The following is a 113,195-nucleotide window of genomic DNA, read 5'->3' on the forward strand; positions in this document are numbered from 1 at the left end:
CGGCCGTCCTTGAGCTGGATGGGGCCGTGCGGGCTGTTCACGATGGTGGGGATTCGGGTGGACCAGGATTTGCCGCCATCGGTGGAGCGAATGGCCCACTCCCCGAGCTCGGCCTTGCGCTCTTCATCGCCCAGGCGCTCATGCGCGGCCTTCCATCTGGCATAGCGCTCCGCAGGCATGGTCTTGGAGATCCAGCCCTTGTCGGTATGCTCCGACATGGCGGCGGCTTTTTTAAACGAGTCCTCATAGGCCAGCGAGGTGAAGGTGGTGACGATGAGGGAGCCTTTGGCGGTTTCCAGCACCCCGGAGTCGCGGTCGTCCGTGGCGGTGTCCAGCAGCACGCGCGGCCAGGTCCAGGTGGCGCCGTTGTCCTTGGAGGTCATGGCATGCACCTGTCCAAACGGGCAGACGTGCCCCTCGCGTCCGCCGGACCATGAGAGCCACAGCTCGCCATTCTGCCGTCGTACCACGGTGGACCAGCCATGGTAAAACTCCGGCTGGCGGGAGATGACCTTCGTTTCCAGAATCTTCGCCGCCGGCGCGGCACCGCGGGCAATGAAGGGAAAGGCAAGTGCGGAGGTGGTGGTGGTGAGGAAGCGGCGGCGGTTCGTCATGGTGCCAGAAAGTACGCGGGGCCTGGTTTGCTTTCACAGCAAAGCCCTGGTCCGAATGCCGGACCAGGCGAAGAAATGCGGAGCGAAGCCGCCCTGTTTCTGTGAAACAGGCGGGCTCCTTTGCTGCCCGGCGGCAAAGCTACTTTGCCATGATCTTCACCGGCAGCTCGGACAATTCAGCGAGCGTGAGGCTGGTGTTTTTGTCGGCATCCAGCTTTGTGAAAATACCGTCCGTCAGGCTGTCATACTCCTTGCGGTTCACAGCCTTGTCGCCGTCCGTGTCCAGCGTCAGCAGCACCTGCTTGATCAGCGCGACAATGATCACGCCGCCGATGTCTCCAGCCTCCGCCGAGATGTCGTTGCTCAGCCGGTCCACTTCCTCGGCCTTGATGGAGCCGTCACGATTGGCGTCCAGCTTGTCAAAACTGCCCGTGATGCCGTTCTGCCATTCGCCCTGGTCGAGGATGTCATCCGAGTTGGTGTCAAACTCGTGGGCGATGAGCTCGGCCAGCGCTTCGGACCCCGGCACCGCCGCGAAAGGGGTCTGCACACCGAGTAACACAAGAGCGACTGCGAGGAGGTGTCTCATGCCGTGCTTAAACACTCACTGCGCGCCTTTCTTGCGCACAAACTTCTGCACCAGGCTAGGCATTCAGGTATTCATCCTTGAGCAACGGGATGTCTTCGTGTGAAAGAACAGACTTGTAAGGCCAGCGCTTGAGCAGCCATTTCCAGAAACCGTAGTCAGGGTCACCGAGTGGCACCTGGAAAGCCTCATCCCTGCCAACGTCTTCGGCAAAACCATACGCGGGGATGGAAATGGTTCCGCAGGTCAGCTCGGTGCCACACTTCGGCGAGTAGCTCGTCCAGTTCATCAAGCGTTTGCTCTCGTGAGGAGGGGTAGAGCAGCACTCGCGCGTCTTCCAGGACCCCGAAACGATTTCGATGCTGTCGGCCTCTTCAGCATCCCACCACTGATCGAAAAACGCCGTCAAGGTGGCCATGTCAGTCAGCAGGCCTTCGGGAAGCTCCAGTGCTGACAACGGAAAAAAATCCATGCTTTCGCGAAGATAGGCTTCCTTGCATTTGTTCATGATCGCAACTCTCCATCCTTCAAGATCGCGCTCGAACGGAACTTCTTCCGTCATGACGACCGTAGGGCTTTGCAAAAGTTCAATGGCATCGGCATCGAGCTTTGAACCAAGCTCCTTGAGTTGAACAATCAGTTCGGGTTTGGAGCGAACCACATAGACTCTTCGGCAATAAAGATCGTGCGTTTCGGGCAAGTACCGAGTCTCTCGAATCATACTTTATGCTAGAGATTGAATGAGCCATGGCAAGTGATGCTCCTCGTCGTGGAATGAACTGCGAACCCGCTGGAGCTGCCTGGCAGCACAGAGTAGCGCGCCCTCACTGCGCGCCTTTCTTGCGCACAAACTTCTGCACACGCGCGCCAGTGCCTTCGGCGACATACACCGCACCGTCCGGACCAACGGCGATGTCATGACCCAGCTGGAACTGACCGGCCTCTTTGCCATAGCCGCCAAAGGTGTCGAGCACTTTGCCAGCGACATCGAGCTCCACTGCCTTGCCGCGCAGCTCCCGCTTCAGGGACGGAGAACCGCCATCGATGACGAAGAGGTGTCCGTCGGGGCTGGTGGCGATGCCATAAGGCTTGCCGATCTGCGGACCTTTCCATTCGTGTAGGAAGACGCCTTTGGCGTCGAAGACCTGAAGGCGCTCGTTTTCGCGATCGCAGACGATGACGCGCCCTTGGGGGTCTATAGTGATACCGTGCGGCAGGTGGAACTGGCCCGGCCCTTTTCCTTTGGCGCCCCACTGAAACTCGAAGCGGCCTGTGGCGGAGAATTTCAGCACGCGTGTGTTTTGATAGCCGTCGCTGACATAGAAGGAGCCGTCTGGCAGCACGGCCACATCGGTGGGCAGATTGAAATGCGAGGTGTCGTCGCCGGGCACACCTGCCTCGCCCAATGTGAGCAGCACCTCGCCTGAGGGCGAGCATTTGAAAACCTGATGCAGGCCTACATCGGTGAGCCAGAGATTGTCGGCGTGATCCACCGTGAGCCCATGCGGCATGATGAAGCGGTTTGCACCCCAGGTGCTGAGAAGACGGCCTGTGGCCCCCTCAAACACGCTGACGGTGGGTGCGGCGATGGGCTCTTTCGGAAAGGGCTTGGTCCAGACGCGGCCGAGGAGGGCAAAGAAGAAAACGAAGCGCATGGAAGAAGTGAAATACTCACTTCAACTTCGAAACCTTCACGTCATCCACGTCGGCGGATTTGTTTACGGCGAGGGTGATCATGCGCTTGGTGGGGTGGGCGATACCGGGGCTGGTGAAGGAGACGGCTTCCAGGTCGTCGATGCGGACAGTCATCTGATCGCCGACGATCTTGATGTTCATGGTGTGCCACTCGTTGGGCTTGAGGTCGAGCTTGAAGGTCCTGGTTTTGGATTTGAGCAGCGCGGCGAGCTCGGGGGATTTGTCGCCCTTCTCGCGGCGGGCGCGGATTTCATTGTCCATGCCGCCGGTTTTGGAGTCGGTGATGGTCACGGCCTTGTTGGTGACGCGGGCGATGCAGAGGTGTCCGGCGTGCACGGTTTTGAGCTCGCGATCGACGAAATCGACTCCGAGGTCGTCGCCTTCGCCGAGGCGGAACTTGAGCATAACGATGCCGTCCTGAAACTCCGCCGCGTGGAAGATGGCGACGCCGTGGTCGGCCTCGGCGTGCTTGGTGACGTGCATGTGGCCGTCGATGAGATCGACCTGCTGGTGGCCCTTGGCGCGCCAGGCGCTGTTGCTGGTCCAGCCATTGCCGATGTCCTCCTTGCCGGGGGTAGCTTCATCGCGGGAGAAGTCGTCGGAGAAGAGCGGAGTGATGAAATCGGCGTGGAGCGGGAGGGCGAGAGAGAAAAAGAGGAGGAGGTGTTTCATGGCTGGAGGTAGTGAAGCGGGATCTGGTTGAGCTTGAGTGATTCGATGTGGAAATCGAACCACGTCGATTTGCGGCCGTCGATCATCTTCTTCTGGTTGTGATCCAGGCCTTCGACTTCGAAGTAGCTGTGCGGCACACCCGCCTGAGTGAGTGCCTGGTGATACTGACGCACGGTGACGAGGTGGTCGGGGTCGGCCGTGCCGCAGGCGACCTGGATGCGCAGGCCGGCTTTGATGTCGGGCAGATTTTTGGCGAGGTTGAGGAAGGCATCGTTGGCTCTGAGCCGTTCGGGATCGTCTCCGAGGTAGGGATTGGGCAGATTGGAGGCATCGGAGACATGATAGACATTGCCGCTTTGATTGAAGAGGGAGGCGAACATCTGCGGGAACTTCATGGCGAGATTGGTGGAGCCGCGCCCGCCCATGCTGAAGCCTTCGATGCAGCGAGCCTTGCGCTCGGCGATGGTGCGATAAGCCGCGTCGATATGCGGAATGAGCTCCTTGATCATCATCGTCTCCGCCATGAAGCGGCCGTCTGCAGAATCCTGGTACATGGTGGAGCGGCCGCCATTGGGGAAGACCATGATGATCTCCGGCAGCCGGCCAGCGATGATGCCCTCGTGCAGAACACTGGCGGAATACACGCTGCGCACCTCATTTCCACCTGCACCATGAAGATGGTAGATGACCGGGTAGCGCCGCCCGGTGTCCTTGGCATACCCTGGCGGCAGGTAGATGCAGTAGCCCACCTCGCGCTGCATCGAGGTACTGCGCAAGGTGTGGTGCGTGACGTTTGGCGGAAGCTCCGGCACAGGCGAGGCCACCCACATGTCATCGGTGTTTGCCTGGCTGGGCTTGGCCTTCGGCTTCTGGGCGAAAAGCAGAGGGCAGAGAGCGAAGAGAATGATCGTGGCAGGCAGGATTTTCATAGGTTCAAAATCATGGCCACTGTGCCAGCACCTTCCCATCCGAGGCCTTGAGAACGAGAGCTTCAATCTTCACCTCGCCGTCTCCGCCGCAGGGGTCGAGGCGTAGGGCGTGGAGGGTTTTGGGTTCGTCGATGCGGAGGGTCATTTCGTGCCATTCACCGTCGTGCTGCACCACGAAGTTGAGATGTCTGCCCTTGGGGAGAATCGCTTCGGCATCGGTGGTCCAGTAGAGCTCGGCGGGGCCGGAAGAGCGGCTCTGGATGCGGAAGCTGAGCGTGTAGGGGCCGGGGGAGGTGACGGGCAGCTTTTCAAAAGCGAGGCCGGGATCTTCACCGCTGCATTGGAGGATGAGCTGCTTTTCGGTGACTTTAAGTTGGGTGCCTTTGCGAGCGCGGGGAGGTGCGGCCTTGGCCTCGGTGTCGGATGCAGTGCTGCGTTTGTTTTTCTTCCTCTCCTTGCCGCTGCCGGGTGGGGCATCGAAGTGGGTCCACTGCGGATTGATCTGCGGCGTGGCTTCGGTGGCGACGGGTTTGTTTTCCTTGGCAGGCACCTGGAGGACATTGGCGGCCATGTCGTGCCACTGCTTGACCATGCGCTGGACGATGTCCGGATGCTGTGCGGCCACGTCGTGGAGTTCAGTGCGGTCGGTGGGTATGTGATAGAGCTCCCAGGGGTGGCTCTGGAAGCTGACGAGCTTCCACTCGCCATCGCGCAGGCCGCGGTCGCTGGAATAGAGCAGGTGGATGGGCGGACGCGCAGCGAGCTCCCTGCCCGCGAGGATGGGAGCGAGTGAGATGCCCGCGAGGGGTGTGGGCTCGCGGCCGGGAAAGGTCTCCGGCACTTTGGCACCGGTGATGTCTGCGAGTGTGGGAAGGACATCGACGAGATGCGCGGGGGTGTCGATGACAGCGCCGGGCTTCTGCTTCAAACCTGCGGGCCAGTGCATGATGGCGGGGGAGGAAATGCCGCCCTCAAACTGGTTCTGCTTGTAGTAGCGGAAGGGTGAGTTGCGCGCCCAGGCCCAGCCGGTGCTGTCGCTCCAGTGGGACTGAGGATCGTAGGGCTGGACCTCTGGCGCGGGATGAGCGCGGTCATAGGGACAGGCGCCGTTGTCGGAGAAGAAGAGGATGAGGGTGTTGTCGAGCTCGCCAGCTTTTTCGATGTTGGCAATGAGGCGGCCCATTTCCTGGTCGATGCGGTCGATCAAGGCTGCATACGCGGTCATGCGGCGGGACTCCCATGTGCGCTGCTCGGGTGTGAGCTGATCCCATGCGCGCACATGATCGGGACGCGGACACTCTTCCAAACTGGTGGGCAGCAGGCCGAGCTGCTTCTGCTTTGACACACGGGCGGCGCGGATGGTGTCCCAGCCGACATCGTAGCGGCCGAGGTACTTTTTATAATCCTGCTCCAGCGGCTGAAGCGGTGAGTGCGGGGCATTGAAGGCGACATACTGGAACCAGGGCTTCTTTGCGGTGCGTGCCTCGCTGATGAACTCGATGGCACGGTCCACATTGGCGGTGGTGGTGTAGAAGCCCTTGTCGGGCACGGTCCACTTTTCGCCATTCAGGCGGAAGGTGCCGTCTCCGCGATAGTAGTTTGTAGCACCAGAGAGATGACCAAAGTAGCGCTGAAAGCCGAAGCTGGTGGGCTCTTGGGAGAGATGCCACTTGCCGGTCATGGCGGTGAAGTAGCCCGCAGGGGCGAGCACCTCCGGAATGATGACGGCGCGCTGGAGGCTCTCGTCTCCCGCCTGCCTGCACCAGCGCCCGCTGAGAAGGCTGACGCGAGAGGAGTGGCATTTGGCGGTGTTGTAAAACTGCGAAAACCGCACGCCATTGGCTGCCAGCCGGTCCATGGTCGGTGTCTCGATCTCGCTGCCATAGCAGCCGAGATCGGAGAAGCCCATGTCATCCACAAGAACGAGGAGGATGTTGGGTTTGTCAGCGGCCTGGATCGAAGCGCCGAGGACACAGAACAGTGCGGAGAGGAGCAGCCTTCTCATGAAGATTATTTATTCGGAGGATTGGGGACGGTGCCGGCGGTGTATTCGGCTTGATCGATGGTGCCGCTGCCGTCCACGTCGCGGGCTTTGAACCAGGCGGCGGCATCGGCGGGGGCGCGTTTGGCGCTGAACTCCGCCGGGGTGAGCTTGCCGTCGTGGTCGGTGTCGAGGCGCTTGAACTGCTCGGCGCGATTGGGATTGTTTTTGGCCTGCGCGTTGGCTTTGCCCTTGGGTCTGGCGTCGCCGGCGATGGGGAGCGGGAGGTAGTCGAAGTCGAGGATCATCTTCTTTTGCAGCGCGGTCTTGAGCTCCAGCGTGGCTTCTTCCAGGCCTTTCTGGCCGTAGAGATTGTGCAGCTCGCTGGGGTCTTCTTTGAGGTCGTAGAGCTCATAGACGGGGCGCGGGCTGGTGAACCAGAGGGTCTCGAACTCGGTGGCGAGGGTCTTGTCCTCATGCGCCTTGGTGATGTCCTTCCAGCTGGGATCGTTGCCGCTGTCCACGGGGGTGTAGCGGAGGTTGGGCGTGACGTTGTAGATGAGCTTGTAGCGGGAGCTGCGCACGCAGCGGCTGTAGTCCACGCCGCTGGCGGTGGTGCCTTCATTGAAGGTGGCGCTGCCGTGGGGGCCGCGCTCGGCGAAGATATGCTGGCGCTCTTTTTCAAACTTGGCGCCTTTGAGCAGCGGGAGAAAGCTGACACCGCTCATGCGATCTGGGACGGGAAGGCCGGCGGCTTCGAGGCAGGTGGGGGCGATGTCCTCGCCGGAGATGAGCGCGCTGGAGTCGCCGCCGGGCTGGATGACACCGGGCCACCAGGCGAGCAGCGGGACATTCAGGCCGGGATCGTGCAGGGAGCCTTTGCCACTGGGGAAGGCCATGCCGTTGTCTCCCATGAAGATGATGAGGGTGTTTTCCAAACCGGCGCGCTCTTTGATGAGGTCGAGCACGCGCTGGAAGTCGCCGTCGCAATGCTCGATCTCGCCTTCATAGGCGGAGAGGTCGCTGCGCACGCCGGGGAGGTCTGGGAGGAAGCCGGGGACTTTGAGCTTGGCGGGATCGGGCGGATTTTTGCCGGAATTCCAAGCGTGGTGGGGATCGCTGAAGCCGACCCAGAGGAAATAGGGCTTGTCCTTGGGCTTCTGATCAAAGAACTCATTGACCTTGGTGGGGAGGGTGTCCTGACCGCTGGCGTCCACGTAGTCGAAGCGGTCTTTGAAGGTGATCATGTGATGCTCATCAAACACCTGCGCGGAGGCTTCGGGGCCACGGCCTGAACCGTCGAGATGATAGGTGCGGCCGCAGCAGCCGACGAAGTAGCCGGCGTCCTTTTTGAGGATCTCGGGAAAGGTGATCTCATCGCGCGGCAGGGGCGAAGAGAAGCGCGTCATGCGGCAGGCGACTGGTGAGCGGCCGGTCATGATGGTGGCGCGCGAAGGAACGCACTGCGGCGCACCGGTGAACATGCGGCGGCACATGATGCCCTCTGCGGCAAAGCGGTCGAGGTTGGGCGTCTTCATCTCCTCGCGGCCGTAGCAGTGGATGAAGGGGTAGCTGTGGTCGTCTGAGAGGACGAAGAGGATATTGGGTGCGGCGGCGTGTGCCGCAGGCAGCGCGAAGACTGACGAAAGAGCGATGAGAAGAGCGCGGAGTTTCATGACGGAAGAAGCTTATTTCGCGGCGGGCTGCATGGGGTAGTCGAGCGTGAACTGATGCTGGTCGAGCTCGTGCACGTAGGGGGTGTCAGAGACGAGGACGTTGTTCACCACATCGTAGGTGAGGGCGTGGACGCGGTTCTCTGCGGGCACAAAGCGCAGGAGGCGCAGGGCGGGCTGGGAGAGGTAGTCGGTGAGCATGGAGGTGACGGGGTGGCCGTCGTCTGCAGGGGTGGTGAGCTTGAGCGCAGTGACGCGGCTCTGATCTCCGCAGAAGATGAGGCGGAGGTTAGGATGCTTGCGGAAGAGCTTGTCCCACATCTGCTCTGCGGTGTTTCCGCGCGCGCCGTGGATTTTGACCCAGCGCATGCGGCCTTTGGGATCGTGGATGAAGCCCTCCTCCGTCTTCGGCTTGTCAAGGATGCCGAGGTCCATGTGCGTGGTGATGAGCGCGCGACGTGAGGCGTTTTTGCTGAGCAAATCATCGGCCCAGGCGAGCACGTCATCAGGTGCATTGCACTCGAGGCTGAGATGGATGAAGTCCATGCCGCCGGCGCTGAAGATCTGGGCGCTGTTCACGTTGTTGGCGGAGACGTTCTGGTCTTTGCGCGTGTGGGTGTAGCTGCCGAGATACCAGGGGTAGTCTTTGAAGCTGGCGGCCGGGAAGTGCTCCTGAAACAGATGGGCGTCGCCCTTGGTGGTCATGTCGTGGTTTCCCACGGTGAGGCTGAAGGGGACCACGCCACGCAGGGTGTCGAGGTGCTGCCTGGCCACGGCCCATTCGTTGGTGTTGTTTTTGTCCACGATGTCTCCGACGTGACTGACGAAGACGATGTTTTGATCCTCGCGATGCGCAGCGATCCACTTCACCTGAGCCTCCAGGTTGCTGTTTGTCACAGGGTCGGTGCTGTCAGGCGTGGCCTTGCAGCCTTTGCCAGTGTAGGCCTGGGTGTCTGGAATGATGACGACGGTGAAGGCCGCCGCAGGCATGGGCGGCAGCGGCTGGGTGCCGGTGAGTTTTTTGGGAGCTGCCGCAGCATGAATGCCGAGCAGGGAGAGAAGAAGCAAAACGCGCATGGTGGAGGTCAGATGCTGGAAACGCGGGCCGCGCGGATGTCTTGCCATTCAAAACTGTGACAGGAGGAAGACGGAAAAGTGGTTGCCGAACGCCCCGACAGGCGGCACGAAGAAGGCACTGTTTCCTGACATCTTCCGAGGTTGGTGCGGTCCTGACGGACTGGCACGTGGGCTTGGTTAAGCGGCTGTGTGCCGACCGTTGCGGGAGCATCGTCGTCTCATCTCTCATCTCACTTTTGTTTTTCGTGTTCTCCAAAAATTACTCCCAGGAATGGTTCTCCAACATCCGCGCTGATCTGCTGGCCGGTCTCGTCGTCGCGCTGGCGCTCATCCCGGAGGCGATTGCGTTTTCCAGCATCGCCGGAGTGGACCCCAAGGTGGGGCTGTATGCCTCATTTTGCATCGCGATGGTGACGGCCTTCTTTGGCGGACGCCCGGCCATGATCTCCGCCGCCACGGGGGCGATGGCGCTGCTGATGACCACCCTGGTGAAGGAGCACGGGCTGCAGTACCTGCTGGCCGCCACGCTGCTGACGGGGGTGTTTCAAATCATCGCCGGGCTGGCACGCATCGGCGATGTGATGCGCTTTGTGTCGAAGTCGGTAATGACGGGCTTTGTCAATGCGCTGGCGATTCTCATCTTCATGGCGCAGCTCCCCGAATTCCACGGAGCGGGCCTGCCCATGTATGCCATGGTGGCTGGAGCGCTGGCCATTATCTACCTGCTGCCGCGAGTGACGAAAGCGGTGCCGTCACCACTGGTGGCGATCATCGTGATGACGATCATCGCCATCGTGTTCAAGCTGGAGGTGAGGCGTGTGGGAGACCTGGGCGCGCTGCCGGATGCGCTGCCCGTCTTCCTCTGGCCGCAGGTGCCGTGGACGCTGGAGACGCTGTGGATCGTGCTGCCGTACTCCGCCGGCCTTGCGTGCGTGGGGCTGCTGGAGTCACTGCTCACCGCGCAGATCGTCGATGAGATGACGGACACGCCCAGCGACAAAAACCGCGAATGCAGCGGGCAGGGCATCGCGAACATCGTGGCCGGGCTCTTCGGTGGCATGGCCGGGTGTGCGATGATCGGCCAGTCCGTCATCAATGTGCGCTCCGGCGGTCGCGGGCGGCTTTCCACCTTTGTAGCGGGGCTGTTTCTGCTGATCCTGCTTGTGGTGCTGGGACCTTGGGTGAGGCAGATCCCCATGCCTGCGCTGGTGGCGGTGATGATCATGGTGTCCATCGGCACCTTCTCATGGGCTTCCTTTGGCAACATGCGGCTGCATCCGAAGTCGTCCAGCCTGGTCATGATCGCCACGGTGGTGGTGGTGGTGTTCACGCACAATCTGGCGCTGGGCGTGGGCGTAGGCGTGCTGCTCAGCGCGCTGTTCTTTGCGCGGAAGGTCGCGCATTTCCTGCGGGTGAGCAGCGCCTTGGACGAGGCGGCCACCTGCCGCACCTACACCGTGGTGGGCCAGCTCTTCTTTGCCTCGGCGGCGGCGTTTGTGCGGGAGTTCGACTTCAAGGAGGGCGTGGCGAAAGTGCGCCTGGATGTGACGCATGCGCACTTCTGGGACCTGACCGCCGTGGCCTCGCTGGACAAGGTGGTGCTGAAGTTTCGCCGCGAGGGCAAGGAGGTCGAAGTGCTGGGTCTCAATGAAGCCAGCGCCACCCTCGTGGACCGGCTGGGCACGCATGACAAGCCGGGCGCGATGGATGACATCCTGACCCACTGATCAGGGCGCAAAGTTTCAGGGCAGCACGGGCTTGGGCTCGATGTCGCTCTGATTGATCCAGTTGGCTTTCACGGGCTTGCCGCTCATGAATTTCTCATAGAAGCCGACGTTGCCGGGACTGGCATGTTTGTACTCATCGAAGATGGCACCCTGGCCGGACATGCGTGGATCTCCCTGCTGGGAGAGCTCGGCGTGGAGCTGAGTTTTCAAGGCGGTGGCGCGAGGATCGGCAGGGAGGTTATTGACGAAATCGGGGTCGGCTTTGAGATCGTAGAACTCGGTGCCGGGGCGCAAGCCGAAGCAGAGCTGCCAGAAGGGATCGGCGGGGTTTTTGCGGTGGGCATCAATGATGAAGGTCTTGGTGGCACCGGCGTCGCAGTCCATGTAGCCGGTTTCGGGATTGCCGCCGGGCCAGCGGGTGGGCTCGAAGTTTTCGATGAAGACACTGTCTTTGGTGACGATGGCGCGGATGGGGTAGCCCCAGTCGTGCGGGCGGCCGACGTCGGTGCGCTCCTTGCCGAGCAGCACGTGATCACGCACATGGGCGGGCTTGTTGGCAAAGAGATCGGTGAGGCTGCGGCCGGGGGACTCGGCCATGCCGGTGTCTGACCACTTCATGCCTGCGACCTCGATAAGCGTGGGAGCGAGATCGACGAAGCTCACGAAGTCGCTCAGCGTGCGGCCGGGCTGGAGGATGCCTTTTTTCCACATCATGGCCAGCGGCACGTGATTGGCCTGCACGTTTGCATTTCCCTTGCTGCGCGGGAAGGGCATGCCGTGGTCTGCGGTGACGATGATGAGGGTGTTTTCCAGCAGGCCACGCTTTTCGAGGTCGGCGATCATGCGGCCGAGGTGGCGGTCGAAGTGCTCGACCTCAAAGGCGTAGTCGAGCATGTCATTGCGGATGACGTCGTTGTCCGGCCAGTAGGCAGGAACGTGGTCGATGTCCGTGAGCTTCTTGCCGCCCTTCGCCACACCGCTGCCGAACTCGTAGCCGCGATGCGGCTCCACGCTGCCATACCAGAAGCACCAGGGCTTGCCTGCGGGTGCGGCATCGAGGAAGTCGCTAAAGTTGGCGGCGTAGTCGCAGTTCAGGATCTCGGGTGTGGGGGCTTCGGCACGGCGTTTGTTGTAGGGCTTGCCGGTCATCTGGCGCGGCTTGCCATTGGCATCGTTGGCCACGCCGGGGCCCCAGCCTTTGGTGGTGTAGCCGACGTTCCAGCCTTTCTCAGCGAGGGCCTCACCCCAGCCTTTGAACTCCGGCGGGAAGTAGCAGATGTGATTGGCCGCCTCCTTGAGCTGCCAAGAATTGCGCCCGGTGAGGATGCAGGCGCGTGAGGGCGCGCACTTGGCATTGGGCGTGTAGGCCTGGCGGAAGAGCAGGCCTTCTTTTGCGACGCGGTCAAAGTTCGGTGTCTTGACCCAGGGCGTGCCGTAGGCACCTGCATGCGCGCCCCAGTCGTCGGCGATGGCAAAGAGGATGTTCGGCGGCGGCTCGGCGGCGAAGGACGATGCAGCGAGAGCGAATGACGAAAGGATGAGGAGACTGAGTTTGGTGACGGATGCTGGCGGGCGCATGGCGAGGGAACGAAGCGCCGGAGAGCTTCCTTCGGCAAAGGCGAGAGAATTGAAGGACATTCCTCTAACTGGTCAATGGCTCATTCCGCAAACACCTGCGCCGCGCGCAGGAGCAGCGGATCGGCCGGGAGAAGTGACAGGCCGCTGCGGATGGCGGCACGCGCTTCGGGAAGGCGGCCCTGCTGAGCCAGTGAGGTGGCCTTGGCGCAGTAAGCTCCGGGCAGGCAGGGGTCGAGATCGAGCGCGGTGGAGGCCGATGTCTGCGCCTCGGCAAAGCGATGCAGCTCGATGAGCGCATTGGCGCGGTTGGTCCAGGCTTTGGCATACGCGGCATTGAGGGCGATGGCGTGGTCCGCGCTGGCCAGCGCCTCTGCGGGCTGCTTCATGCGGCGCAGGAGGATGGCGCGGTTGTTCCAGGTGATGGCGGCGCCGGGCTGCGCGGTCACGATGGCATCCAGCACCTGAAGAGCCTGCTCTGCGGGCAGGAGTTCTACAAACAGCAACGAGCTGCCGTCCAGCTCGCCCATGCGACCGGATTCGTAAGCAAGCTCAAGCGCCAGATCCAACCAGGTCAAAGCATCGTCACGGCGACCAAGACTCATCGCGGCCTGTGCGAGATTGGCGGCAGGACCGGGTTCATCCAGGGCAAGCTGGCGGGCCTGCTTGGCGCTGCGGTAGGCGGCGTCAAAGTCGCGCCGCTCCAGGTGGATGCAGTTTTGAATTTGATGCGCCTTCCAGTTGGCGGAGTTCAGGCGCAGCGCGTGCTCCACCTCGGCCTGGGCCTTGCGCGGCTGGCCGAGATTGAGCCAGGTCTGCGCGGCATTCACCAGGGCATCCGCCCGCAGCGGCGCATCGGGTGCGGCGGGCTGAGATGGCCTGGCACCGAGCAGGAAGCCGGACATGCCCTCCAGCCGCGCAGCGATGATCTGGAAATTTGCGGGCCGTGCAGCGGGATCGATGGCGAGGCACTCGCGCAACAGCGCGGCCAGCGGCTCGGGCATGTGCGCGGCAGTGCAGAGATCCCCAGGGCGTGCTGCCTCGGGGAAACGCCCCAGCACCGCGCACAGCAGCGTGACGCCATACGCATACACATCCGCCACCGTGCTGCGACCTGTGCGGCGGGCGACCATTTCAGGCGCCATAAAGCCATCCGTGCCGGCGATGAGACCATCGGCACCGGCAGCATCAGCCGAGAGTGAAAGCCCGAAGTCGCTGACCTTCGCCACCCCATCACCCGTGATCAAAACATTCGGAGGCTTGAGGTCGCCATGGATCAGCTGAGCCTCCTGCGCGGCATGGGCCAGCCCACGCGCCATGTCGAGTCCATGCCGGAGGGTGGTGCGCCAGTCCGTGCGGCCATTTTCAATCTCCTCCACCAAGGTCCGCCCGCCGGTGATGTGCTCCATCACCAGGAAGGGAATGCGGTTGTGCATCTCCACGCCGTAGGCCAGCACGAGATTGGGATGCGGCGTGAGCGCCACCGAGTTCACCGCCTCCGCCACAAAAAGTTCGCACAGCTCGGGATCGGTCAGGTGCTGGGGCAGCGGGCACTTCAGCGCGGCCAGTGAGTCGCCACGGTGATACAGCTCCGGCGCGAGGCTGCGGCAGAGATACACCAGGCCAAAGCCGCCGCGCAGGATTTTGCGCACCTCATATTTTCCACCGATGCAGGAGCCTGGCTGAAAGGGGACGCCCTCCAGAAACTGGCACTCGCTCTGGAGCTGCTGCTGCAGCTCGTCCTCGCCCTGCCCTGCATCGTTCAGCCCCAGCAGATCCGCCAGACCGCCTGCCTCCAGCGGGCCGCCGCGCTCCAGCCGCCCACGGGCGGACGAGCGCGCTTTATCGGCGTCGATCAGTCCACGCCTCAGGGCGGAGAGCAGATCGCGCAGGGTGCGCGGGCTGGCATCATCGGATGACATGAGAGAAAAAAATCATGCGGGGCGGCTCAGCGCGGCAAAGAGGTCGCGCACTTCGTCATCCACCTCCGCGCTGTCCGTCGCGTATTGGGCGATCTCCTCGCGCAGCAGCCGCTGGTACGCGCGGCGTGCGGTCACGAGGCGGTTGGCCACCTCCTTTTCCGTGAGGCCGAGCTCATCGGCCATCTCGCGCTGGGAGGGCGCGGGCACGCCATCGAGGATGGGCAGGAGCATGAAGCGCCTGAAAATGCTGAAGTGCGCCTGCTTGCCGGTGGCGGCGCACTCGCGCTCCAGGGCCTCCACCACACGCGCCAGCAGCATGCGCGCCCACGACTGCGTGAAGGCATCCTCCGGTGTGTGGCTGTCCACGCCCAGCACGGCGGTGCTGCCGCCCTCCGCCAGCACCTCGTCTGCGGAGATGAACCCGCCAGCAGGCCGCCGCTGCTGCGCCTGATCATGCCGGTGGGCATTAGCCGCGTAGTGCTGCAGCGCGGAGAGCATCAGGCCGCGGAAGCGCCCGCGCGAGTTCTCGGCTTTTTCAAAGAGGCCGTGCTGCATGGAGTGGAGAAAAAAGTCCTGCACCAGATCCTCGGCCTTCTCGTGGCCAAAGCCGCGCCGCGCCAGGTAGGCCAGCACGGGTTTGCGGTAGAGCTGGTAGAGCGTGCCGAGCACTTCGCTTTTGGTGGTTTCATCACCTTCTTTCAGCCGCGCAAGCTGCGACCAGCGCGTCTGCGGAAACATTTCGCCCTCGTTGCTCATGCCGCGCAGGCTAGGGGGCAAAGCGCAAACGGCAAGCCCGTGTGAGGGGCCTGCCGTCCGGCATGCTGCGCCTGGGATCAGGCGGCCAGCACCGCCATTCCCACAGGGAAGGGCCGGGTGGGCTTGCCGCCGGGCTGCCGCACGCAGCCATCATCGTCTCCGGTGACGGCAAAGCCGTGGCAGCGGTGATGATGGTGGTGGCGGTGCCAGCAGCGGCCGTCGTCAAAGTCGTGGAACGCGACCTGATCCCAGGGATCGGCGGTGGGTGGCAGCGGCACGCAGGGGCGAATGGGCCGGGGCATGTCCGGGAGATCCGGGGGGCAGACGGGCAGCGTACGCACGGTATCGGCATGAGAGCCTGCGACCGCGACGGCCACGAGGCAGAGATGGAGAAGAGTCGTTTTCATAAGAGGTGGATGGTGAGGGGTGAAGGTGAGGGGTGAGGAGGGCGGATCAGCCACGCACGGCAGCGACGGCGGGGGGGCCATGACGTGGCGGGTCCTTGAGGGCTTCCCTGACGCGATCGACGAAGGACTCACCGGCACGGGCGGTGGTGAGTGAAGTGAGAGCGAGCAGGAGAAGCGTGGCTTTGAGGAGATGTGTTTTCACAGGGTGCGTATGGTGAAGGGTGGATGTGAGAATGGTGGGGGGTGTGCGGGATCAGCCACGGACGGCGGCGACGGAGGTGGGCGCGTGGGTGTTGCGGGGCTCCTTGAAGAAGTCCTTCACACGATCGGCCAGGGATTCGTCGGCGCGGGCGGTGGTGAGGGAGGTCAGGGTGAGCAGGAACAGCAGGGCTTTGAGGGATGTCGTTTTCATGGGATGCGGGTGTGTTTGAGTTGGTGTTATTGTTTGTTTTGGGATCGGCAGATTTGCCTCTCTGCTACTGGTTTACCCATCCGCGCCCCAACTCTGCGCGGGGGCGGAAAAAAATTTCCAGCAGCATGCGCTGAGATGGCAACCCCGGCTGGAGCAATGGACGAGGTCGACCCACGACCTTTCGTTTCGAAGCAGCCGGAACATTCGATTTTACCGCAAAGGGGTGGAGAGGCAGAGGGAGCAGAGAATGATTTTATCTCTGCCACCTCTGCTGCTTTGCCTCTCGACGGCCGGCCGAACGTCCTCAGCACGGATTTCACCGGTTCCATTCAGAACATTAGACCATATCATATTATAAAATGGTATGAATAAAGCGTGCTGCCCCGCTTGCCTACAATAAGAGAAAAATCTCAATCCTGGGTCAGAACCTCAATCCGCGCACCAATCGCGCCAGTGGGTTCACAAAGAAGCGCCTCACCAGCCGCTGCCGCGATTGCGTGCCCGTCACCCACTGCGCCAGCGGCGGGGAGAGGCGGTGGTAGCAGCGGCTGAAGAGCCGGCCCCAGGCGGAGCGGTGCAGCACCTCATCGCGGAAAGCACGCAGCGCACGCACCTCCCATGCATCCGGCGTGGAGCAGGCCGCCGTGGCGATGAAGCAGGAAGCCTTGCCAAAGGTGGGCGGGTAGGAGACGAGGCTCTTCACACCTTTCTGATAGACCAGCACCTTGTGGCAGCCGCTCTTCCAGAGAATGGCGTGGTAGGTGCGCATCATCTTGGCCATCTCCGCCTCGCAGTAGCTGTAGGACCGGGTCGGATCATCCTTCGCAGGCATGACAAAGCTGCTCTCCATGTCCACCAGGACGACGCGTCCCTTGAGCAACCCCTGGAGCCTGCCGTAGTCGGCGGCCTGGGTGAGATCCCGCAGATCGACAAATTCCACCGGATCTGTGACAAAAAAGCGCCCGTAGGCGAGGCTGGCTCCTGCTGGGCCGTCCGGGGCCACATAGACCATGCTGCTGCTGGTGACCGCGCGGAAAAGCGGCACGAGCACAAAGAAAATGAAGACGTACTTACGGGCATCCTCCTCCAGCTCGATCGCGATCTCGTAGGCCGGCTTCTCGCGCTGCTGCGTCATCTGCGCGGTCAGACTGTGAAAGGCGAGCAGCTCGGACGGGCGGAGCCCCGTGATGCGCTGGCCGTTGCGGTCTGTAAATTCGACCTTCTGAAATCTTTCCTCCACACTGCGGATGAAGTCCAGCGATGCTTCCAAGATGGATTTGGCCATGGCTTTTGCGGTGAGGGTTTGGAATCAGCGCCCGCATCCGGAAAGATGCAGACCAGAATGATGTTACCCCCGGCTACTGATTTGTCCATCCGCTGAAAAGCGCACATGGCTCAATGCACCACCTGGGTGATCTTCTTCACGATGAAGACGGCCACCTCGCCACGCTCGGGGTAGTGCTTGGTGCCATAGACGCCGGTTACCGCCACCACCATGCCGTCTCTAATCCAGCCAAAGGCCTCCGCAGGCAGGAGCACCTGCACGCGCTCTTTCCCACCGCCGTGGCGCAGCACCCAGCCGGTGGTCTCGCCCCCGATGGCGAGGCGCTGCTCCAGCGTGCCCCTGAGCTGCACTTCGGCAGGTGCGGTGATCTTGGGTGCGGGGGCTGCCGTCTGAGCCCACAGTGTGGAGCAGGAGAGAAGGAGGATGGTGAGGAGGGTATGTTTCATGACAGGGATGTTCGGGTTCATGAAGGGATTACCGAAATACCGGCCCACTCTGCGTGGCCTGTGAAAAAAGGTGTCTTATCTCAGAGCTCCTGCTCTCCAAAGACCTTCTGCAGATTCACCTTGTCTCCCAGATCGGCCGAGAGCTTCACCAGCCGCTCATACATCTCCTTTTTCTTCGCCGCGTGCTCGGGCTTGGCGGCGAGGTCTGTCATCTCCTGCGGGTCTTCAGAGAGATGGTAGAGGCGCAGCACCTTCGCCTTCGGGTAGGCGATGAGCTTCCAGCCGTCATGGGTGACGGCGCGCTGCAGCTCCAGGTAGGCGCCATACACGGACTCGTAGCTGGACTGCTTCTGCGTGCCCTTCAGCAGCGGCAGCAGGCTGTGAAAGAAGACATGCTGAGGCTTCTCGGCTTCGGCGAGATCGAGCGCGGTGGTCATGACATCCTGCAGGTAGATGGCGCGGTCGTTTTTCGCGCCCTTGTCCACGCCGGGCCCGGCCACGATGAAGGGCACGCGCACGCTGTGGTCATACATGTTCTGCTTGCCGATGAGCCCGTGGTGCCCTACGGCCAGCCCGTGATCAGCGGTGAAGAAGATCCACGTGTTGTCCGCTAGGCCGGACGCATCCAGCGCATCCAGAATCTTGCCGATCTGCACGTCCAGGTGGGTGATCAGCGCATAGTACTCGCTGCGGTGCGTCTTCACGGCCAGCTCCGTGCGCGGCATGGGCGCGAGGTTTTCATCCCTCAGCGTGTGCGGGCAGCCCATGGCATCCTTGTAGGGATACTCGGGGATGAAATTTTGCGGCATCTGCATGCGGCTCAGCGGATACATGTCCTGGTATTCCTTCGGGGCCTGTCGTGGGTCATGCGGCGCATTGAAGGCGGCGTAGATGAAGAAGGGCTTCTGCTGCTGCTTGGCATCGGTGAAAAACTCCAGCGTGTGATCCCGCACCACCTCGCTCCAGTGCCTGCCTCCCTCCCAGTAGCCACCGAGAGTCTTGTCATACGGGCTCCAGGAGTCGGTCTGGTTTTCGATGGGGCGGTTGTAGGACGTGGGCACGGTCTTTGGCATGCCATCGCGTACGTCGGCGGCCACGTCGAAGCACTTGGCGGCGTTGGTCTTCAGGTGCCACTTGCCGGTGAGGTAAGTCTTGTAGCCCGCCTTGCTCATCAGTTGCGGCCACAGCACGCCGTTCTGGCGCTCCTTGTCCGTGGTGTTGTAAACGGCATCCGCGCTCCACACACTGCGCCCGGTGTTCAGCATGGTGCGGCTGGCCACGCACACGGCGCCGCTCCACGAGCCCATGTTGTAAGCTCGCGTGAAGGTGGTGCCGCGTGCGGCGAGGCGGTCGAGATTCGGTGTGTCGATGTCCGTATGCCCAAAAGCGCGCACCGCCTCATAGGTGAGGTCGTCGGCAAAGAGGAAGAGGACGTTTGGCTTCGCGGCAAATCCCGAATGCAAAAGCAGGAATGACGAAAGCGCGATAAGCAGGAGGATCTTCATGGTTGGGGGAATTTGGGGGCCGGAATGCGATTCAGGAGGCTCCGGCGCGAAGCTGAAACGGGATCCCGGCACTTAGTCGGGGAACATTACTTCTTCTTTTTGCCTTTCTTCGCATTTTCACTCTTCCACAGCACGATGTCGGCAAAATCATTGGCGGAGTCCGGACCCTCCGTGCTGCGTCCACGCTCGATGTCGGCTTTCAAAAAGTCGAGAAGCTGACTCACGATCTCGGGCTTTGTTTCGAAGAGGTTGGTCGTCTCGCCGATGTCGTGCTGCATGTCATAGAGCTGCCCTTTGGGCGAGCCGGCGGGCATCTGCTTTTCGTTTGGCGAGGACCAGCCGCCGGACCCTCTGGCCAGCGCGAGCTTCCACGGCCCCTGGCGATAGGCAAAATGGCCGCTGATCGAGTGATGAATGACTCCGTGACGCGTGGAGACAATGGGCCGCCCCTTCAGCGCAGGCAGAAAGCTCACGCTGTCCTCACAGCTGCCTGCAGGCACCGGACGGCCGACGACCTCGGCGGCGGTGGCGAAGAAATCGACGAGACAGATGAGCTGATCACAGGTGGATCCTGCCGCGATCTGCCCGGGCCAGCGTGCGATGAAGGGAATGCGATGCCCGCCGTCCCAGATGTCCGCCTTGGAGCCTCGCATGTTTGCACTGACGAGGTGGCCCTGCCGGGCGAGTTTGTCGATGCCGGCCGCCTTCGAGCAGCCGTTGTCGCTGGTGAAAATGATAAGCGTGTTTTCCGTCATGCCATTGCGTTCCAATGCCTCCGCCACCGCGACGGCGACATCATCGGTCTGCATGACGAAGTCACCGTAATCTCCCAGGCCGCTTTTGCCTTTCCATTCGGGTGCGGGAACGATGGGCGTATGCGGCGACCCGAGCGGCAGATAGAGGAAGAAGGGCTGCTCCTTGCCCTTTCTCGAGTCGATGAACTCCACGGCCTTGCGTCGCAGGCGCGGCAGCATGTGCACCACCTCGTCATGCTCGATGACGGTGTCGTTTTCGATGACCGCCTCCATGTCACGCGCGTGGTGAAAGCCGTGGTAGTAGTCGAAACCGCGCGCGACCGGACCGTCGGGGATCCTGGCTCCGACGGGCGGGGTGTTGAAGTCTTTGGCGCTGTAAGCTTTGCCGGTCTTGGGGTCGAGATACTCAAAGTTGAGATGCCATTTGCCGATGATGGCCGTGTGGTAGCCCGCGCTCCTGAGGAAGCTGGCCACCGTGGGGCGGTCTGCCGCGATCAAGCTCGGCGCAAAGCCTTCCACCACACCGCTCTGCAGCTTCGTCCGCCAGCTGTAGCGCCCCGTCATGACGCCGTAGCGCGTGGGTGTGCAGACTGAGGACCCCGAGTGCGCATCTGTAAAAGTCATTCCCTGCGCCGCCAGCCGGTCAATGCCCGGCGTGGCGATCTTTCCATGCGTGGGATTGAGGCAATGCACATCGCCATAGCCCAGGTCATCGCACATCAGGAAGATGATGTTGGGGCGCGGCGGTGCGGCGAATGATCCATGCGCGAGGCAGCACAGCGAGAGGATGAGCAGAAGCGGACGCATGAGTTCGTGAGGTGAAGTCACTCGGCCTTATCCTTGCCCTTTTTCTTCTTTTCCTTCCTCTGCTTCGCGTATTCGTCGAGTTCCGCCGGGCGGGCGTCTTTGAAGTGATCGAGGGCCGCCTGCAGTTTGACCGCGGCGGCGGCGGCCTCGCCCTTGAGGTCCGCCACTTGGAGCGGTGACTTTTCCTCCACATCGTGGTCGAGCTCGAAGAATTTGCCGGTGCTGTAGAGCTTGTAGTGATGATCAAAGGCCTGCTCCACGGCGCCGCGTGCGCCCACATTTGCCATCTGGCTGTCGCGCAGCGGCACCCAGTAGCTGTAGATCCAGTCGCGCGGGCTGCCCTTCTCACCGCGCACCTGCGGGAGGAAACTGCGGCCATCAAGCGGCAGCGTCTTCGGTGGCGAGATGCCCGTAGCATCGCAGATTGTGGGAAGGAAGTCGGTCATGTCCACGAGGTCGGGGCAGACGCTGCCGGGCTTCATCGTGCCGGGCCAGCTCACGATGAGCGGCACATGCATGCCGCCGCGCGTGGTGCTGCCTTTTTCGCCCGCTTGCTCGCTGCCGTCTGCCAGGGCGGAGGTGGTGCCGCGGCCGGTGCCATTGTCTCCGGTGAAAAGGATGAGGGTGTTTTCGCGCAGGCCGAGTGTGGTCAGTTCCTGCGTGAGCGCGCCGACCAGCTTGTCCATGTAGGCGACCATGTCCGCGAAGTGCTGCTGGCCGCCTTTTTTCTGCTTCACGGCGGCTTGCCCGTAGTCTTTGCTGTCCGGCGTGGCCTCGTAGGGGCCATGGGTCAGAATCATCGGGTAATAGAGGAAGAAGGGTTTGCTGCGATTGCGCCGGATGAAATCGAACGCAAAGGCCTGGCACACATCCGGACCATACTGGCCTTCCATGGCCTGGAGCTTGTCATTCACCGCCAGACTCGCATTCGCATAGCGCTTGCCGTGATCGAGATAGGCCCACAGGCAGTGCTCGTCGAACCCGAAATGCTTCGGGCCGCCGTCATTCTGACCGAGCTGCCATTTGCCGGTGATGCAGGTGGCGTACCCGGCCTCGTGAAACAGATGTCCAAAGGTGGTCTGCGATTTCTCCAGCAAACCAAAGCGCACGTAGTTTCTGACGTTCGACATGCCCGTCATCATCTGCACCCTTGTGGGCGTGCAGTTTGGCTGCGCGTAGCACTGCTCAAAGCGCACGCCCTCACGCGCCATGCGGTCCAGGTTCGGCGTCTGGTAAGACGCGCCGCCATTGGCGCCGATGCACTCGTAGCCGAGGTCATCGACCAGGATCACAACGACATTGGGCGGGGCGGCGTGAAGCGTGCCGCTGAGAAGAGCGAGCAGGGCGATGAAGCGAAGCATCGCGTGAGAACGAGCGGGCGGGGGCGATTTGTCAGGAAAGGCGAGGGCGTGAACGAAAGGACGTTGGGATTTGCCTCTTGCACGGCGGTGGTCTGGCGGGATAATTGAAGCATGTCTCACGCAGCTTTTGAACTTCTTGAGAATTCTCTGCATCCGATGACGGAATGCCTGACGCCGCAGTCGGCGCGTCGCATCGTGGCGATGAAGGCAAGCGACGAGGTGCAGCAGAGAATCGACGAACTGGCGGACAAGTGCAATGAGGGCGAGATGTCCGCCGATGAGCGTGCTGAGTACGAGATGTTTGTGTGGGTGGGGCAGTACATCAGCGGGCTGCAGGCGTCAGCCCGAAAAATGCTCGCTCAAGCCTGACCATGACGACCGATGAGCGGCGACAGGTGCGTCTCCGGGCTAATGAACGGTGTGAATACTGCCAAATGCGGCAGCAGGATGAAGCGTGGTCACGCTTTCACGTCGAGCATATCATCCCTCGCAAGCACAAGGGTGGCGATGATCTTGGGAACCTCGGCCTTTGCTGCCAGCACTGCAACCTGCACAAAGGCTCCAATCTCTCCGGATTTGATCCATCCACCGGGCTAATGACGCGACTGTTTCATCCTCGTGAGGATGTCTGGGGGGAGCACTTTTCCGTTGTAGGCCTTGAGATCCTTGGTTGCACCGCCATCGGCAGAACCACCGTCGAAGTACTCGACATGAACTCTGTGAAACGCATGTCGTTTCGACAAGCTCTGCGAGAGGCAGGAGACTTAAAGTAGCCTTGTTCCCGCGGACCTGGGAGTGCGTCTCGCACCCCTCCGTGACATCCATCAGCCGTCGGCCGTGGGAAATGGGCGATGCGGAGCGGCCCCTTGTTGCACAGCAACAAGGCTGCTTTTGCCGCTTCACTCCGCCTTCCCCTGCTTTTTCTTTCCCTTGCCCTTCTTCTCCGCCTTGTCCTTCCCTTTGCCAGATGCCATGAATTTTTCATCGAGCGTCACTGGCCGTGCGTCCTTGAAGCGATCCAGCGCGGCCTGCAGCTTCGTTTTCGCGGCGGCGGCATCGCCGGCAGCATCGGTGAGATCTTGTTTCTCTCCTGGATCGGTGCTGAGATCGTAAAACTTCCCGCTGCGGTAGAGTTTGAAGCGTTGATCAAAGGCACACTCGCGCACGGTCATGTCCTGGCTCTGGCGCGGGGAGTACCAGGTGTAGAGCCATTCGCGCGGTGTGCCGGCTTCGCCTTTGAGCTGGGGGAGGAAGCTCACGCCGTCCACGTTTTCGGGCACCTTGACTCCGGCGGCCGCGCAGATCGTGGGGAGGAAATCGGTGCTGCTGACGAGATCGGCGCAGACGCGGCCCTGCTTCATCATGGCGGGCCAGTTGACGATGAGAGGGACGTGGGTGCCATTTGCGGTGGTGCTGCCTTTGCCGCCTTTGTAGTCCGCGCCTTTGAACCTGCTGGTGATGCCGGTGTTGGTGCCGTTGTCGCCGAGGACGATGAGGAGGGTGTTGTCGCGGATGTGGAGTTCGTCGAGCTTCGCTACGACGCGGCCCACCATCTTGTCCATGTAGGCGGTCATGTCTGCAAAGTGTTTGGGAGACTGCAGTTTGTTTTCGCCACTGAGGGTGGGGTCCCAGTCCGGGCTGTCTGGCGTGGGCTGGAAGGGATTGTGCGTGAGGATCATCGGGTAGTAGAGGAAGAAGGCCTTCTCCTTGTTGGCCGTGATGAAGGTCAGCGCGAAATCGTTCACCAGCGTGGGGCCGTACTCGCCATGGGTGAAGTCTTTCTCCACGCCGTTGTATTCGAGGCCGGGGTTGGCGTAGCGCGGCGGGCGGCGTGTCTGCTGCCAGAGGCAGGCCTCGTCAAAGCCGAAGTGCTGCGGTGAGTCCAGCTCAGCGCCGAGCTGCCACTTGCCGCAGATGCCGGTGGCGTAGCCGGCGTTTTTCATGAGGTGGCCAAAGGTCGTCTCCGTGCGCAGGAGGGTGCCGAAGTTGAGGTAGTTGCGCACGTTGTAGCGCCCCGTCATGAGCTGGACACGCGTGGGGGTGCAGAGCGGCTGCACGTGGCAGTTTTCAAAGCGTACGCCTGAGGCCGCGAGCTTGTCGAGATTCGGTGTCTGGTAGGATTCGCCGCCGTTTGCGGTGACGCACTCATAGCCGAAGTCATCCGCCATGATGAGGATGACATTGGGCCGCCCGGCGGCGAATGAGGAATGCACAAGGGCGAGTGTCGAAAGGAGGCCGAGGAGAGACTTCATGGCGGCTGGGGAACGAAGGCAACGGGTGTGATCTTTAAGCCGAGTTGCCAGCCGCTGCCGTTCTTTGCGGGGAAGCCACCGCGCCACTGCAGAACAAGAACCGTCCACTCTCCTCTCACACCATCCCGGGAGCGGCATACAGCAGGATGATCATCAGGCTGTTGTTCAGCGAGTGCAGCATGATGCAAGGCCACAGGCTGCGGTAGCGCAGGCGCAGAAGGGAGAGGAGCATGCCGATGAAGGCGATGGGGACGGCCATCTCCAGCCCGTGGATGACGCCGAACACCGAGGAGACCAGCACCACATTCAAAAAGGCTGGCAGCCGGCGGCCCAGCCAGTCCTGCATGAGGCCGCGAAAGACCACCTCCTCCAGAAAGGGCACGAAGACGCCTCCTGCCAGCACCATGCCGAGAAGCCTGGGGAGCGTTTCGGTTTGGAGAAGCCTGGCGACGAACTGGGACTCCAGCGGGCGGCCCATGACACGCTCAAAAGCCAGGGCATACCCGAGGGTGAAGAGATGAATGAGAACCAGCGAGGCGATGCACCAGCCGAGAACGCCGAGCCAGCGGCCCCTGCCGGACTCGCTGACAGGCTGGGGCGGCACCAGATAGCCGAGCGGCGCCCTGCCGCCCGTGACGCCGAAGATCAGGATGAGAAGCCCCAGCAATGAGAAGATGATGCGGAGCGCCTGTGAGACCATGATGACCGTGCTGGCATACAAGATGATGGTGCACCAGAGCGTCAGCAGCCACAGGCGGGGAGGGCCCGTGCGCACGCAGCGGGTGAGCCAGGCCACGATGAAGAACCACAGCCAGCCAATGCCAAAGGCAACGCCGAGCAGGAGCTGGCCATGCTGGTCGATGAACTGCTTCAGCCCTTTGCCGCCGGTGAACTGCTCGAGCATGTAATTCCAGTCCTCCTCGTTCAGCTCGCTTGTTTTGCCGGTGTTGACCGCGCCTTCGAGACGGCGCTGCCGCACCCATTTGCGGTCGGAGCCGGTGAGCTTTTCATCCTTCAGCAGTTCCGTGGCCAGGGCATACTGCGCGGGCCAGTCCTGCCGTGCATGATGGAGCTCCAGCAGAAGCTGCCGGGCCCTGAGATGGGCGGGCTCCTGCTTCAGCCACTGGTCCAGGATGACGCCGGCCTGCCCGAGTTCCTCCGCCGTGGGAGGTCTGCCACGCAGCAGGGCGCTCACCTGCACGTTCCGGACATAGTCGAGATCCGCCGGGCTGAGATCCTGGTCATGCACGAGCGCGGAGGAGAGTTTGATCTGCTCGTCGCGCTTTTTGTCCGCCACGTGGAGCTTCAGTGTGAGCATCCGGACGTTCAGATTGTCCGGCTGCGCCCGTTCCCAGGCGCCAACGACGGCTCTGGCCTGCTTCACATTGAATACGGTGGGATTGTCCAGCAGGGAGCCGGCCAGGGCGCCGGCGTTTCTCAGGAGCCGCCCGTCCTCAGGAGGCGGGGGCATGTTGCGGATGCCCTTCTCAATGGCGGCGGCGCACAGGCCGGTGAGTTTTTCCGCGAGCTGCTTGTCCGCGGCTTCCTTGCTGGCGCTGAGCTGGTTGATGGTGTGGAACGCCTCTTCGCTGGCCTGCCAGGAGCCGGACTGGAGCTTTGGCAGGATCTGCGCGGCGGCCTGGCGTGTGGCGGCCAGATCAGGAGCGGCTGTGGCAGTGACCGGCGCCGCAGAGAGGAAGGACAAGGCCAGCAGGCGCTGCGCCACACGGGTCAGGAGGTGCTTCATGTCAGGAAGGCACGTCTGTATCATGCACACGGCGGCGGGCAATGGAGGATTGCAGCCCTGTTTATAACGGACCAGGGAGACCACGGGCCGCCCGAAGCGAGGCGGCGCCTTGATGCACGGCAACAAGGCTACTCTGCCTCCGGCTTCTGCCAGGGGGTGGCGCCGCCGATCTGTACATGGTGGCGCAGAGCGGTGGAGAGCTCCTTGAAGACCTTGGGGGCCTTGCCGATGAGGTTGGTCTGCTCCTGCGGGTCGTTCTTGAGGTTGTACAGCTCCAGCGGGGAGTAGGGCGTGTTTTGCATGAGCTTCCACTCGCCCCGGATGATGGCCTCGTAGCTCCGGCCACCGTAGGCGGGGCCTCCTTCGCGGCGGACGAAGTAGAGATCGCGCTGCGCGGAGTCGAGCGTGCCGCCGTTGAGAATGGGCAGGAGGCTCACCGCATCGAGCCTGGGCGAAGGCTTGAGGCCGGCGATTTGGAGGAAGGTGGGGAAGAGATCGAAGCTGAGGCCGGTGTAGTCGCTGCGGGAGCCTGCCTTGATATGACCGGGCCAGCGCACCATGAAGGGCACGCGCAGGCCGCCGTCGTAGTGGCTGGTCTTGCCGTCGCGCCAGGGGTCGTTGTTCTGCGCATGCGGCAGGGAGCCGCCGTTGTCGGAGCTGAAGGCCACGACGGTGTTTTGATCCAGCCCGGTTTCCTTCAAAACGGCGAGCACCTGCCCGATGCGGTCGTCCAGATGCTCGACCAGCGCGACGTCGAGCGCGCGCTTTTCGGAGAGTTCTGGCGAGCGCGCCTTCACCTTAGCCAGCCAGTCTGCCGGAGGCTCGATGGGAAAGTGCGGAGCATTGAAGGCCAGGTAGAGGAAGAAGGGCTGCTTCTCCTTCGCGCGCTCGCGGAAGTAATCCTTCGCCCATCCGGCGAAGATGTCCGTGGCATGGCCTTTAGGATCAATCTCCTCCGCATTGTGGCGCATGTAGTTGTGCCCCTGGCGCAGGTGCGTGGTGTAGCTGTCCATCATGTCGCCCAGGAAGCCGTGGAAGAGATCGAAGCCGCGCTGATTCGGCGCATTGGAGGGCTCAAGGCCGAGATGCCATTTGCCAATCACCGCCGTGTGGTATCCGGCTTTCTTGAGCTCATTGCCAATGGTGGGAATGCCAGGCGCGAGGTAGCCCCAGGAGTCGTCCGGGTTGGTGCGGATCACGCCCGGCACGCCCACGCGGTCGGGATAGCGCCCTGTGAGCAGCGCGGCGCGCGAAGGCGAGCACACCGTGCAGTTGGCCCGCATGTTAGGAAACAGCATGCCTTCTGCTGCGAGCTTGTCGATGTTCGGCGTGTGGCAGTCGGACGGATGGTACGTGGAGACGTCGCCGTAGCCGAGATCATCCGCGAAGATGATGAGGAAATTGGGCCGTTGCTCCGCAGCGAATGACGAAACCAGAATGAGGAATGACGAAAGGAGGAGGGGGAGGGGTTTCATGGTTGGGAAAGGTGCGTTTACTGTTTGGCCTTCTTGTTGCCGGCCTTTCTAGGAGCAGGCTCGGGCACCGGCGGCAGGCCGTCATCCGGCTGGTTCCAGAGGCGGTAGGGATCGTTTAGGCGGCGCATTTCGGAGAGCAGCAGGGCCTCCATCTCCGCGAGTTTGGCAGCATGCTTCGGGTCACCCGCCAGATTCGTCTTCATGGGGTCGGCGTTGCCGTGCTCTTGCAGCAGCTCGTCGGGATTCGCGGCGAGGTTGAAGAGCTGTGTCTCGTGCACGGCACCGTTCATGGCGTCGTATTTGATGAGCTTCCAGTCTCCCTGCTTCACGCAGCGCATGCCGGGCTTGGTGCCGCCGCAGTACACGCCGTACATCACATCCCGCAGGGTGTCCTTTTTGCCTTCGAGCACGGGCTTGAAGCTGAGGCCCTCGTTGCTCTCCGGCGCGGGGATGCCGGCGAGATCGCAGAGCGTGGCCACGGTGTCCAGCAGGTAGATGTTTCCGGGCACGCGGGAGCCGGGCTTGATGCCGGGGCCTTTGACGATGAAGGGCACGCGCCAGGTGTGCTCGTAGAGGTTCTGCTTCCCTTGCAGGCCGTGGCGGCCGATGGCGATGCCGTGGTCGGCGGTGTAGAAGATGTAGGTGTTCTCCAGCTCGCCCATGGCCTTGAGCTTTTCCAGCACGCGGCCGATCTGGATGTCGATGTTCTCGTTGCAGGCAAACTCGCGGCCCAGCTCGTTGCGGATGGTGGCCTCGTCGCGGTTTTTCCACACGCCGCTCACGTCCACTTCATCGCGCACGTTGGCGTCGCCGTTGTTGAAGGGGTGGGCTTTCAGGTAGTTCACGGGCAGCGGGGGCTGCCTGGGGTTCAGCGCGGGCAGGGTGTTCGGGTCTTCGTGATTCGTGGCGCCGTACTTCGCCAGCAGCTCAGGCCTGCCATCGCGGGTGTCATGCGGATGAGAGAAGCCGAAGTAGATGAGGAAGGGGTCGCTGTCCTTCGTGGACTCGCGTTCGTTTAAATAGTTCATCACCTGGTCGCCATGCCAGGTGCTGCCGCTCTCATCCGTGCCGCCGCGCTTGGTGGCATCATGCCGCACGGTGAACTGTTTGTTGGCTCCTTCATACGAGTTTCCCTGCTTGCAGGTGCGCATGGTGTCATAGCCGGCGCGGTTGAAGACGGCGGCCAGCGTGTTCAGCTCCAGGTTCGGCGGGCAGTGGTCCTTTGCCAGAGGGCCGATGGGCAGATGCCACACGGTGCGTCCGCTCATGATCATGTGCCGCGAAGGCGTGCACACCGCGCCCACAAACGCGCCCATGTGCCGCGCGGAGTCAAACACCATGCCCTCCGTGGCCAGCCTGTCGATGTTCGGCGTGTTCAGCGCCGACTTCGGATTGTAGAACTTAAAATCAAACGGTGACTGGTCATCCACGAGGATGAAGAGGATGTTGGGCCGCTTCGCGGGAGCCGCGGCGAATGACGAATGCAGAATGACGAATGACGTCAGAATGAGAATGAGGGATTTCATGGCTGGTTTTACTGAAGCTGGGGTTTGCCGGGAACGAGCTTGGCCTGATGTGCCTTCACGGCCTCCTGGATCTGTGCGAGCACCTCGGGGTGGTCCTTGGCGAGATCACGCTTTTCAGAAGGATCGAGCCCCAGGTGGAACAGCAGGGGCGGCACATGCGCATCCGCCTTGGCCTGGCCGTAGCCGGTCTGGGTGCTGAAGTGCGCCTTCCATTCACCGATTCGGCAGGCGAAGAGCTGGTCGCCGCGATAGTAGAAGAACGGGCGCTGCGGCAGCGCCTTGGATTCATACAGCAGCGGGGAGATGTCCATGCCATCCACGGGCACGTCGGGTGTCTTCGCACCCGCGAGCGTGAGCGCGGTGGAAAAGAGGTCCATGGTGCTCGCCAGCTCATGCGTGACGCCCGGCTTGATGCGGCCTGGCTGCCAGGCAATGCCCGGCACACGCATGCCGCCCTCCCAGGTGCTGCCCTTGCCGTCCTTCAGCGGTCCGGCGCTGCCGCCCTGGCTGCCCATGATGAGCCAGGGGCCGTTGTCGCTGGTGAAGAACACCAGGGTGTTTTCCGCCAGCCCTGTCTCGCGCAGCGTGGCCATGATCTGCCCCACGCTCCAGTCCAGCTCCTCCACGGCATCGCCGTAAATGCCGCCGCGGCTTTTGCCTTTGAACGCCGGGGAGGCAAACAGCGGCACATGAGGAAAGGAGTGGGCAAAGTAGAGGAAGAACGGCTTGTCCTTCTTCTCCTTGATGAACTTCACCGCCTCCTCGGTGTAGCGTTTGGTCAGCGTGGTCTGCACCGCCGGCTGCTCGATGACCTTGCCATCGCGGCTCAGCGCCACGTTCCAGCCGTCCTCCGGTGGGGTGGGCGAGCCGGTGGAGCCCTTGGGCAGGCCGGGCCGGGCATCCATGTCATTTGAATACGGCAGCCCATACTGATGCTCAAAGCCCTGGTCCATCGGACGCGAGCCCTCATGAATGCCGAGGTGCCATTTGCCGATCTGCGTGGTGGCGTAGCCCTTCTCCCTGAGCGCATCGGCTATGGTCACTTCCTCCCTGGGCAAGCCGCCTTCTGAATTGGGAAACAGCACGCGCCTGCTGCCGCACATGCCGCTGCGGATGGGGTAGCGCCCCGTGAGCAGCGCCGCGCGGCTGGGCGTGCAGACCTCCGCGGCCACATAGAAGTCCGTGAAGCGCAGCCCCTCCGCCGCCATGCGGTCGAGATTGGGCGTACGGATCGTGGGCGAGCCGTAGCAGCCCAGGTCACCGTAGCCGAGATCGTCGGCGAAGATGATGACCACATTGGTCGGCGGTGCTGCGGCGCGGAGGGCGGGACTGAGAGACAAAAGACCAAGAGCAAGGCCGAGGAGGGCGGATTTCATGGCTGGGTGTAAATGGTGTCGTGCAATTGCCGCAGGTGCTTGATGAGGTCGGGCTGCTGGTCGGCAAAGTTGGTCTTCTCTCCGGGGTCGGTGGTGGGATTGCTGAGGAAGACGGGCGTGCGCTCCTTGCCGGTGTCGCGCGCGTTGATGATGAGCTTCCAGTCGCCTTCGCGCACGGCCCAGGAGTCGCCCATGGTCCAGTGCAGTGCATCATGCGGGCCGGGGGCGGCGGCAGATTTCAGCACAGGCACGATGCTGCGGCCATCGAGCTTCACCTGGGGCGTTTTCACGCCGCACAGCTCGGCCAGCGTGGGCATCCAGTCGGCAGCGTGCACCATCTGCCCGCGCGTTTCACCCTGCGGCAGTTTTCCCGGCCAGGAGATCATGGCAGGCAGGCGGATGCCGCCCTCAAACAGGCTGAACTTTGCACCGCGGTACGGCCCCGCGCTGCCACCGCCAAAGTGCGCGCGCTCCTCGGTGGAGTGGCCGTTGTCGCTCTGAAACACGATGATGGTGTGCTCGCGCAGGCCGAGCTCGTCCACCTTGGCTGTGAGCTGGCCGATGCGGTCGTCCAGGCTGGCGACAAAGGCGGCGTAGAGACGGCGCGGCAGGGGCAGGTCCTTGAAATGCTCCAGCCATTTCGCCTCTCCTTGATAAGGGTAGTGCGGCATGTTGATGGCGAAGTAGATGAAGAAGGGATCCGCACGGTGCTTTTCCATGAAGCCGGACGCTTCTTTCACCATGAGATCGGGAAAGTAATGGCCGTCTTCAAAGACCTCCACGCCATTGCGGTGCAGGTCATGCACATTGGGGCCGCTCCAGTAGAAGAAGTGCGAGTAGTTGTCGATGCAGCCGCCCATGTGGCCAAAGCTGTGGTCAAAGCCCTGCGCATTGGGAAACATCTGCTCATTGTAGCCGAGGTGCCATTTGCCGATGTGCGCCGTGGCGTAGCCCGCGCTTTTAAACATCTCCGCCATCGTCACCTCCGAGGGCGGCAGGCCGCCTTTCTGCCCGTGCTGGGAGCCGGCATTTCCAGGCAGGCCCGCGCGCACCGGGTAGCGGCCCGTGAGCAGGCAGGCCCGCGAGGCGGAGCAGACCGGAGCGCCCGAATAAAACTGCGTGAAGCGCAGCCCGCGCCGCGCCAGCGCATCCATGTGCGGTGTGTGCAGGTCCTTCGAGCCATAGCAGCCCAGATCCACGCTGCCGAGATCATCCGCCATGATGACGATGACATTGGGCGGTGCGGCAAAGGAGGAGCGCACAGCAAGGCACAAGGCCAGCAGGACAAGCAGGCGTTGCATGGCCGGTTACTTGGCGGCCTTGGCCTTTTTGGCCGCGCCTTTTTTGTTGGGGGTGAACTTGCGCGCCCCGCGCTTGTCCATCGGCAGCAGCGCGCCGCCGCGTGCGTTCATCTCGGCATCGCACAGCGCGCGCATCTGCAGCAGGGCGGCGGCATGCGCGGGGTCGGTGGCGAAGTTTTTCAGCTCATCGCGGTCAGACTCCAGATCGTGCAGAAACTCATAGGCGGGCTGCTGATCGAAATAACGTGCATACACGTAGCGCTGGCCGCGGACGCCCTCCCAGGTGAGCGTGGGTGCCAGGTCCAGGTGCTCGCAGAAGAAGTGATCGCGCCAGGGTTTGTCGCCGCCCTTCCCTTCGATGAGTGTGGAGAAGCTGCGGCCCTCGTAGGCGTCAGGGCGCTTCACACCGGCCCAGTCGAGAAAGGTGGCGGGCAGGTCCACATTGAGCACCAGCTCGTCCAGCACGCGGCCGCGCTGCTCCTTCGGCACACGCGGGTCATAGACGATCATCGGCACGCGGAGGGACTCCTCGTAGTGCGACCACTTGCCCTGAAAGCCGCGGTCTCCCAGGTAGTAGCCGTTGTCCCCGGAATAAACGACGATGGTATTTTCTGCCAGCCCGGCCTCCTTCAGCGCGGCAAGCACGCGCGCGATGGCTTTGTCGATGCCGCTGATCATGCGGTAGTAGGCGCGCAGATTGGTCTCGAACTTTTCCGGTGTGTCGTAGCCCCAGTACCAGCGCTCGCGGTTGATGGAGTCCTTGAGGAACTGCGGCTGCGACTCAAAGATGGCGGGGTCTCCCAGGCGCGGCGGCGGGATGGAGCGGTCTTCATACATGCCGTCCGTGGACTGCGGCCATGGGTAAAGGCCGATGCCCGGGCGGTGGTCGCTGTCCTCGGCATGCGCGGCGTTGAACCACAGGTTCAGCGCGAAGGGTTTGTCTTTGGGCTGGGATTTGATGAACTCGATCCCTTTGTCGCACACGATGTCGGTCTCGTGCCGTTTGCTGCCGTCCGGCATGGTCTTGAAGTAGGGATTGCGGCCGATGGCCTCGTACTCGTCATACTGATCCTGCGGCTTGAAGCCCTGCGGGGAGATCATGTGCCATTTGCCAAAGTGGCCGGTGCGGTAGCCCGCCACGCGCAGCAGCACGGGGTACATCGTGGTCAGCGCCTCCGGCTTCACGGTGGGGATGGCATCCCGCTGTGCATGCGTGCGCGCCCACTGCCCCGTGAGCACCACGGCGCGGCTGACCCAGCACACCGGGGTGGTCACGTGAGCATTGCGGAAACGCACGCCCTGCGCGGCCAGGGAGTCCACCGTCGGCGTCTGCACGATGGGGTGGCCGGCGCAGCTCTGCGTGTCGTAGCGCTGGTCGTCGGCAAAGAGGAAGAGGATGTTGGGGCGCGAAGGCGTGTCTGCGGCGGAGGCGGCCAGACAGAGAGAAAGCAGGACGAAAACGGATTTCATGAACCTCTGCGAACGGAGCCCGCACGGCCAATCTTCCGCCTGAGATCAGGGAATGCGCTGGTCTAAAGAGAGGCCGTAGCTCTTCTCCCACCAGGCCACGCGCTCGGCATCCGTGGGCTCCGGCTTTTTCAGGCGGGTCTTCCACACGCGCTCGTATTCCAGGCGCTTGTCTTTCTGGATCTGGTCGAGCGGGGGCTCCGTGGGCGGATCTCCCTGAGCACCATGGTCCGGGCTGGTGTTGATCCAGGCGTCCATGGCGCTGCGCATGGCGGCCAGATGGTCCGCCACCTTGGGATCTTTGGCGATGTTGTGCAGCGACTGCGGATCGGCCTTGAGATCGTAGTACTCCAGTGCCTCACGCCGGGGCGCGAGCCATGAAGCCTGCAGCTCATTGAGTCTTCCCTGCTTGTTGAGCACACGCAGCAGCGGCATGCCGGGGTAGCTGTACTCCTTGTAGCCGGACCAGTTCAGGTGCGAACGCGAGGGCTGGAAATTGCGCACAAACAGCGCGTCCGGCTCGATCACCGCACGGATGCGGTCCATCGCATCGCCGCAGCGGTCGCGCGCGGCGAAGAGCCTGTCGCGCTCGGGGAATTCCTTGCCGAGGATGGCCTTCCCCTCCATCCACGGAGGAATGGGCAGACCCACAAGCTGGAGCATGGAGGGGGCAAGGTCGATGAGGCTCACCAGCCGCTTCTCCACCCCACCCGCAGTCACTCCCGGCCCGCGCATGATCAGCGGCACCTGCAGCCCCTCCACATCCAGCCACTGCTTCCCCCACGGCATGGGCCGCCCGTGATCGGCAAAGAACATGACGATGGTCTCATCCAGCACGCCCTCCTTCTTGAGCTGATCGAGGATGTCGCCGACGCGACGGTCCACCATCTCCACGCTGCGCTCGTACGCATACCAGTCGCGGCGCACCAGCGGGTGATCGGGATAATTGGGCGGGATCTGGATGGCCTTCAGCTTTGCCTCGTCGTACTGCTCAGGAATGGGAAAGGGGCGGTGTGGCTCGGTGATCTGAAACTGCGCGAAAAACGGCTGTCCGGGGGTGCGCTTCCGCCAGTCCTGGCCCTCGTACATTTTGGCCGGGTCGTGGGCAAAATTGTAGTGCGTCTTCGCCTTGGTCACCGGGCGTCCGTTGCGCACGGTGCCGGGCGCGGGAGCATTCGTCACAAACCAGCCCGCCTCTCGCAGCGTGTCCGGCAGGTGCTTGTAGGGCGGCGGCAGCGGCTGGGGATTCTCCGTGTCATGCGGGTGCAGCCCCGTCGTCGTTTGATAGCACCCCAGGATGAAAGCTGAGCGCGAGGCGCTGCACACCGGAGCGCTGGCGTAGGCCCGTGCATAGCGCCGCCCCTCAGCGGCCAGCTTGTCGAGATTGGGCGTGCTCACCTCCTTCAGCCCATAGGCACCGATATCGGGAGACATGTCATCCGCGATGATCCAGACAAAATTCGGCTTCACGGCGGCAGCCGTGTGGAGAGTCAGAAGGGCGAGGCTGATGAGGACAGACTTCATGCTCAAAAGGGAACGTGGAGCCTGAAGATTTGTGTCAGTGAGTTGCGCTCAGCGTTCAGCGATCCATTTCTGCGCCTTCAGCCAGTAAACCAGATCGCCAAACCACGGGTGCTGCGTGCCGATCAGGCCCGTGCCGTGGTCGCCATGCTGGTAGAGGTGCAGCTCATGAGGCACGCCGTTTTGATGCAGCGCGGCGGCATAGAGCTGCGCATGCTCCACGGGCACCAGCTTGTCCTCCGCCGTGTGCCACAGAAAGCACGGCGGCAGGCCGGGGCGCACCTGCAGCTCGCTGGAGGTCTGGCGCACCAGTGCATCGCCCGGCTTGTCACCGATCAGCATCTTGCGCGAGGTCGCGTGCGGCTTGGTGATCATGCTGATCACGGGATAGCACAGGATCGCCAGATCCGGCCTCGGGCTCACTGCGGGAGTGCGCCCCTCGATCTCGCCGTCCTCAGGCCGGTTGATCAGCGTGGATGTCAGATGCCCTCCAGCGGAGAAACCCATCACACCGATGCGCCTGGCATCGATCTTCCACCTGTCAGCATTGCCCCGGATCTGCCGCATGGCCTCCACGGCATCCTGCAGTTGCGCGGGGTAGCGGTAGCCCGCGCTGCCCAGCCGGTAGCGCAGCACAAAGGCGGTGATGCCCTGCTCATTCAGCCACAGCGCAAACGGTTCCGCCTGGCCCTCATAGATGCCCGAGTAGCTGCCGCCCGGGATGAGCAGCATTGCGGCGCCGCTGCCCTTTGCAGGCACATAGGGCGTCAGCGTCGGGATGTCCTTGTTGGCTGTGCCCAATGCCCCTGGCGCTCCATTCGGCCACAGCACCAGGGGCTTCTCCGCCGCGTGCAAGGCGGCGAAATGGATGACAAAGACAAGGGAGAGAACGAACTTCATGAAGGATGAATGAACGCAGCCGGCGGGCATCGTTTTGCCCGCTTAACTTTGTTCTCGTTCCGTCTCTTGATGGCCCCGGGGGACGGCGGTCATGGGTTGACAAACTCCTCGCGCGAAAGCCGGCCATCCTGATTCTTGTCGAAGTTCTTGAAGCGCTGCCCTGCGGTTTCCTTGTTGGAGAGGCCATCGCTGTATTCTTCGAGCGTGAGGATGCCGTCGGCGTTCTTGTCCCACTTTTTGAAGGCGGCGGCACGGTCCGGCGCGGGCCTGGCGGGAGTTGCGGCCGGCTTTTTGCGCGCCGCTGGCGGCGTGGGCGGTGTCTGCACCGGCAGTGTTTTTTGCCAGGCGCGGATGGCGGCGGTCATGGCCGAGACGCGTTCCGGCTCGGCTGTGGCGAGGTTGTTTTCCTGCGCGCGGTCCCGGCTCAGATCATAAAGCTCGGTGCGGCTGCCGTCATGGCTCATGACCAGCGTGTGGGATCCCTCGCGCATGGCGAGCTGCGGCCAGTCGGCCTCGTGCGCATTCGGGCCGCGCCACTCCCAGAAGAGCGGCTGCGGACGCGCGAAGGCTGCGCCTTTGAAGGCGGCCAGCACATTCAGCCCGTCGCTCTGGTAACCGTCCGGAGCGGCGACGCCCGTGGCGGCGAGCAGCGTGGGCAGCATGTCCACCCCTGCGATGACGCTGGTCTTGTCCACACGCCCGGGCGGCACCTGGCCGGGCCAGCGCACGAGGAAAGGCACATTCACGCCGCCCATGTACAGGCTGCGTTTGCGGCCGCGCAGGCCACCCGTGGTGCCGACGCTGTGGTAGAGTTTGTCCTTCGCGCCTGGTTGCGAATTCTCCGGGCCGTTGTCACTGGAAAAAATGACGATCGTGTTTTCGGCAAGCTTCAGCTCGTCCAGCAGCGCCATCACGCGGCCCACCTGCGCATCGGCCCGGGTGACAGCGGAGTAATAAGTGCGCTGCGGCTCGGCGGTGTCGGGATACGGCGCCTTTTGCTCCTCCGTGGCCGCGACGAGATGGTGCGTCTCATGCAGCCAGAAGTTGATGTAGAAGGGCTTCTTTGCCTCGCTCGACTGCCGAACAAAACGCAGCACATGCTCCGCTGCGGCGATGGTTTGAAATGATGCGCCGGATTTGTCATGCGCATCTCCGGCCTGGCGCTCGACGCTGGTGCCTTCAAACACGCTGCGTCCGGGGCCGGTCCAGACAGCGGCGTCATCGTAGCCATAGGCGGCGGGCAGCGGCGCGCCGATGTCCTTGTCGCCACCGGAGAGATGCCACTTTCCGTAGTGCGCTGTGGCGTAGCCAGCTTCTTTCATGAGGCGCGGCAGTAGCGTGACCTTCGGGTCCAACCAGTCCGGCATGCCGCGGGCGACATTTTCGGCATGACCGGCGAAATGCTGATGCACGAGAAACCGCGCCGGATAGCGCCCCGTGACGATGGCGGTGCGGCTGGGGGAGCACACCGGATTGCACACAACGAACTGCTGGAAGTCGGTGCCCTCTTTCGCCAGACGGTCCAGATTCGGCGTCTTCAAATGCGGATGCCCGTGGCAGGCCAGATCGCCCCAGCCCCAGTCGTCAGCGTAGATGAAGAGGATGTTCGGGCGAGGTTCGGCCGCGAATGACCCGCTCAGCAAGACGAAGGATGAAAAGAGGATGAGGAAGGGCTTCATGCCACGAGAACGATCATGAAGAGATGATCTCGCGTGTGTTTCAGTGCCGCGCCGCTTTCTGCTGGCATTTGATGGCATTGTGACGGACAGCAACAGCATGTCAGACGCCCCCCATCCTTTCGCTGCGCTCGGAATTCCAACGGAGATGCTCCGTGCCTTGGAAGAACTGGGCATCAACACGCCCACGGAGGTGCAGCAGAAGGCCATTCCTTTCCTGATGGAAAACGGCGGTGATCTCATCGCTCAGGCGCAGACCGGCACTGGCAAGACGGCCGCCTTTGGCCTGCCGCTGATCACGAAGGTGAATCCCAAGCACCGCGACATCCAGGGCCTCGTACTGGCCCCCACGCGCGAGCTGGCCAAGCAGATCGGCAAGCAGCTCTTCCGCTTCACCAAATACTCCGCGCAGAAGACCTTCGTCGAAGTCGTCAGCGGCGGCGACAAGATCGACCGCCAGGCCGAGGCGCTGCAACGGCCCACGCATATTGTCGTTGCCACGCCGGGGCGCTTGATCGATCTTCTGGAGCGGGATGCGCTGACGCTGGAGTTTGTGCGCTACGTTGTGCTGGATGAGGCGGATGAAATGCTGAGCATGGGCTTCAAAAAGCAGCTCACGGAAATCCTGAAGCTCGCCGCCATGCGCCGCAGCACCTGGCTTTTCTCCGCCACCTTTCCGGGAGGCATCCAGGAGCTGATCAAAGGCAGCATGTCCGCTAACGCGCATCGCATCCAGATCGATCAGGCGAACGTGGTCAATCCCGACATCGACCACCGCTACGTCGTCTGCAATCGCGACAAAAAGACCGCCTTCATCTTCGACTTCCTCCAGCGCCAGAAGGATCGCCGCGGCATCATCTTCTGCCGCACCAAGGCCGGTGCCATGGAGCTGTATCAAGAACTCGAGGATTTGGGCCTTCCCGTGGCTCCCTTGCAGGGAGATCTCATGCAGAAGGAGCGGGACAAAGTCATGCGCGCCTTCAAAAAAGAGCGCGTCCAGTTTGTGGTGGCCACCGATGTGGCCGCGCGCGGCATCGATGTGGCGGACCTTTCCTTTGTCATCCACCACCAGCTTCCCGAGCAGCTCGAATACTACACCCACCGCAGCGGCCGTACCGCCCGTGCCGGGAAGAAGGGAATGTCCCTCGTGCTGGTGGATCCGAAAGAGAAATGGCAGCTCAAGCAGGTGGAGGATGGCCTGAAGGTGAGGTTCAGCGAGTACAGGCGCTGAATCACTGCGGCAGCTCGATATTGCACACACCCTGCGTTCCCGGATGAAAAAGGTTGTTCGAGAAATGCAGGCCGCGTGGGCTGTTGGTGCCGCCGGGGATGACGACGGCGTATTTGTAACGTGGTTTGCCGGAGCAATGGATGAAGTTGCCGGAGATGATCACGTCGGTGAGGGGCGGGTCGTCAGGCTGCTGGCCGTCGTCAAATTTGATCGGGGAGCGTTCATCGCCCCAGATCCAGTGCGCGTCGCCATAGCCAAAGTCAGAGATGATGTTGTTGGAGATGATGGAACCGCCGTCTGAGTTCTCCGGCTTGTCGGCGGTGGCGGGATGTGCGGCGGCACCGGGCATGAGGCCGATGGCCCAGAGCGAGTTCCGCACAAACTGGTTGCCGGTGATCAGCACATTGCGGGAGCCGTGCATGGCCTTCATGCCGATGAAGGCATTGGTGATGATGTTCTGTGAAACGATGACGTGATCCGAGTGGATATCCAAGCCCTGACCGGCATTCTCAATGTGGTTGCCAATGACGCGCGTAAGATCACTGATCTCCGGCGCGGTGACGATGATGCCTGAACCCTGCTGCCATGCATCGGTGTAGTTCGCATCCCACATCTGCTGATTGATGATGGCGCCTTTTTCAGCGTTCTTTTTCACGAAGTCACCGAGCTTGAACTTCGTCTTCACCTCGGGGGTGGGAACGAAGTTGTCCTCGATCACCCGATTGCCTTCGATCAGCGTGCCTGTGCTGTAGCTCACGCTGATGCCGGTGCCGTCGGTGCAGTTAAAGGCATAACCCAGTTCCTTGTTGCCGGTGCGGTCGTCGATGCTCACGCGCATGTAGTTGCGCACCACGCAGCGGGAGATGCGCGTGTCCTTGCTCTCGCGCACGGTGATCGCACCCGCCGGGCTGCGGTTGTCGATGACACGCACGTTTTCGACAACGAGATCGCGGCATTTGATGGCGATGATGCCTTCATTGCGGCTTTCCATCTTTCCCTCGGGACGTGTGAGCGTCAGGTCACGCACCTCCGCGCCATTGGCGTTTTCGATCTCGATGATCGGCTGATCTGCACTCTGCTGAATGATGCGACCTGGGCCGAACAAGCCGCTGCGGTCGCCGCGGATGCGGATCTTCTCGGTGATCGGGTAATCTCCCGCCGGGACAAACACCATGCGGTTCGGATTCGCCTTCAGCGCCTCCTGGATGGATTTGTAGTTCGCGACGGAGAGGTCGGCGGCAGAGCTTGTCGCAGGCGTGCAGGCCAGGAGTGCGATGGTGAAGGCAGAATTTCGGATGGCAGAAAAAATCATGTCTCATCGAAACGACACTCAAGGTCCGGCCTATCGCCCAAGAGAGACTCAGAGTGACAAGCGTGGACGTATCAGGTAAAACGCAGGCCATGAAATCCAAAAAGAAGCCGCGCGCCAAAGGCAGCCCTCTCGTTGCGCCGGTGCTGCAGCGTCATTTCAAAACGCGGTCCTTGCATGATCTCGTCACCTGCAGCCGCCTGTTCCCATTGACGGCACGCGCCGATTTGCAGACCGCCCTGGAAGCGGTGATGAAGAGCCGCTCCAGCGCCATCGCACAGATGGGCGTCCATCAGCGCTATTCACACGAAAAGCTGTCCTTCGCCACGCTGGCACAGCTCGACGGAGACGCACCGACCATCGGCCCGCTCCAGCATGAAGAGATCGATACCGGTGGACCCGTGCCTGTGCGCTGCCTGACGCAATGCCTCTGGCTTTGTGAGCACTCCCGGCAGCGCTTTGCCCTTCTGCTCAGCCCCGCCACCTCGTACGGGCGCAACAGCGGACTGCACATCGAGATCGCGCAGCTGGGCGGGACGGGTGACGCCACGCTCGGTCAGCAGTTGATTCAGGAGATCGAAAAACACCTCGCGCTCGCCCAGTCCTATCGTGGCAAGGTCATCTCTTTGGAGCAACTGGACGATTATTCGGGAAAATCCGGCGGTGTGAAGGTGCACAAGCTGCGCTCGGTGAGTCGCGAACAGGTCATTCTGCCGGACCGGACGCTCCGCCTGCTGGAGCGCAATGTGACCGACTTCATTCAGCAGCGTGACCGGCTGAAGGATCTGAACATGAGCCTGAAAAAAGGGCTGCTGTTTTACGGACCGCCGGGAACTGGCAAGACGCACACCATTCATTATCTCGCCTCCCAGCTGCCAGATCATACCACGCTGCTGATCACCGCCCAGGAGGTGGGCCTGCTGACGGAGTACATGCAGCTCGCACGTTTTCTGCAGCCCGCCATGGTCGTGCTGGAGGATGTGGACCTCATCGCACGATCCCGGACCAAAATGCGCGGAGGGTGCGAGGAAAGCCTGCTCAACAAGCTCCTCAACGAAATGGACGGCCTGCGTGAAGACGCCATGCTGCTCTTTATCCTCACCACCAACCGGCCACAAGACCTCGAAGAGGCGCTGGCCTCACGACCCGGTCGCGTGGATCAGGCGATCGAGTTTCCACTGCCGGATGAGGATGGCAGGCGCAAGCTGATCCGGCTGTATGCCGGCAAACTGAAACTCAGTGACCGGCTGGTGACCACGCTCGTGCGGAAAACCAAAAACAGCAGCGCCGCTTTCATCAAGGAACTCATGCGGCGCTCCGCGCAGTTTCTCACGCAGGCCGGCGGCTCAGGCGAGCTTTCACAGCAGCATGTCGAAGAGGCCCTGGATGAGATGCTCTTTGCAGGCGGCAGCCTGAACGTGAAGCTGCTGGGTGGCGCGAGCAGTTGAGGACTTGTTTTCTCACTTCACCGGGATCGGCTTTGTCTGCAAATGCATGGGCGTGTCCTTGATACTGGTGCCCACTAGTCCGGCGAAGATGGCTTTATCGCCTACGGTGGCGGGTATGTCGAAGGTGACTTCGATGACGCCGGTGCCGCTGGCTTTGACTTCTTTGCGTTCGATGCGGGCGTTGTTGCCGCCTTTGAGGGTCACCTGCACGGGCTTTTCGCCGAGATCGGCGGGAAAGTTGTGATGCAGCTTCACTGTGGCTTTCTGGCCAGCTGTGAGAGTTTCGGGCACTTCGAGGGAGATGAGCGCGGCGGGTTTTTCAGCTTCGGAAGCTTTTTTCGCGGCACGATTGGCCTCGGCACGCTCTTTTTTGGTGAGCTGTTTGCCTTCGAGCTGCTGCATGAGCTTTTCGCGAACAGCGACGTCGGAGCGATGGCGGAAGACTTCGAGGAGCGGGTCCTTCGTTTTCACCATCCAGTCCTCCATCGCTTTCTCCAAAGTGGCGACTTGCGTGGCGTTTTCAGGCTTGGCGATGAGATTGGTCAGCGCATCGGCGTCGTAGCGGACATCATAGGCTTCTTCGAGCACGCGATGATCAAAGAGATCGATGCGGGCGGCGATTTGCTCATTCGTCTTCGCCAGCACGCGCATCTGGCGGCAGGTGGAGGTGCCATTGGTGGCGCCGCTCATCACGCGGGTGCCGTTGGACCAGGGGCTGAAGATGTACACAAAATCCTTCGTCTGCACGGCACGCATGGGGGTGTTTTGACCACCGGCATTTTCGTTGTGCTCCTTGAAAACCATCGTGCGCTCCGGCTGCTTCTCTCCTTTGAGCACGGCGGCGAAGGATGTACCGTCGAAGCCGCCGGGTGAGGCGATTTTCAGCATGTCGAGGATCGTTGGCAGCAGATCGACGGTGGAGATCATGTGCTCGTCATCGACGCTGCCGGGTTTGGTGACGCCGGGCCAGCGGATCATGAGGGGCGTGCGTGTGCTGTGGTGGTAGAGCTGGGTTTTGGCAAAGGGCAGAGGCATGCCGTGGTCGGAGAGAAAGATGATGATGGTGTTCTCATCTTCACCGGAGGCTTTGAGGGCGGCGAGGATCGCCCCCACGCCATCGTCCGCACGGCGCACGCTGGAGTAGTAATGGGAGAGTTCTTTGCGCACGACGGGATCATCGGGCAGAAAGCCGGGGACCGGGACCTCCTCCGGGGTGAAGACACGGGAGGGCACGTTCTTGTCGGGAACCGTGTTGCCCTTGTTTCCTTCAGCGTAGAAGGGCTTGTGCGGATCAGCGATGTTCAGCATCAGGCAGAAGGGCTTTTCGGCTTTCTTCGCCGCCTCGATGCCGGTGGTGGCGGCCTTGCCCCAGGACTCAGGATTCTTTGCGTCATCACGCCCTTCCTCACCGATCACGATGTCCCATGGGAAGGGAGAGTAAGGTGTGGAGTGGCTGACCTTGTGGCGGATGCCGGTGAAATAACCGGCGTCCTTCATGAGGTCTCCGAGCACCGGATAGTCCTTCTCATTCTTGGTCATGGCGCGGAAACCTTCGACGCGGTTGTTGTGCGGGTATTTGCCCGACCACATCACATTGCGCGAAGGCATGCAGTTCCCGACGACGGTGTGAGCGTAATTGAAGCGCAGGCTCTGCGCCGCGAGCTTGTCCATGTTGGGTGTGGTGTCCTTCAGCTTGCTGCCGTAGACGCCGACGGAGTCGCAGCTCATGTCATCGGTGGTGATGATCAGAAGGTTCTGCGGCTTCGCCGCAAATGACGAATGCAACAAGGCGAATGACGAAAGGAGACAGAGCAGTACGCGGATCATAGTGCGCTGTGAACGTGGGCGGGCTGCGGACTTTTCAGCAATGTCGGCGGCCTGTGGTTACTTTGCGGCTTTCTTTTTCTTCTTTTCCTTGCGCGGCTCGGTGTCGCTCTTGCCCTGACGGGTGTTTGCGAGGTTTTCGGTCTCCAGACCCTTGTCGCCTTGTTGAGCGATCCAGGAGTCGAGCTGGGCTTGCAGCTTCGCTTTGGTCTCAGCGAAGGCGGGATCGGCGGCGAGGTTTTTTGTCTCTTCAGGATCGGATTGGAGATCGTAGAGTTCTTCGCCGGGGCGTTTGAAAAGCCACTGCACCCGGGCTGCGAGCTTGGCGTCGGTTTTTGCATCGGACTGCCATGACTCGATGGGCTCGCCCTGGTGGATGCCGCCGATGGTGTAGGTGTTCTGTGGCGCGAGATTGCGGATGAGCTTGTAGCGTGTGTCACGCACCATGCGCATGGGGTAGGCCTCGAGTGCGCCATTGGTGCCGAGGGTCGTGTGCTGAGCAAAGACATAGTCGCGGCAGTGATCGCTCTCACCTTTCAGCACGGGCAGGAAGCTACGTCCGTCAAAGCCGGTGCCGCCCTTGGCATCCGGGCAGCCGACATCGATTTTCGTGGGGTCGATGCTCGCGGCTTCAAGAAATGTGGGTGTGACATCGACATACTGCATCAGCGCGGTGCTGCTGCTGCCGGGTTTTACTCTACCCGGCCAGCGCAGGAGGGCGCTGGCGTGGATGCCGTTGTCATAAACGCTCCATTTGCCGCCGTAAGGGAAGCTGCTGCCTTGCTCGCTGACGAAGAGGATGAGTGTGTTGTCCACTTGCTGGGTTTCTTTGAGCATCGTCATGAGAGCGCCCACTTGTTCGTCGAGCTTGCTGATTTCGCCGTAGTAGGCGGCCAGCAGTTCGCGGGTCATTTTGTTGTCGTGCAGGTAGGGTGGTATGGTGAGCTTCGTTGGGTCGTACTTCGGTCCGCGGGTCCAGGGGCCATGTGGATCGTTTGAGGCAAAGACCATGAGCCACGGCTGTGCGGCATCGCGGGTCACAAATGATTTCGTGACGGTGAGATCGTCGGCTCCCTCGATGTGCTCATACGGAAAAGAAGGCTCCGGCCCGATGTGCTCCTTGTTTTGCAAGGCCACACGATAGCCCGCGCCCTTCAAGTAGGTGAACAGGCTCTTGGTGCCGTCATAGACGCGGGTGTGGTTCGGATACGCGCCGCTGCGGATGGGATACAGCCCGGTGTAAAGCGCATGCCGCGTGGGCGAGCAGCTAGTGGCCGGATTGAACATGCCACGCAGGTGCATCGACTCCCCACGCAGCTTGTCGAGGTTGGGAGTTTTGACTTCCGCATTGCCCTCATAGCCCAGATCACGCCAGCAGAGATCGTCGGCGATGATGATCATGAAGTTTGGCCGCTGCTCCGCCAAGAGAGACGAAGCAAGCAGCAGAAGGGACAGGAGGGTGGTGAGAAGTTTCATGGCAGCCGCCCCTTCAACGTGAGAAGAAGCCGCGACTTGCTGCCACTATCGCTTCGCTGGACCGATATCGAGGCCCGCCAGCCACGGAGCCGTGATCTGTGGCGGCATGCCGCCGAAAGGCTGGTAAGCAGGGAGCTGGATCACGCTCATGCTATGCGCCTGCGAGGCGATGAAGAACAGAGTGTCCGCGCAGTCCTCCGCGTGGATCATGGCGCCACGGTGCTCTGCGGTGGGCTTCACGGGGCGCTTTTCCACGAGGGGGGTGAGGGCCTCACCGGGGGCGTATTCGGAAAGGACGATGCCGTGGGCATTAAGCTGCATGCGTGCGGCAAACAGCATGCCGTGCACGGCCCACTTGCTGGCGGTGTAGGGCACGCCGGCATACGAGTCATAGCCATGCCCGGCGGTGGAGGAGACGACGACGATCTTGCCGCCTCCGCTTTCCGCCATGGGCTTGGACACGGCCTGGATCATGTTGACCACGCCCATCACGTTCACATCCATCACGCTGCGCCAGCTGGCCTCGCTGGCCAGTTTGGAGGGGTCGGCATGCGCCATGAAGCGGTCGGGGGTGTTGATGCCAGCGGTGTGGATCAGGGCGGCGATGGGTCCGTGTTTCAGCACCTGCTCGAGCGCGGAGGCCACGCTGGCGGAGTCTGCGACATCACACACGATGGAGATGATGTTGGGCGAGAGAGCCGCCGTGGCCTGCAGTGACTCCAGCGTGCGGCCGAAGATGAAAGTTTTAGCGCCGGCGTCGGCGAATCGCTTGGCCGCAGTTTGCCCCATGCCGCCGCCACCGCCGGTGACGATGACGATCTTGTCGTTCCATTGTTTGTCCATCCGGCGACCTTAACAAGGCTTCTGCAAGTTGTCACGCGGCAGCACGTTTTCACGGCCCGCCATGAAAACCACCCTCACCCTCCTTGCCGCCCTCACTCTCACCGCCGCTGTTGCAGCCGATGACCTGGGCCAGCTCCTCTTCCAAGATGACTTTGCTCGCAATGAGTCGCAGGAAAAGACGGATGATCCGGGCAACGGCTGGGGCACGAACAGCAAGAGCCGGGCGAAGGGCAACAAGCAGGTCGATCTGCGTGAGGGTGCGATGTACATCTATCTTTCTCCCGAGGCAAACCATGCCGTCTCGGTGACGCATGCGGCTGAGTTTACTAATGGTGCGGTGAGCCTGCGCTTCATGCTGGAAGATGAGAAGGACAGCCTGGGGCTCGATTTCGCAGACGTCGGCTGCAAGGAAGTGCATGCCGGACATCTTTTCGCCGCACGCATCAGCCCAAAGCAGGTGACCTTGCAGGATCTCAAAACCGGCGGCATGCGCCTCGACATTCATGACGCACGTCAGGCGAAGAAGAAGCTCACCGAGGAGCAGGCGCAGGCCCTGAAAGGAAAGCAGAAGATCGTGCCATTGGCGACGGAGGTCGGCAAATGGCATGAACTCGTTGTCAAAATTTCCGGTGAAGAACTTAGCGCCACCATCGATGGCAAGGACGCCGGCAGCTTCAGCTCTCCTGGCATCGCCCATCCCACCAAAATGATGCTGCGCCTCGCCGTGCCGCGCAATGCGGTGGTGGATGACGTGAAGATTTGGAAGAAGTAGAGAGGACTACGCCATGATGCCGTGCACTACCTCGCCATACACATCGGTGAGGCGAAAATCACGGCCAGCATAGCGATAGGTGAGTCGAAGGTGGTCGATGCCGAGGAGGTGTAGGATCGTGGCATGCAGGTCGTGCATGTGGACTTTGTCCTTCACGGCGTAGTAGCCGAACTCGTCCGTCTCGCCGTACGCCACGCCGCTTTTCACGCCACCGCCTGCGAGCCACATGGTGAAGCCCTGCGGATTGTGATCGCGACCATTGGCGCCCTGAACGATGGGCGTGCGGCCAAATTCACCGCCCCAGACGACGAGCGTGTCCTCCAGCATGCCGCGTTGTTTGAGGTCTGCGAGAAGTCCGGCGATGGGGCGATCCACCGCGGCGGCATTGGCGGTGTGTCCTTTGACGAGGTTCGAATGCTGGTCCCAGACATTTGGCGTGCTGACCTGAATGTAGCGTACACCCGCCTCGGCAAAGCGTCGGGCGAGCAGGCACTGACGACCGTAGTTGTCGGTGACTGCGTTGCCGATGCCGTAGAGCGATTTGATGTGCTCAGGCTCGTGCTCGATGTCCATGACGCCGGGGGCCTCGCGCTGCATGCGGAAGGCCAGCTCCATGCTCTGAATCATGCCTTCCACGGGTGCATGGAGCGTGCGCTCGTAGTGCTCGCGGTTCATGGCCTGCAGCAGGTTCATCTTGCGCCGTTGATGCTCGGAATCGCCGCTGGCATCCATGAAGCGGAAGGTGGCCTCTTTGCCGAGCTTGCCCGCACGACCGACGGTGGTGCCCTGATGCGCAGCAGGCAGGAATGCGGGGCCGTAATTGCGAGGGCCGCCATGCGTGGCAGGCGGACTGATGCTGACGAAGGAAGGCAGGTCCGCATTCTCCGTGCCCAGACCGTAGCTGATCCACGCACCCATGGAGGGACGCACGAAGTTGTCCGAGCCAGTGTGGATCATGCACACGGCCTGGCCGTGCGACTGACCCCGGCTCTGCATGGAGCGGATGACACAGAGGTCATCGAGACGCTTGGAGACTTCGGGAAACAGTTCGCTGCCCCACAGGCCTGCTTCGCCATGCTGCTGAAATTTCCATGGCGAGCCGAGTAGCTTGGCCTGGCTGGTGGCGGAGGCATCGAGGTTCTTGGCAGGGGCAAAGGGCAGCTTTTTGCCGTCCATCTGCTGGAGCATCGGCTTGTAGTCAAAGGTGTCCACCTGCGATGGACCGCCGTGCATGAAGAGAAAGATCACCCGCTTCGCACGCGGCGTGTGGTGCAAACCGCGTGGCAGGCTGGCTGCCGTGGCGATGCTGTTGAACGCGAGCGAGCCAAAGCCGCAGGCGGCGGTCTTCAAGGCGGTGCGGCGGCTGATCTGTGGAAGAGCATTCATGGCATCAATCGAGAAAGAGAAACTCCGTGGACGCGAGCAGCACATGCGCGAGATCCGCGAGCGCCTGCTCACGATCTCCGCCGCTCTGCGCGATGAATTCATTCGCACGTTTCGTTGCGTGAGCGCCTGGCGCACGGCCGAGGATGGTCTGATGCAACCACGCGACAGGCTCCGGCTTTGCATAGGCCTGTTGTGCGAGTGTGGCGGCCTGCTTTTGCAGGAAGGTGCTGTTGAGGAGATACAGCGCCTGCGTGGGCACGGTGGTCAGCGGGCGGTCACCGGCCACCATTTCGGGATTTGCGGCGTCGAAGATCTCAAGTTCGGGCGCGAGGTTGTTGCGTGCGACGGGCAGGTAGATGCTGCGGCGGAATTCCTTGTCGAACTTCATTGGTTTGTCGAGATCCTCGCCATACGTCAGCGCCGTGGCCGCAGCCTGTTCCAGATTGAGATCACCCGCAATGAAGAGCAGGCTGTCACGAATCTCCTCCGCCGTCAGGCGGCGGTACGAGCGTCGTCCCAGCAGACGATTTTCGGGATCAGCGACCGTGCGCTGCGATTTCGCCTCGGCGGCGAGCTGGTAGGTGCGGCTGAGCACCATCTCACGGATCAGCGTTTTAATGGAGCCGCCACTGGCGCGGAATTTCGCGGCAAGATGATCGAGCAGCGCGGGGTGCGTGGGCTTCTCTCCCTGCACGCCAAAGTTGTCCACCGTGCCGACGATGCCGCGCCCGAAAAGCTGCGCCCACAGGCGGTTCACGATCACACGGTCCAGCAGCGCGTTCTCCGCGCTGGTCATCCACTCGGCGAGCTGCAGGCGGCCGCTTGATCCAGGGGCAATCTTGGGTGGCGGCCCGTCATGCAGCACGGAGGGGAAATGCCGCGGCACCTTGGGGCCGAGCTGGTTCACCTCTCCGCGGATACGCAGATGAATGTCCCCCGCGTCACGTGCATCGCGCGGGGCCATCGCGAGGTCGGCATCCTTGAGTTCGGCGATGGTTTTGTTCAGCTCCTTGCTCAGTTCGCCGGCTTGCATGCCCAGCACGGGGTCGGCGTCTTTGCCTTTGCCCTCCGCCATCGCAAACGCGGCGGCTTCACGCTCGATGTCACGCACGGAGATGAACTGCACGGCGTCCACCACCACATAGTCTTTCGTACCTGCGGTGCGGATGATCACATTGACACGTCCGCCTTTCTCAAAACGAAAACGGCCGATGGGTTCGAACAAACCGCCAACACTGGGTTTCTTCGTCTGGTCAAAGAAGATCTCATGCACGCCATCGAAAGCCTCCACCGTGATGGGCACGTGCTTGTCGCAGTTCGTTTTGGCCGGATAGGCGAGGCGCACTTCATAGACGCCGGTCTCAGGCAGACTGCCACGAAACACCGCCTGCTTCTCCCCTTTGTGCTTCCGGTCATCGTGAATGTAGAAGTCGCCAAAGCGGTTCGCCGAGATGCTGGACTGCTTCCAGTCGCCTATGAGTTCAGCATCGGCTTCATCACAGATCACTCCGGCCAGCGGCAGTTTTTTGAGCGACATCTTGCCACCGACCTTCGCCATGAACTCACGCTCGACCTTCAGGCGCATCACCAGTTCCAGGCGCGCGACCTTGGCCGCGAGTTCGCTCATCGCAGGCTCGGGCTGCGGCAGCGCCTGCTCCACCCAGCTAGCCACGTTCACGCAGCCGTTGCGCGTGCCCATGACCACCTCCGTGGAGCGGAAGAAGCCCGCCAGCGCGTAGTAGTCCTGCTGGCTGAATGGATCAAACTTATGATCATGGCAGCGCGCGCAGCCGATGGTGAGCCCGAGGAAGGCGCGACCGATGGTGTCGATCTGCTCATCCGCCGTGTCGAGGTGCAGCTTCTCCTTGTCGCGATCCGTGAGCATCTTCGGTCCCAGCGAGAGGAAGGTGGAGGCGATCATCTGCCGGCGGCGCTGCTCCAGATTACCCGCGGGCATCAGGTCACCCGCGATCTGCTCGCGAATGAACTGGTAGTAAGACTGGTCGCGATTGAAGGCGTCGATGACGTAGTTCCGGTAACGCCAGGCCTGGTAGTACGTGTAGTTGCGGTCGCCGCCATTCGAGTCGGCATAGCGGGCGAGGTCAAGCCACTGGCGGCCCCACTTCTCGCCAAACTGCGGGCTGTTGAGCAGCTTCTCGGCGTAGGCCGGCAGATCGGGAGCGGCAGCCAGATCAGACGCCGCCGGTGGCAGGCCGGTGAGATCATAGCTCAGGCGGCGCATCAGCGTGCGGGGATCAGCATCCGCTGCCGGAGTGAGGTTTTTGGCCTCCAGCTCCGCGAGGATGAAAGTGTCCAACTCCTTGCGCGGCCAGTCCTTCTGCTTCACGGCAGGAAGCTCTGTCTTGGGCAGCGGACGAAAGGCCCAGCCCTGGCGCGCGGCGGTGAAGTCGATGGTCTTTTTCTTGACCACCTCCCCCAGAGCCGCATTGCGCGGATCAGGGGCGCCCATGGCGATCCACTGCTCAAAGACGCGCACCTCTTCCGGAGACAGCCTGGACTTGGGCGGCATCTGCAGCTTCTCATCCTCGTAATTCACGCTGTGCATCAGCAGGCTGCCCGCAGGCTCGCCCGGGATGATCGCCGGCCCGGCATCGCCACCGATCTGCCAGCCCTCTTTGCGATCCAGCAGCAGGCCGCCCTTGCGTTTGCCCGCCTCCTGCGAGTGGCATTCATAGCAATGCTTCACCAGCAGCGGCCGCACCTTGTTCTCAAAGAATGCCATGCCGTCAGCCGCCGCCGCAGCGGAGCAAATGGCGAGGAATGAGAAGGTGAAAGCGTAGCGCACGGTGACTAGAAGGCAGGAATGGCGGAGCTTTGGACAAAAAAAGATCGGTTCCGCCCGGCCGGGTCTTTCTGCGGAATCTTCCGATTGGAAACTGGGCGGTCACCGCCAAGGTGCCTGCCATGAGCCACCTCCTCCGAACCGCCGCTGCCGCCCTCCTGCTCACCACCGCCGCTGCCGTTGCCGCCGATGAACCCCCATGGATTCCTCTCTTCAATGGCAAAGACCTCGCCGGCTGGACCATCAAGATCGCCAAGCGTCCGCTGGGAGAAAACTACGCGAACACCTTTCGTGTGGAGGATGGCATCCTGAAGGTGAGCTACGACGGCTACGACAAGTTTGACCAGCAGTACGGCCACCTTTTCACGAACCTGGCCTACTCCCACTACATCCTGCGCATGGAGTATCGCTTTACCGGCAAGATGATGGCGGACGCGCCGAAGTATGTGAACCTCAACAGCGGCGTGATGCTGCATGCCCAGCCGCCGCAGAGCATGCGCTTTGACCAGGGCTTCCCCTCCAGCCTGGAGATGCAGTTTCTCGCAGATGAAGGCAAAGGCCCGCGCTCCACCGGAAACCTCTGCACGCCCGGCACGCACGTGGAAATGGGCGGCGAGCTCATCACCAAGCACATCGTGAAATCCAGCGCGCCCACTTTCCCTGCTGAGGAATGGGTGCGTGCGGAGGTGGAAGTGCGCGGCAATGACGAGATCATCCACCGCATCAACGGCGTGGAGGTGCTGCGCTACCAGCGGCCCCAGCTTGATGCTGCGTGCAAGATCGCACCTGCGAGTGATATCGTGGATGCGGGTGGTGATGTGATGCTGGGCTACGGCCACATCGCGCTGCAGGCGGAGGGGCAGCCCGTGTGGTTTCGGAAGATCGAGCTGAGGTCGCTGGAGAAGAAACCATCCAAGTAGCCTTGTTCCTGCGGAACAAGGAACCGCTCCGCTTCACCCAAATCTCCGGTAGTCCATGGCGCTTGGCTTTTGCGACGCTCTCCCTTGTTGCACAGCAACAAGGCTACTTTACGCCGCATCAATCGCCAGCGTCACCCGCCGTGCCGATCTCGTCGCCGCATCCTGGCCCCACGGCAGGTTGTCATACGCGGCACCGGCAAAGTGCACTCGGCCCACGGGCTGGATGAGGTGCGGCCAGATCTGCGCCAGTTTGCCCAGCGCAAAGGCGTGGCGCTCGCAGCCGATGGCCAGGGGCTCCTCCTTCCACCACTCATGCACGATCACCTGCTCAATCGTGTCCTTGTTTTTGCCGGGGTAAAACTTGCGGAAGGCCGCCAGGGCATCCGCAGGGGCGAGCGCAGGCGGGCCGCTGCCCATCAGCACGCAGCTCTCTCCAGCCACTTCACCTGCGCATTCATACACCAGGCCCATGGTGCTGTTTCCTGTTTCCAGATTGATGCTCGGCAGTGTGTCGCCCTCCCAGAAGCGGGTTTTGGCCTGCAGCACAATGCGCGACTGCATCCCCATGGGCGTGTGAGTGAGCGCAAATTTCTTCGCCTCAGGCCAGCCAGGGGCGACTTCAATGCCCGCGATCACCAGCGGCGAGACACACATCACCGCATAGTCCGCCTTCAGCGTCTGCTCCTTTTTGTCCGGGCCTTCCACGAGGGTGACGGTGACGCCGTTCGCATCATGCGCCAGGGTCGTCACCTTGCAGTTCTTCCGCACGCGATCGCCGAGGAGCTTTGCAAAAGTGTCGGGCAGGAGCTGGTTGCCGCCCTTGAGACGGAAGACTTCGCGCTTAAACACCGGCAGCCCGCGCATCTTCACAATTGACTCCTGCCAGATGCGGTAGAGCGCGGAGACATCTCCCTCCGTGGCGGGCTTTTCCTTGCTGCTCAGCCGCGAGCCGCCGCAGTAGCTGCGTCCGGTTTCAGAAGCGCCCTGCTCCGCCAGCCAGTCGCCGAGCACGACGTGGTCAAGATCATCCAGGCCCACGCCGAAGGGCTGATATTCGTCTTTAAACTTCTTCGCCATGGGACCGAAGTAGAGGCGGGACATGTTCTTCCACCCATGCTCCTGCATGTAGGCCACCTCGCGTTCGTTGAAGCCGAAGTCGCGCTGCGTTTTCGCATCCGCCAGCTCCTCCTCCGTGCGCCATTTTCCGCGCACATTGGCATACATCTTCCGGCGTCGCTCGTAGGCGAGGACGGGGAGGTCAAATTTGCGCACCCACTCGCGGTAGGTGTCGTAGCCAGGATCGGTGAACTGCTCCGCGCCGACGTCGGCGTAGAGCCCGTCTGGCAGCGGGTCGTAAATGGTCTTCACGTGTCCTCCGGTGCGGCGAGATGCCTCCAGGAGCGTCACGTCGTGACCGCGTTCCATCAGATCATACGCGCAGCTCAGCCCGCCGATGCCGCCGCCGATGATGACGACTTTCTTCTTTGCAGGGGCGGCGTGTGCCACAGCGCCCGCGAGCAGCGCGCCCGTGGTGGTTTGCAGCATTTGCCGGCGGGAGAGGGCGGGAGGAAGAGCGCGCATGGCGGGTCTTCTACGCGCCGAGTCACCGTCCTTGTGCTTTTTTCACCTCGTCGATGGATTTCTGAATGTTGTCCCGCCACACGCCCTGGAGTTTCTGCGGCTCGGCGCGGTTCAGGGTGTTCATGGCTTCAGCATACTGGCCGCGGCGGGTCTGGATGCGGGCGATGCCCTGGAGGGCGTAGTATTCATCCGCCCCGCCGATGCGTGCGCGATCCGCAACGACGGCCTGATAAGCGGCCAGAGCCTGGTCGTCGTTTTGCAGATTGCGCTCGCGGTTCTGCCCGAGGGCGAGCAGGATGGCATCGCGCGTGCGCGGCTCGCTGGTCCAGGGCAGCGCCGCGCTGAGGTCGGCCTCGGCCTTGTCTCCTTGTTTGACGATGGAGTAGGCGTAGCCGCGCGCGTGATAGCCCGCGCCGCGCTTCCAGAAGGGCCACTTGTTAAAATCCTCGCCCGCAAATTGCGCGATGATCTCCGGCGCCTTGCCCACCGCGAGCAGGTACTGCATCTGCGCGGCTTTTTTCACTGCCTCCACGGGAATGCGCTCAATGATGGGCCCGGCCTCCTTGCGGCTGTAGAGCGCGGCCTGCTCCAGCGCGGCGGCTTTTTGGAAGTCGTTGATCTTCCCCTCTGCCAGCGAGAGGAAGGCCTCGGCTTTGCGCTTCTGCGCGGCATCGCGGAAGCCGAGAGCGAAGTCCGTGACCGTGGGATCCTCGGGGAAGGCGCGCGAGTTCCCATGGTAGAAATGTGCGAACTTCATCGGCTCATGAAAGCCCTCCGTGCCGGTGGGAGAGAGCGCGCTGAGCTCCTGGCCGTCTTCACGGATGCGCTGGCGGCAGATGTTGATGTGCCAGGGCAGGCTCGGCGTGGGCGCGCGGCCGATGACCTGGTGCAGCGGATCGTTTTCGTCCTGAGTCACCGGGATGCGGATCTCCACCGTCCAGTGATCATCCGCAATCTGAGTGGCCACCTCCGCCTTGGAGTCCCACTCAAACCAGCGGTCACGCGCCGAGCCACGGTCCAGGTCCACAATGTGGCCTGCGGGACTGATGGCGATTTGGTAGTAGGAATGGGTCTCCGTGGCGAGTTCGATCTCCACGGCATCGCCATGCCAGAGCGCCTGGTCACCGTTGCGCGTGGTGGTGTTGTTCGGTTTGTCACCGGGACGTTCATCGCAGCGGATGGCGATGCAGAGGCTGTTTCCCTGCCAGCCGGTCTTGAAGCTGGTGCCAAAGGTCGGCACACGACCGGTCTGCAGTTCACGAAGTTTCCCCGTGGCCGCCGCCGGGCAGTTCTGCCAGTATTCGTCGTCGAGCTTGCCGTCGATGACGATGTCCTTCGCATCTCCCACGAGGCGCACAATGGGCACGGGGCCGCGCTGCTGGGCGAGCTGCTGGCATTTCATGCGCAGTCCCTTGAGGAAAGCATCGATGAGCGCGATGCGTTTTCCGTACACACTGGCCATGTCAGCCTTCGTCTGCGCCTTGGCAAAGAGCGCCAGCGCAGTTTCCGCCGGTGCCTTGTCCTCCTCCATCTCCGCCCAGTGCTCCTCGCAGTAGGCGAAGAAGGCCTGCATTTCCTGCGCTGCGGGACCGTAGAAAAGCTGGCAGTACTCGCGGAACATGGCGTCCACATCCGCGTTTTTGCCGCCCCAGTACATCCGTGCGGTGAAGTACACCATGAAGTGATTGAAGCCGATGCCCACGTCCTTGAAGTCCTGCCGCGCGGAGAGCCAGATGTCCTCACCCTGGGAGACGCCCTTGGTGGCGTTCACGGAATCTCCCAGCGCATGGGGCACAAAGGAGGGCAGGTACCAGCCGCGATCGGTGAAGGGGTAGTTTTCAAAAATCATGAGGGGGTTTTGCGTCTTCTTCACCCACGCAGCGCGCAGGGCCTCGGGCGCGGACTCCCCCTCTCCTTTCGCCCCCGCCTTGTTCACGGGGCGGCGGCCGCCCACGATGCAGACGACCACGTTGGGCTCCAGCTTGTCGATCTTCAGCGGCGGCAGCGTGTACACGCCATAGGCGCAGTTCAGCACCTTCGCGTGCGGATGCGTTTTGCCGATCTCTTTGGCCACGCGGTTCACAAAGTCCCACACATAATCGCTCAGCAGGCCGCGGTCGTTGCGCTCCGGGGAGTCCTTCCCCTTGCACTTCTCACACTGGCAGATGGAGGTGTAACCGTCCGGCGGCATGATGGAGACGGACTTGACCGGATAGGTGTCCAGCAGCTTGCGTGCGTAGCGCACTGTCTCGCGGAAGAGCTCCTCATTGGAGTAGCAGAGCTGGTTCTTGCTGTCGCCGGGACGGTAGTCGCGTCTGCCGCCGTAGAGGGCGAACCACTCCGGATGCGCGGCAAAGGTGGCGTCGTTTCCCGTCATGCCATCCATGCCGTGGGCGATGAGCCAGCGGTCGTCATTGCGCATGCCCAGCCGCAGCGTCCACAGCGCGGTGTCAGGGCCTGCGGTGGCAAAGCGGAAGTTGAACTGCCGCAGCGCGAAGTCCGGCTTCACCGTCTCATCCACCTTGGGCAGCGGAATGGTCTTCATGGCGGGCATCACTTCGCCAAGCTCTCCCGGCAGGTACCAGCGCGCGCCGAGCTTGTGAAAAAAAGCCGTCACCGCATTGAAGCTGCCGTGCTCATCGAGGCCCCAGATCTCCAGTGTCTCGTTCTTGGCCGTGGGCACGCCGTCCGGCTTGCCGGTGTCTCCGGGCAGACGCAGTTTGTTTTTGTACAAGCCGCGGTTCGGCATGCCATAGGGCGCACCGACGATCTTCTGAAACTCCGCCTCCGCGCGCGGAATGTCGGCATTGTTTTTGCCCCAGGGTTCGGTGGGCACAAAGTCCGTGTCATCGCCCACCAGCGCCAGCCAGTCGCTGCCGGACTGCACGCGGTAGGCGCCGTCCTTGAGGCCGTCTGCCTTCACGGGATTGAGGCGGCTCGCGCCGATGAAAACCTTCACCGCCTTCCCGCTGGGCTGCGTGACAATGGGCAGACGCGCCCCGCTGATCTTCTCAAGGTTCGCACGAAACTCATGCGCCGCCAGGCGTTGCATGCGCGTGGGAATCTCCGCGATGATGATCTCTGCGCGCGGCTGGCCATCCTCCACAATGAGAGCGTCCGCCGCATGAAGGATGCAGGGTGAAAGGAGCAGCAGCCAGACGAAGGAAAGCGCGTGTTTCATGAGCACAAGGGGTTGGGGCTCTCAAAACGTTGCGCGCCCGTGATTATTACGGCACGCAGCTCCCGGCTACTCAAACACGATCTCACCCATCACGGCGGGGTCGTCCATGTTCAGGCTGCCGAGGGTGGAGGACCACAGCGCGCGGTCCACCTGCTCCCGCGGCAGCGCGTGATTGCGGCCGAAGTTGGCGCGCCATGCGGTGCCTTTGGCGGGGGCTTCGACACCAAGCACGCCGTAGGGGATGACGAGGTGCGCATACCAGCGCCTGGCCGCTGCATCCACGCGTGTGGTGCTGGTCCAGTCGCCATTCCAGGTGGGGTCGTCTTTGCCGTGGCGCGGGTCCATGACATCGGTGATGCGGCCGTTGAGCGCATCATAGCGGCTGGCTGCATTGGCGCCCTGGGTGAGGCGGTAATACAGCGGCTGCGCGGGCTGCGGCGCGAGGTAAACATCAAACGCCTCCTGGTTCGTAAGCAGTCGATCGCGGTTATAAGCGGGGAATGGTTTCGTTTCATCGCCGGTCTCCGCCTCTGCGCGGATGTGCAGCGCCACGCCGTCATGCAGCAGGCGGACCGTGGTTTTGCGCGGCAGCGTGTGCAGCGGCGGCAGCAGGGTCAGCTCATGCGCGGCGGCGCTCTGCCATTCAGGAGAGTCGAGCGTGAGGTTTGCGTTTGTCCTGGCCACGGTGAGCTTCTTCTGACCGGGCGGCGGAGCGGTGCGCATGGCCTTCGTGTCCCAGTTGAAGCAGGTGCTGGCATAGGGCTCCTGATAGCCGTCATGCTTCAGGCGCAGGTGGTTGATGTCATGCCCGGGGAAGGGGAAGAGCACGTGGTTCCACTCCTTCTGGTGCCCTTTGACAAAGAGCGTCGTGAGGAAGGCGTTCCGCGCATCGATGGCATCCAGCAGGCGGTTCATGGCGCCGGAGTCAGGCATCATCTGGTAGGCCTGATGCAGATGCACCACACGGGCAAAGTGCTTCAGATAGTCAAATTCACAGCGCACCAGCGCCAGGCGTGTTTTCACCTTTGGCGTGTTTGCCAGTTTTTCCGACTGGCTCAGGCTGGCTTCCAGCGACGCGAGCATTCGCGGCGGATAGAGAAAGGCGATGAGTTGAAAAGGATCCGTCACGGTCTTGCGCCCGCGCGCATCAGTGGGCAGCGGCTTGAAGGTCCACAGGTCCGTGCGCGTGCCGATGTGGTCTGAGTACAGTGCGATGGCCTGATACAGCTCCTCATAAAAAGCGCGCATGTAGAAGGCGGTGCTTTTGTTCACGAAGGCGGCCTCGCAGTACTCCACCAGGAGATCCCGCGCATGCAGGCTGGCCGGGTCATCAAACATGCGGCCCAGGGTGTAGTACACGGGCCCCTCCAGGCCGAAGAGCTGGCCCGGCCCATCGCGGTAGAGAGACTGGATGCGGTTCTCCGCCAGCCGCCGCACCTGCAGCTCGATGTAACCCGGAGTGCGCATGGGCGTGTAGCGCGTGCCGAGGTTCGGGCACCAGTTGTACACATACCCGGTGAAGCCGCGCGGCACCTCGATGCCACGCCAGGGCGAGATGTCCTCCTCATTCGTGCCGGTGAGCATGATGCAGGTGTTTGCCGGGAACTTGGTGAAGGTCTTCGGCGGCGGGGCGGTGAGGATGTAGCTCATCATCGTGATCTGCCTGCCGGGGTGGGATTTCTCCACGCGCTCCGCCATCTGGCGGTTGAAGATCCAGATTTTTTCAGACCAGTCCTTGCCAGTGCCGTAGAGCGCGGCGCACTTCTCGCACTGGCATTCGCGGAAGCCATCCGGCTGCCCGAGATCCACGCTGGAATATCCTTTGTCCAGCCACTGCGTCAGATCGCGGTAGATGAGATCCTGCACTTCGGGATTCGACAGGCAGTACTGGGCATTACCTCCCTCCGGCTTCAAACGCGCGCCGTTGATGAGCGCGAAGTATTCGGGATGTGTGGCGAAGTTCTCAGCCGGCACGGCGCGCTGCCAGGTGTGGCTGCCAAAGAGTTCGTCCACACGCGGGAAGCGGTTGTGCGCCAGGTCATAAAACGAGGCGCCCGCAGGGTGGGAGGTGTTCACGCGCAGGAGCGGCGTGTGAGTGGTGTTCAGCGTGTCAGGCACGGTGATGCTCTTCTGCGGCAGAAACTCGAGCGCGGGCGAATTGAGAAGATCGATCTTCGCCGCGCCGCTCACCTGGGTGTAGCCGGGCAGGTCCGGATAGAGAAAGCGCACGCCCATGAACTGCCGTGCAAAGTCCACCGCCGCCTTCGCGGTGCCCACACGGTCAAAGCTGGGGCGGCGCGTCCGGTCATTCGGGGTGCGGGAGGGCTCGTCACGACCCGCGATGATCACGTCTTTGCCGATGACGCGGTGCACATAGCTCCAGTCCCGCAGCTCCGCAGCCTTGAAGCCGTGCTCCTGCGCGAAGCGTGTGTTTCCCAGCAGCAGCGCCGGTTTGGCGGCATCTCGCTCGCTTTCACTCACCACGCGAACCTCCGCACCGTTGGCCTGAAACGCCACCTGCAGCAGCCGCGCCGTCTGCGCCAGGCAGTCTGCCAGCACGGGCGTCTCCGCCTTGTCCGGAATGACGATCTGATAATCCGAACGGCCCGCATCGAGAAGGACAAGGTCTGCGGCAGGCAGTGTGCCCACGAGCAGCAGCGCGGAGAGAAGGGGAAGTTTCATGCGTGAAGAGCAGGCCCTCTCATACGGCGCATGCCGCACCGTTTTCCTGAAACTCGCGCGTGCATCGCATTCTCAGCACGGCTCACTGCGCCGCGCGAGGCTCCTGCATGAACTTCACGATGGCCTCGCGTGCCGGGTCGCCCTCATTGGCGATGTTGTTCCCCACGCTGCCGTGATTCCGGTCTGCGATGACCTGGAGGCTCACGCGCTTGTTTCCTGCACCTTTCATGAGCGCCACAAGGTAGGCGCTTTCTTCCGCGCGGGCGGGCATGTCCTTGTCCGCGCAGAGCACGAGCATGGGAGGGAGGTTTTTCACGTCGGCGTAAAACACCGGGGCGGCCTCATCCGCAGTGACGCTGAATTTGGAAATGCCGCGCTCCTGACGCACGGTGTAGTGCGTCATCACCTGAGGGCTCACGGGGAGCAGCCCCGCGATGTTCTGCGGCTTCAGGCCCTGCGCGGCGAGGTAGTGCGCATCCATGCCGACCATGAGCGTGAGGTAGGCGCCGGCGGAGTGCCCGCCCACAAACACGCGTTTCGCATCGCCGCCGTGCTGGGGAATGTTTTTCAAAGCCCAGGCCACCGCCGCGGCGGCATCTTCAATGTAGGCGGGGTACTTCGCCTGCGGGCTGAGGCGGTAGTTTGGCACTACCACGGCCATGCCGGACTTCGCGAGGCCTTGCGCCACTTTCTTGGTGCTGTCGGCATCCTTGTTTCCGCCCGTGAGGCCGCCGCCGTGGAACCACACCAGCGTTGGGAAATCTTTCTTCTCGGGCGGCAGGTACACATCCAGCAGGCAGCGCTGCTTTTCATAGCTGGTGAGGGAGTCTCCGGTCTTGTAAGGGACGTGCGTCAGATCCGCCGCGGCGGTGAGGCTGGCGGACAGGAAGGTGAATGCGGCGAGGCGGAGCAGCGTGGTCATGGATGGGGCATGTTACCGAGGCCTGAGTTCCGCCGCCAGCGCGCGTGCGGCAGACTCCCACTTTTCCGGCGTGCTGGCGCCGAAGGCGGTGACCATGCGCCAGGTGCCGGTGAATCCGGCCGGGACGGTTTTTCCCTCGAAGCTCTTGAGGTAGTATTTCCGGTAGGTGGGCGGCACGTTCCAGATCGTGGAAATGTGCCCGCCCTCCTCCGGGGCCTGCAGCAGGCGGCTCACGGCAAACTGGCCGCTCTGCGGCTCATACACGGCCATCCAGTCCACGCGCTGGTTGATGTAGAATTTCCTGATCACCTCGGCGTCATCGCGCAGGGGGCCGGAGATGGTATTTTCTGGGATGGCATCACTCCCGGCGAGAAAGGCGTTCACCGTGGGCCGCCAGGCGTGCATGAAATGATAGACGAGCTTCAGCGGCACGGCCTCGGCGGTGTGCACGGTGGCGGTTTCGTACAGGCGGTGGTCCTTGACCTCGGTGATGTTCGTGAGATCGAAGGCGCGGATGCGGGACTTCCGCTCCAGGCGGAAGGTGCCGCCCTTCAGCGCCGCGGCGGGGGTGTCGAGGTGCTTGTCATCGAGGAAGAAGTCCAGTGACTGCAGCTTTTCGGGTTCGTTTTCCAGATGGGCGGTGCCGATGAAGCCGACATCTGGGAAGGAGAAGACGGTGCCGTAGGCGCTGCTCTCGGTGGTCATGGCAGAGCCGCGGAAGTCGATGCGGCCGGGAGTCCACTGCGTGGCCTGGCGCAGCAGCAGGGTGACATCGCCACAGGTGACGGTGATGCGGGGGAGCTCGGGGCCGAGGTTTGGCTTGAAGGGCTCTTTGGCGGAGGCGGAGACAGCGCCGGCGAGTGCTACGACACAGCCGAGCGCACGCAGAAAAAGACGGGAGGGAAAAACAGACATGCACGGACATCTACGCCGCCGCCCTGCGGCCTTTCCGGTGAAACCTCTGACGGAGCGTCATTTCCGGAAGGACTTCAGGAAATTGAAGATGAGCCAGATCTGCGCGAAACCCACGGCGATGAGCAGGATGCCGAGCTCGATGGCGTTGTCCTCCTGCGGCACGGCCAGCCGCAGGATGTAGGCCAGCAGCACGGCGCTTACGACGGACAGAACCGCGCCAAACGACCAGCTGCCGGGAGGGTGCTCCTCCGGCACGGGGATGTGGGTGGGCAATCCGTCCGTTCTTGGGTTTCGGGAATCTTCGATCATGACCGGGCGACGTAAAGGGTTGGGCTTGAGGGCGCTGTCGGGAATCGAGGCCTCACCGATTTCTCCATGAGGACACCTGGAAACTTACCGTCTCCGTTCCCTTGGCCGCAACTGAATATTTATCATTATCAAAATAATTATAGTATTTAGAGGTCGTTTTGGGGGGGTTTGGGCGGGTTTTGTGGGTGGGGGCGCAGCGGGGCGGCGGGGAGTGTTCCAGCGGCTTGCGTTTTGGGGGGAAATCTGCGCATGATGGGGAGAGACTGACCTGCGCCATGAAGTTCAATCCGCATACCCAGGAGCTTTTCACGGAGGAGGGGCGGCTGCTGAAGCGGCTGCACTGCCCCTTTCGGCTGGACTGGAGCAAGCTGGGGCCGACGGATGACCCGGCGGACCGGCGCTGCGGCATCTGCCAGCACACGGTGACGGACACGGCCCAGCGCACGGAGGCGGAGGTGGTGGCGCTGTTGCAGGGGAATCCGCAGGCCTGCCTGCAGGTGGACTTGTCGCAGAAGAATCTCACGCTCACTTATCAAACCACGAGACCATGAACGACGGCAGTACGGACAATCCAGACAACCTGCGGGTGATCAAGACCGCGCGGACGGAAGAGGCCATCAATGAGGGGGCACGGGCGGGCTTTCGGCCGCTGCTCATGCGGGTGGAGCCTTCAGCGGAGATCCGCAGCAAGTTCTGCGTGTGGCAAAACAGCCTGACGCGGGAGATCCAGGTGGTGGGCGACTACCGGGGAGGGCCGCGCGACGATGGGAAGTGGGACAAGGTGCTGGACTGGACGGACTACTACCCGCACACCTTTCCGCAGCCGTTTGCCGCCTACCTCATTCCGCCGGACATCCGCCGAGGTGAGAAGGTGTTTGTGGAGGATTTGATCGAGGACTTTGTGGGGATGAGCTGGAACCAGGGGGACAACTACCGACTGCCCTCCAGCATCGCCATGTGGGACGGGCACAAGCTGCGGATCCAGTACGATCCGGAGAAGGACCGGCGGAGGGTGGTGGGATAGGAATGGGGGAGTTGAAGGGTGGTTTTACCGTTGTTGACGGGGTGGCTGAACGGTAGTCGGTTGTCATTCAGCAAGGTATGTGCGCCGATGCTGGCGCTGGCGGGCGCGTGCTTTGGGCAGTTCGGTGGGCGTGGAATCTAGAGTTCCTCACTCTTCCCTCGCCTCCCCTTTCTCGCCGAAGGTACAACGCACAGCCGTAAACTAAATGCCAGGCATTATAAAATTGGACCTAGCTGGATGACTGATAATCAACATGATATGGGCGAAATATCGATGGCCAGCTCGCGCGCGGTGTGGGGCGGCCTGCAGCGTGGACTTCCACATTTCCCCCATTTCCACGGGGGTGTACACGCGCTCGAGAGTGTGGTGCGAGCCGTTCCTGGTGCTCAGAGGCGGAGGAAGATTTTGCGGCGGTGCATCCAGTACATGACCAGGGTGATGAACATGAGGCTGGGGACGCCGGTCATGATGGACTGCATCTCGGGGCCGAACATGAGGACGTAGCGGCTGCCGAGGTGCCTCTCCACGGTCTGCGCCAGCCATAGCTCCAGGGTGTGACGCAGGAGGTAGAAGGCGAGGGGATTCATGCCGATGATGATGAAGAGGAAGGCCCAGCGACGGTGCTGGTGGACATCGACGAGCTGGTGGAAGGCGGCGAGGAGGAGCATGCAGAGACCGCCGCTGAGGAAGACCCAGGCGGGGGTCCAGAGGTGTTTGACGATGGGACAGACGCCACCGTAGTGGAGGACGAGGGCGGTGAGGATGCAGGCGGGGCCGGCGATGAGGAGGCGGCGGAGGGGGGCGTCGTGGTTTTTGATCCAGGTGCCGGCCACCAGCCCCAGAATCATGGAGGAGATGGTGGGGATGAAGTTCAGGGTGGTGTAGCCACCCATCCAGCCGACGTAGGGGGCGGTGCGGGGGAAGTGGTTGAGGAGCCAGACGTCGAAGGCCCAGCCTGCGTTACGGTTGTGGTTCCAGTGGGCGTAGAAGCCGGTGAAGTCGTGGGTCCAGCCTGCGGGGGTGTTCCAGGCGGTGGGGTCGGCATGCGGGGGGAGGACGGGGTAGAGGGCGTAGATGAGCCAGTGGAGAAGGAGGAAGGCGGCGAAGGCGAGGAGGCGGGTGCGGAGGCCGCAGAAGGCGAGGGCGAAGACGGGGAGGTAGGCGAGGCCCATCTGGGTGAGGGTTTCGTCGAAGGTCCAGAGGGTCATCTGGCGGCCGAGGCTGCGGATAAAGATGCCGAGGAGGATGAGCGCGAGGGCGCGCCAGAGGGCGTGGCGGGTCATCTGGCGGCGGGTATCGCCGCGGGCCTGGCGGGCCTGGCGGGCCGAGAGGCTGAAGACCATGGAGACGCCCATGAGGAAGACGAAGGAGGGCATGAGGAGGTCATGCAGGGAGCAGCCGGTCCAGGGGACGTGGGAGGTGTGGAAGCGGATGAACTGCCAGACGGGGCTGTCGGGGTATCGGGCGGCCACTTCATCCAGCAGCAGCAGCTCGTGGAGGCCGATGAGGAAGAGGGCGATGCCGCGGTAGGCATCGAAAGAGGCAAGGCGTGGCATGCTGGCGGGTCGGCTGGCGGGCAGGTGGAGTGACCTGCCGGTGGGCTGGCAGCCGATGCGGGGTCTGGTAGCCTACGGAGCGAGGGCGGGCCTTTTCGCCATTGAGGGGCAGAAAGTTTGAAAATGAAGAAACTCTAAAGCAGTGAGCATGAGCACACTAGGAGGGCGGATTAGAAACTGCGGGCGGGTTGGGAAGGTGTCCTCGCAGGGAGGCTGGAGTGTCCCCGGGACCTGGGCGGTGGGAGGGGGACGAGGGGGAAACCGCAGATTAGGGAACGCTGCTGGGGGTGTTTTTGAGAGTGGGTTCAGAGGTCTCCGGGGAAGGCCGGGAGGTTTTGGGATTGTCGGAGGGAGGGCGGAGGTGGCGAAATCGGATGGTGATTGAAATCAAAGAAATGGGGAGTTGTGTGTCGGATTCGGCAATTTGCGGGTGGGTCGCGTTTCCGGGGCGGGGGATTTACGACCTAGAATTTATGGTTTTTAATTTTGGCGGAAATGGGGGGAATGGCGGGAGGGTTGCACCGCGGAGATCTGGAGAACGCGGAGGGGGGGAGATTTATGATTTATGATTTGCGGGAGAAGGGAGTGCGGGAGTCGAACTGCGGATGGCGGAGGGGAGGGAGATGAGAAGGCCGCAGACAATGGCTTTTGAACGGGAGCTTTGCCTTCAGGGGAGAATGGATGGCCTACGGAACACGCGGAATACTCGGAAAAGAGGTTTCCCAACGGTCCACTTCGGAGGTGAGGCGACAGGGGGGCCTGGGGGTTGTCTGATTTTCTCTCTGTTCCGCGTCTTGATTGATTGGGGTTACAATGCCCTCCTTCGCTATGCTACGGAGAGCAGATGAAAAGGCCGCAGAGGATGCCTTTGAACGGAGGCTTGGACGCACTCTCCAAAATCTTGTCACCTTGCCGGGACGGCGGAGGCGGCTGCATTGGGTGCGTGAGGGAGAAGCGATGAGATGAGATGAGGGGTTGGTTTGGGGGGATTGTGGACGGGCGCGGGAGAGCAATCATGCCATGCGTGTTTGAAAACGGGGCTGGATGGAAGGGGGCTTGTTTTATAGCCACAGAGGCACGATGGACACAGAGTTTCCAATCAACCGTCGTTCAGACCTCTGTGTTCATCGTGGTTCGCTTCGCGGCTGCGCAGCGGTGGTGAATTTCATTGCGGAGATGCAGATCGCAAAATGGCGGGCATGTTTTTCCTGCTCCCCCAAACGCACTTTGCTGGCAGTTTAAGCGTGACAAGTCGCGGGGGGGGTTATTTTTTGGGGAATGAAATTGGCGCCATTGATACTGCTTGTTGGTTTGGGCCTGGTGGCGGATTGCGCGCGGGGAGGGGAGGCGGTGGTGAACTCTTTGGGGATGAAGTTTGTGGCGGTGCCTGGAACGAGGGTTTGGATGTGCATCCATGAAACGCGGAAGGGCGATTATGCGGCCTATGCGAAGGAGAGGCCGAGGATCGACATGTCGTGGCAGAAGATCGAGGCGTATGGGGTGCCGGTGAGCGGGGGGGATGACCACCCGGTGGTGAATGTGAACTGGGAGGATGCGGTGGCGTTTTGTGAATGGCTGAGCCAGAAGGAGGGGAAGGTGTATCGGCTGCCGACGGACCGGGAGTGGAGTTATGCGGCGGGCATCGGGGGGAAGGAGGAGAAGGGACTGACTCCGGAGAAGCTGGATGCGAAGCTGAAGGAGTTTTATCCCTGGGGCCAAACGTGGCCGCCGCCGGCGGGTGTGGCGAATCTGGCGGACACGGCAGGGGCCGCGAAGATTCCGGGTCTGGCTGTGGTGCCGGGATACACGGACGGTGTTGTGACGACGGCGCCGGTGATGAGTTTCAAGCCGAACCCCTTGGGCCTCTATGATCTGAGCGGCAACGTGTGGGAATGGTGTGAGGACTGGTATAACAAATCGCGCAAGGAGAGAGTGCTGCGCGGCGGATCGTGGGGCTATGATCCGCTGAGCCTGCTGTCATCCGACCGGCTGTACAACGCGCCGAACACGCGGGATATGTATCGGGGATTCCGGTGTGTGCTGGTGAGGCTGTGAGGGGGAAGTTTGCGGTGGTTGGCGATGGTTGGCCGTTGTTTGCGGTGGTTTGACGGAGTTCCGGAGGGGGTGGCCGAAAGAGGGGAAGAGGGTGTTTGCGGTTGTTTGCGGTTGCTGGCCGGAGTGCCTGAGGGGGTGGCCGAAAGAGGGGAAGGGGAGTTTGCGGTGGTTGGCGGTTGTTTGCGGTGGTTGGCCGGAGTTCCTGAGCAGCCCTCAGCCGTTCGCTGAGATACATCGGGGCATCTCCTCATTGCCGGTTTGAGGCCGGCTTTTAGCATGGGCGCATGAAAACGCATGAATTGAATGCCGCAGGCAATGCCACCACGAACCCTTCCAGCCTCCGGCGGCTTCTGCTGGACGCCGCGAACGGGCTTTGCCAGCAAGGTGCGAGGCCGCGGGACAGGCACGACGGCAGGTGGGCGGAACAGACCAACGGCATGAAGGAGCGCCTGCAGCAGCTCTTCAACCAGCGCACCTTTGTGGCGCCTGCCGGCCAAGAGGAGACTCCCGCCTGCTGCAGTTATGCCCATCTCATTTCCGGCGTGCTGCCGCCATGGCTCGGCATCTCCCGATCCCAGACAATCGAAGTCGAAATGCGCTAGCGCCGCAGGGCGGCGTGCTGCCAGCCGCTCCATTCATTCATCCCCACCTCATACTCCGACCCACCCTCCAGCCATGAAAACGAAGCACCACCATTCGATGCGCCAGAACACCACGCACCCTGCCGGACGGCGGCGTGTACTGGCCAAACGCGCCAGGGGAGCAGGACGCAGAAAGCTGCGAGCGCCGGTACGGCCGCATGCCCCGGTACCGGCGCCCGCACGCGAGGCCCGGCCCCTGCCTGCCCCCGCAGCCAGCCTGCAGGTCGTGCGGAGCACTGCCAGTGAGGAGGATGTCTCCTGCCTGATCATGTCGGTCGAGGTTCCCGTGTCGTTCACGGCGGCGTATGACGCCTGGGTCAGGTCTGAGCTGCCGTACTTCATGCTGGGCACGCAGGCGCAGGATCCATACAACCCCAGCCGGATGACGTGGCGCGTACACACCTTGTTTGAGCAGTTTGCCTGGCAGGCGCAGGTGTGCGAGGTGACGCCCTACGAGCACATCGCGTGGGACAACGCACCTGGAATGCCGCACCCGAATTTTGGTTCTGTGAGCTTTGAGCCCATCGACAGCCACCGCACCTGGGTGATCGTGCAGATCGGTTTCGACATGAGCGGCATCTACCGCTGGCTGGGCGATCCGCTGCCGTCGATCAGCCAGTCGCTGGAGCGCGCGCTGCTGCGCTTTCATGACTTTGCCAGCGTGTCCACACTCAATGCTGCTGAACTCCTTCCTGCGTCATGATTCCCACCGCCCCAGCTCCTGGTGCGTCCATCCCCGTTGATGGACGGCCGCAATACCAAAACTACCTGATCGTCGTGCCCGGTGCCGCCGACGGCGCGCTCTCCGAGGAGGAGTTGACCGCACTGGCACAGGGCCTGAACCAGAGCGGTTTTGCCTACGTGGCCCGCAGCGGTCAGCAGGAAATGGCGGATGACTCCTGCGGCGTGCGTTATCTGCCGCTGAGGGGGGAGCTGCCCTCCTTCGGACTGATGACGGCGGTGGTCGTGATCAACGACCAGGCATGGGCGGCACGCGCCGCCGCCGCCTATCCCGGCGCTGCGGTGTATTTATTGGAGCCGTCCGCCACCAGCGCCCCATGCCTGCACGGCATTGGCTCCGCGCTGCCCATGCTGGCAGCGGCCCGCCACTGCTCCGCCTGCTGAGAAGGCGGGGAAGGGGGGTGGCGCTGATGATTCCGCCGGAGTTAGGGCGCGCGCGCCGCAATGAGGAGGCTGAGTTGAACCATGTCGTTGAATGAGAACGATTTGGTGAGCTGAGCGCAACAAAATGCCCGGCATCTTCTCGCAGAACTTCACCACAGAGGCACGATGCAACACAGAGGCCGGAGTCTGATCGGGACTGAGGTTTCAGGAAACGGGGGCGCTGGTTTGGGCGGGGGGATGGCCGGATTTGCAACGCAAAGATGTGGAGAACGCAGAGATTCCAGATTTGATTGCCTACGGAAGGCACGGAATAAACGGAAGGAGGATCGGATGGGATCCAGATGTGGAAAGGGGGCGCTGGTTTCGGCGGGGAATGGGTAGAGGTGCAGAAGGTAAAATGATGGCTTCTGAATGGAGCGGATCCGAATCCTTTTACCCGCCATCATTCTACCCATCCGTCACGCGAAAGACCCGAAGGATGCCGAGGTGTGAGGGAGAGGAGATGAGGAGGAGTTGGGCTGACGCGATTGGAAGGGTCGCGGAAGGGCCATGGGATCGGGAGGTGCCGTGCCGAGGCGGGGAGGATGGGGGGCCTTGGAGTGCTGTGTTGGGCACCGTGTTTTCGTGAGGCACGCGCCAGGTGGTGGGCAAGCCGGAAGGACGCAAGGTGTTGAGGACGTGTGGTTTGTGCCGACTATGCGTATAAAATGCCTGGCATCTTATTGGAAGGACGCAAGGTGTTGAGGACGTGTGGTTTGTGCCGGCCGTGCGTATAAAATGCCTGGCATCTTATCTTCCCTCGGAGTTGGGGTGCGATCGCCGGTTGGTGATCCAACGGGCGATGGCGCAGAGGAGGCGCATGGTGGGGGAGGGTGGCAGCGTGTTAGATGATGCAACGGATGCCAGGGTTTTTTTGCGCAATGAGAACGAGGGTATTGGCGAGCCGGCCGCACGCGCCGAGATGGGGACACTAAAGGGCTTGCATATCATTACGGGACAAAAATCGAGCAGATTAATGCAACAAGATACCTGGCATCTTCTCTTTCACATAAGATGGTTATTACGGCTCAATTGATGGTGAGCAATGTGAAGTAGTTTGGCGCAAAGTGAGGCGGTATTAAGGTAACAACCTCAGTTCGATTCCCACCATGAAACTTCAAACGATCCTTATTGTTCCTGTGGCCGCAGTGATGACCAGTTGCAGCCTCTATTCTTCCAAACCGAAAGACTATGTCGTTATTCCTTATGCTCAGGCTGCGAAACGGGAAGCAATCAAGCAGGGGAAAAATGAGGACAACAAGGTTATCGACGAGTGGATCGAGACGACCTGCGGATCGATAAAGGACACTGCTGATCAGTGGTGGGGCAAGGTGGATCTCTCATCGAATGCGATCCCTCCCACAGTTCATGGCGAGGTCACCCGGATACTGGGCAAAGATATTGACCTGCAGTCTCTCACTCCAAAGAAGCCTCTGGGTGAGAAGGGAGCCAAGCTGACAGGCACGCAGGTAAGTGAAAGTGGGAAAGCTCTTCCTGATTGGTTGACGGTCCTTCTGGAACTCCTGAAGGAAGCGAATTCAGCCGCCCGATCGCACCAGCGTGATGTCCTCATCAGACAGCTTGAAGGAGCTAAATGGGGGCAACCAAACCTGCCGCCCACCTGATGGCCGTTTCGGCAATCTCAAAGCGCCTGCACCTTCAAAGAATCCCTGTGCACAATGCCTATTGGAAGGGCCGCGGGAGGGCCATGGAATCGGGAGGTGCCGAGGCGGGGAGGATGGGGGCGTTGAGGAGGTGTGGAAGACGCGGTGTCTTTGCGAATCACGCGCCGGGTAGCGTGCGACTCGAACGGCTGTAAGACATTGAGGATGTGGGAGTTGCGCAAGTTAGGCGTATAAAATGCCCGGCATCTTTTCGAGGAAGTCGATGAGGGGATCTTCGTAAACGTCGCCACGCTGGAGGGGGCCGATCTTGTGGTTGAACTGGGCGTTGGCGGTGATGACGCCCTCGGAGTTGGGGGCGGAGCGTCGGTTGGTGATCCAACGGGCGATGGCGGAGAGGAGGCGTATGGTGGAGAAGGGAGGCAGCGCGTGAGGTAGCGCAACGGGTGCCAGGGGTCCTGTTAGGAAAGCAGACCTGTCATTTGTTTTTTTGCTTCGTCCTTTAGAACTTCCAGCGCAAGACTCCACGTCCATGACCCAGCTTGTGTGAGACGCTCTTTGGCTTTGTTCCACACTCCCTCGCTTCGTGCGCTGTCGATAAAGTCGTGTCCTGCCCAAGTTATCTGCTCCACAGCCATCATGCTGTTTTCTGAAGCCGAGTAATCGGGATAAACTTTTCCTTCCAAAAAGCCCGCGTCGATCAGAAGTTGAATATGTGCAAAGACGGTTGCGGCATCATATTCTTTTTCTCCACTATCCCAGCTGAGGGTTTGAATAATTTGGCCCGCGGGGGCAGCTTCAAAGGCCATCATCAGTTCGCGGCAAAGGTCGAGATCTCGTTTCATGTCTTGCGTGGGAACAACAAAAAATTGATCAACTCTTGGGTTGGTCCGCCGTCTTGGGGAGGATCGGCTTTTTCCAGCATATCTTTTCTATATCGCAGGAAATCGATCATCGCTGGCTTGTTTGCAATGATATCGCTCTGAGAACTCTTTGGCTGGGCTTTAAATTCATCCATGCCTTGGATTACATGAGCTATTTCTTGGGGAGTCATTGGAAAAGACAAGTGTTGCGTTGAGTGCGGAGGTTTGGATAGTGAATCGCTACGATACCCGCGAGTTTCTAGGTTTTCGAAAAGTTAAAACAAAATACGTACAAAATACCTGGCATCTTTTTTTAAATATTTCACAAAATTAAAGGTAGCTGAATAGATTCGTTATTCCCACTAGCCTTTGAAATAGGTGAAAGATCGAGTTGCGATATGGAATTAATCAATCGCTTTGCCTTGTTAGACGCACCCGTCAGGCACCCTTGCATATAAGCCGATAAAGAAATCGCCTGAGCCCACTTTTTGTTGTTTTCTAGAGTCAGATATGATTGAGGAGGGGTTAACGACTCTGACAATAGATCGGATAACCACATCAAAGAGATAGGGTATCTAAACGGGATGACGTCAGCAAGCTCGATCGCGAAACCCTTTTTCTGTCCTGAAAAATATGTTTCAAATTCTTGCTTGGTGCATCCGGCAAAAGCACCAAACCGACTCCATATCGTCGAGATATTTAATTCGTGAACCGCTTTTATCTTTGCTTCACCAACAATCTGATAAGTCGGAGAAGATTCATATATAGACACTCGTGCATTTACCCACTTTTTTGCAAATCTCCTGCGCAACTCTACTGTTTTATTTCCGGATAAAATTGCCTTCGAATACTTCGGCTGAATGGAAAACAACAATTCACTGTCGAGCGATATTCCTCCAAGAGAATACATATTTGCCAGCTTAGGCATCTTGTCCAAGATCGACCTCCAAATAGCCGTAAACGATGCCTGACTACGAAGCTCTAAGTCTATTAACCGGTATTGTTCTGCATTAGGGGCAGCATCACTAAATCCAAACGACTGAAAAAAATCTGCTTTTGTCTCCCAAAGACTTTCGGGCAATGTTAGGTGTGCAGAACGAGGTGTAAATTTGGAGGCTCTTAGTTCAATGCCCATCAACGAAAAAAATACTTCCCCTAAGTTTGTGTTTTGCAATTCAGGTGAAATTTTCAAATGACACACTTTTGCGTCCTCTCCCCGTTTCGCCACGGCAGTAACAACCGGGCGCTCATTCAAGTAACCTACAAATGCACAGCGTTCCTCTGTTCGTATTCCTGGCAACACTTTGGAGCGGAGCCACTTATCGATTCCTGGATACATAGAATCGCACCCAAGTATCATTTCTCGGAAGTCTTTTAAATGATCACTAGTGTGCGACACATCGCCATCGGCGAGTCTTACAATCTTAATGTCGGCCTTTTGTTCCATGTCGTGATTCACCAGTCGCCGAAAAACGCTGACAGTTTAAGAGTTTGATCTTTGTAACCATCTACGCGGCCTTTTATTTCACTAACACTACGCTCAAACCGATCTGACATTCTGTAGTACTTTAGTTTTGCCAGCTTCTCCCCGTCATGAAGAACAACAGGAACGTCATGGCCGCGGACTTCGAATATCAGGGGAGTGCCTTTTTGATCATCCTCTCTTTCCCTGCCAAACAGGGGATGAACGAAGCCAGCATAATGAATTCTCATCTCACCTATAGATTCATCGATAGCTAAACAATAGACAGCAAGACTATCATGTAGTGCCAACCGTTCTTTAGAACGCAGAATATAAAATCTTTCCTTCTCAATCGGGAGATACGGTGTCCCATTTACCTTTTTGGACGCAATGCATTCCCAATACTTATGAGGTTCAATTTTCGGTTTTTGGCTCCACAATCTTACAGGAATTACTCCTTCCTGAGGGGCTGCTTTGAAGGCACATGCTGAATAATCTTTCACTTTAATATTTGAAAGATCGACGCGTAGGTATCCATCTGTTCGAGATCCAATCAATGTTGCGCGATGCAATTCATCTCCTGTTATCTCGCATTCGTCTGGAGATCCATAAAAAAGTCGGAGTTGTGTAATAGCGATACCGCGTTTTACAACCACATCGAACGATAAGGGCGAAATTTCCACATACATATCACCAGAACTAATCCTGTCGGGAATAAAGCCTTCATAGCAATCCATACCGTCAACGATAAGGCGTACGAGAACGTCCATTCGTCCGATCGAACTTTTTGCTGTCGCCTGACCAAAGAATCTGTGTTCACGAATATTGTCGACATGAAGTCGTTGTCCAATTCCAAACAAATATGTTGTCCCCTTCTTGAGAAGAAACTCCCCGTTCTCATCTGGTTTTAGGGTCACAAAAAAATCTTTTAATTTAGTAGTCAAAACCCCATATCCATCTCCCGCCGGTTTTACCCCTCCTTTTGGCAACATATATGCTTTCGAATCGCTTATTGTGAGATCAAAAGATGATTCCCCAAATTCAGATGGCCTTTCCCCCTTAATCACTTCTTGATCAAAGAGATACTCAAGCTGCTTGCTGCAAAGCGCTCCTGGTAACCATTCCTTAACGTCGTTCATAAGATAAGCATGTTAGGACAATAAATAAAGGGATCAACGAATGATTTTCTGTACATCCGTTAGGCGATGCCTATATCGTGCGGATATGTACCTTGGTTACTTCCGTCAGGGGATGTTCCGTGGGCTATGCATGGAAAATGTTCTGATCACGACAAATGATCTTCGCACGATGGCATCATACCCTAAAAAACGCGTCAATATGTTGGTGCGTATAAAATATCATAGCTTTTCGTAGAAATGGGGAGGGAAAAAGATGCTAGGCATTTAATCGGCTAGCTAATCTTTTGTGATTGACGCTCAATACGTTGCGCGACCCTCCTATGACCGAAGAGCCCTGCGCACCTGTGCCACCGCTCCGCACCCCGGCGTCAGATCCACCACGCGTGCGCCTTGGCAGAGCGGGTAGGTGGCGAGGAAAGCTGCGATGAAGGGTTTCATGATGGAGAGAGGGTCTCCATACACGTAAAGGGCTGTGTCTGAAATCATGCCGGGAAGAGACTGGCGAAGTCCCATGCTGAAGAGAATGACAACCGATGGATGCCCTGAAGGCCGACGGTGGTGGTGAGGCGGCTCTCAGCGACGCCACTGACGGGCCAGTCGGCTTTGTTGAAACGGAAGGTCAGCCGCATGAGCAGCTCGGGCGGAAGGACGGTTTCGAGGCTGAAGGGTGTGGATCTCTCTGCCAGGAGGACATGATCTGACCCGGTCCAGTTTAAGGCGCGCAGCCAGGGGTGTAACTCGACCCCTTTTTCGAGGGTCTCGAAAGCGCGTGGTGAATGAGTCTCGGGAGGATAGAGATGGGGGTGAGCGGCGATGAAGTCGTCCACCGTCATGATGGCCCTGATGCGTACCTGCGAGAGGATGTGAAGGGCGCCGTCTCGAACTGAAACGGGATAGACGATTTCTCCCGCCTTTACGCCGGCTTTGATGAAACTGGGCTGCGTGGTGTGAGGGCCGCCAAAGAGAAAGTCAATGCTCCGGCCGGTGAGGCTGTGCTTTTTGGCGATCCGGACCCGGTCACTGTTCCAAAGCACTGTGTAGGCATTGCTCACCAGAGGGAATCGAGTTGAGGTTCACGATGCGACTGCCCGGGCTCGAGGGAGTGAATGAAGTGAAGTGGAGTGGAGGCGAGGGCGGGAATTGAACCCGCGCATACCGGTTTTGCAGACCAGTGCATTACCACTTTGCTACCTCGCCATGCTCGAAAGCGCCGGGAGGGTAGGGGGCGAGGGGCGGAAGTCAAGGGGAACGGCGAAAGGGGCGGGTGGGGAGTTTGCGATGGTTGGCGGTTGTTTGCTGTGGTTTGCGGTTGTTGTCGGAGGCCGGAGGGGAGTTTGCGGTGGTTGGCGGTTGTTTGCAGTGGTTTGCGGTTGTTGCCGGAGCCGGAGGCCGGAGGGGAGTTGACGGTGGTTGGCGATTGTTGACAGTGGTTGGCCAGAGCCGGAGGCCGGAGTTTCCGGAGGTTTAGGGAGGAGGAGGATGAGTAGGAGGAAGAGGAGGATGCCGGGGGGACGGGGCAGGAATGCCCCGGGTACTGGGGGGAGTTTGCGGTGGTTGGCGGTTGTTTGCTGTGGTTTGCGGTTGTTGCCGGAGACCGAGCCGAGGGGAGTTTGCTGTGGTTTGCAATGGTTGGCGATTGTTTGCAGTTGTGGTCGGAGTCCGGAGAGCGGAATGCGGCGGAGCCGCGGGTTCGGGCCAGCCATTGCAAACCACCGCAAACCACGGCCAACTATGGCAAACCATTGCCAACGGCTTGGCGGGTGGGGGAGACGGGGCAGGAATGCCCCGGTTACTGGCGGGCTTTTATCTCCGCGATGGCCCAGGTGGCGTGCTCGGCGATGAGGGGGTTTTTGTCGGTGGCGGCGGCTTCTAGGGCGGGGAGGTCGGCGGGGGTGCCGGTGTTGCCGAGGGCGATGCAGACGTTGCGGAGGAAGGCGGGGCGTTTGATGCGCTTGATGGGGGATTTGGCGAAGAGGGTGCGGAAGGTTTCGTCGGTAAGGGTGAGGAAGTCGCGGAGGGTGTGCTGGAATATGGTGGTGCGGGCCTGGAAGGTGGCTTCGTGGGAGGCCTGGGCGTGGCGGTTCCAGGGGCAGGCGTCGAGGCAGGTGTCGCAGCCGTAGATGCGGTCGCCGATGGCGCGGCGGAATTCGAGGGGGATGGGGCCTTTGGATTCGATGGTGAGGTAGGAGATGCAGCGGCGGGCATCGAGCTGGCGGGGGGCGGTGATGGCCTGGGTGGGACAGGCGGTGATGCAGCGGGTGCAGGTGCCGCAGCGGTCGGGGCCGGGGGCGTCTGGGGGGAGCTCGAGGGTGGTGAGGATGTCTGCGAGGAAGAACCAGGTGCCGAGGTGGCGGTGGATCTGCATGGTGCTTTTGCCGCCCCAGCCGAGGCCGGAGAGGGTGGCGAAGTCGCGCTCGAGGACGGGGCCGGTATCGACGTAGGGGCGCTGGGTGCCGCCGTGGGCGGTGAGGAAGTCACTGAGGGCGCGGAGTTTGGCTTCGATGAGGTCGTGGTAGTCGTTGTTCCAGGCGTAGCGGGCGATGCGGTACTGGATGCTGGATGCTGGGGGCTGGATGCTGGATTCCAGAGGTGGGGATGCGGGGGATTTTGATTGGCCTACGGAATACGCGGAATACGCGGAAGACGCGGAAAGGGGGAGGGGAGGGGACGATGCTGGGGGCTGGATGCTGGATGCTGGATCGTGAGAGGCGGTGGGTGGGGGAGCCGCGGGGGTGGGGGGTGATGGGGGGGCGATGGGGGACGGAAGGGGGAGGAAGAGGACGAGGACGAGGGGGAGGAGGATTCTTGAGGGGCGGGGAGCGCGGGGGGATGGGGGAGCGGATGGATCGAGGACGAGTTCGAGTAGGAGGACGAGGACGATGGGGAGGGGTAGGGGGAGTCGGGGGAGGTGGGGGCGTAGGGGACGCTCGGCGGAGGCTGGGGGACCAGCCTCCCTACCTGGGGGGAGGAAGAGGAGGAGTAGGAGGAAGAGGAGGATTGGTTGGAGGCTGGGGGCGCTGGGAGATGGGGGGGCGGATGGGTCGAGGACGAGTTCGAGTAGGAGGACGAGGACGATGGGGAGGATAGCGGGGGGGATTCGTCCGGAAGGGGGGAGGAGGAGGAAGAGGAGGATTGAGGGGCGTGGAGATGAGAGAGGGGATTGATCGAGGACGAGTTCGAGTAGGAGGACGAGGACGAGGGTCCGTCCTTCGCTCTTTGAGCTACGGAGGACTCGCTTCGCTCGGAGGACGAGGACGATTCCTGAGGATAAGCGGTGCCGCCTTGGTAGTAGTTGAGGGCTAGGATGATGATGGATTTGGCGCCGGGGAGGACTTGGGTGGGGTCGGTGCGGCGTTCGGGGTTGCGGGCGAGCCAGGCCATGTCGCCGTGTTTGCCTTCGGCGAGCCATTGTTGGAAGAGGGCGCGGTGGGCGGCGGGCTGGGCGGGGGCGATGCGGCAGTCGTCAAAGCCGAGGGCGCGGGCCTGGGCGATGAGGGCGGACTTGAGCTGGTGGGGAGTTTGCAGTGGCTTGCGGTTGTTGGCCGGAGTTTCCAGAGGGGAGGGCCGCGAAGAGGGGGAGGGAGCCTACGGAGTTGGGGGTGGGGGAAATGATGGGCCTACGGAATACGCGGAAGACGCGGAAAGGGGGACGGGGAGGACCGGAGTTTGCAGTGGCTTGCGGTTGTTGGCGGTGGTTTGCGGTTGTTGGCCGGAGTTTCCGGAGGGGAGGGGGAGATGCTAGATGCTAGATCCTAGATGCTGGATGCTGGATGCTGGATGCTGGATGCTGGATGACTGAGGCGGTGGGAAGAAGGGGGCTGGGGGATAGGGCCTATAGGTCTGATAGGGCGTATTGGGGCTGATGGGACGGCGCGGGGGGGGGACTGAAAACTGGGAACTGAGAACTGGGAATTGTCAATTGCCGGAGGCTGGATGCTGGGGCAGCTATGGATGGTGAAATGAGGGCGATGGGCGCAAGCGGAGTGTTGGGCGTGGCGGGATGCGCAGCAGACGCTGCTAGAACCGGGCGAAGTGTGGCGAAGTGCTGGGTTTGCTATCCGGATTTGTGGCGTGGGCACTCCCCAGGGCTTGCTCGTTCCTCGCTGCGCCCTGGGCTGAGTCCGCCGCCCCTTTGGGGCTGGAACTGGCCGGGATGTTTGAGGCCATGAGAGAATGGACGCGTATCCGGCTGTTCATGGTGGTACAACGCAAATGGGTGCGAATAGCCGCGAATTTGGGGGAATGACTGGACCTGGTGATTTGCTGCGTGGCCTGTGGACGGGGAGCGAACCTCTACTACTTCGCGCCGGCGGGGGTGAGGGCTTTGATTTGCTCTTCGAGGGTGGTGAAGGAGTCGGAGAGGTGGCGGAGGCGCTCGACTTGGGTGGACTGGTCGCGCTCGACCTGGGCGGCGGTGGCCTGGGCGGGGTTGAGGGTGTCGAGGAACTTGGTGAAGCAGTGGGTGACGTCTTCGGTGACCTGCTTGGAGAGCATGACGCGGAGGGTGGCGGAGGATTCTTCGAGTTTGTCGAGGATGGAGTTGCGGGCGTTGGCGAGGCGGATCTGGGTGAGGAGATAGACGACGGCGAGGAGGAGGAGGCCGGCGCCGAGGGCGAGGGCGGCGGTGGTGAGGTCGTCCAGCCAGGCGGAGAGGGCGGTGCCGAGGAGGATGGGGAGGATGAGGCGGGGGAGCCAGCGGGCGGTGACGCGGGCGTTTTCGAGGCCGGGCTCGATGTCTTCATCGAGCTTGAGGCCGATGACGAAGCGGCGGAGGGAGGAGTCCACATGGGTGCCGGCCGCGGCCCTGGGCGTAGAGGAAGCGCTCGAACTGGTGGACGTCTTCTTCGAGGACGAGGGAGACCTGGCGCCAGCGGTCGCCGGTGCGGTGCTGGAGCTCCTGGAAGAGGCGGTGGTCGAGGCTCTGGGGGCGGGGGGTGGATTCGTTTTCTTCGTCGGCGTCTTTGCGCTGGAAGGCTTTGCGGGTGGCGAGGGCGTCCTGGGCGAGGCCGGCGACGCGCATGACGGACTCGTGGTAGTCGCGCTCGGTGGCGTCGAGTGCGGGGAGGATTTTTTTGAGGGTGCGGTCGACCTGGAGCTCGCGCTCTGTCTGGAGCTCCTGGAGGACGGCGATTTTGCGCTTGGCGTGGTGCATGCCGGCGGTGTGGCGCTCTTTCAAGCCTTCGAGGATCTGGCGTGCGAGGCGCATGGTGCTGCCGAGTTTTTTGAGGCGTGCGGCATTGTGGCGGACGATGCCGGAGATGTGGGCTTCGAGGGCGTGGAAGCCGGAGTCGTGGAGGAGGCGGTCGCGCTCGATGCCGGCGTCGCGTGCGAGGAAGGCTTTTTTGGCGGAGACGGCGAAGAGGGGGAAGTCGCGGCCGAAGCGCTGGCGGGTGAGCTGGCCCATGTAGTCTGTGATGACCTGGATTTCTTCGGGGGAGCGGAGGTCGCTTTGCTGGAGGACGAAGATGACGTGGCGCATCCACTCGCGGTGGACTTTTTCGAGGAACTGCCAGGCGGAGGCGCCCCAGGGGTTCATGGCGGAGAAGACGAAGATGACGAGGTCCGCGATGGGGACGAAGCGCTCGGTGATGAGCTGGTGCTCGTTTTCGACGGAGTTGGTGCCGGGGGTATCGACGATGTGGAAGTCGCGGAGGAAGTCCACGGGGGCATAGACTTCATCGAGGGTGGGGGTGACGGGGACGACGCTGTGTTCGGGGCCGTGGCGGAAGAAGAGGATCTTTCCGGTGGTGGGCATGACGCCGGTGGAGGAGAAGTCCTGGCCGAAGAGGGCATTGAGGAAGGTGGATTTGCCGACATTGACCTCGCCGACGACGACGAAGACGAAGGGCTCCTTGAGGGAGGCGATGAGGTTTTCGAGGATGGCGGCGGACTCGGCATCGCCGCCGGATTCGCGGAGGGCGGCGGTGAGAGCGAGGAGGTCTGTGCCGATGCGGGAGCGGAGTTCGAAATAGTCGTCGCCAATCATGAGGGGGGTGAGGGAAGGTGCCGCGTGCGCTACGGGCCGCAACTGGGTTCGCGGTTCTCTGTTCTCTGTTCTCGGTTTGTGGGGGGAGGGAGGGTGAAATTCGTTTTCGAATGAAGTTCCCTTTTGGGCGGAGGGGATTTAGAGAGGAGGGGACTTTGAGTGCTGAGACTGCTGCCGCCTGTGAACCTGCCCATGCCAAACGCACGCCGTGGTGGCTGTGGCCGCATGTGCTGAGTTTGGAGGCGCCGGTGGTGGCGGTGCTGTGGCAGGGGGCGCTGGCGCATGCGCATGGGGTGCGGCTGACGCCGCTGCTGAGCGCGGGGCTGGCGCTGGCGTGCTGGGTGGTGTACCTGCTGGACCGGACGCTGGACACGGTGGCGGTGAGGAATCCCGCGGGGCTGGATGTGAGGCATGCGTTTTACCGCCGGCACCGCCGGGTGCTGCTGTGGGGTGTGATTCCACCGGCGCTGATGGTGCTGGGGTGGATGGCGCTGTGGGTGATCCCGGAGGGGGTGCTGTGGCAGGCGGTGGGGCTGGCGCTGCTGGTGGCGCTGTACCTGGCCTCGTGGACTGCGCAGGGGAGCCGGGTGTCGCGGGATGTGTTTATTTCGTGCGCGGGGCTGGGGGGCATCATGCTGGTGTCACGGATGCCGATGACGAGCGGGACGAAGCTGGTGCTGAGCGTGCTGGTGCTGGGGGTGATGATTCTTTCGTTTCTGCGGCAGATGGATGTGCGGATGGGCACGGTTTTGCCGAAGGAGATGGCTGGGGCGCTGCTGTTTGCGATGGGCTGCACGACTGGCACGCGGTTTCTGGCGATGCCGGAGACGGTGGCTGAGCCGGTGCTGGAGTGTGTGCTGCTGGCGCTGCTGTTTGCGTGCAATCTGCATGGGATCTCGCGCCGGGAAGAGGGGGTGAAGGATGACCCGCGGCACGTGCTGCTGGTGGTGGGGACGCTGCTTTTCACGCTGGGGGTGCTGTGGTGCATCGAGCTGGGGAGGCTGGAGCATGCACTGCTGGGGCCGGCGCGCGCGGCGCTGGGGGTGGTGGTGCTGCACAGCGTGGTGCATGGGCTGCGCCGGCACTACTCGGCGGATGCGTACCGTGTGCTGGCGGACCTGGCGCTGATTTTGCCGCTGCCGCTGGTGTGGGGTGATCCTGCACAATTTTTTCCGTCACCGGCGTTTTTGATGCTGCCATGATGAAACACCTGCCCTCCCTGCCTCGGCTTCTGCTCCTGATGCTGCTCTTGTCTGGCCTGCACTCTGATGTTGTGGCGGAGGAGAAGGAGGAGACATCGGCGCGGGAGCTGTATCACCAGGGGGTGGATTTTTTCTTTGAGGCGAAGCCGAAGGAGTCGGTGGCGGCGTTTGACCGGCTCATCGCGCTGGTGCCGGAGATGAAGCCGCAGCTTTGGCAGCGGGGGCTTTCGCTTTATTATGCGGGGGATTTCAAGGGCGGGCGGGAGCAGTTTGAGGTGCACCAGACGGTGAACGGGAATGATGTGGAGAATGCGGCGTGGCATTTTTTGTGCATCGCCAAGGCGGAGGGGGTGGAGGCGGCGCGGAAGGTTTTTATTCCGATCGAGGGAGACAGCCGCATCCCCATGAAGGAGGTGCATGAGCTGTTTGCCGGGAAAGGCAGCGAGGAGGCGGTGCTGAAGGCGGCGGAGGAGGGGGAGGGAGAACGGCTGCGAAACCATCGCTGCTATGCGCATTTGTACCTGGGGCTGTATTTTGAAGCGACGGGAGATGATGTGAAGGCGAAGATGCACATGCTGAAGGCGGCGAAGGATTATTCCATGGACCACTACATGGGGCGCGTGGCGCAGGTGCATGTGAAGCTGCGGAAGTGGGAGTGAGGGGGAGGATAACGAAGCCCCGTTTTGCAATAGCAACCACCGACCGGCAGCCTCGCGCATTCATGGTACGAGATGTTCTCGATACGAACGTGCTGCTTATACCAGGATCCATTGAAAACGGGTCTGAATAAAAGCCATCGACTGTGTTTCAGAGGGATCCTATGCGTTGCTGGGTGGACGGCGTCTGCGTTTGCGGTGCGCTGTGACTGCGGCGGGGTGGCGGTGGGACGCTGCTGGAGGGCGCGGTGTGATGGAGGGAGCGCTGGATTTGCTTTCCGGATTGGGGGCGTGCTTTCCAGGGGTGGCGCTCGCTACGCGAGCTGACCCCTGGCTACCGGCTGTGACCCCTCCGGGGTCGTGGTGGCGCGGGGGTGGTGGGTGAGAAGAGGGCGGGCTGCGGAGTGGTTTCGGCCAAGAGAGAGAACCGAGCCGTTTTCAATCGATTATGGTATAAACGTCGCGCGGCCAGGATGGAAGCGACTGTGAGCGAGTCGCGCAGCGGTTGGAGGAAGACCTCGAGTGCGGCGAAGGAGGGTCAGCATCTTGCCGAAGTCATGCGGCACGGGCCAAATGGCGGAAACAGGCGAACCAGGAAGACTGGCAGGCTCATGTATGTGGTGCTGGATACCAATCACTTTGCCGAGCTTGTGCATGGCACTGAGCGCGGGGAACGGCTGAACAACGCTTTGCCAGGCATCGCGTCGAAGTGCTGACCACCGTTGTCACTGCGCAGGAGGTCTGCGAGGGCTGGAGCGCCTTCATCCGCAAACAGAAGGCGGGCAGTGAGAAACAAGTCCATGGTTATGCGCAATTTAAACACAGCCTCGAACTCCTTATGGAGCTCGGCTTGCTGCCTTTTGATGAACAAGCCGCCGCAGTGTTTCGTGATCTGCGCAAGCAACTGCCGCAGGCCGGACACAGGATCTCAAAATCGCCGCCATCGGGCTCGCTCATGATGCCGCAGTTCTGACGCGTAACGTGGTTCACTTTGCCAAAGTGCCGGGCTTGCGGGTGGAGAACTGGCTGGATTGAAGGGGGGCTGAGCGGAAGGCAAAGTGCCGGGCAGATCTCATTCTCCTGCGCTTTCTTTGCGCATCATTGCGCCGGGTTTGGCATAGTGGGGTGTGCGAGCAACAAGGGGGCTTTGGGCGGGGTAGGTTGGCGTGGAAACCTTTACGCATCCGCACCATGAAAATGCATCGTCTCTGCTCTGGCAATCACAGCAACCTTTTCACCACCGCTCAGGGGCGGCGGGACTTTTTGCAGGTAGGGGCGATGGCGGGGCTGGGGCTGACGCTGCCGCAGATGCTGAAGCTGCAGGCGGCGGAGCAGACGCTGGCCATGCCGGCGGTGGAGAGCTACAAGCCTATCGCTACGTCCATCATCCACATCTACCTGCCCGGCGGGATGGCGCAGCATGAGTCGTGGGATCCGAAGCCGTTTGCCTCGCCGGATTATCGCGGGCCGTTCAGTCCGGTGAAGGGTGTGACGGGAGAGTTTGTGGGCGGGCAGTTTGTGAACATCGCGAAGATTTTGGACAAGATCACACTGATCCGGTCGGTGACGCATGGGGAGGCGGCGCATGAGCGTGGCACGCACAACATGTTCACGGGGTACCGGCCGAGCCCGGCGATCAAGTTTCCGAGCTTCGGCTCCATCATCTCGCACGAGCAGGGGCCGCGGAACAATCTGCCGCCGTATGTGGCGGTGCCCAGCGTTATCGCGCCAGAACAGGGCAGCGGGTACATGAGCAGCGCGTATGGGCCGTTTGCACTGGGCAGCGACCCTGCGGACAGAGGCTTCACCGTGCGGGATCTTGCCTCGCCGAAGGACATCGATCCGAAGCGCTTTGAGCGGCGGCGGAATCTACTCTCCGCCGTGGACGAGCACTTCCGCACGACGGAGAAATCCGATGGTCTGAGTGCGATGGACAATTTTTATCAGGCCGCGTACAAGCTGATCAGCTCTGACAAGGCGCGGGAGGCGTTCAACCTGAACGCGGAGCCGGACAAGCTGCGGGACGAGTATGGACGCAATGCGGCGGGGCAGCGTTTCCTGCTTTCGCGGCGGCTGGTGGAGGCCGGGGTGCGGATGGTGTCCGTGAACTACGGCGGGTGGGACCACCACTCCAACATCAAGGGGGCGTTTGAAAGCCAGGCGCCGCAGTTTGACGTGGCTTTCTCACGACTCATCAAGGATCTGGATGAACGCGGCATGCTGGACACCACGCTGGTGCTGGTGAGCTCCGAGTTTGGGCGCACGCCGCGCATCAACAGCACGAACGGGCGCGACCACTACCCGCGGGTGTTCTCCGTGGCGATGGCGGGCGGCGGCGTGAAGAAAGGATTTGTGTATGGCAAGTCCGACGCGCTGGGCGGGGAGCCGGATGAAAACCCGGTGGGGCCCGAGGATCTTGCGCGCACGATGTATCGGCTGCTGGGCATCAATGCGAGCAAGCGCATCGTGGTGGAGAATGTGCGGCCGGTTGACATCGTGAACGGGGGGCGGTTGATTCAGGAGGTGATTGCGTAGGGGGGAAGTCGGTGACGCGGGAGGGTTTCAGAGGGATCGTTTGGTAATCGGTAATCCTTGGTACCCGCGACGCAGGAGTGTGGCGGGACACGTTGCAGACGCTGCTGGAATCTGGCGTGGTGTTGAGAAGCGGTGGGTTTGCTTACCGGAAGGGGCACGTTTTCCAGGGGTGGCGCTCGCTACGCGAGCTGACCTCTGGCTACCGGCTGTGATCCCTCCGGGATCGTTGAAGCGGCATACAGCGTCGTGATCCTTGGGGTACAAGGAGTCTGGATATGATGCAAAGCAGAGAGCATGATACGCCGAAGCTGCGGCATCATTCGGTCCCGTAGAAGCCATTCACGAGTTCGGCTTTGAGACGCTGCGCGATTTCCTCATCAGTCGCATCCACCATGCGCTGGGCCAGCGAGGTCAGTTCAGGGGCGGACAAAGGTTTTTTTCTGGGCAACTGCCGCGCATACGTCACCACCTTCTCCTGCTCGGCAGGCGGCAGGCAGTCGGTCTCATGCATGATCTGGGCAGCGGTCATCTGATCATTTTACTTTGATGTGAGCCTTCGGCAAGACGCGCCGCCGAGTGGTGGTGTCCTAATTTCAAAGGCAAATCTCAATAAGCCTCCACCACTCAAAAGGGCCGATGGTATGGTCAATGCCTCGCAAGAGTTCTTCACTACTTGTGCAAACAGCGTGACGCTGGATTTCTCCGGGCGACATAGCCATGACACCATTCTCTAAAAGCACACATAATGCATTTGCCCGTTCACGAAGTCGAGGGGCTGACCATCCGTGTCAGCATGTCGACCCAATGAGCACCGGATTGTCCGAGGGGTATCCAAGAGCGCGGGTGCAAATCTCTCACAGTGGGCCCGTGACGTGCTCCCGGATCGAGCGCAGCCGCTGTTTTGGCGTCGAAATAGCGTGCAGAAAGCAACCGTCTTGTTGTAATACAGGACAATATTTGATCAAGTTCATACGAACAGTATATTCCGCGAATGGACGAAAATCTCGACATCACCATTGAAATTGAAGGCCTTGATTCCCAAGAGAATCATGTCCTGCTTGGTGATTTCCTAGAGGAATTGAAGAATCTTCAGGCATCCATGATGCGTGTGGACAGACTGATTGACGGCACACCATCGGTGGATTTTCGAATCGTGGATGCCACTCATAGCAGCCCCTTAACTATCACATTAGAGCCCATAAGGAGGACGACTAAAAAGCATATTCCGACAAGGGCACGGCTGGTCAAATTTCATCACCGCTTTTTTCAGGAAATGGCGGCTCTCGCCAAAGGACAGGCCCCATCCGAGGAAATGGACGACACAACCCTTGGGTTATTAGATAAAGTGGCAAAAGGATATGGGAAGAACTTCAAATCCCTACGACTGAAAAACCACGTAACAGAGGTTAAAATTGATTCGTCGTTCCAAAAGACGGTGCATACCCTGCTTACTAATCAGATCGTATCTTATGGCACCTTAACAGGTGACCTCGACGCTCTCAATGTGCATGGAGAGCAGGCCAATATGATTTGGATCTATCCTTCCTCTGGCCCTGAGCGTGTGGCATGCCGCGTTCCTTCGCGTTTCAAATCCCTCATTAGCAAGTCTGCTCAAAAAACGGTCAAAGTAACTGGCCGAAAGCATTATCGCCCAGGCGGCATTCATCCTCATTTTGTGGATGTTGAGGATGTCGTGATCATCCCTCCATTGGAGGCGGAATTTCATATAGGCCAGCTAAGGGGAGCCTTCAAGGGTCACATGACAGCCGAGGAAATAGCCAACTTTGAAAGCGATGAGTGGGACTAAAAAACCGATCATATACTGGGATGCTGCCGTTTACATTGCATGGCTTCTGGAGGAAGAAGCTTATGCGCCGTTTCTTCCTGTACTGAAAGCCATTGCAGACGCTAACCTTCGAGGCGAGAACATCATGGTAACATCCACCATCACGCTTATCGAGGTGACGCCCAAAAAACTCGATAATCCCGCTTTAGAACGCAAATTCCAACGGTGTTTTGATGGGCACCGCCACAAACTGATTGAAGTTGGGCCTCCCGTTGCAATGCGTGCCCGCGATTATCGCCAAGATTGCTCGGAAGCAGGCAGGCAACTCTTAACCCCAGATGCTATTCACTTAGCAACCGCCACCATTGAACGGGTGGATGAGTTCCATACTTTTGATAGAGGCAGGAAGAAGGGAATTGATGACGACCTCAACAAGACTAAAACGGTTTCCCTTATTGGTCTCAATGGCTCGGATAAAGTTCACAAGTTGAAGATCATAAATCCAGATTATCCGCAAGGCATGCCCACGCTGCTTTAATCCTTATTGAGGCTGGCCACCAAAATTAGGACACTACCCCGTCGAGTTGCGCGGGCTCACAAGTTCAGCCCGTTCTTCTGAAACATCGCGCGGACGTCCTGCTCGAGTTGTTCGAGGGTGCGGTCGCCGAGGAGGATGCTGAGGTGTTTGGCACAGACGGCGTCGGGGTCGGTGTTGTCGGGAGGGACGGGTTCTTTGGGCGGTTCGGGGGGTGCGGCGGGAGGGGTGAGGTTTTTGGGGTAGGAGAAGCGGCCGCCGCCGAGGTCCTGGACGCCGGGCTGCTGCATGAAGGCGCGCATGGCGCCGCGGTATTCGTCATAGGCGGGGCGGAGCTTTTTGAGCTCGGCATTGTAGGCGTCCACCTGCGACCAGAAGACGGGCCATTTTTTCTTTTCTTCATGCAGGGCTTCGAAGTAGCGCATGAGGCGGCGGCCGTTGTCATCGTGCACGAAGAAGTAGGCGAGGATGTGGGAGGAGCGGTAGCGGTCGGCGAGATCGTTCATCATGGGCGGCTGACTGTTGAGAGGCCGAACGGTGTTCGGGGGCCTGGGGGGCTCCTCCTTGCGGGGATTGATGGTGAAGGTGGTGATTTCATTGCGGGTGCTGATGTCGGTGGTGTAGCCCCAGAGTTGTTTGACGCCGATCCAGGAGCCGCGGGTGTCCATGGAGCGCATGAGGCCGCGGTAGCGGGAGCCGGGCTGCTTGGAGGCAGCGAAGGCGGCGCTGTCTCCGCTGACGGAAAAGAGGCCGCCTTTGTAGGCGAGGTTGGAGGTGTATTCGGCGAGACCTTCGATGAGCCAGACGGGCATGTAGGGGAGGTACTCATGCATCATCTGGTGGGTGATCTCATGGGTGATGGTGTCGTTGTTCACCTCGCCTTTGCGGTAGTAGGCGCCATTGGCGCCGACGGTGTCGGAGATGCCGAGCTGATCAAAGGGCATGCGGAAGACCTTGTCTTTGCGCACGTAAACGCCGCCGGACCAGCGGGGTGCGCCGGTGGCGAGGTATTGATCCCGCGTGGCGTAGAGCTCGGCCTGAAACTTGGTGCGGCCTTCCTCGGGCCGGGGGGTGATGCCCCAGGGCATGAGGCGCACGAGCTCGTAGGTGCTTTCGAAGGCGCGGCAGACATCCTTCATGAGGATGGCGCCGAGCTTGGCGCTGGTCTTGAACTGGAAGTGGCCGGACTCGTAGATGCACTCTCCGGGGGCCTCCTTCACGATGCGGATGTTCATGTAGAGCATGGGCTCCTTCACCTCCGCGGGCATGCGGCGCTTGTCCCAGGGGATGCGCTGAGCATCGGCGGGGTCGGGGGCGGGCACTGCTTTGGAGGCATTGGTCGTGACCCAGGCTTGGTCTTCAGGTGAAAGGCTCGTCAGCGCCACGGCGGCGGTCTTGCCGCCGGGCATGATCAGAGTGACGGTGCCGTCCTTCACGCCGCCAAAGTCGGCCTGGAGCTGTTTTCCCTGGGCATTGGTCCAGGAGCGTGGCTCAGCCTGCAGGGGGGAGGAGGCCGCCAGCGCGAGCATGATGCCGAAGGAGAGGGTGGGGATATTCATGCGGCGGGGAGCATCTTTGATATCAAGGGGGCATGACAAGATCAAAAATCGGCCGCGCGGGGGGCCGTCATTTATCGATGATGGCCGCGGTGATGGTGCCGCTGGTGACGTGCTCATTCACCCGGGCGATGACAGCCGGGTCGTTGGGGGGCGGCAGCTTGAAGAAGGCGGCGTAAAAGAGCGGGCCCAGCACTGGCAGCAGCGCGAGGCAGGACCAGCGCAGCTTTTTCCAGCGCGGCACGGCGTCAAACTTGCGCAGCAGCCACAGGCCAAAGACGAGGCGCAGAGACAGAACCACGGAGAGGAAGATGACTCCTGTGAGCATGGGGTGATGGCGGATCAGTTCTCCCATGCGGTGAATGCACGGGGTTTCCCTGAGTTTGTCAAGCCGCTGAGGAATCCTCTTTGCACGGCATCAAAACTGCGCATTCTCAGGCGGCTCGGATTTGAACCTCCATGGAAGCAGTCAATATTCAGTTTGCCCCGGCGACGGGCACCGAGGAAGAGTGGAACGAGGCGTATGCGCGCCTCGCGGACTACTTCCGCTCGTATCAGCTTCACAACCGAATCCGCCGCACGCAGCTGATCCTGGAAACGCTGCGCAATGCGGCGAAGGCGCATGCGAAGGATCCCACGCGCACGCCGACGGCGCACTCGATCGAGCAGGCGCGGCTGATGCTGCGGGAGTGGCTGGGCTCGATCTACAGCGACCTGAATCTGAGCGAGGCGCAGCTGGAGGCCACGGGCCGCCTGGGCTTTCACCTGGCGGGCGGCCCCTCCCGCTGGCCGCAGTTTTTTCTGGATGAGCAGAACATGCCGGATGACATGGCCGAGGCGATGCGCTCGGCGATCCGAACCTCCGGCCCGGGCATGCAGGTGAGCAAGATGACGCCGCGCGACATCGACCTGGGCATGTTTACCGACGTGGCGGACGACACCTTTGACCGGCTGGGCCGCCACCCCCTCCTGCGCTATTCGGTGCTCATCATCATCGTGGGCAGCGTGCTGGGCTACCTTTACTCCCTCTTCCGATGAGCGCAGCACCTGTTGGCAGCCAGACCGCGAACATCGGCATGACGGCCGGGATGCCGCCGAAGCGCGTCTCCCGCACACGCCGTGCGACGTTCTTTTCCCTGGTGGGGCTGGGCACCATTGTGGGCGCGTGGCTCTCCTTCATCTTCCTTTCGGAAAACGGCATGCGGCTTTCCGAGTGGGCGCTGCTGCTGGTGTTCATCCCGCTGTATTACCAGCTCAATGTCGGCTTCTGGACGGCGCTCTTCGGCGTGTGGCTGATGAACCGCCCGCAGCCGGATTCGCTGAATCTGTGGCTCTCGCTCAACCAGGAGGATTTCGAGCAGCCCATCACGGCCAGCACGGCGATCATCATGCCGGTCTTCAATGAGGATGTGACGCGGGTGTATGAGGGGCTGCGCTCCATCTACCTCTCGCTGGAGGCCACGGGGCAGTCGAAGCACTTTGACTTTTTCATCCTGAGCGATTCGGACAAAGCGAGCCAGTGGATCGAGGAAGAGACGGCGTGGCTGGAGCTGTGCCGGCAGCTCAAGGCCTTTGGCCGCATCTTTTACCGGCGGCGGCGCAAGCAGATCAACCGCAAGAGCGGGAACGTAAGCGACTTCTGCCGGCGCTGGGGGAAGCGCTACCGCTACATGGTGGTGCTCGATGCGGACAGCCTGATGTCCGGGGCGCTGCTGACGAGCATGGTGCGGATCATGGAGAAGAATCCGGGGATCGGCATCGTGCAGACCTTTCCAAAGCAGATCGCGGCCGATACATTGCTCGGGCGTGTGATGCAGTTTGCGCAGGCGCTGTATGGGCCGCCGTTCATGGCGGGGCTGGACTACTGGCAGTGCGGGGAGGCGAATTTCTGGGGGCACAACGCGATCCTGCGACTGGCGCCGTTCATCGAGCACTGTGCGCTGCCGCCGCTGCCGGCGAATGCGCCGTTTGGCGGGCACATCCTGAGCCACGACTTTGTGGAGGCGGCGCTGATGCGGAAGGCGGGCTACGCGGTGCGGCTGCTGCCCACCACGCGCGGCAGCTATGAGGAAGGCCCGCCGACGCTGGTGGACATGCTGAAGCGCGACCGCCGATGGTGCCAGGGGAACATGCAGCACCTGTGGCTGCTGTTTGCCAAAGGGTGGCACCCGATGAGCCGGATCAATTTCCTGCACGGGATCCTGAGCTATGTGAGCTCGCTGCTGTGGTTTGCCTTTCTGGTGCTGGCGACGTTTCTGGCGGCGACGCGGACGCCGCATGTGCAGCCGCAGGCCATCCTGGCGGAGCACATCCTGCTGGCGGTGACGGCGATGCTGATCTTCCTGCCGAAGACGGTGATCCTGCTGGATGAGGTGATCACGGGACGGATGTTCAAGCCGCTGCGGCTGCGCTTTCTCACCTTTTTCAGCAGCCTGCTGGACACGGTGGTCTTCACGCTGATGGCGCCGGTGCTGATGGTGTTTCATGCGCGCTTTGTGGTCTATACGGTCATCGGCAAGAGCGTGAGCTGGGTGACGCAGCGGCGGAAGATCGATGGCGGGATCAACTGGAGCGAGATCATTTTCACCTTCCTCAGCGTCACCATTCTTGGGGTGCTCTGGGCGGTGCTGGGGTGGTTTGTCTCGCTGAAATTTCTCATCTGGATCAGCCCGATTTTGTTTTCCCTGGCGGTTTCCATCCTGGTGGCCGCGATGGTGTCCAGCGGACGGAGCGGGCGGCGGCTGGGCCTTTTCCTGACGCCGGAGGAGCATGAGCCGCCGACGGTGCTGAACACGATGCAGCAGAACCTGAAGGAGATCAAAGACCGCATCCCGCTGTCTCCGGAGCTGGAGCGGCACTACGGCCTGATGCAGGTGTGCCTGGACCCGTATGTGAACGGGCTGCATGTGAGCCTGCTGCGCAAGCGGCGCACGATCGAGGTGTCATCGGCGTATCTGAAGGAGATCAGCCACCGGCTGATCACGCAGGGGCCGCAGACGCTGAGCGCGCAGGAGCTGAAGGCGCTGATGCACGACACGGACACGGTGACGAACCTGCACTACCGGATTTGGAGCGCGGCGGACCACGAGCTGGCGCCGTTCTGGGCGACGGCGATCCGGCAGTACAACCTGGCGGCCACCAGCCCCTTTGCACACACGCTGGCGAAGCGGGAGCTGGAGCAAGACGGCGAAGCCGCCAAAGCAGCCGTCCTGCCGGGCGAGAGGACGGCCTGAGGGGTGTGACTTTTCACACGGGGCTAGCGGGCGAAACCGCCAAAGCTGCCGCCAAAACCCCCGCCAGCGCCGCCGCCACGGTAGCCCCCCAGACTGGTGCCGTGGGAATAGCTGCCGTAAGAGCGGTAATAGGGCCGCCGGGAAGAGGGCCCGCCATACCCGTAGGGAGCGACGCAGGAACTCACCGAACCCAGCGTGAGGGCTGCGGCGAGGAGGAGGGACAGTTTTGTTTTCATCGGTTCGGTGGGTTCAAGGTGGGATGCAGCAGACATCGGGCCGGGATTATAACATCGGCAGAATCGCGAGCAGCGGATGTGCGGAGACCGGAGACCAAAGACCGGACGCGAAAAAAAAGCGCCTGGAGAGGGAGGCTCCAGGCGCCGCAAACAAAAGAGAAGAGAAGTCTCCGAGCCGGGCAGGCTCATCGAGCTAGCTGCATGGGCAGCTCTTAGTGGTGATGGCCGCCGAAGCCGCCGCCGTGGAAACCACCGCCATGGAAGCCGCCGCCAAAGCCGCCACTGTGGAAGCCGCCCACGTGCGAGTAGCCGCCGTGGTAGCCGCCAAAGCCAGAACGATAGCCTGAATAGCCGGGACGATAGCCGGTGAAGCCCGGACGGCCATAGTAGGGCGAGCGATAGCCGCCGTAGGCGTAGCCGGGGTAGTAGAAGTTGTTGTAGAGGCCGTAGCCGCCAAATCCGCCGTAGGGTCGGTAGTAGTTGTTATAGCCATAGCCGTAGCCGCCATAGTAGCACGAGCTGAGCGTGCTCAGAGACAGCACGGCAGTGACGAGAAGGATGAGTTTCGTTTTCATAACCGTGTAGGGTTCACTGTTTACCAAGATTCGACGGAGGCGGGGCCGCCGTATTCAAGAAAATGGCCCCTGACCGAGAAGCAGGGTCTTTGGATTCCCCTTCCCAGGCCGGGACCTTCATGCCAGCATGGCACTGCACTCCCACCATGAAACACGTCCTCGGCCTCGCTCTTGCTCTTGTCTGCACCTTTGCCTGCAGCGCCTCTGCTCAGCGGAGCGCGCCCGTGGTGTCGCCAGACATTCAGGACGATGGCGGCGTCACCTTCCGGCTGCGGGCGCCGAAGTCTCAAAGCGTGGCCGTGCGCGGGCAGTGGGACCGGAAGACGGTGCCGATGAGCAAGGACGGTGAAGGGGTGTGGAGCCTGACGGTGCCGAAGGTGCCGGCCGGGGTGTGGGAGTACAGCTTTGTGGTGGATGAGCTGGTGATGATTGACCCTGCGAACACGGCACAGAAGCCGCAGCGCAGCCCGACTTCCAGCATCCTGCACCTTCCGGCGAATCCGCCTGCGCCGTGGGATTTTCAGGACGTGCCGCATGGGACGGTGCACCAGCACACGTACCTCTCCAAGGCGCTGAACAAGCAGCGGGGTGCGTGGGTTTACACACCGGCCGGGTATGAAGCGGGCACGCAGAAGGAGTACCCGCTCCTGGTCCTGCAGCATGGCTCCGGCGACCGGCATGAGACGTGGGTGCAGCATGGCAAGGCGCACTGGATTCTCGATGGCCTCATCGCCGCCGGGAAGGCGAAGCCGATGATCGTGCTCATGATCGACGGGCACCCGCTGGGGCAGGTGCCGCGGGACATGGCGGACCGCCGCGCGCTGTCTCTGGCCGCGTTTAAGAACGAGCTTTTTACCGATGCGATCCCGCTGGTGGAAAGCCGCTACCGGGTGTCCAAAGACCGCGAGCAGCGGGCCGTGGCCGGACTGAGCATGGGCGGCTGGCAGGCGCTGAGCATCGGCCTGACGAATCTGGACCGCTTTGCGTGGATCGGCTCCTTCAGCGGTGCGGTGGAGGAGAATGAGATCAAGCCTGCGCTGGATGATGCGCAAGGAACGAATGGGAAGCTGAAGCTGCCGTGGGTGGCTTGTGGGAAAGAGGACACCCGGCTTATCGAGCGCAATCATCAGCTTGTCGGGACGCTGAAGGCCAGCGGGGTGAAGCATGAGTGGTACGAGACGGCGGGGGACCATTCGTGGCCGGTGTGGCGGAATTATCTGGTGGAGTTTGCGCCGAGGTTGTTTCGGTGAGGGGGTGAGGGGTTTGTCCCTAGAGCACACCTCTCGGGTTTGTTCGTGGAGTGGAGGGATAGGAAGATCTTCTTTTCGGGAATTCGCGCGCCAATGGTTCCCACAAGCATGGCGCTTATATGACTCGTGATCAGTCGTTTAGAAGAGGTGCATAACAAAATGCCTGGCATTTAGTTGAAGCTGGGTGGTGCCACTCGTGGCTTGAGCGGCGGTGCCGGTGGGGCGGGGCGGGCTTTTTTCAGGGGCAGCCTTGCTGATTTTTTGATTGAAGGTGAGGCCTCGTTTTCTTTAAAAGAATGGATGATTCTTAGAGGTCTTCTATTTCTCCTTCCCTTTCTGCTCCTCACCACCCACATCCTGAGCCAGGCAGCGCAAAAGGCGCCTGAGCGAGAACTGGCAGATTTTTTCAGCGTCCTAACCGCAAAAGAACTGCGCGACCTGGCGGCGAGTCGCGACAAGGTGGAGGAGGCAGGACTGAGCGGTGCCATGAACTTGCACCTGAGTGTCAAAGAGAAGGGCAAGCGGTGGACGGTCCATTGCATCAGCAGCGGCAAAACCACGGAAGTCATGGACAATGTCTTCTCGCTATACAGCGATGCTTCCCGGAGCCTGGTTCGAGTTAATGGTGAACGTCTCTATGTACAAGTCGCTGCTCAAGTGGACAAAATCCTGTTTGAAAAACTCAAAGAATGCCGCCGAGGGCGGAAAATTTTTGTGTCCGGAACGGTCGATTCCATCTTGATCACCAAGACCAGCGCGGCGGGCAATGGCATGGGCGGACACATCACTCTGAAAGTGGATGACATCGGGCTGGACAAGCAGTGAGCTGACTGCGCAAAGAAGGGAGGGGCCAATGAAATGATGATTCACCGAATAACGATCATGGCCGTGGCGTTGCTGGCCTCCGGCGCCTGCTGGGGCGGTGATGTGAAGGAGCAACTGAGCAGCGAGACCCAGGCTGCGGAAGCAGCGCTGCGCCAGGTCTGCGCTGGGGTGGCCTCTGCGCTTGAGCCTGTGGACAGAAAACACTTTGAGGAGGCCCAGCAGAAGTGGCTGGCGTTTCGGGATGCGGAGGCTTCGTTTCAAGCGGGACTGACCTCCATGGGCGGGAGTGCTTATTCGACCGACTACCAGGCCGAGCGCCTGGCGATGACGCGAGAGAGGATCAAGCTGCTGAAGAAGGTGCTGGAGTCTGTGAAGTGAACGGGGTCCGCACACTCGCCGGGGGCTTGTTTTTCGTGGGCATCAGGCTTGCTCAGCGTCCCGGGTCTTCGCTGCGCAGCTTGTTCAACACCTTCATGGACTCCTTTTCGATGATGTCCGCCGCCTGGGTGGTGAGGTAGGAGTGCTCGCCGAACCAGGTTTCGTAGCTGCCGTTTTCGAAGGCTTTGGAGGTGGGGACGTAGCCGTGGGCGCCGTTGGTCTGCTCCACGGTCATGGTGTGCTTGAAGGGGGACTGTTTTTTGATGCCGAGGGCGATGCTGCAGAAGAGCTCGTTTGCGTTTGTCACGATGGCGAAGTCGGGGCCGATGCGGATGCCGGTGATGAAGTAGAGGTAGCTCGGCTGCTCGCGGGCCTTCATGCTGGTGTAGGCCTTGCGGTAGTGCTCGAGTTGTCCGGGCCAGTTGCGGGCGACTTCGGCTTCTTTGAACTCGGGGTGTTCGCGGCCTGGCATCTGGAATTCGCGCGCCTCGATGGCGAGCGTGGGTTTTGTGACTGGCTCCAGACGCTCCAGGCAGTGCAGGATTTCGCCGCCGAGCTTTTCGCCGAAGAGATCGCGGCGCACGCTGTAGATGGGGTTCACATCGCCGCAGGCGCCGGTGAGGAAGAGGGCGGGCACGGCGTAGCCCAGCGCTTTCTGCACGTGCAGCTCCACATCGCCGGGGTAGTCGGCGGAGATGAGGGGAGCGCGGTTGTTGGCGGCGTGGCAGGCGAAGTTGTAGAGGATGGCTTTGTATTTTCCGTCCGCGCTGCGCACGGCGAGGAGGTCGAAGTCGGGATCGGCGGGGCCCTCGGCGGGGTATTGATCTGACTCGTCCGGTTTGAGCTGCCAGCGGTTCCAGGCGTGGCCGTCTTTGATGACGCGGCGGCACTCGGCCCCGCCTTCCGCGCGGCCACGCGACATGCCGAGAGTGCAGGGGGTGAGATCGTGCGCGGCCTTGCTCACGGCCTCGGTGATGGGGGTGACGAGCTTGTCCGGGTAATAGGGCCAGAGCGGGCCTGAATGCGTGTGCGAGGAGCAGATGATGACATTTGCCGCGGGGATGCCGGTGGCCTTTTCAATGCTGGCACGCGCCTTGACCGTGAGATCCACGGGATACTTCAGTGTATCCAGTGTGACGATGACCGCCTTCGTTCCGCCTGAGGCAAGAACGAGCGCGCGGACGTAGAGCCGCGTCTTCACCTCCGAGGTTTTTTTGGGTGAAGGCGAACCGGCGAGAGTGACCTCGCCCACGGGTGTGATGTCCACGAGGCCGATGCCGGCGGTGATCTCATTTGGCGGCAACTGCGCGGCTGCATTTGTGACAAGGAGGCCAAGCGACAGGGCAAGCAGGAGGGAATGGTTCATGACAAAGGGGATGCTCATTTCGATTCCGGGGCTTTTTTCCAGAGTTCGTCCAGCATCTCCACGGCGGTGTCCACCAGGGTCTGGATGCCTTCCAGCGCCACGAAGTTCACACCGGCCAGGGTCTCGTAGCCTTCGTGCCTGAAAGCAAACTCCGTGGGTTCATAGCCCACCCAGTGGTTGGTCAGCTCGCTGAGGACGGTGTGAGGAAAAGGTGAGCGCTTCTTCACTGAGATGCCCCACTCCACAAAGAGCTCGCCCGCATTGGTGGCGATGGCAAAGGGGCCGATGCGCGCGGCGCTGACGGGCACGTTCAGCAGGCGCGGCATGGACTCGGCGGTTTTCTTCGCGCCCTCAAACGACTCCGGCCGCCAGCCGAGGCGGGAGATCGCATTTGGGTGCTGGGCCGAGGCGTTGCAGCGCGGCACATCGACATCGCGCCGCATGAAATCGACGACGGGAGATTCCACGGGCAGGGCGGTTTTGGCCGCCTCGACTGCGGCATTGGCAAAGACGGCGGCGCGTTCCTTCCAGTCGGGCGCCCAGCACACGGGCGGCTGGATGTTGCCAGAGGCGCCCTGCATGAAGACGCCGATGGCCTGCGGGCCAAACTCCTTCGCGAGTGTGTCGGCGATCACACCGGGATAATCCGCCGACCAGGTGTGAGTTTTGATGCGGTCATGCAGGCAGGGGTGGCAGGTGAAATTCATCAATGTGCCGAGCATTTTTCCTTCAGGCGAATCGAAGCGCACCAGCCAGAGCTCGGGATCGATGACGCTCTCGGTGCCCAGCACCTGCGGCACTTCTTTGAGGTCGTTCACCTTTTTCAGCCAGGTGTTGAGCACGAGGCCGTCGGACTTTGAGACGAGGCGGCGGTTGATGTGGCCTTCGAGCACGATGGAGCGGCCCACGGACATGCGTGCGGGCTGCAGTGCCTTGCTGGCGAGAACGATGCTGTCGGAGATGAGTTTGGGCAGGGTGTCGATGTACTCTTTATTCGCCTTGGCGTTGTCGCCATCGGCGGGGATGAGAGGCCCGCTGTGGTTGTGGCTGGGGCAGATGAGGATGCCGTCGCGTGTGATGTCCGTCTGCTGCATCACCAGCTCGATCGCTTTGTCCGAGAGATCGCGGCGGATCTTCACGAGGTCCACGCCCACGATGGCGAGCTTTTTGCCGCCGCTGGCCACGACCATGGCGCGTGCTTTGAGGGGATCGTCCGTGGCGGTGCTGAGCGGGCCCATCGGCCCCGTGATGATGGCACCGATGGGCGGTGTGATGTCCACCTGGGCAAAGCCTGCGCGCAGTGCTGCCGGCGCTTTTTCCGCGGCAGCGGCGCCACTCACGACGAGCCACATGCAGAGAAGGAGCGGGCGCGCGCTGGCGCGGGAGAAATGAGGAAGGGCGGGAAGGCGTTTCATCGGGCGGCTTTGAGTGGGGGCACCGAAACGTACGGTGAAACCTGCCGTTTTTGAGCCTCAAAGCTGCCCGCTGGGGACTTCAGGAGATGTTGGGTGTTTGATCCTACTTGCCGAAACTGCCCGGTGGCTTGGTGTCAAAGGAGGGGGCGTCGGGTTTCTTTTCTTCGGCCTTGGGGGTTTCGACGGGCGCCGGGGTTTCGGCAGGTTTTTCGGGTGGTTTGCGCAGGGAGGGAGCACTGGAAGAGGCCGCCCGGCCGCCGCGATGTTGCGCGAGGCGCTGGTTGAGATGCTCCAGTTCATCGGGATCGATCTTGCCGTTGTTGTTATGATCCAGGCGCGACATGATTTTTCCGCCCGCGAGCATCTTCTGCAGCCCCTCCACTTCGTCGGCGTCGATTTTGTGATTGCCGTTTTTGTCCACCTGCTTGAACGCGGCGAGCATGCGGCCTCTGCGGTCGTCCGTGGCCGGTGATTTGAGGCTCTGGACTTCAGCCAGCTCGATCTCGCCATTGGCGTTTTTGTCCAGGTTCTTCAGGGTGATGTAGGTTTGCTGCATGGCTGGCAGCTCATCCGCATCGATTTGATGGTTGCCGTTTTTGTCGAAGCTCTTCAGCACTTCGGCGGTGGCAGCGCCGTGATGAGCGGCGGCATTGGGCCGCCGGCTGCCCCGGGCGGCAAAGGCGGCTGCGGGCAGCAGGACCGCCATGATGACAAGTCTGTGACAGGGGGTGGTTTTCATAAGGGGTATGAACCTCCGTTGGTGGAGGGGGTTGCGCAGGAAGGCAGGATTGAGATCCTGGGAATCGAAGCGGCGAAGTCTCAACGATGATGGCCGCCCCAGCCACCGTGGTGACCGCTGTAGCCGCCATGATGACCGCTGTAGCCACCCCAGCCGCCGTGATGGCCGCTGTAGCCGCGGCTGTATCCGTAGGAGGGGTAGCGGTAGCCTGAGCCGTAGCGGTTATAGCCGTAGCTGCCGTAATACGGGCGGGAGTAGGAGCTGCCGTAACCGTAGCCGTAGCCGCCGCCTCCATAGTAGGGGTCCACACAGGAGCTCAGGGAACCCAGGGCAAGGATGGCGGTGAAGAGAAGAACCAATTTTGTTTTCATAGGTGCTGAGTCGGACGCAGCGCCTGCGAAACTATTCAGCGATCTTCAGTGTTTACAAAAATGCGGCCGGATTCTCCGCGTCGCGCACGGGTTTCTTACAGCATCCCCGCCAGATCCTTCGCCAGCAGCGCGGGCTCTGACGCAGGGCGCCTGGCTTCACGCTCGACGGGGGGCAGGGAGAGATTGGCTTCGTTGAAGACGCGGACGGCCATGTGGAGGTGGCCGTCGGTGATCCAGGTGTGGGCACCCACGGGGGTCTGGCAGCCGGCGCCCAGGATCTTTAGAAATTCGCGCTCGGCGGTGATGCGGGATTCGGTTTCGGCGTGGTTGAGGGCGCGGATGGCGGCGATGGTTGGCTCGTCATCGGCGCGGCATTCGATGGCGATGGCGCCCTGACCGGCGGCGGGGAGGAATTTCACGGGGTCGAGCACGAGGCCGTAGAGGGTGTGGGTGTCGATGTGGATGCGGCTGAGGTTTGCATTCAGCAAGCCCAGGCGCAGCAGGCCGGCGGCGGCGAGGAGGACGGCGTCGAGCGCGTTTTCGCCGAGCACCTTTTTCACGCGGGTGGGGACGTTGCCGCGGATTTCGACGATCTGGACGTCCGGGCGCAGGAACTTGAGCTGAGCGGCGCGGCGCACGCTGCTGGTGCCCACGCGTGCGCCCTGGGGCAGGGTTTCGAGGGTGTAGGGATGGGCGGAGACGAGCACGTCCTCAATGGCGGCACGCGGCAGCACGGCGGCGATGGTGAAGCCGGCGGCGAGGTCGCTGGGCACGTCCTTGAGGCTGTGCACGGCGGCGTCGATCTGCTTGTCTGCGAGAGCGATTTCGAGCTCCTTGATGAAGATGCCTTTGTCCACCTGAGCCACGTCGCTGAATTCGGAGAAGCGCAGGTCCTGGCGCTTGTCACCGCTGGTCTGAATGATCTGGCGCTCGATTTGCAGGTGCGGGTGCGCGGTCTGCAGGGCGGCGGTGACCATGGTGGTCTGGGTGAGGGCCAGCTCGCTGCCGCGGGTGCCGAGGGTGATTTTTGCGGGGGTCATGGTGGGGGGGCACAGCTTTTCACGTACCGGGGCGGGACGCAAAGAATGATTCAGGCCAGAAAGGGTGAGGGTGGCCTACGGAACACACGGAAGACACGGAAAACCAGACGGACGGGCAGGGCTTGCGGTGTGCGGGCATGGGCGGGCGTTTTCATCCGCTCACAGAAGGACGGGCTGTCGTCACATCCGTCCTACGGGCCGGATTACGTGCGCACCAGCGCCATGCTGCGCTCCACTTTCTCACGGTCCGCGGCGTCCAGAGGGTTGGAGGCATGCAGCTCCTCCAGCCGGGCCCAGGTGATGAGGCCGGTGCCGAGGAGGCCGCGCACCCAGAAGATGTCCTTGGGACGGCCGGCGTAGAGCTTGTTGTAGGCGACGTCGCTGACGTCCAGAACGTGCAAAACGAGGCCTTCGGGGAGATTGATGCGGTGAGCCCGTTCCTTCCACCCAGGCGGAGTGCAACGCACAGTGTCGGGAGTCGCATAGTCGGCATAGATCAATTCTTCGTCCCGAAATTCGCTCTCTGCGCCGATGAAACGATCCACCAGCATGCTGTCGAAGTACAGGATGGGCAGGTTCTGCGGAACGAAATCAAAATCCACGGAGAAGCGCAGTTCACCGGGAAGCTCCGGGTGCATGGCCGCTACTGCTCCGGACCCGATTACCACGGCGTCTGTGAGCGCGGGAACGCACCACTTGAGTTTGCGTGCGACTTTCTCAAGATCCGCCAGCGTAAGCTCTTTGCCGTACATCTTCGTTTTCTTCGGGGGTGATGAAGGGGCTGCCGTGGAATGGTGACGAAGAGCGCAGGCGCTGACCTTCGTCACTGGGGGACTCTAGAAGCTCGCAAATCTGCTCAATGCTGGCATGCTCCAGGAGATCCAGCCATTCCAGATGAGGCCGGTAAAGCTGGGATTTTCTATCCTCAAGACGCTGTCTGGCAGCCAATACCAGATTCGGATCCTGACGCAGTCGTGAGGCCACGATTTTTCCGCGCTGCCATTGCATCCAATCCTGCACGAGATAACCGGGCGGGAGGTCGAGCCAGGGCGGGAACATCGGGACTTCGTCCGATGCGCCGTGCGGGGTCTCCATGACGACTGACATGGGGATATGATGCACCCGGCGGGCTGGGGCGGCAAGCGCGGCTTCGCGTCCTTGTCTTATGCGTCATTTGTGGGAACGGCTTTGTCCGGTTTCTGGACGTGCGTCCGGAACCGGCTGAAGCCGGGACTACAATACGGCCCGAAACCACACGGGCTGAATCAGGCGGGGACCAGGCCGCCGCCGGGGCGGAGGAAGCCGTATTTTTCGAGCTGCTCCTCGATGATGCGTTCGCAGGAGGCGAGCTGGCGGAGGCGCTCGCGGCGGCCTTCGTCGGCGATGGCCTGGAGGGCGTCGATGTCGTAGAGGTAAACGCCTTCGATCTCGTTCACGGCGGGCTCCACATCGCGCGGCACGGCGATGTCGATGATGAGGAGCGGCTCCCAGCGGCGTTTGCGCATCACATGCTCGATCTGCTCCCGCTTGATGACAAAATGCGGGGCGCTGGTGCTGGAGATGATCACGTCCACCTCGTGCAGGGCGTGCTCCCATTCGTCGAACTTCATGGCGCGGCCCTTCATCTCGGTGGCGAGCTCCACGGCTTTGTCGTAGCTGCGGTTGGAGACGATGATGCTTTTGGCGCCGCGGGAGAGGAGGCTCTGCGCGCAGGTGCGGCTCATCTCGCCAGCGCCGACGAGCATGACGCGGCACTGCTTGAGGTCGTGCACCTTTTCCGCGAGGTCCACGGCCACGCTGCCGACGCTGGTGGAGCCGCGCTGGATGGAGGTCTCATTGCGCACTTTTTTGCCGACGGTGAAGGCCTGCTGGAAGAGTTTATTGAGGGCACGGCTGGTGGTGCCGGTGTCGAGAGCGAGCTTGTAGGCGGCCTTTACCTGACCGAAGATTTCGGTCTCTCCCAGCACCATGGAGTCGAGGCCGCTGACGACGCGGAAGAGGTGCCTTGCGGCCTCGGCGGAGTCGAGATTGTAGAGCACGAGCGCCTCCGCGTGCCCTGGCTGCAGCTCAAAGCGTTCGATGAGGTACTGGCGCAGGGCGGCGTGCCCGTCCTTGCCGCAGGGCAGGGCATGGGTGGCGTAGAGCTCCACGCGGTTGCAGGTGCTGAGGATCACACATTCCTCAAAGCCCGGCAGCCCGCGCACCTCCTGCACGGCGTCCGGCACCTTCGCTTCAGGAAAAGCCAGGCGCTCACGCACCTCGACGGGGGTGGTTTTATAGTTCAGGCCTACGCAAACGAGGCCGCTGCGCTTGTCGGTCGGCTCAGGCATGCGTGACGATCCACAAAGAAATGAACGGCAGAACGAAGCCGATGACCGCCAGCCAGGCCGTCCGGCGCGGGGAGGTGAAATGCCTCCACATGAGGAAGGAGATCACCGCATAGAGGCCCCACACGATCCAGGCAAAGACGACGTGGCCGGTCTTCGTCATGGGGAGGTGCAGGGCGAAGGAGATGCCCAGCGCGATGCTGAGCAGCAGCAGGCCCAGGCGCACGGTGCGCTGGATGGCATGGGCGAGGCCCTGGATGGGCGGGAGCTGGTAGAAGAGCCCGCCGATGTGGTGGCGCTTCAGCATGCGCTCCTGGACGAGGTACATCACGCCGGTGATGCAGGCCAGGGCGAAGGCGGCGTAGGAAATGAGAGCGAGGGCGATGTGCAGCTCCACCAGGGCATTGATGGGCCCCTTGGGCGGGTAGGGCGCGAAACCGTTCATGAAGGCCATCACGTGCATGATGGTGACCAGCGGTGCGGTGAAGACGCCCAGCAGCGAGAGCCGGAAGGCCGGGCCCACCAGGAAATAGAGAAGCACGATGCTCCAGGCGATGAAGACCAGGATGTCCGGGAGGCTGCGGATGGGGCACTGCCGCACCTCCTCCCCGCGGAGGTAGATGAAGCCGGTCTGCAGGGCAAAGCCGAGAGCCATGAGGAAAAACTGCGCGCGCCCCTGCTTCCACGCGCCGGATTTGAGGGCCAGCAGCGCCTGCACGACCGCGCCCACGAAGACGAGGGTGGCGGCGAGAAGCAGTTGCTGGGAGGCGGGCATGGATGAGGACTGGGGGGCTGTCACATTCGCGGCCCCCGGGCGGTTCTGCAAGGGTGAAGGCGTGTGCAAAGCTTGTCATTCACCGAGGCGCAGCCGTGCCGCGGAGATCACGGCTGGCGCGTGGCCTCAGCCAGGCCGGCGGACAAAATCCCAACCAGTGATGAAGCGATTTGCGGGGTCGCAAGCCTCGCATCCACAGCGGCCAGGGCATCGCGGACCAGGTTCTCGGAGAAGCGTTCGCCCACGGATTTGCCGCTGACGGGCTTGAGCACGCGGTCGAGCACGAGGCGCATTTTGGCGGAGTAGTCGCTGGGTTCGGGCTGGTGGAAGACCACCTCCAGGCAGACGTCGATGGTCTTGTCGAATCTGGCCTGCTGTTTGAGCCCCTCGTTGAGAAGGGTGAAGGATGCGATGGAGCCCACCAAGTCGCCTGATTTGGCGGATTTGTACAAGGCGTCCGCGCCCATGCCGCCGATGGCCTTGGCCCCTTCATGCAGGGCCACGTAGCCGACGAGAAGCCTGCGCGCGCGGTCCTTTTCCACCTCCTGCTCCACCTGGGAGAGCTTCTTCATCCGCACCCAGGCGTAGGAGAGGGCGGGCTCGAACTCCAGATTGAGGCGCTGGCGTTCCGCCACGGCAAACATGCCCGAAGCGAGGGAAAGGGCGATGTCCGCGCGGCCCAGGCGCAGGTAGGCCGAGGCCATGCTGTTGGTGGTGGTCAGCTGCTCGGCCAAACGGCCGGCGGCGTGTTTGATCTCAGCCAGTCCTTGTTCTGCCGCGGTGGCCATTTCATGAGCCCGTTTGACGTACATATCCCGGTGTCCGACGTCAATGCCGCCGCCGACGCGCATGGGCGGGTTTTTTTGCAGGCGTTCCAGGGTCTTGTGCGCGGAGTCGAGGTCGGCGCGGTACTGCGGCTGCCTGGCGATGAGGGTCTGATAAGCATATTCCGCCAGGAAGGGCTGCTTGATCTGATTGATGAGGTCTGCCAGAGCTTTTTTTTCGTCGGGACTGGTGCGTTCCAAGGCGGTGTTTCCCAGCGCCTGGATGGCCAGCTTTGCGTCCGCCATGCTGGGTGTGGGGTTCTGATTGAGCGGGCGCAACTGCTCGGCGAGGGGAGGCAGCTTGATCTCCGCATGGACCGGCAGGACAAAACCAGCAGCGAGCGTCAAACATTTTAGGTAGATGTTCTTCATGCCGTAAGTTTCCGGAAGATGATTGGCTGGGAACGACCGTCAATGAAATTAGCCGTGAAACAACGATGGTGGAGGGAAGGCTTGCGCATGTCCGCATCTCCTCCATGATCGGCTGGCATGGCCCCCGACATTCTCGACAGCATCCGGCGCACGATTCGTGACGTGCCGGATTTTCCCAACCCTGGCATTCTCTTCAAGGACATCACTCCGGTGCTGGCCAGCCACGAGCTGCTGTCCCAGGCGATTGACGGCATGATCGAGAACACGGGAATCACCGAGGTGGACAAGGTCATCGGGATTGACGCGCGCGGCTTCATCTTTGGCGCGCTGATCGCGGAGCGGCTGGGGGCGGGGTTCGTGCCGGTGCGCAAAAAGGGCAAGCTGCCGTGGAAGACGCGCGGGATTGATTACGCACTGGAGTACGGCAAGAACTCGGTGGAGATGCACCTGGATGCCATCGCGCCGGGGGAGACGGTGCTGCTGGCGGACGACCTGCTGGCCACGGGCGGCACGGCGGCGGCGGCGCTGCACCTCATCGAGGAGGCGGGCGGCAAAGTGCTGGGCAGCACCTTCTTCATTGAGCTGGGCTTTCTGGGCGGGCGCGAAAAAGTGAGCAGCGCCGGGCCGGTGCACTCCCTGATCACCTACTGACCCTGACCTTCTGAGCGATGACCGAACGCGACTACCTGCGCCACCTCAACAAGAGCGCGCAGAAATTTTTTCCGCCTGAAGACAAGCTGCCGCGCGGACGCACGGAAACGCTGCGCCAGGCGAAGCGCTTCATCAAGATCAAGGAGCAGCGCATCAAGCAGCGCCACCGCACCGGCAGCTTCAGCGGCGCGGAGATCTGCCGCATGCGCTCAGACGTGATGGACCTGCTGGTGCGCACGCTGTGGGAGGAAAGCCTGGCGGCGCTGCCTGCGGAGGTGCGCGCGAAGGTGAACGTGAGCGTGATCGCCCATGGCGGGTATGGCCGGCGGGTGATGAGCCCCGGGAGCGATGTGGACCTGACCTTCATGTTTCCCGGAAACAGCGGCAAGGTGCCGGGTGAAGTGGTGCAGCTCATCCGCGACTACCTGCTGTACTTCTACGATTTGAAGCTGAAGGTGGGGCACGGCAGCCGGTGCGTGGGGGAGTGCATCAAGCTGGCGAATGACAACATGGAGACCAAGACGGCGCTGATGGAGGCGCGGCTGGTGACGGGGCAGAAGACGGCCTTTGAGGAGTTCCGCGCGCGGTTTGACAAGGAGTGCATGGACGGGCAGGAGGCGGACTTTTTGAGGCTGCGGCAGATCGACCTGAACACACGCCACACGAAGTACCAGAACACCCCCTTTGTGCAGGAGCCGAACGTGAAAAACGGCTGCGGCGGGCTGCGGGACTACCAGAACCTGATCTGGATGACGTATGCGCGGCACCGGACGCTGAATCCGAAGGACCTCATCGCGCTGGGCCTCATTTCCAAGGCGGGGTGGAAGGAGGTGGAGCAGGGGTATGACTTCATCCTGCGAGTGCGCAATGAGATGCACTACACGGAGAAGCGGGCGGAAGATCTGCTGACGCTGCGCCTGCAGGGGCCGGTGGCCACGAACCTGGGCTACAGGCACAAGCGGATCCTGCGCCGGATCGAGGCGCTGATGCATGAATACTACACGGCGACGCGAGACATTCTGCAGCGCAGCAACGAGGTGATGGACCGCTTTCACCTGCAGGCGCTGGAGACCGCGCCGAAGAGCAAGCTGATGGGCTTCCTGGCAAGGCGGAGCACGGAAAAGCAGCAGGAGAGCTTTGACGGCTTCCAGCGCAAGCATGAGCGCGTGTATGCAGACGGGCCCACCATTTTCAAAGACGATCCGGAGCGCATGATGCGCCTGTTTCTGCACACGCAGAAGCGGCACCTGCGCCTGAGCCCGGACTTGTTTCAGCTCATCCAGGACAACTTCCGCCTGGTGGACACCAGCTTCCGCTACAGCCGGGCCAACCGCGAGACCTTTGAGACCATCCTTTCCAACAAGGGGGATGCGGCGCGCACGCTGAGGCAGATGCACCGGGTGGGCTTCCTGGGCCGCTTCATGCCGGAGTTTGGCGCGCTGACGAACCTGGTGCAGCATGAGTTTTTCCATCTGTACACGGCGGACGAGCACACGCTGCGCACGATCGACAAGCTCGACGAGCTGAGCGACCCCACGCTGAAAGGCGTGGAGCTTTTCCAGCAGCTCTTCCACGATCTGCAGCAGCCCTATGTGCTGTACCTCGCCCTGCTGCTGCATGATGCGGGCCGCGCGGCGAACAAGAAGACGCACAGCGATGAGAGCACCACACTGGCCGCCGCCGTGTCCCGCCGCCTGCAGGTGAAAGGGGAGCGGCGCCGGCTGCTGCTGTTCCTGGTGGACAACCACTTGCTGATGTACCGCACGGCCACGACAAAGAGCCTGGACGACCCGCAGGTGATCGAGGAGTTCGTGGGCATCGTGCGCACGAAGGAGAACCTGGACACGCTGCTGCTGATGACCTACGCGGACTCCAAGGGCACCAGTGACAAGAGCTGGTCCGGCTACAAGGAGGCGTCCATCCGGCAGCTCTACCACAGCGCGCTGCGCTTCATGAACGCGCCGGCGGACTTCATGCGCAATGTGCAGGTGCCGCTGGAAGACCTGAAAAAAGAGGTGCTGCGCCGGCTGGGCCCCGGCTTCGAAGCGGAGGTGGACGCGCATTTCCGCCACATGCCGCCTTCGTATTTCAATTTCCGCGAGGCCGAGCTCATCGCCAGGCACCTGCGCCAGTTCCGCCTGTTCTTTGAGCAGCTCATCCGTGAGGAGGCCGCCGCCGGCCTGCTGCCCGTCATGGTCTGGGAGGACCATGTGGACCAGGGCTACAGCGAGCTCACCGTGGTGTGCTGGGACCGGCACCTGCTGCTGGCGCGCGTTTCCGGCGCGCTGGCGGCTGAAAGCATCAACATTCTGAGCGCCGACCTGTACCAGCGAGCCGACCATCTGGTGCTGGACACCTTCCGCGTGTGCAACACGAACTTTGCCGCCGTCTCCACGAAAAGCGCGCGCAACCGCGTGGAGGAGTCCGTGCGGAAGGCCTTCAGCGGGCAGGACTTTGACTTTAGCGAGGCCATCACGCAGAAGCTGGGCAAGTCAGTGACCATGCTGGATGAGATCGGCGATGAAATCCCGCAGCGCATCTACGTGAACAACAACCTCTCTCCCGACCAGACGGTGCTGGAACTGCAGCTCGTGGACCGGCTGGGCCTGCTGTATGACATCTTCATGGCGATCGGACGGCTGGGGCACAACGTCACGCATGCGCGCATCAGCACGGAGAAGGGCGTGGCCATCGACGCCATCTACGTGCAGGACGAGCACAGCCGGAAGATCACCGACCGTGCCGAGCTCGATGCGCTGGCGGCCGCGGTGACGAAGGCCGCGCACCTGAGCCCGCGCTCCGCAAAGTACTTAATCTAGGCTGATACATTCCCGCCGCCCCATCGTTCGGAGAGCACCCATGAAGTTCTCTGCTTTGCTCTTCTTGTTTGCGGCCACGCTGCTTTCTCCCGCACTTGCGGCGAACAAACCCAACATCCTGATCTTTTACATGGATGACATGGGCTGGGCCCAGCCTGGAGCGTATGGGGGCAAGATGGCCCCAACGCCCGCCATGGACGCGCTGGCGGCGGGCGGCATGCGTTTCACGCAGGGCTACTCCTCCGGCTGCGTGTGCTCTCCGGGCCGCGTGGGGCTGATGACGGGCCGCTACCAGGCGCGCACGGGGCACGATGCCAATCCCGGCAGGGCGGGCCGCGAACTGCTGCTGAGCGAGACCACGATGGCGCAGCATCTGAAGGCCGCAGGTTATACCACCGGCATCGTGGGCAAATGGCACCTCGGAGACACGAGCGCGGAGTATCTGCCCGAAGCGCGCGGATTCGACTTTGCCGTGGGCACGGTGGGGAATCTGGGCGAAGGCAAGGGGCCGGCGTTTTACCGTGGCAAAGATTTGGTGGAAGATTTGCCCGGCGCGCCGGTCACCTCGCCGGTGTATGCGCGGGAGTCGGTGCATTTTCTGGAGGCAAATCATGAGAAGCCCTGGTTCCTCTTTCTCTCCTTCAATGCGGTGCATGCGCCGCACGTGGCCTCCGCAAAGTGGATGGAGAAGTTCAAGGACCTGCCCAGGCATGACGCCGCCTATGCCGCGCTCGCGGCGGAGGCGGACGAAGCCATCGGCACGGTGATGACGAAGCTGCGTGAGCTCAAGCAGGAGGAAAACACCCTCATCTTCCTCATCAGCGACAACGGCGGTGCATATCAAAACGCGGAGATGGGCGGCCTGCGTGGGCACAAGTGGTTCGTGTGGGAGGGCGGCATCCGCGTCTCCTGGATCGCCGCCTGGAAAGGCCGCATTCCGGCGGGCCGCGTGAGTGATGAGCCGGTGATCCAGCTCGACGTGCTGCCCACGGCGCTGGCCGCTGCCGGCGGGAGCACATCCATCCCGCTCGATGGCGTGAATCTTCTTCCTTTGCTCGAAGGCAAAACCGAAAAGCTGGCCGCGCGCGAGCTGTACTTCCGCTTTGGCGTGCAGCAGGCCGTGCGTCAGGGAGACTGGAAGCTCGTCAAAGCCAGCAAGGACATGCAGCCCATGCTGGTGAACCTGGCCACCGATCCGGGAGAACAAACCGACCTCAGCGCCAAGGAACCCGAGAAAGCCCAGGCTTTGCAAAAGCTCTTTGATCAGTGGAACGCGACCATGCAGCCGCCGCGCTGGGAAGACCAGCGCTGGAACGGGGAGGAAGACCGCAAAGCGGGGAAGAAGGAGAAGCGGAAGAAGGGCCAGGGAAAGTAGCGTTGTTCCTGCGGAACAAGGGACGGCGCGAAATCAGCAAGCCTCGTGAAGTTTCGGCAGGTGTTTGAAACCGCTGGGTGGACTGCACGGCTCCAGCCTTTCTGGCGGAGCGCGGGCCTCCGAGCCCGCAGCACTCCGCGAAGCATGAGAAGCACCGCGCTTTTCCTTCCGCCTTTACGCTGAGTGTTGCAGCACGTTTTCCCGCGAAGGTCTCTTCGTGTAAACGATCACACTGCTGAGTGCCTGCCACCTGCTGCGGGCTCGGAGGCCCGCGCTCCTTGGTGGCGTTTTCAAACACGGCCGGGGCAGGCTCCGCAGCATCATTCGCTAAAAATTTCACGTTTGTACTTGCCGTGCCGGATTTCATTCGTTAAAAATATAGCGAATATGTCCGACCCATCCCAGCTTTCGCGCCGTGAGCGGCAGATCATGAACGTCCTGCATGCGGAGGGCAGCGCCACGGTGGCGGCGGTGCAGACGCAGCTTCCAGACCCGCCCACGGACATGGCCGTGCGGCGGCTCATGCACATTCTGGAGGAGAAGGGGCATGTGAAGCGCCTGCGCAAAGAAGGGCGCGAGGTCATCTACGCCCCCGCGCAGTCGAAAGCCCGCGCGGGATTGAACGCGCTGAAGCAGGTGCTGGACACTTTCTTTGGCGGCGCGGTGGACGAGGCCCTGGCCGCCCACCTGACGCGCAAGGACGCCGCGCTGACGGATGAGCAGGCGGAGCGCATGCAGAAGCTCATCGACGAAGCGAAACGCGAAGGCCGCTGATCATGCCATGAACACGACACCTCTTCTTGATCTCCTTTCCCACACCGCGATGAAAGGCGCGGCGGTGCTCATGGTGGCGCTGCTGCTGGGCCTCATGCTGCGCAGGGTGGCCGCCGCACGGCGCTATGCCTTGTGGATCACCGCCATCGTGGCGCTGGCCGTGCTGCCGCTGGCGATGTGGGTGCTGCCTGCGTGGCGGGTGCTGCCCAAGGCGGAGGCAGAGATGGAAAGGCCGCTGCTGGAGCCGGAGCCGGAAGTCGCTGCCAGTGCGGAGCTCGCTCCGGGCTCCACGGTCAACCGCATTTCATTCCCGGCGGTGAAAACCAAGGTGCAGGCGCCCGCCAAGGATCAAACCCTGCAATCTCCTGAAAAGAAGGTTTCATGGCAGGATGTGGTATCGAATCTGCCGCTGGTGTGGGTGCTTGTGGCGAGCCTGCTGCTGCTGCGTCTGGGGCTGAGTGCCTGGCGGCTGCGGCGCCTGGAGGTTTCTTTGCAGCGCGGCGCATGCGCTTTGCTGGAGCCGGTGGCGTTTGAGCTCGGGCTGAAGCGCAGGCCTCGTCTGCTCATCGGCCCTGCGGATGCGGTGCCGATGGTGTGGGGTGTTTTCAGACCGCGCCTGCTGCTGCCGAAGGGCTTTGACGCCTGGGCGGCTGAAAAACAGCGGGGCGTGCTGCTGCATGAGCTTGCGCACCTGCGGCGCGGGGATCCGCTGGCCCTGTGGGCGGCGCAGTGGGTGAAGGCGCTGCATTGGTTCAATCCACTCGCTTGGCTGACGCTGCGGCAGCTCCGCGCGGATCAGGAGCGCGCGTGCGACGACACCGTGCTGCGCCAGGGAGTGCGCGCCAGTGACTACGCGCAGGCTCTGCTGGATCTCAGCCGCCACCAGCGGCTCGCGCCCGGACTGTCTCTCTGCGCGCTGACCATCACCCGCTGCGCTCCGGTGGAGGCGCGGGTGAAGGCGATTCTGGATCCCAAGCGGCGTCGTGAAGCGCTGACTCTGCGGTGGCTGGCCGGGCTCTGCGCCTGCGCCCTGCTCATCACGCTGCCTGTGGCCATGCTGCATGCGATTGAAGGTCCCGCGCTGCGCGGCCGCATCCTGGACCGCAACGGGGTGGTGCTGGCGGAGACGACGAAGGAGAAGAGCCGGAATTATCCGCTGAAGACCCTGGCGGCGCATGCGGTGGGATACACACGGCCGCCCGATGAGAGGCATGCGCGGTCTTACGGTGGAGCAGCGTTGGAAAAGCAGCAGGACGCCGCGCTGGCTGCAGGCAAGGATGTGACTTTGACGCTCGACGCACGCATTCAGGCCCTCGCCATTCAGGCGATGAAGGAGGGCGGCGTGGAGCGTGGCGCTGCGGTTGTTCTAGATCCCCGCACAGGAGAGATTCTGGCCTCTGTGTCACTGCCGAGTTTTGATCCGAATCTTTTCATCCCAACCATCACGCTGAGGAATTGGGAGAGCTATCTTGAGGATCGGGACGTGCCGCTGATGAACCGTGTGGTAAGACCCCACGCGCCGGGTGCATCCTTCCTCCCGGTCACCGCTCTGGCCGGCATCGCCGCGGGAGTGGGGGAACGCACATTCACCTGCGCGGGCTCCGTGACCTACGGCAGCAAGGTGCTGCCGTGCTGGATTCAGCGGCAGAACGATGGCAGGCATGGAGAGCTGGACATGCGCAGCGGCTTCGTGGCGAGCTGCAACTGCTTTTGGTATCAGTATGGCAATGCCGCCGGGATCGACCAGATCGAAGCCATGGGCCACAAGATCGGCTTTGGGGAGAGCTACGGCATCTCGGAAGACGAGTTCGGAAGCATCCTGCCCAGTCCGTCCTGGTTGAAGGAGCACCGACCCGGAGAGATATGGTCGGCAGGGTACACCGCTAATACATCGATCGGTTCAGGACCGGTTCTGGCGTCCCCGTTGCAGCTCGCTGTTCTGGCCGCCACGGTGGGAAACGGCGGAAAGGTGCCGCGGCCGGCTTTGCTGAAACAAACGGACGGGCCGAAGTGGCGCGCTGATCTGGCCGCCGAAGGCCTTCCCGCAGCGCAGCTTGAATCCTTGCGCGATGCCATGCGCCTCGTGGTGAACGGCAACACCGGCACGGGCCGTGCCGCCCGGAGTGATCGGGTCGTCATTGCAGGCAGAACCGGCACCGCGCAAAACTGGCGCATGGTGGATGGGACAAAGGTGGATGACAACCACACGTGGTTCATCGGTTTTGCTCCTTTCGACAAACCCACTCTCGCCTTTGCCATCCTGAAGACCGGCGGCAAAAGCGGCGGCGGTGAGTGCGCGCCCATCGCCAAACGCATCGTGGAAGAAACGCTGGCGCTGCCTGCGGACGGCTCGGGCGAAGTCAAACCGGTGGGCGACGAATTGGGCAGGGCGCATGAAAAGCTGCAGCAAGCCCAGGCGCAGTTTGATGCGAGGGCCGAGAGGGTGAAAGCCGCCATCCACGGCATCAAGCTCAATCCTGACGCCGGGTTTTCTTTGGATGGATGTGAGATCTCCCGTGGACAGCTTAACCTGCATGGCACTGCGGCCGGAATGCAACAGGCTCTGCAGTTTCGTGTGAGGCTGGTGCAGCTCGAACTCCTGCAATCCCTGGACTGGACTTTCCCGGTGCCGCGGACTCTGGAGGATGGAAAGAGAGTCGGTTTCAGTTTGTGGGGCGTGGTGCGGCCGAAGGTGGAAAGGGAGGAACAACCGGCTCCTGCATCCCGGCCCACCAGCCAGGCCGAGGTCCGCCAGCAGAGTGATGCCGCCGTCCGCATGTCCCCTGCGCTGGCGCGTGCGTGGGCCATCGTGAAGAAGGCCGGGCTGCTGGCCGACCTGCCCGCAAGTTCACAGCCTTTTGATTCAGGTGACAAGCACCCCGAGCGGCAGATGAAGAGCGTCGTGGAACTTCATTTTCTGGCGCCGCGCGATGCTGTCCGCCGCTGGCTGGTGGATTCTCATTGTACGTTGAGCAAAGTTGAGTCGCTGGGCGCGCTGGGTTTTTTCCTGAAATCGCAACCGCTGGATGACCCCACCTCTCTCGACTGGCCCGCACGTCCGGAGATTTTCATGCGCACTTATAAATCCGCCGGTACCTCCGGGCAGTGTACCATCACGGTCCATGGCTCCGATAACGACAATGTGCATGTGACCGTGTCCTATTCAAGGCCTCCCTTCCACATCGCGCCGGAGGAATCCCAACAACCCAGGCCTTCTGGCAGGCTCGCCCCCGAGCGGGAGCTCCAAGGGCGTACGGCCTCAGTCGCGCCGCCTGTGCCCGCCTTGGATTCGTCATTGCGAACGCTGCTCCCGACGGTCCCGGCCGAGGAAATCAAGCCTCACGTGATCTTTCTGCCGCCGCCTGGCGAATTACGGATCGTGGCTCCCCGCGGTTTAAAACCCCCGCCGCCCCGCCTGCCGACGGCGTTGGTTCAGCTCAGGGAGGAGATCGGCCCTGAGACTGAACCAGGCCTGCTGCGCAGCCTTCAGAAAAACAGCCGCGTGCAGCAGACATTGTGGGTGAAGGCAGCGCAGCGCTGAGGCTGCGGTGCCTGCTTCATCGTGGGTGAATTCCTTCGCGGATCTCCTCGATCACTTTCGCATTGAAGGCGGGGATGTCGTCGGGCTTGCGGCTGGTGACGATGCCGTTGTCCACCACCACCTCTTCGTCCACCCAGATGCCGCCGGCGTTTTTCACGTCGGTCTGGATGGCGGGCCAGGAGGTCATGCGGCGGTTGCTCACCAGACCGGCTTCAATGAGCAGCCAGGGGCCGTGGCAGATGGCGCCGATGGGCTTGCCGCTGCGGCCGAATTCACGCACCCAGTCCACGGCTTCCGGGGTGGAGCGCAGTTCGTCGGGGTTCATGAGGCCGCCGGGGAGAACAAGGGCGTCGAAGTCCTGCTGGTGCGCATTGCGCAGAGGAATGTCCACGTCAAATTCGTCGCCTTTTTCGGCATGGCGCATGCCCTGGATTTTGCCCTTCTTGGGCGAGACGATGCTGACGGTGGCACCCGCCTCCTGCAACGCCTTCAAAGGCTCTTCGAGCTCGGCTTGTTCAAAGCCGTCCGTCGCGAGAATGGCGACACGTTTTTCGGTCAGGGGAGTATCAGAAAAGATTTTCATAGTACTGCATGGTTCGCGCGTCATGCCGCACGGGGTGATCGGGATGTGCCCTCACGGTGCGGTGAGGGCGTGCGCTTTAATTGCTCCGATAACGCTTCGCCAGCCTGCCCGTAGGAGTCAGCACGCCACAGTCTTTGAGAGACTGCACCTTCTCAGCGTGGGTCATGCTCTTTACATACGCGAGAGCCGCATCCAGCTGCTTTTGAGTAATGTAGCCATACGGTATCCACCCGGAACCAGTCTTTTTCACCACCCCGCGACGGCTTCCTGCCTTGGAAGTAGTGCTGGTTTTAGAAGCCTTTGGCATGGTTGCAAATTGCCCGCAATATCAATGGCTGTCAATGGCAACGGGATGGAAGAATCCCACAATGGCATCTGGGTCCCTGACTGCGATCTGGATGTGCGAGTGCATAAAAATCTGCGCTGTCGGATAAAGCGGTTCACCCTCAACAAAGGCGCCCCGAACGGTTTGAAAGCGGACTCCAGAGCCTCGCTCAATTGTCGGTATGGCCCAATTAAGAAAAGCGCAGTCAAACCTGTGCAACTTGCGTGCAGGGTCGTTGGCAGGCGGCACATCGCCCGCTGCTTCCAGGAGCGCCGTGAATTCAGAAAACATGCTGCGCAGAAGGGTGGTAAATCTGACATCCAGGAGGTCGAAGCAATTCCCGAGCTGGATCAGCGCACCGACCACGGCCGGCGTGGTCAGCTTCTTCCGCTGCTTCATGAACTGCGCCCATTCCAGCGCTCTGGCGGGGCCGTGTTCCCAGAAGTAAATTCCGCTTCCCAGCCAGTCCTAATCATTCACGCTCTCGACCAGCCTGCCTCCGCGCAATGATGCTTCGGCCACCGATTGATCGCAGCCGTGGTAGGCGATGACCTAGCGTTGGTAGGCGGCAAACGACATGAGCTGGAAATG

General features: G+C 61.7%; 99 protein-coding genes and 1 tRNA gene (1 of these 100 cut by a window edge). 30 read left to right on the top strand and 70 right to left on the bottom strand.

From position 1 onward, the window contains the following. The 9 genes from ACILSQ_RS03130 to ACILSQ_RS03170 all read right to left on the bottom strand — a co-directional run. On the bottom strand, positions 1 to 614 hold the 5' portion of the coding sequence (locus ACILSQ_RS03130; protein WP_395742123.1) for a sialidase family protein. It extends 559 nt beyond the left edge of the window; only the first 614 of its 1,173 coding nucleotides appear in the window; it begins with the start codon at positions 612 to 614; the stop codon falls past the left edge of the window. A 139-nt stretch (positions 615 to 753) separates the two neighbouring features. Beyond that, positions 754 to 1,203 (bottom strand): hypothetical protein, encoded by a 450-nt coding sequence (locus ACILSQ_RS03135; protein ID WP_395742124.1) that lies wholly within the window; start codon positions 1,201 to 1,203, stop codon positions 754 to 756. Positions 1,204 to 1,258: 55 nt separating this feature from the next. Next, positions 1,259 to 1,900, bottom strand: a complete 642-nt coding sequence (locus ACILSQ_RS03140) for a hypothetical protein (protein WP_395742125.1) — start codon at positions 1,898 to 1,900, stop codon at positions 1,259 to 1,261. A gap of 124 nt (positions 1,901 to 2,024) precedes the next feature. Continuing rightward, positions 2,025 to 2,855 carry a peptidyl-alpha-hydroxyglycine alpha-amidating lyase family protein gene (locus tag ACILSQ_RS03145; RefSeq protein WP_395742126.1) on the bottom strand — a complete coding sequence of 277 codons (831 nt, stop codon included), beginning with the start codon at positions 2,853 to 2,855 and terminating at the stop codon, positions 2,025 to 2,027. 16 nt (positions 2,856 to 2,871) lie between these two features. After that, the gene (locus ACILSQ_RS03150) at positions 2,872 to 3,567 is read right to left on the bottom strand and encodes a family 16 glycoside hydrolase (RefSeq protein ID WP_395742127.1); all 696 of its coding nucleotides are present in this window, start codon (positions 3,565 to 3,567) and stop codon (positions 2,872 to 2,874) included. After that, positions 3,564 to 4,496 carry an alpha/beta hydrolase gene (locus tag ACILSQ_RS03155; RefSeq protein WP_395742128.1) on the bottom strand — a complete coding sequence of 311 codons (933 nt, stop codon included), beginning with the start codon at positions 4,494 to 4,496 and terminating at the stop codon, positions 3,564 to 3,566. Before ACILSQ_RS03155 ends, ACILSQ_RS03150 begins: the two co-directional genes overlap by 4 nt. A 10-nt stretch (positions 4,497 to 4,506) precedes the next feature. Then, positions 4,507 to 6,501 carry an arylsulfatase gene (locus ACILSQ_RS03160; protein WP_395742129.1) on the bottom strand — a complete coding sequence of 665 codons (1,995 nt, stop codon included), beginning with the start codon at positions 6,499 to 6,501 and terminating at the stop codon, positions 4,507 to 4,509. Between the two features lie 5 nt (positions 6,502 to 6,506). Continuing rightward, positions 6,507 to 8,153 (bottom strand): sulfatase-like hydrolase/transferase, encoded by a 1,647-nt coding sequence (locus ACILSQ_RS03165; RefSeq protein WP_395742130.1) that lies wholly within the window; start codon positions 8,151 to 8,153, stop codon positions 6,507 to 6,509. Positions 8,154 to 8,165: 12 nt separating this feature from the next. Continuing rightward, entirely contained in the window at positions 8,166 to 9,227 is a 1,062-nt protein-coding gene (locus tag ACILSQ_RS03170) for a metallophosphoesterase (protein ID WP_395742131.1), read from the bottom strand. A 245-nt stretch (positions 9,228 to 9,472) separates the two neighbouring features. Here ACILSQ_RS03170 and ACILSQ_RS03175 point away from each other — a divergent pair, with 245 nt between their 5' ends. Beyond that, positions 9,473 to 10,954, top strand: a complete 1,482-nt coding sequence (locus ACILSQ_RS03175) for a SulP family inorganic anion transporter (protein WP_395742132.1) — start codon at positions 9,473 to 9,475, stop codon at positions 10,952 to 10,954. Positions 10,955 to 10,969: 15 nt separating this feature from the next. Here the strand turns inward: ACILSQ_RS03175 and ACILSQ_RS03180 are convergent, their stop codons facing one another. From ACILSQ_RS03180 to ACILSQ_RS03230, 11 genes are all read right to left on the bottom strand, one after another. Beyond that, the gene (locus tag ACILSQ_RS03180) at positions 10,970 to 12,592 is read right to left on the bottom strand and encodes a sulfatase (protein WP_395742133.1); all 1,623 of its coding nucleotides are present in this window, start codon (positions 12,590 to 12,592) and stop codon (positions 10,970 to 10,972) included. 20 nt (positions 12,593 to 12,612) lie between these two features. Then, positions 12,613 to 14,451 carry a protein kinase domain-containing protein gene (locus tag ACILSQ_RS03185; protein ID WP_395742134.1) on the bottom strand — a complete coding sequence of 613 codons (1,839 nt, stop codon included), beginning with the start codon at positions 14,449 to 14,451 and terminating at the stop codon, positions 12,613 to 12,615. Positions 14,452 to 14,463: 12 nt separating this feature from the next. After that, a complete protein-coding gene (locus ACILSQ_RS03190; RefSeq protein WP_395742135.1) occupies positions 14,464 to 15,207 on the bottom strand; it encodes an RNA polymerase sigma factor in 744 nt (247 codons plus the stop codon). A gap of 77 nt (positions 15,208 to 15,284) precedes the next feature. Beyond that, positions 15,285 to 15,614, bottom strand: a complete 330-nt coding sequence (locus ACILSQ_RS03195) for a hypothetical protein (protein ID WP_395742136.1) — start codon at positions 15,612 to 15,614, stop codon at positions 15,285 to 15,287. Positions 15,615 to 15,660: 46 nt separating this feature from the next. Then, positions 15,661 to 15,816 (bottom strand): hypothetical protein, encoded by a 156-nt coding sequence (locus ACILSQ_RS03200; RefSeq protein WP_395742137.1) that lies wholly within the window; start codon positions 15,814 to 15,816, stop codon positions 15,661 to 15,663. Positions 15,817 to 15,867: 51 nt separating this feature from the next. Beyond that, the gene (locus ACILSQ_RS03205) at positions 15,868 to 16,026 is read right to left on the bottom strand and encodes a hypothetical protein (RefSeq protein WP_395742138.1); all 159 of its coding nucleotides are present in this window, start codon (positions 16,024 to 16,026) and stop codon (positions 15,868 to 15,870) included. 421 nt (positions 16,027 to 16,447) lie between these two features. After that, positions 16,448 to 17,311, bottom strand: a complete 864-nt coding sequence (locus ACILSQ_RS03210) for a CFI-box-CTERM domain-containing protein (RefSeq protein WP_395742139.1) — start codon at positions 17,309 to 17,311, stop codon at positions 16,448 to 16,450. A gap of 110 nt (positions 17,312 to 17,421) precedes the next feature. Continuing rightward, positions 17,422 to 17,757: a hypothetical protein gene (locus ACILSQ_RS03215; RefSeq protein ID WP_395742140.1), complete on the bottom strand. Its 336-nt coding sequence runs from the start codon at positions 17,755 to 17,757 to the stop codon at positions 17,422 to 17,424. An 80-nt stretch (positions 17,758 to 17,837) separates the two neighbouring features. Continuing rightward, positions 17,838 to 19,262, bottom strand: a complete 1,425-nt coding sequence (locus ACILSQ_RS03220; RefSeq protein WP_395742141.1) for a sulfatase-like hydrolase/transferase — start codon at positions 19,260 to 19,262, stop codon at positions 17,838 to 17,840. Positions 19,263 to 19,348: 86 nt separating this feature from the next. Next, on the bottom strand, positions 19,349 to 20,824 hold the full coding sequence (locus ACILSQ_RS03225) for an arylsulfatase (RefSeq protein ID WP_395742142.1): 1,476 nt from the start codon (positions 20,822 to 20,824) through the stop codon (positions 19,349 to 19,351). 17 nt (positions 20,825 to 20,841) lie between these two features. Beyond that, positions 20,842 to 22,185, bottom strand: coding sequence for a sulfatase-like hydrolase/transferase (locus tag ACILSQ_RS03230; RefSeq protein WP_395742143.1), 1,344 nt, complete (start codon positions 22,183 to 22,185; stop codon positions 20,842 to 20,844). A 111-nt stretch (positions 22,186 to 22,296) separates the two neighbouring features. Here ACILSQ_RS03230 and ACILSQ_RS03235 point away from each other — a divergent pair, with 111 nt between their 5' ends. Both ACILSQ_RS03235 and ACILSQ_RS03240 read left to right on the top strand, forming a co-directional pair. Further along, positions 22,297 to 22,554 carry a hypothetical protein gene (locus ACILSQ_RS03235; protein ID WP_395742144.1) on the top strand — a complete coding sequence of 86 codons (258 nt, stop codon included), beginning with the start codon at positions 22,297 to 22,299 and terminating at the stop codon, positions 22,552 to 22,554. A 2-nt stretch (positions 22,555 to 22,556) separates the two neighbouring features. Beyond that, entirely contained in the window at positions 22,557 to 22,958 is a 402-nt protein-coding gene (locus ACILSQ_RS03240) for an HNH endonuclease (protein WP_395742145.1), read from the top strand. A 126-nt stretch (positions 22,959 to 23,084) separates the two neighbouring features. On the opposite strand, the gene ACILSQ_RS03245 is transcribed toward ACILSQ_RS03240, so the two are convergent. The 10 genes from ACILSQ_RS03245 to ACILSQ_RS03290 form a co-directional block, all read right to left on the bottom strand. Then, entirely contained in the window at positions 23,085 to 24,437 is a 1,353-nt protein-coding gene (locus ACILSQ_RS03245; protein ID WP_395742146.1) for a sulfatase-like hydrolase/transferase, read from the bottom strand. Positions 24,438 to 24,552: 115 nt separating this feature from the next. Further along, complete coding sequence (locus tag ACILSQ_RS03250) at positions 24,553 to 26,184, bottom strand: lysostaphin resistance A-like protein (protein ID WP_395742147.1); 1,632 nt, start codon at positions 26,182 to 26,184, stop codon at positions 24,553 to 24,555. 128 nt (positions 26,185 to 26,312) lie between these two features. Continuing rightward, a complete protein-coding gene (locus ACILSQ_RS03255) occupies positions 26,313 to 27,659 on the bottom strand; it encodes a sulfatase (RefSeq protein WP_395742148.1) in 1,347 nt (448 codons plus the stop codon). Positions 27,660 to 27,676: 17 nt separating this feature from the next. Continuing rightward, positions 27,677 to 29,185 carry a sulfatase-like hydrolase/transferase gene (locus tag ACILSQ_RS03260; protein ID WP_395742149.1) on the bottom strand — a complete coding sequence of 503 codons (1,509 nt, stop codon included), beginning with the start codon at positions 29,183 to 29,185 and terminating at the stop codon, positions 27,677 to 27,679. A gap of 8 nt (positions 29,186 to 29,193) precedes the next feature. After that, positions 29,194 to 30,561 carry a sulfatase gene (locus ACILSQ_RS03265; RefSeq protein WP_395742150.1) on the bottom strand — a complete coding sequence of 456 codons (1,368 nt, stop codon included), beginning with the start codon at positions 30,559 to 30,561 and terminating at the stop codon, positions 29,194 to 29,196. Further along, positions 30,558 to 31,862, bottom strand: a complete 1,305-nt coding sequence (locus tag ACILSQ_RS03270; RefSeq protein WP_395742151.1) for a sulfatase-like hydrolase/transferase — start codon at positions 31,860 to 31,862, stop codon at positions 30,558 to 30,560. The genes ACILSQ_RS03265 and ACILSQ_RS03270 overlap by 4 nt, the downstream gene beginning before the upstream one ends. A 6-nt stretch (positions 31,863 to 31,868) precedes the next feature. Next, the gene (locus ACILSQ_RS03275) at positions 31,869 to 33,332 is read right to left on the bottom strand and encodes a sulfatase (protein ID WP_395742152.1); all 1,464 of its coding nucleotides are present in this window, start codon (positions 33,330 to 33,332) and stop codon (positions 31,869 to 31,871) included. Between the two features lie 45 nt (positions 33,333 to 33,377). Continuing rightward, the gene (locus tag ACILSQ_RS03280) at positions 33,378 to 34,853 is read right to left on the bottom strand and encodes a sulfatase (protein ID WP_395742153.1); all 1,476 of its coding nucleotides are present in this window, start codon (positions 34,851 to 34,853) and stop codon (positions 33,378 to 33,380) included. Positions 34,854 to 34,901: 48 nt separating this feature from the next. Beyond that, positions 34,902 to 35,750 (bottom strand): alpha/beta hydrolase, encoded by an 849-nt coding sequence (locus ACILSQ_RS03285; RefSeq protein ID WP_395742154.1) that lies wholly within the window; start codon positions 35,748 to 35,750, stop codon positions 34,902 to 34,904. Between the two features lie 89 nt (positions 35,751 to 35,839). Further along, positions 35,840 to 37,429 carry a sulfatase-like hydrolase/transferase gene (locus ACILSQ_RS03290; protein WP_395742155.1) on the bottom strand — a complete coding sequence of 530 codons (1,590 nt, stop codon included), beginning with the start codon at positions 37,427 to 37,429 and terminating at the stop codon, positions 35,840 to 35,842. A gap of 43 nt (positions 37,430 to 37,472) precedes the next feature. On the opposite strand from ACILSQ_RS03290, the gene ACILSQ_RS03295 reads away from it, so the two are divergent. Then, the gene (locus tag ACILSQ_RS03295) at positions 37,473 to 38,657 is read left to right on the top strand and encodes a DEAD/DEAH box helicase (RefSeq protein WP_395742156.1); all 1,185 of its coding nucleotides are present in this window, start codon (positions 37,473 to 37,475) and stop codon (positions 38,655 to 38,657) included. A gap of 1 nt (position 38,658) precedes the next feature. Here ACILSQ_RS03295 and ACILSQ_RS03300 read toward each other — a convergent pair whose 3' ends face one another. After that, positions 38,659 to 39,969: a nitrous oxide reductase family maturation protein NosD gene (locus ACILSQ_RS03300; protein ID WP_395742157.1), complete on the bottom strand. Its 1,311-nt coding sequence runs from the start codon at positions 39,967 to 39,969 to the stop codon at positions 38,659 to 38,661. Positions 39,970 to 40,058: 89 nt separating this feature from the next. Here ACILSQ_RS03300 and ACILSQ_RS03305 point away from each other — a divergent pair, with 89 nt between their 5' ends. After that, complete coding sequence (locus ACILSQ_RS03305) at positions 40,059 to 41,414, top strand: AAA family ATPase (RefSeq protein WP_395742158.1); 1,356 nt, start codon at positions 40,059 to 40,061, stop codon at positions 41,412 to 41,414. A 12-nt stretch (positions 41,415 to 41,426) separates the two neighbouring features. Here ACILSQ_RS03305 and ACILSQ_RS03310 read toward each other — a convergent pair whose 3' ends face one another. The 3 genes from ACILSQ_RS03310 to ACILSQ_RS03320 are packed head-to-tail and all read right to left on the bottom strand — an operon-like array spanning position 41,427 to position 45,557. After that, positions 41,427 to 43,241, bottom strand: a complete 1,815-nt coding sequence (locus tag ACILSQ_RS03310) for a sulfatase (protein WP_395742159.1) — start codon at positions 43,239 to 43,241, stop codon at positions 41,427 to 41,429. Between the two features lie 57 nt (positions 43,242 to 43,298). Next, positions 43,299 to 44,714 (bottom strand): sulfatase, encoded by a 1,416-nt coding sequence (locus tag ACILSQ_RS03315; protein WP_395742160.1) that lies wholly within the window; start codon positions 44,712 to 44,714, stop codon positions 43,299 to 43,301. 45 nt (positions 44,715 to 44,759) lie between these two features. Then, positions 44,760 to 45,557, bottom strand: coding sequence for an SDR family oxidoreductase (locus ACILSQ_RS03320; RefSeq protein ID WP_395742161.1), 798 nt, complete (start codon positions 45,555 to 45,557; stop codon positions 44,760 to 44,762). 61 nt (positions 45,558 to 45,618) lie between these two features. Here ACILSQ_RS03320 and ACILSQ_RS03325 point away from each other — a divergent pair, with 61 nt between their 5' ends. After that, on the top strand, positions 45,619 to 46,329 hold the full coding sequence (locus ACILSQ_RS03325; RefSeq protein WP_395742162.1) for a hypothetical protein: 711 nt from the start codon (positions 45,619 to 45,621) through the stop codon (positions 46,327 to 46,329). 6 nt (positions 46,330 to 46,335) lie between these two features. On the opposite strand, the gene ACILSQ_RS03330 is transcribed toward ACILSQ_RS03325, so the two are convergent. Together ACILSQ_RS03330 and ACILSQ_RS03335 are read right to left on the bottom strand one after the other, a co-directional pair. Then, on the bottom strand, positions 46,336 to 47,715 hold the full coding sequence (locus ACILSQ_RS03330; RefSeq protein WP_395742163.1) for a DUF1501 domain-containing protein: 1,380 nt from the start codon (positions 47,713 to 47,715) through the stop codon (positions 46,336 to 46,338). Between the two features lie 4 nt (positions 47,716 to 47,719). Then, complete coding sequence (locus tag ACILSQ_RS03335) at positions 47,720 to 50,521, bottom strand: DUF1553 domain-containing protein (RefSeq protein WP_395742164.1); 2,802 nt, start codon at positions 50,519 to 50,521, stop codon at positions 47,720 to 47,722. 119 nt (positions 50,522 to 50,640) lie between these two features. Here ACILSQ_RS03335 and ACILSQ_RS03340 point away from each other — a divergent pair, with 119 nt between their 5' ends. Then, positions 50,641 to 51,438, top strand: coding sequence for a DUF1080 domain-containing protein (locus ACILSQ_RS03340; protein WP_395742165.1), 798 nt, complete (start codon positions 50,641 to 50,643; stop codon positions 51,436 to 51,438). A 108-nt stretch (positions 51,439 to 51,546) separates the two neighbouring features. Here ACILSQ_RS03340 and ACILSQ_RS03345 read toward each other — a convergent pair whose 3' ends face one another. From ACILSQ_RS03345 to ACILSQ_RS03370, 6 genes are all read right to left on the bottom strand, one after another. Continuing rightward, positions 51,547 to 53,019, bottom strand: coding sequence for a flavin monoamine oxidase family protein (locus ACILSQ_RS03345; protein ID WP_395742166.1), 1,473 nt, complete (start codon positions 53,017 to 53,019; stop codon positions 51,547 to 51,549). 22 nt (positions 53,020 to 53,041) lie between these two features. Further along, positions 53,042 to 56,200 carry a DUF4838 domain-containing protein gene (locus ACILSQ_RS03350; protein ID WP_395742167.1) on the bottom strand — a complete coding sequence of 1,053 codons (3,159 nt, stop codon included), beginning with the start codon at positions 56,198 to 56,200 and terminating at the stop codon, positions 53,042 to 53,044. Between the two features lie 66 nt (positions 56,201 to 56,266). Beyond that, a complete protein-coding gene (locus ACILSQ_RS03355) occupies positions 56,267 to 58,882 on the bottom strand; it encodes a DUF4838 domain-containing protein (protein ID WP_395742168.1) in 2,616 nt (871 codons plus the stop codon). Between the two features lie 82 nt (positions 58,883 to 58,964). Beyond that, positions 58,965 to 59,804 carry an alpha/beta hydrolase gene (locus ACILSQ_RS03360; RefSeq protein WP_395742169.1) on the bottom strand — a complete coding sequence of 280 codons (840 nt, stop codon included), beginning with the start codon at positions 59,802 to 59,804 and terminating at the stop codon, positions 58,965 to 58,967. 12 nt (positions 59,805 to 59,816) lie between these two features. Then, positions 59,817 to 60,719: a hypothetical protein gene (locus ACILSQ_RS03365; protein ID WP_395742170.1), complete on the bottom strand. Its 903-nt coding sequence runs from the start codon at positions 60,717 to 60,719 to the stop codon at positions 59,817 to 59,819. Positions 60,720 to 60,776: 57 nt separating this feature from the next. Further along, a complete protein-coding gene (locus ACILSQ_RS03370) occupies positions 60,777 to 61,028 on the bottom strand; it encodes a hypothetical protein (RefSeq protein WP_395742171.1) in 252 nt (83 codons plus the stop codon). Positions 61,029 to 61,303: 275 nt separating this feature from the next. On the opposite strand from ACILSQ_RS03370, the gene ACILSQ_RS03375 reads away from it, so the two are divergent. Continuing rightward, complete coding sequence (locus tag ACILSQ_RS03375; protein ID WP_395742172.1) at positions 61,304 to 61,579, top strand: hypothetical protein; 276 nt, start codon at positions 61,304 to 61,306, stop codon at positions 61,577 to 61,579. Beyond that, on the top strand, positions 61,576 to 62,052 hold the full coding sequence (locus tag ACILSQ_RS03380; protein WP_395742173.1) for a hypothetical protein: 477 nt from the start codon (positions 61,576 to 61,578) through the stop codon (positions 62,050 to 62,052). The genes ACILSQ_RS03375 and ACILSQ_RS03380 overlap by 4 nt, the downstream gene beginning before the upstream one ends. A 386-nt stretch (positions 62,053 to 62,438) precedes the next feature. On the opposite strand, the gene ACILSQ_RS03385 is transcribed toward ACILSQ_RS03380, so the two are convergent. Beyond that, positions 62,439 to 63,608 carry an acyltransferase family protein gene (locus ACILSQ_RS03385; protein WP_395742174.1) on the bottom strand — a complete coding sequence of 390 codons (1,170 nt, stop codon included), beginning with the start codon at positions 63,606 to 63,608 and terminating at the stop codon, positions 62,439 to 62,441. Between the two features lie 1,404 nt (positions 63,609 to 65,012). On the opposite strand from ACILSQ_RS03385, the gene ACILSQ_RS03390 reads away from it, so the two are divergent. The 5 genes from ACILSQ_RS03390 (at position 65,013) to ACILSQ_RS03410 (ending at position 69,093) form a co-directional block, all read left to right on the top strand. After that, complete coding sequence (locus ACILSQ_RS03390) at positions 65,013 to 65,663, top strand: formylglycine-generating enzyme family protein (RefSeq protein WP_395742175.1); 651 nt, start codon at positions 65,013 to 65,015, stop codon at positions 65,661 to 65,663. Between the two features lie 284 nt (positions 65,664 to 65,947). Continuing rightward, positions 65,948 to 66,265 (top strand): hypothetical protein, encoded by a 318-nt coding sequence (locus tag ACILSQ_RS03395; protein WP_395742176.1) that lies wholly within the window; start codon positions 65,948 to 65,950, stop codon positions 66,263 to 66,265. 73 nt (positions 66,266 to 66,338) lie between these two features. Then, positions 66,339 to 67,007 carry a hypothetical protein gene (locus tag ACILSQ_RS03400; RefSeq protein WP_395742177.1) on the top strand — a complete coding sequence of 223 codons (669 nt, stop codon included), beginning with the start codon at positions 66,339 to 66,341 and terminating at the stop codon, positions 67,005 to 67,007. Further along, positions 67,004 to 67,429, top strand: a complete 426-nt coding sequence (locus ACILSQ_RS03405; protein ID WP_395742178.1) for a hypothetical protein — start codon at positions 67,004 to 67,006, stop codon at positions 67,427 to 67,429. Before ACILSQ_RS03400 ends, ACILSQ_RS03405 begins: the two co-directional genes overlap by 4 nt. Positions 67,430 to 68,577: 1,148 nt before the next feature. Next, complete coding sequence (locus ACILSQ_RS03410) at positions 68,578 to 69,093, top strand: hypothetical protein (RefSeq protein WP_395742179.1); 516 nt, start codon at positions 68,578 to 68,580, stop codon at positions 69,091 to 69,093. Between the two features lie 458 nt (positions 69,094 to 69,551). On the opposite strand, the gene ACILSQ_RS03415 is transcribed toward ACILSQ_RS03410, so the two are convergent. From ACILSQ_RS03415 to ACILSQ_RS03460, 10 genes are all read right to left on the bottom strand, one after another. Beyond that, the gene (locus ACILSQ_RS03415) at positions 69,552 to 69,935 is read right to left on the bottom strand and encodes a DUF2513 domain-containing protein (RefSeq protein ID WP_395742180.1); all 384 of its coding nucleotides are present in this window, start codon (positions 69,933 to 69,935) and stop codon (positions 69,552 to 69,554) included. After that, complete coding sequence (locus tag ACILSQ_RS03420; RefSeq protein WP_395742181.1) at positions 69,932 to 70,144, bottom strand: hypothetical protein; 213 nt, start codon at positions 70,142 to 70,144, stop codon at positions 69,932 to 69,934. The genes ACILSQ_RS03415 and ACILSQ_RS03420 overlap by 4 nt, the downstream gene beginning before the upstream one ends. A 131-nt stretch (positions 70,145 to 70,275) precedes the next feature. After that, complete coding sequence (locus tag ACILSQ_RS03425) at positions 70,276 to 71,400, bottom strand: ASCH domain-containing protein (protein WP_395742182.1); 1,125 nt, start codon at positions 71,398 to 71,400, stop codon at positions 70,276 to 70,278. An 8-nt stretch (positions 71,401 to 71,408) separates the two neighbouring features. Continuing rightward, positions 71,409 to 72,554, bottom strand: a complete 1,146-nt coding sequence (locus tag ACILSQ_RS03430; RefSeq protein ID WP_395742183.1) for a 2'-deoxycytidine 5'-triphosphate deaminase domain-containing protein — start codon at positions 72,552 to 72,554, stop codon at positions 71,409 to 71,411. A 482-nt stretch (positions 72,555 to 73,036) separates the two neighbouring features. Next, a complete protein-coding gene (locus ACILSQ_RS03435; RefSeq protein WP_395742184.1) occupies positions 73,037 to 73,606 on the bottom strand; it encodes a hypothetical protein in 570 nt (189 codons plus the stop codon). Between the two features lie 70 nt (positions 73,607 to 73,676). Continuing rightward, positions 73,677 to 73,751, bottom strand: a tRNA-Cys gene (locus ACILSQ_RS03440). 592 nt (positions 73,752 to 74,343) lie between these two features. Continuing rightward, positions 74,344 to 75,240 carry a tRNA epoxyqueuosine(34) reductase QueG gene (gene queG / locus ACILSQ_RS03445; protein ID WP_395742383.1) on the bottom strand — a complete coding sequence of 299 codons (897 nt, stop codon included), beginning with the start codon at positions 75,238 to 75,240 and terminating at the stop codon, positions 74,344 to 74,346. Further along, a complete protein-coding gene (locus ACILSQ_RS03450) occupies positions 75,171 to 75,935 on the bottom strand; it encodes a QueG-associated DUF1730 domain-containing protein (protein ID WP_395742384.1) in 765 nt (254 codons plus the stop codon). The genes queG and ACILSQ_RS03450 overlap by 70 nt, the downstream gene beginning before the upstream one ends. Before the next feature lie 915 nt (positions 75,936 to 76,850). Further along, positions 76,851 to 77,339: a hypothetical protein gene (locus tag ACILSQ_RS03455; RefSeq protein ID WP_395742185.1), complete on the bottom strand. Its 489-nt coding sequence runs from the start codon at positions 77,337 to 77,339 to the stop codon at positions 76,851 to 76,853. After that, positions 77,293 to 78,540, bottom strand: a complete 1,248-nt coding sequence (locus ACILSQ_RS03460; protein WP_395742186.1) for a dynamin family protein — start codon at positions 78,538 to 78,540, stop codon at positions 77,293 to 77,295. The genes ACILSQ_RS03455 and ACILSQ_RS03460 overlap by 47 nt, the downstream gene beginning before the upstream one ends. A 110-nt stretch (positions 78,541 to 78,650) precedes the next feature. Between ACILSQ_RS03460 and ACILSQ_RS03465 the strand changes: the two genes are divergently transcribed. The 4 genes from ACILSQ_RS03465 to ACILSQ_RS03480 all read left to right on the top strand — a co-directional run bounded on the left by ACILSQ_RS03465 (position 78,651) and on the right by ACILSQ_RS03480 (position 82,933). Next, a complete protein-coding gene (locus ACILSQ_RS03465; RefSeq protein WP_395742187.1) occupies positions 78,651 to 79,742 on the top strand; it encodes a hypothetical protein in 1,092 nt (363 codons plus the stop codon). Between the two features lie 38 nt (positions 79,743 to 79,780). Further along, the gene (locus ACILSQ_RS03470; protein ID WP_395742188.1) at positions 79,781 to 80,401 is read left to right on the top strand and encodes a tetratricopeptide repeat protein; all 621 of its coding nucleotides are present in this window, start codon (positions 79,781 to 79,783) and stop codon (positions 80,399 to 80,401) included. 706 nt (positions 80,402 to 81,107) lie between these two features. Further along, positions 81,108 to 81,371, top strand: a complete 264-nt coding sequence (locus ACILSQ_RS03475; RefSeq protein WP_395742189.1) for a hypothetical protein — start codon at positions 81,108 to 81,110, stop codon at positions 81,369 to 81,371. A gap of 218 nt (positions 81,372 to 81,589) precedes the next feature. Next, positions 81,590 to 82,933 (top strand): DUF1501 domain-containing protein, encoded by a 1,344-nt coding sequence (locus tag ACILSQ_RS03480; RefSeq protein WP_395742190.1) that lies wholly within the window; start codon positions 81,590 to 81,592, stop codon positions 82,931 to 82,933. A 316-nt stretch (positions 82,934 to 83,249) separates the two neighbouring features. Here ACILSQ_RS03480 and ACILSQ_RS03485 read toward each other — a convergent pair whose 3' ends face one another. Continuing rightward, complete coding sequence (locus ACILSQ_RS03485) at positions 83,250 to 83,462, bottom strand: hypothetical protein (protein WP_395742191.1); 213 nt, start codon at positions 83,460 to 83,462, stop codon at positions 83,250 to 83,252. 462 nt (positions 83,463 to 83,924) lie between these two features. On the opposite strand from ACILSQ_RS03485, the gene ACILSQ_RS03490 reads away from it, so the two are divergent. Both ACILSQ_RS03490 and ACILSQ_RS03495 read left to right on the top strand, forming a co-directional pair. Continuing rightward, positions 83,925 to 84,740: a hypothetical protein gene (locus ACILSQ_RS03490; RefSeq protein WP_395742192.1), complete on the top strand. Its 816-nt coding sequence runs from the start codon at positions 83,925 to 83,927 to the stop codon at positions 84,738 to 84,740. Continuing rightward, complete coding sequence (locus ACILSQ_RS03495; protein ID WP_395742385.1) at positions 84,727 to 85,257, top strand: type II toxin-antitoxin system VapC family toxin; 531 nt, start codon at positions 84,727 to 84,729, stop codon at positions 85,255 to 85,257. Before ACILSQ_RS03490 ends, ACILSQ_RS03495 begins: the two co-directional genes overlap by 14 nt. Before the next feature lie 56 nt (positions 85,258 to 85,313). Here ACILSQ_RS03495 and ACILSQ_RS03500 read toward each other — a convergent pair whose 3' ends face one another. Both ACILSQ_RS03500 and ACILSQ_RS03505 read right to left on the bottom strand, forming a co-directional pair. Next, positions 85,314 to 86,813 (bottom strand): hypothetical protein, encoded by a 1,500-nt coding sequence (locus ACILSQ_RS03500; protein ID WP_395742193.1) that lies wholly within the window; start codon positions 86,811 to 86,813, stop codon positions 85,314 to 85,316. Between the two features lie 67 nt (positions 86,814 to 86,880). Continuing rightward, positions 86,881 to 87,138, bottom strand: coding sequence for a hypothetical protein (locus tag ACILSQ_RS03505; protein ID WP_395742194.1), 258 nt, complete (start codon positions 87,136 to 87,138; stop codon positions 86,881 to 86,883). A gap of 131 nt (positions 87,139 to 87,269) precedes the next feature. Here ACILSQ_RS03505 and ACILSQ_RS03510 point away from each other — a divergent pair, with 131 nt between their 5' ends. Beyond that, the gene (locus ACILSQ_RS03510) at positions 87,270 to 87,848 is read left to right on the top strand and encodes a hypothetical protein (protein ID WP_395742195.1); all 579 of its coding nucleotides are present in this window, start codon (positions 87,270 to 87,272) and stop codon (positions 87,846 to 87,848) included. After that, positions 87,845 to 90,043, top strand: a complete 2,199-nt coding sequence (gene mdoH / locus ACILSQ_RS03515; RefSeq protein ID WP_395742196.1) for a glucans biosynthesis glucosyltransferase MdoH — start codon at positions 87,845 to 87,847, stop codon at positions 90,041 to 90,043. The genes ACILSQ_RS03510 and mdoH overlap by 4 nt, the downstream gene beginning before the upstream one ends. Before the next feature lie 23 nt (positions 90,044 to 90,066). Here the strand turns inward: mdoH and ACILSQ_RS03520 are convergent, their stop codons facing one another. Together ACILSQ_RS03520 and ACILSQ_RS03525 are read right to left on the bottom strand one after the other, a co-directional pair. Next, a complete protein-coding gene (locus ACILSQ_RS03520) occupies positions 90,067 to 90,279 on the bottom strand; it encodes a hypothetical protein (protein WP_395742197.1) in 213 nt (70 codons plus the stop codon). A gap of 212 nt (positions 90,280 to 90,491) precedes the next feature. Continuing rightward, entirely contained in the window at positions 90,492 to 90,854 is a 363-nt protein-coding gene (locus tag ACILSQ_RS03525) for a hypothetical protein (RefSeq protein WP_395742198.1), read from the bottom strand. A 146-nt stretch (positions 90,855 to 91,000) separates the two neighbouring features. Here ACILSQ_RS03525 and ACILSQ_RS03530 point away from each other — a divergent pair, with 146 nt between their 5' ends. The 3 genes from ACILSQ_RS03530 (at position 91,001) to ACILSQ_RS03540 (ending at position 93,307) form a co-directional block, all read left to right on the top strand. Continuing rightward, positions 91,001 to 92,104 carry an alpha/beta hydrolase-fold protein gene (locus tag ACILSQ_RS03530; protein ID WP_395742199.1) on the top strand — a complete coding sequence of 368 codons (1,104 nt, stop codon included), beginning with the start codon at positions 91,001 to 91,003 and terminating at the stop codon, positions 92,102 to 92,104. A 174-nt stretch (positions 92,105 to 92,278) separates the two neighbouring features. Next, positions 92,279 to 92,929, top strand: coding sequence for a hypothetical protein (locus ACILSQ_RS03535; RefSeq protein WP_395742200.1), 651 nt, complete (start codon positions 92,279 to 92,281; stop codon positions 92,927 to 92,929). A 57-nt stretch (positions 92,930 to 92,986) separates the two neighbouring features. Then, a complete protein-coding gene (locus tag ACILSQ_RS03540; RefSeq protein ID WP_395742201.1) occupies positions 92,987 to 93,307 on the top strand; it encodes a lysozyme inhibitor LprI family protein in 321 nt (106 codons plus the stop codon). Positions 93,308 to 93,359: 52 nt separating this feature from the next. Here ACILSQ_RS03540 and ACILSQ_RS03545 read toward each other — a convergent pair whose 3' ends face one another. The 10 genes from ACILSQ_RS03545 to ACILSQ_RS03590 form a co-directional block, all read right to left on the bottom strand. Further along, positions 93,360 to 94,673: a hypothetical protein gene (locus ACILSQ_RS03545; protein ID WP_395742202.1), complete on the bottom strand. Its 1,314-nt coding sequence runs from the start codon at positions 94,671 to 94,673 to the stop codon at positions 93,360 to 93,362. Positions 94,674 to 94,687: 14 nt separating this feature from the next. Beyond that, a complete protein-coding gene (locus ACILSQ_RS03550) occupies positions 94,688 to 96,088 on the bottom strand; it encodes a hypothetical protein (RefSeq protein WP_395742203.1) in 1,401 nt (466 codons plus the stop codon). A gap of 103 nt (positions 96,089 to 96,191) precedes the next feature. After that, on the bottom strand, positions 96,192 to 96,827 hold the full coding sequence (locus ACILSQ_RS03555) for an EF-hand domain-containing protein (RefSeq protein ID WP_395742204.1): 636 nt from the start codon (positions 96,825 to 96,827) through the stop codon (positions 96,192 to 96,194). Between the two features lie 80 nt (positions 96,828 to 96,907). Further along, positions 96,908 to 97,198, bottom strand: coding sequence for a hypothetical protein (locus tag ACILSQ_RS03560; RefSeq protein WP_395742205.1), 291 nt, complete (start codon positions 97,196 to 97,198; stop codon positions 96,908 to 96,910). Between the two features lie 95 nt (positions 97,199 to 97,293). Next, complete coding sequence (hemC, locus tag ACILSQ_RS03565) at positions 97,294 to 98,238, bottom strand: hydroxymethylbilane synthase (RefSeq protein ID WP_395742206.1); 945 nt, start codon at positions 98,236 to 98,238, stop codon at positions 97,294 to 97,296. Between the two features lie 203 nt (positions 98,239 to 98,441). Beyond that, a complete protein-coding gene (locus ACILSQ_RS03570) occupies positions 98,442 to 98,990 on the bottom strand; it encodes a DUF6036 family nucleotidyltransferase (RefSeq protein WP_395742207.1) in 549 nt (182 codons plus the stop codon). Continuing rightward, positions 98,956 to 99,333 carry a hypothetical protein gene (locus ACILSQ_RS03575; protein WP_395742208.1) on the bottom strand — a complete coding sequence of 126 codons (378 nt, stop codon included), beginning with the start codon at positions 99,331 to 99,333 and terminating at the stop codon, positions 98,956 to 98,958. Before ACILSQ_RS03575 ends, ACILSQ_RS03570 begins: the two co-directional genes overlap by 35 nt. 170 nt (positions 99,334 to 99,503) lie before the next feature. Next, positions 99,504 to 100,568 carry a glutamyl-tRNA reductase gene (gene hemA / locus ACILSQ_RS03580; protein WP_395742209.1) on the bottom strand — a complete coding sequence of 355 codons (1,065 nt, stop codon included), beginning with the start codon at positions 100,566 to 100,568 and terminating at the stop codon, positions 99,504 to 99,506. After that, entirely contained in the window at positions 100,561 to 101,340 is a 780-nt protein-coding gene (gene ccsA, locus ACILSQ_RS03585; protein ID WP_395742210.1) for a cytochrome c biogenesis protein CcsA, read from the bottom strand. The genes hemA and ccsA overlap by 8 nt, the downstream gene beginning before the upstream one ends. A 107-nt stretch (positions 101,341 to 101,447) precedes the next feature. Beyond that, entirely contained in the window at positions 101,448 to 102,536 is a 1,089-nt protein-coding gene (locus tag ACILSQ_RS03590) for a hypothetical protein (protein WP_395742211.1), read from the bottom strand. Between the two features lie 117 nt (positions 102,537 to 102,653). Here ACILSQ_RS03590 and ACILSQ_RS03595 point away from each other — a divergent pair, with 117 nt between their 5' ends. The 5 genes from ACILSQ_RS03595 (at position 102,654) to ACILSQ_RS03615 (ending at position 111,696) form a co-directional block, all read left to right on the top strand. Further along, positions 102,654 to 103,187: an adenine phosphoribosyltransferase gene (locus tag ACILSQ_RS03595; RefSeq protein WP_395742212.1), complete on the top strand. Its 534-nt coding sequence runs from the start codon at positions 102,654 to 102,656 to the stop codon at positions 103,185 to 103,187. Positions 103,188 to 103,204: 17 nt separating this feature from the next. Then, positions 103,205 to 106,006 (top strand): [protein-PII] uridylyltransferase, encoded by a 2,802-nt coding sequence (gene glnD, locus ACILSQ_RS03600; RefSeq protein WP_395742213.1) that lies wholly within the window; start codon positions 103,205 to 103,207, stop codon positions 106,004 to 106,006. A gap of 40 nt (positions 106,007 to 106,046) precedes the next feature. Next, on the top strand, positions 106,047 to 107,381 hold the full coding sequence (locus tag ACILSQ_RS03605; protein ID WP_395742214.1) for a sulfatase-like hydrolase/transferase: 1,335 nt from the start codon (positions 106,047 to 106,049) through the stop codon (positions 107,379 to 107,381). Between the two features lie 387 nt (positions 107,382 to 107,768). Next, positions 107,769 to 108,155: a BlaI/MecI/CopY family transcriptional regulator gene (locus ACILSQ_RS03610; protein WP_395742215.1), complete on the top strand. Its 387-nt coding sequence runs from the start codon at positions 107,769 to 107,771 to the stop codon at positions 108,153 to 108,155. A gap of 7 nt (positions 108,156 to 108,162) precedes the next feature. Beyond that, positions 108,163 to 111,696, top strand: a complete 3,534-nt coding sequence (locus tag ACILSQ_RS03615) for a penicillin-binding transpeptidase domain-containing protein (protein ID WP_395742216.1) — start codon at positions 108,163 to 108,165, stop codon at positions 111,694 to 111,696. Between the two features lie 16 nt (positions 111,697 to 111,712). Here ACILSQ_RS03615 and ACILSQ_RS03620 read toward each other — a convergent pair whose 3' ends face one another. Together ACILSQ_RS03620 and ACILSQ_RS03625 are read right to left on the bottom strand one after the other, a co-directional pair. After that, positions 111,713 to 112,279, bottom strand: a complete 567-nt coding sequence (locus ACILSQ_RS03620) for a type 1 glutamine amidotransferase domain-containing protein (RefSeq protein ID WP_395742217.1) — start codon at positions 112,277 to 112,279, stop codon at positions 111,713 to 111,715. Between the two features lie 328 nt (positions 112,280 to 112,607). Next, the gene (locus ACILSQ_RS03625) at positions 112,608 to 113,003 is read right to left on the bottom strand and encodes a hypothetical protein (RefSeq protein WP_395742218.1); all 396 of its coding nucleotides are present in this window, start codon (positions 113,001 to 113,003) and stop codon (positions 112,608 to 112,610) included. Positions 113,004 to 113,195 lie beyond the last annotated feature (192 nt).

The sequence above is a fragment of the Prosthecobacter sp. genome (assembly GCF_044227185.1).
Classification (GTDB): domain Bacteria; phylum Verrucomicrobiota; class Verrucomicrobiia; order Verrucomicrobiales; family Verrucomicrobiaceae; genus Prosthecobacter.

Bases quoted from the DNA above. Each gene is read 5' to 3' on its own strand.
- ACILSQ_RS03605 (WP_395742214.1), top strand. From the start codon at position 106,047: ATGAAGTTCTCTGCTTTGCTCTTCTTGTTTGCGGCCACGCTGCTTTCT.
- ACILSQ_RS03620 (WP_395742217.1), bottom strand. From the start codon at position 112,279: ATGAAAATCTTTTCTGATACTCCCCTGACCGAAAAACGTGTCGCCATT.
- ACILSQ_RS03465 (WP_395742187.1), top strand. From the start codon at position 78,651: ATGAAGTTCCCTTTTGGGCGGAGGGGATTTAGAGAGGAGGGGACTTTG.
- ACILSQ_RS03425 (WP_395742182.1), bottom strand. From the start codon at position 71,400: ATGGAACAAAAGGCCGACATTAAGATTGTAAGACTCGCCGATGGCGAT.
- ACILSQ_RS03375 (WP_395742172.1), top strand. From the start codon at position 61,304: ATGAAGTTCAATCCGCATACCCAGGAGCTTTTCACGGAGGAGGGGCGG.
- ACILSQ_RS03195 (WP_395742136.1), bottom strand. From the start codon at position 15,614: ATGAAAACGACTCTTCTCCATCTCTGCCTCGTGGCCGTCGCGGTCGCA.
- ACILSQ_RS03360 (WP_395742169.1), bottom strand. From the start codon at position 59,804: ATGACCACGCTGCTCCGCCTCGCCGCATTCACCTTCCTGTCCGCCAGC.
- ACILSQ_RS03205 (WP_395742138.1), bottom strand. From the start codon at position 16,026: ATGAAAACGACATCCCTCAAAGCCCTGCTGTTCCTGCTCACCCTGACC.
- ACILSQ_RS03150 (WP_395742127.1), bottom strand. From the start codon at position 3,567: ATGAAACACCTCCTCCTCTTTTTCTCTCTCGCCCTCCCGCTCCACGCC.
- ACILSQ_RS03430 (WP_395742183.1), bottom strand. From the start codon at position 72,554: ATGAACGACGTTAAGGAATGGTTACCAGGAGCGCTTTGCAGCAAGCAG.
- ACILSQ_RS03365 (WP_395742170.1), bottom strand. From the start codon at position 60,719: ATGTCTGTTTTTCCCTCCCGTCTTTTTCTGCGTGCGCTCGGCTGTGTC.
- ACILSQ_RS03270 (WP_395742151.1), bottom strand. From the start codon at position 31,862: ATGCAACGCCTGCTTGTCCTGCTGGCCTTGTGCCTTGCTGTGCGCTCC.
- ACILSQ_RS03225 (WP_395742142.1), bottom strand. From the start codon at position 20,824: ATGCGTCCGCTTCTGCTCATCCTCTCGCTGTGCTGCCTCGCGCATGGA.
- ACILSQ_RS03255 (WP_395742148.1), bottom strand. From the start codon at position 27,659: ATGAAACCCCTCCCCCTCCTCCTTTCGTCATTCCTCATTCTGGTTTCG.
- ACILSQ_RS03155 (WP_395742128.1), bottom strand. From the start codon at position 4,496: ATGAAAATCCTGCCTGCCACGATCATTCTCTTCGCTCTCTGCCCTCTG.
- ACILSQ_RS03390 (WP_395742175.1), top strand. From the start codon at position 65,013: ATGTGCATCCATGAAACGCGGAAGGGCGATTATGCGGCCTATGCGAAG.
- ACILSQ_RS03405 (WP_395742178.1), top strand. From the start codon at position 67,004: ATGATTCCCACCGCCCCAGCTCCTGGTGCGTCCATCCCCGTTGATGGA.
- ACILSQ_RS03305 (WP_395742158.1), top strand. From the start codon at position 40,059: ATGAAATCCAAAAAGAAGCCGCGCGCCAAAGGCAGCCCTCTCGTTGCG.
- ACILSQ_RS03460 (WP_395742186.1), bottom strand. From the start codon at position 78,540: ATGATTGGCGACGACTATTTCGAACTCCGCTCCCGCATCGGCACAGAC.
- ACILSQ_RS03265 (WP_395742150.1), bottom strand. From the start codon at position 30,561: ATGAAATCCGCCCTCCTCGGCCTTGCTCTTGGTCTTTTGTCTCTCAGT.
- ACILSQ_RS03590 (WP_395742211.1), bottom strand. From the start codon at position 102,536: ATGAAGAACATCTACCTAAAATGTTTGACGCTCGCTGCTGGTTTTGTC.
- ACILSQ_RS03555 (WP_395742204.1), bottom strand. From the start codon at position 96,827: ATGAAAACCACCCCCTGTCACAGACTTGTCATCATGGCGGTCCTGCTG.
- ACILSQ_RS03145 (WP_395742126.1), bottom strand. From the start codon at position 2,855: ATGCGCTTCGTTTTCTTCTTTGCCCTCCTCGGCCGCGTCTGGACCAAG.
- ACILSQ_RS03170 (WP_395742131.1), bottom strand. From the start codon at position 9,227: ATGCGCGTTTTGCTTCTTCTCTCCCTGCTCGGCATTCATGCTGCGGCA.
- ACILSQ_RS03470 (WP_395742188.1), top strand. From the start codon at position 79,781: ATGCTGCTCTTGTCTGGCCTGCACTCTGATGTTGTGGCGGAGGAGAAG.
- ACILSQ_RS03370 (WP_395742171.1), bottom strand. From the start codon at position 61,028: ATGATCGAAGATTCCCGAAACCCAAGAACGGACGGATTGCCCACCCAC.
- ACILSQ_RS03345 (WP_395742166.1), bottom strand. From the start codon at position 53,019: ATGCGCGCTCTTCCTCCCGCCCTCTCCCGCCGGCAAATGCTGCAAACC.
- ACILSQ_RS03570 (WP_395742207.1), bottom strand. From the start codon at position 98,990: ATGTACGGCAAAGAGCTTACGCTGGCGGATCTTGAGAAAGTCGCACGC.
- ACILSQ_RS03395 (WP_395742176.1), top strand. From the start codon at position 65,948: ATGAAAACGCATGAATTGAATGCCGCAGGCAATGCCACCACGAACCCT.
- ACILSQ_RS03245 (WP_395742146.1), bottom strand. From the start codon at position 24,437: ATGAAGTCTCTCCTCGGCCTCCTTTCGACACTCGCCCTTGTGCATTCC.
- ACILSQ_RS03210 (WP_395742139.1), bottom strand. From the start codon at position 17,311: ATGGCCAAATCCATCTTGGAAGCATCGCTGGACTTCATCCGCAGTGTG.
- ACILSQ_RS03610 (WP_395742215.1), top strand. From the start codon at position 107,769: ATGTCCGACCCATCCCAGCTTTCGCGCCGTGAGCGGCAGATCATGAAC.
- ACILSQ_RS03560 (WP_395742205.1), bottom strand. From the start codon at position 97,198: ATGAAAACAAAATTGGTTCTTCTCTTCACCGCCATCCTTGCCCTGGGT.
- ACILSQ_RS03300 (WP_395742157.1), bottom strand. From the start codon at position 39,969: ATGATTTTTTCTGCCATCCGAAATTCTGCCTTCACCATCGCACTCCTG.
- ACILSQ_RS03240 (WP_395742145.1), top strand. From the start codon at position 22,557: ATGACGACCGATGAGCGGCGACAGGTGCGTCTCCGGGCTAATGAACGG.
- ACILSQ_RS03250 (WP_395742147.1), bottom strand. From the start codon at position 26,184: ATGAAGCACCTCCTGACCCGTGTGGCGCAGCGCCTGCTGGCCTTGTCC.
- ACILSQ_RS03340 (WP_395742165.1), top strand. From the start codon at position 50,641: ATGAGCCACCTCCTCCGAACCGCCGCTGCCGCCCTCCTGCTCACCACC.
- ccsA (WP_395742210.1), bottom strand. From the start codon at position 101,340: ATGCCCGCCTCCCAGCAACTGCTTCTCGCCGCCACCCTCGTCTTCGTG.
- ACILSQ_RS03615 (WP_395742216.1), top strand. From the start codon at position 108,163: ATGAACACGACACCTCTTCTTGATCTCCTTTCCCACACCGCGATGAAA.
- ACILSQ_RS03380 (WP_395742173.1), top strand. From the start codon at position 61,576: ATGAACGACGGCAGTACGGACAATCCAGACAACCTGCGGGTGATCAAG.
- ACILSQ_RS03180 (WP_395742133.1), bottom strand. From the start codon at position 12,592: ATGTCCTTCAATTCTCTCGCCTTTGCCGAAGGAAGCTCTCCGGCGCTT.
- hemA (WP_395742209.1), bottom strand. From the start codon at position 100,568: ATGCCTGAGCCGACCGACAAGCGCAGCGGCCTCGTTTGCGTAGGCCTG.
- hemC (WP_395742206.1), bottom strand. From the start codon at position 98,238: ATGACCCCCGCAAAAATCACCCTCGGCACCCGCGGCAGCGAGCTGGCC.
- ACILSQ_RS03625 (WP_395742218.1), bottom strand. From the start codon at position 113,003: ATGAAGCAGCGGAAGAAGCTGACCACGCCGGCCGTGGTCGGTGCGCTG.
- ACILSQ_RS03230 (WP_395742143.1), bottom strand. From the start codon at position 22,185: ATGCTTCGCTTCATCGCCCTGCTCGCTCTTCTCAGCGGCACGCTTCAC.
- ACILSQ_RS03320 (WP_395742161.1), bottom strand. From the start codon at position 45,557: ATGGACAAACAATGGAACGACAAGATCGTCATCGTCACCGGCGGTGGC.
- ACILSQ_RS03510 (WP_395742195.1), top strand. From the start codon at position 87,270: ATGGAAGCAGTCAATATTCAGTTTGCCCCGGCGACGGGCACCGAGGAA.
- ACILSQ_RS03315 (WP_395742160.1), bottom strand. From the start codon at position 44,714: ATGAAACTTCTCACCACCCTCCTGTCCCTTCTGCTGCTTGCTTCGTCT.
- ACILSQ_RS03280 (WP_395742153.1), bottom strand. From the start codon at position 34,853: ATGAAGTCTGTCCTCATCAGCCTCGCCCTTCTGACTCTCCACACGGCT.
- ACILSQ_RS03595 (WP_395742212.1), top strand. From the start codon at position 102,654: ATGGCCCCCGACATTCTCGACAGCATCCGGCGCACGATTCGTGACGTG.
- ACILSQ_RS03165 (WP_395742130.1), bottom strand. From the start codon at position 8,153: ATGAAACTCCGCGCTCTTCTCATCGCTCTTTCGTCAGTCTTCGCGCTG.
- ACILSQ_RS03350 (WP_395742167.1), bottom strand. From the start codon at position 56,200: ATGAAACACGCGCTTTCCTTCGTCTGGCTGCTGCTCCTTTCACCCTGC.
- mdoH (WP_395742196.1), top strand. From the start codon at position 87,845: ATGAGCGCAGCACCTGTTGGCAGCCAGACCGCGAACATCGGCATGACG.
- ACILSQ_RS03285 (WP_395742154.1), bottom strand. From the start codon at position 35,750: ATGAAGTTCGTTCTCTCCCTTGTCTTTGTCATCCATTTCGCCGCCTTG.
- ACILSQ_RS03505 (WP_395742194.1), bottom strand. From the start codon at position 87,138: ATGCTCACAGGAGTCATCTTCCTCTCCGTGGTTCTGTCTCTGCGCCTC.
- ACILSQ_RS03550 (WP_395742203.1), bottom strand. From the start codon at position 96,088: ATGAAACGCCTTCCCGCCCTTCCTCATTTCTCCCGCGCCAGCGCGCGC.
- ACILSQ_RS03235 (WP_395742144.1), top strand. From the start codon at position 22,297: ATGTCTCACGCAGCTTTTGAACTTCTTGAGAATTCTCTGCATCCGATG.
- ACILSQ_RS03160 (WP_395742129.1), bottom strand. From the start codon at position 6,501: ATGAGAAGGCTGCTCCTCTCCGCACTGTTCTGTGTCCTCGGCGCTTCG.
- ACILSQ_RS03185 (WP_395742134.1), bottom strand. From the start codon at position 14,451: ATGTCATCCGATGATGCCAGCCCGCGCACCCTGCGCGATCTGCTCTCC.
- ACILSQ_RS03275 (WP_395742152.1), bottom strand. From the start codon at position 33,332: ATGAAATCCGTTTTCGTCCTGCTTTCTCTCTGTCTGGCCGCCTCCGCC.
- ACILSQ_RS03355 (WP_395742168.1), bottom strand. From the start codon at position 58,882: ATGAAACTTCCCCTTCTCTCCGCGCTGCTGCTCGTGGGCACACTGCCT.
- ACILSQ_RS03410 (WP_395742179.1), top strand. From the start codon at position 68,578: ATGAAACTTCAAACGATCCTTATTGTTCCTGTGGCCGCAGTGATGACC.
- ACILSQ_RS03215 (WP_395742140.1), bottom strand. From the start codon at position 17,757: ATGAAACATACCCTCCTCACCATCCTCCTTCTCTCCTGCTCCACACTG.
- ACILSQ_RS03415 (WP_395742180.1), bottom strand. From the start codon at position 69,935: ATGAAACGAGATCTCGACCTTTGCCGCGAACTGATGATGGCCTTTGAA.
- ACILSQ_RS03575 (WP_395742208.1), bottom strand. From the start codon at position 99,333: ATGGAGACCCCGCACGGCGCATCGGACGAAGTCCCGATGTTCCCGCCC.
- ACILSQ_RS03190 (WP_395742135.1), bottom strand. From the start codon at position 15,207: ATGAGCAACGAGGGCGAAATGTTTCCGCAGACGCGCTGGTCGCAGCTT.
- ACILSQ_RS03220 (WP_395742141.1), bottom strand. From the start codon at position 19,262: ATGAAGATCCTCCTGCTTATCGCGCTTTCGTCATTCCTGCTTTTGCAT.
- ACILSQ_RS03260 (WP_395742149.1), bottom strand. From the start codon at position 29,185: ATGAAATCCCTCATTCTCATTCTGACGTCATTCGTCATTCTGCATTCG.
- ACILSQ_RS03530 (WP_395742199.1), top strand. From the start codon at position 91,001: ATGAAACACGTCCTCGGCCTCGCTCTTGCTCTTGTCTGCACCTTTGCC.
- ACILSQ_RS03520 (WP_395742197.1), bottom strand. From the start codon at position 90,279: ATGAAAACAAAACTGTCCCTCCTCCTCGCCGCAGCCCTCACGCTGGGT.
- ACILSQ_RS03420 (WP_395742181.1), bottom strand. From the start codon at position 70,144: ATGACTCCCCAAGAAATAGCTCATGTAATCCAAGGCATGGATGAATTT.
- ACILSQ_RS03400 (WP_395742177.1), top strand. From the start codon at position 66,339: ATGAAAACGAAGCACCACCATTCGATGCGCCAGAACACCACGCACCCT.
- ACILSQ_RS03485 (WP_395742191.1), bottom strand. From the start codon at position 83,462: ATGACCGCTGCCCAGATCATGCATGAGACCGACTGCCTGCCGCCTGCC.
- ACILSQ_RS03310 (WP_395742159.1), bottom strand. From the start codon at position 43,241: ATGATCCGCGTACTGCTCTGTCTCCTTTCGTCATTCGCCTTGTTGCAT.
- ACILSQ_RS03385 (WP_395742174.1), bottom strand. From the start codon at position 63,608: ATGCCACGCCTTGCCTCTTTCGATGCCTACCGCGGCATCGCCCTCTTC.
- ACILSQ_RS03490 (WP_395742192.1), top strand. From the start codon at position 83,925: ATGGACGAAAATCTCGACATCACCATTGAAATTGAAGGCCTTGATTCC.
- ACILSQ_RS03450 (WP_395742384.1), bottom strand. From the start codon at position 75,935: ATGGCCTGGCTCGCCCGCAACCCCGAACGCCGCACCGACCCCACCCAA.
- glnD (WP_395742213.1), top strand. From the start codon at position 103,205: ATGACCGAACGCGACTACCTGCGCCACCTCAACAAGAGCGCGCAGAAA.
- ACILSQ_RS03500 (WP_395742193.1), bottom strand. From the start codon at position 86,813: ATGAATATCCCCACCCTCTCCTTCGGCATCATGCTCGCGCTGGCGGCC.
- ACILSQ_RS03495 (WP_395742385.1), top strand. From the start codon at position 84,727: ATGAGTGGGACTAAAAAACCGATCATATACTGGGATGCTGCCGTTTAC.
- ACILSQ_RS03545 (WP_395742202.1), bottom strand. From the start codon at position 94,673: ATGAACCATTCCCTCCTGCTTGCCCTGTCGCTTGGCCTCCTTGTCACA.
- ACILSQ_RS03290 (WP_395742155.1), bottom strand. From the start codon at position 37,429: ATGAAGCCCTTCCTCATCCTCTTTTCATCCTTCGTCTTGCTGAGCGGG.
- ACILSQ_RS03540 (WP_395742201.1), top strand. From the start codon at position 92,987: ATGGCCGTGGCGTTGCTGGCCTCCGGCGCCTGCTGGGGCGGTGATGTG.
- ACILSQ_RS03525 (WP_395742198.1), bottom strand. From the start codon at position 90,854: ATGAAAACGAAACTCATCCTTCTCGTCACTGCCGTGCTGTCTCTGAGC.
- ACILSQ_RS03135 (WP_395742124.1), bottom strand. From the start codon at position 1,203: ATGAGACACCTCCTCGCAGTCGCTCTTGTGTTACTCGGTGTGCAGACC.
- ACILSQ_RS03330 (WP_395742163.1), bottom strand. From the start codon at position 47,715: ATGAATGCTCTTCCACAGATCAGCCGCCGCACCGCCTTGAAGACCGCC.
- ACILSQ_RS03480 (WP_395742190.1), top strand. From the start codon at position 81,590: ATGAAAATGCATCGTCTCTGCTCTGGCAATCACAGCAACCTTTTCACC.
- ACILSQ_RS03325 (WP_395742162.1), top strand. From the start codon at position 45,619: ATGAAAACCACCCTCACCCTCCTTGCCGCCCTCACTCTCACCGCCGCT.